Source organism: Microbispora sp. CA-135349, from assembly GCF_050947365.1.
Classification (GTDB): domain Bacteria; phylum Actinomycetota; class Actinomycetes; order Streptosporangiales; family Streptosporangiaceae; genus Microbispora.
The window spans coordinates 6,049,289-6,164,631 of sequence record NZ_CP192001.1 but is presented as its reverse complement, the minus strand read 5'-3'; the positions used below and the strand labels follow the sequence as shown (position 1 = coordinate 6,164,631).

The 115,343-nt window shown below is 71.6% G+C and carries 95 protein-coding genes, 1 other RNA gene and 2 pseudogenes (2 of these 98 running past the window's edge); 53 read left to right on the top strand and 45 right to left on the bottom strand.

Translation table 11 applies throughout. From position 1 onward, the window contains the following. Positions 1-607 carry the 3' portion of a bifunctional RNase H/acid phosphatase gene (locus ACQPZZ_RS28270; protein ID WP_432924007.1) on the top strand. It extends 683 nt beyond the left edge of the window, so only the last 607 of its 1,290 coding nucleotides appear in the window; its start codon lies off the left edge, out of view; its stop codon occupies positions 605-607. Positions 608-751: 144 nt separating this feature from the next. After that, positions 752-1,954, top strand: coding sequence for an erythromycin esterase family protein (locus tag ACQPZZ_RS28265; protein WP_432924005.1), 1,203 nt, complete (start codon positions 752-754; stop codon positions 1,952-1,954). Here ACQPZZ_RS28265 and ACQPZZ_RS28260 read toward each other — a convergent pair. The 4 genes from ACQPZZ_RS28260 to ACQPZZ_RS28245 form a co-directional block, all read right to left on the bottom strand. Further along, the gene (locus ACQPZZ_RS28260) at positions 1,951-3,564 is read right to left on the bottom strand and encodes a sensor histidine kinase (protein ID WP_432924003.1); all 1,614 of its coding nucleotides are present in this window, start codon (positions 3,562-3,564) and stop codon (positions 1,951-1,953) included. The two genes, ACQPZZ_RS28265 and ACQPZZ_RS28260, sit on opposite strands and share 4 nt — an antisense overlap. Then, on the bottom strand, positions 3,561-4,271 hold the full coding sequence (locus ACQPZZ_RS28255) for a response regulator transcription factor (protein WP_432924001.1): 711 nt from the start codon (positions 4,269-4,271) through the stop codon (positions 3,561-3,563). Before ACQPZZ_RS28255 ends, ACQPZZ_RS28260 begins: the two co-directional genes overlap by 4 nt. A 125-nt stretch (positions 4,272-4,396) precedes the next feature. After that, a complete protein-coding gene (locus ACQPZZ_RS28250; RefSeq protein WP_432923999.1) occupies positions 4,397-5,170 on the bottom strand; it encodes a hypothetical protein in 774 nt (257 codons plus the stop codon). Continuing rightward, positions 5,167-6,087 carry an ATP-binding cassette domain-containing protein gene (locus tag ACQPZZ_RS28245; RefSeq protein WP_432923997.1) on the bottom strand — a complete coding sequence of 307 codons (921 nt, stop codon included), beginning with the start codon at positions 6,085-6,087 and terminating at the stop codon, positions 5,167-5,169. The genes ACQPZZ_RS28250 and ACQPZZ_RS28245 overlap by 4 nt, the downstream gene beginning before the upstream one ends. A gap of 192 nt (positions 6,088-6,279) precedes the next feature. Here ACQPZZ_RS28245 and rnpB point away from each other — a divergent pair. Further along, an RNA gene (gene rnpB, locus ACQPZZ_RS28240) (RNase P RNA component class A) lies at positions 6,280-6,670 on the top strand. 17 nt (positions 6,671-6,687) lie between these two features. Continuing rightward, complete coding sequence (locus ACQPZZ_RS28235; protein WP_432934577.1) at positions 6,688-7,056, top strand: GNAT family N-acetyltransferase; 369 nt, start codon at positions 6,688-6,690, stop codon at positions 7,054-7,056. A gap of 689 nt (positions 7,057-7,745) precedes the next feature. On the opposite strand, the gene ACQPZZ_RS28230 is transcribed toward ACQPZZ_RS28235, so the two are convergent. Continuing rightward, on the bottom strand, positions 7,746-8,198 hold the full coding sequence (locus tag ACQPZZ_RS28230) for a winged helix-turn-helix transcriptional regulator (RefSeq protein WP_432923995.1): 453 nt from the start codon (positions 8,196-8,198) through the stop codon (positions 7,746-7,748). A gap of 95 nt (positions 8,199-8,293) precedes the next feature. On the opposite strand from ACQPZZ_RS28230, the gene ACQPZZ_RS28225 reads away from it, so the two are divergent. The 4 genes from ACQPZZ_RS28225 (at position 8,294) to ACQPZZ_RS28210 (ending at position 11,432) form a co-directional block, all read left to right on the top strand. After that, positions 8,294-8,659 carry a dihydrofolate reductase family protein gene (locus tag ACQPZZ_RS28225; protein WP_432923993.1) on the top strand — a complete coding sequence of 122 codons (366 nt, stop codon included), beginning with the start codon at positions 8,294-8,296 and terminating at the stop codon, positions 8,657-8,659. A 61-nt stretch (positions 8,660-8,720) separates the two neighbouring features. Then, positions 8,721-9,107, top strand: coding sequence for a PPOX class F420-dependent oxidoreductase (locus ACQPZZ_RS28220; RefSeq protein ID WP_432923991.1), 387 nt, complete (start codon positions 8,721-8,723; stop codon positions 9,105-9,107). Positions 9,108-9,330: 223 nt separating this feature from the next. Then, complete coding sequence (locus tag ACQPZZ_RS28215; RefSeq protein WP_432923989.1) at positions 9,331-10,065, top strand: VOC family protein; 735 nt, start codon at positions 9,331-9,333, stop codon at positions 10,063-10,065. A gap of 608 nt (positions 10,066-10,673) precedes the next feature. After that, positions 10,674-11,432, top strand: coding sequence for a sensor histidine kinase (locus tag ACQPZZ_RS28210; RefSeq protein WP_432923987.1), 759 nt, complete (start codon positions 10,674-10,676; stop codon positions 11,430-11,432). A 113-nt stretch (positions 11,433-11,545) separates the two neighbouring features. Here ACQPZZ_RS28210 and ACQPZZ_RS28205 read toward each other — a convergent pair whose 3' ends face one another. Further along, positions 11,546-12,286: a hypothetical protein gene (locus ACQPZZ_RS28205; RefSeq protein WP_432923985.1), complete on the bottom strand. Its 741-nt coding sequence runs from the start codon at positions 12,284-12,286 to the stop codon at positions 11,546-11,548. Between the two features lie 86 nt (positions 12,287-12,372). Continuing rightward, positions 12,373-13,161, bottom strand: coding sequence for a F0F1 ATP synthase subunit A (atpB, locus tag ACQPZZ_RS28200; RefSeq protein WP_363638478.1), 789 nt, complete (start codon positions 13,159-13,161; stop codon positions 12,373-12,375). A 117-nt stretch (positions 13,162-13,278) separates the two neighbouring features. Between atpB and ACQPZZ_RS28195 the strand changes: the two genes are divergently transcribed. Further along, positions 13,279-14,025: a TetR/AcrR family transcriptional regulator gene (locus ACQPZZ_RS28195; protein ID WP_432923983.1), complete on the top strand. Its 747-nt coding sequence runs from the start codon at positions 13,279-13,281 to the stop codon at positions 14,023-14,025. A 55-nt stretch (positions 14,026-14,080) separates the two neighbouring features. Here ACQPZZ_RS28195 and ACQPZZ_RS28190 read toward each other — a convergent pair whose 3' ends face one another. From ACQPZZ_RS28190 to ACQPZZ_RS28170, 5 genes are all read right to left on the bottom strand, one after another. After that, positions 14,081-14,701 (bottom strand): type II toxin-antitoxin system PemK/MazF family toxin, encoded by a 621-nt coding sequence (locus ACQPZZ_RS28190; protein ID WP_432923981.1) that lies wholly within the window; start codon positions 14,699-14,701, stop codon positions 14,081-14,083. A 158-nt stretch (positions 14,702-14,859) separates the two neighbouring features. Next, positions 14,860-15,870 carry an NAD-dependent epimerase/dehydratase family protein gene (locus ACQPZZ_RS28185; protein ID WP_432923979.1) on the bottom strand — a complete coding sequence of 337 codons (1,011 nt, stop codon included), beginning with the start codon at positions 15,868-15,870 and terminating at the stop codon, positions 14,860-14,862. A 101-nt stretch (positions 15,871-15,971) separates the two neighbouring features. Beyond that, entirely contained in the window at positions 15,972-18,263 is a 2,292-nt protein-coding gene (locus ACQPZZ_RS28180; protein WP_432923977.1) for a SulP family inorganic anion transporter, read from the bottom strand. A 53-nt stretch (positions 18,264-18,316) separates the two neighbouring features. Further along, the gene (locus tag ACQPZZ_RS28175; protein WP_432923975.1) at positions 18,317-20,230 is read right to left on the bottom strand and encodes a hypothetical protein; all 1,914 of its coding nucleotides are present in this window, start codon (positions 20,228-20,230) and stop codon (positions 18,317-18,319) included. Positions 20,231-20,413: 183 nt separating this feature from the next. Next, positions 20,414-20,959 (bottom strand): YbhB/YbcL family Raf kinase inhibitor-like protein, encoded by a 546-nt coding sequence (locus ACQPZZ_RS28170; protein ID WP_363638490.1) that lies wholly within the window; start codon positions 20,957-20,959, stop codon positions 20,414-20,416. Positions 20,960-21,019: 60 nt separating this feature from the next. Between ACQPZZ_RS28170 and ACQPZZ_RS28165 the strand changes: the two are divergent. Further along, positions 21,020-21,547 (top strand): annotated as a pseudogene (locus ACQPZZ_RS28165) (AfsR/SARP family transcriptional regulator); the annotation flags it as partial. A 1,182-nt stretch (positions 21,548-22,729) separates the two neighbouring features. On the opposite strand, the pseudogene ACQPZZ_RS28160 reads toward ACQPZZ_RS28165, so the two are convergent. The 5 genes and pseudogenes from ACQPZZ_RS28160 to ACQPZZ_RS28140 form a co-directional block, all read right to left on the bottom strand. Then, positions 22,730-22,924: pseudogene (locus ACQPZZ_RS28160) on the bottom strand (daunorubicin/doxorubicin resistance ABC transporter ATP-binding protein DrrA); the annotation flags it as partial. Between the two features lie 144 nt (positions 22,925-23,068). Further along, entirely contained in the window at positions 23,069-23,890 is an 822-nt protein-coding gene (locus tag ACQPZZ_RS28155) for an SAM-dependent methyltransferase (RefSeq protein WP_432923973.1), read from the bottom strand. A gap of 372 nt (positions 23,891-24,262) precedes the next feature. Beyond that, positions 24,263-26,437, bottom strand: a complete 2,175-nt coding sequence (gene sepH, locus ACQPZZ_RS28150; protein WP_432923971.1) for a septation protein SepH — start codon at positions 26,435-26,437, stop codon at positions 24,263-24,265. A gap of 499 nt (positions 26,438-26,936) precedes the next feature. Beyond that, complete coding sequence (locus ACQPZZ_RS28145; protein ID WP_432923969.1) at positions 26,937-28,229, bottom strand: D-arabinono-1,4-lactone oxidase; 1,293 nt, start codon at positions 28,227-28,229, stop codon at positions 26,937-26,939. A gap of 83 nt (positions 28,230-28,312) precedes the next feature. After that, positions 28,313-29,503, bottom strand: a complete 1,191-nt coding sequence (locus ACQPZZ_RS28140) for an MFS transporter (RefSeq protein WP_432923967.1) — start codon at positions 29,501-29,503, stop codon at positions 28,313-28,315. 204 nt (positions 29,504-29,707) lie between these two features. On the opposite strand from ACQPZZ_RS28140, the gene ACQPZZ_RS28135 reads away from it, so the two are divergent. After that, entirely contained in the window at positions 29,708-30,904 is a 1,197-nt protein-coding gene (locus tag ACQPZZ_RS28135) for a lytic transglycosylase domain-containing protein (protein WP_432923965.1), read from the top strand. Positions 30,905-31,091: 187 nt separating this feature from the next. On the opposite strand, the gene ACQPZZ_RS28130 is transcribed toward ACQPZZ_RS28135, so the two are convergent. Next, a complete protein-coding gene (locus ACQPZZ_RS28130; RefSeq protein WP_432923963.1) occupies positions 31,092-32,090 on the bottom strand; it encodes a ferrochelatase in 999 nt (332 codons plus the stop codon). A 117-nt stretch (positions 32,091-32,207) separates the two neighbouring features. On the opposite strand from ACQPZZ_RS28130, the gene ACQPZZ_RS28125 reads away from it, so the two are divergent. Both ACQPZZ_RS28125 and ACQPZZ_RS28120 read left to right on the top strand, forming a co-directional pair. Then, the gene (locus ACQPZZ_RS28125; protein ID WP_432934575.1) at positions 32,208-34,154 is read left to right on the top strand and encodes a prolyl oligopeptidase family serine peptidase; all 1,947 of its coding nucleotides are present in this window, start codon (positions 32,208-32,210) and stop codon (positions 34,152-34,154) included. A 106-nt stretch (positions 34,155-34,260) separates the two neighbouring features. Beyond that, positions 34,261-35,082, top strand: a complete 822-nt coding sequence (locus ACQPZZ_RS28120; RefSeq protein WP_432923961.1) for an inositol monophosphatase family protein — start codon at positions 34,261-34,263, stop codon at positions 35,080-35,082. Positions 35,083-35,274: 192 nt separating this feature from the next. Here the strand turns inward: ACQPZZ_RS28120 and ACQPZZ_RS28115 are convergent, their stop codons facing one another. Continuing rightward, the gene (locus ACQPZZ_RS28115; protein WP_432923959.1) at positions 35,275-35,559 is read right to left on the bottom strand and encodes a DUF2795 domain-containing protein; all 285 of its coding nucleotides are present in this window, start codon (positions 35,557-35,559) and stop codon (positions 35,275-35,277) included. Positions 35,560-35,749: 190 nt separating this feature from the next. On the opposite strand from ACQPZZ_RS28115, the gene ACQPZZ_RS28110 reads away from it, so the two are divergent. Beyond that, complete coding sequence (locus tag ACQPZZ_RS28110; protein ID WP_432923957.1) at positions 35,750-35,926, top strand: hypothetical protein; 177 nt, start codon at positions 35,750-35,752, stop codon at positions 35,924-35,926. A gap of 291 nt (positions 35,927-36,217) precedes the next feature. On the opposite strand, the gene ACQPZZ_RS28105 is transcribed toward ACQPZZ_RS28110, so the two are convergent. Then, on the bottom strand, positions 36,218-36,382 hold the full coding sequence (locus tag ACQPZZ_RS28105; RefSeq protein WP_179155445.1) for a hypothetical protein: 165 nt from the start codon (positions 36,380-36,382) through the stop codon (positions 36,218-36,220). Between the two features lie 241 nt (positions 36,383-36,623). Here ACQPZZ_RS28105 and ACQPZZ_RS28100 point away from each other — a divergent pair, with 241 nt between their 5' ends. From ACQPZZ_RS28100 to ACQPZZ_RS28080, 5 genes are all read left to right on the top strand, one after another. Next, positions 36,624-37,277, top strand: coding sequence for a response regulator transcription factor (locus tag ACQPZZ_RS28100; RefSeq protein ID WP_363638514.1), 654 nt, complete (start codon positions 36,624-36,626; stop codon positions 37,275-37,277). 51 nt (positions 37,278-37,328) lie between these two features. Beyond that, positions 37,329-38,822: a sensor histidine kinase gene (locus tag ACQPZZ_RS28095; protein WP_432923955.1), complete on the top strand. Its 1,494-nt coding sequence runs from the start codon at positions 37,329-37,331 to the stop codon at positions 38,820-38,822. A gap of 259 nt (positions 38,823-39,081) precedes the next feature. Next, entirely contained in the window at positions 39,082-39,381 is a 300-nt protein-coding gene (locus tag ACQPZZ_RS28090; protein ID WP_030505490.1) for a DUF4193 domain-containing protein, read from the top strand. A 19-nt stretch (positions 39,382-39,400) separates the two neighbouring features. Further along, positions 39,401-40,153: a hypothetical protein gene (locus tag ACQPZZ_RS28085; RefSeq protein WP_432923953.1), complete on the top strand. Its 753-nt coding sequence runs from the start codon at positions 39,401-39,403 to the stop codon at positions 40,151-40,153. Positions 40,154-40,484: 331 nt separating this feature from the next. Then, the gene (locus ACQPZZ_RS28080) at positions 40,485-41,882 is read left to right on the top strand and encodes an alpha,alpha-trehalose-phosphate synthase (UDP-forming) (RefSeq protein WP_432923951.1); all 1,398 of its coding nucleotides are present in this window, start codon (positions 40,485-40,487) and stop codon (positions 41,880-41,882) included. Here the strand turns inward: ACQPZZ_RS28080 and ACQPZZ_RS28075 are convergent. Next, a complete protein-coding gene (locus ACQPZZ_RS28075) occupies positions 41,872-42,189 on the bottom strand; it encodes a DUF4235 domain-containing protein (protein WP_432923949.1) in 318 nt (105 codons plus the stop codon). The genes ACQPZZ_RS28080 and ACQPZZ_RS28075 overlap by 11 nt on opposite strands. A 69-nt stretch (positions 42,190-42,258) precedes the next feature. Here ACQPZZ_RS28075 and valS point away from each other — a divergent pair, with 69 nt between their 5' ends. From valS to ACQPZZ_RS28045, 6 genes are all read left to right on the top strand, one after another. Beyond that, positions 42,259-44,793 carry a valine--tRNA ligase gene (gene valS / locus ACQPZZ_RS28070; protein ID WP_432923947.1) on the top strand — a complete coding sequence of 845 codons (2,535 nt, stop codon included), beginning with the start codon at positions 42,259-42,261 and terminating at the stop codon, positions 44,791-44,793. A gap of 243 nt (positions 44,794-45,036) precedes the next feature. Then, positions 45,037-46,257: an AI-2E family transporter gene (locus tag ACQPZZ_RS28065; RefSeq protein ID WP_432923945.1), complete on the top strand. Its 1,221-nt coding sequence runs from the start codon at positions 45,037-45,039 to the stop codon at positions 46,255-46,257. An 11-nt stretch (positions 46,258-46,268) separates the two neighbouring features. Further along, positions 46,269-46,706 (top strand): dUTP diphosphatase, encoded by a 438-nt coding sequence (gene dut, locus ACQPZZ_RS28060; protein ID WP_432923943.1) that lies wholly within the window; start codon positions 46,269-46,271, stop codon positions 46,704-46,706. Positions 46,707-46,754: 48 nt separating this feature from the next. Then, positions 46,755-47,429: a DUF3710 domain-containing protein gene (locus tag ACQPZZ_RS28055; RefSeq protein WP_432923941.1), complete on the top strand. Its 675-nt coding sequence runs from the start codon at positions 46,755-46,757 to the stop codon at positions 47,427-47,429. A 178-nt stretch (positions 47,430-47,607) separates the two neighbouring features. Beyond that, positions 47,608-48,000 carry an OB-fold nucleic acid binding domain-containing protein gene (locus ACQPZZ_RS28050; RefSeq protein ID WP_030505482.1) on the top strand — a complete coding sequence of 131 codons (393 nt, stop codon included), beginning with the start codon at positions 47,608-47,610 and terminating at the stop codon, positions 47,998-48,000. Positions 48,001-48,016: 16 nt separating this feature from the next. Further along, a complete protein-coding gene (locus ACQPZZ_RS28045) occupies positions 48,017-48,709 on the top strand; it encodes a DUF3159 domain-containing protein (RefSeq protein ID WP_432923939.1) in 693 nt (230 codons plus the stop codon). 62 nt (positions 48,710-48,771) lie between these two features. On the opposite strand, the gene ACQPZZ_RS28040 is transcribed toward ACQPZZ_RS28045, so the two are convergent. Continuing rightward, positions 48,772-49,440: a potassium channel family protein gene (locus tag ACQPZZ_RS28040; protein ID WP_432923937.1), complete on the bottom strand. Its 669-nt coding sequence runs from the start codon at positions 49,438-49,440 to the stop codon at positions 48,772-48,774. Beyond that, positions 49,440-50,108: a potassium channel family protein gene (locus ACQPZZ_RS28035; protein ID WP_432923935.1), complete on the bottom strand. Its 669-nt coding sequence runs from the start codon at positions 50,106-50,108 to the stop codon at positions 49,440-49,442. Before ACQPZZ_RS28035 ends, ACQPZZ_RS28040 begins: the two co-directional genes overlap by 1 nt. Before the next feature lie 106 nt (positions 50,109-50,214). Here ACQPZZ_RS28035 and ACQPZZ_RS28030 point away from each other — a divergent pair, with 106 nt between their 5' ends. Together ACQPZZ_RS28030 and ACQPZZ_RS28025 are read left to right on the top strand one after the other, a co-directional pair. Beyond that, positions 50,215-52,254: an APC family permease gene (locus tag ACQPZZ_RS28030; protein ID WP_432923933.1), complete on the top strand. Its 2,040-nt coding sequence runs from the start codon at positions 50,215-50,217 to the stop codon at positions 52,252-52,254. Beyond that, positions 52,251-53,519, top strand: coding sequence for a class I SAM-dependent RNA methyltransferase (locus ACQPZZ_RS28025; RefSeq protein ID WP_432923931.1), 1,269 nt, complete (start codon positions 52,251-52,253; stop codon positions 53,517-53,519). Before ACQPZZ_RS28030 ends, ACQPZZ_RS28025 begins: the two co-directional genes overlap by 4 nt. A 12-nt stretch (positions 53,520-53,531) precedes the next feature. On the opposite strand, the gene ACQPZZ_RS28020 is transcribed toward ACQPZZ_RS28025, so the two are convergent. Both ACQPZZ_RS28020 and ACQPZZ_RS28015 read right to left on the bottom strand, forming a co-directional pair. Beyond that, entirely contained in the window at positions 53,532-53,909 is a 378-nt protein-coding gene (locus ACQPZZ_RS28020) for a TetR/AcrR family transcriptional regulator (protein WP_432923929.1), read from the bottom strand. A gap of 83 nt (positions 53,910-53,992) precedes the next feature. Then, a complete protein-coding gene (locus ACQPZZ_RS28015; RefSeq protein WP_432923927.1) occupies positions 53,993-55,213 on the bottom strand; it encodes a hypothetical protein in 1,221 nt (406 codons plus the stop codon). Positions 55,214-55,305: 92 nt separating this feature from the next. On the opposite strand from ACQPZZ_RS28015, the gene ACQPZZ_RS28010 reads away from it, so the two are divergent. Genes ACQPZZ_RS28010 through ACQPZZ_RS28000 form a run of 3 tightly spaced genes read left to right on the top strand, consistent with a single transcriptional unit; the run spans position 55,306 to position 60,335 of the window. After that, complete coding sequence (locus tag ACQPZZ_RS28010) at positions 55,306-56,223, top strand: LLM class F420-dependent oxidoreductase (RefSeq protein ID WP_363638546.1); 918 nt, start codon at positions 55,306-55,308, stop codon at positions 56,221-56,223. Positions 56,224-56,268: 45 nt separating this feature from the next. Next, the gene (locus ACQPZZ_RS28005; RefSeq protein WP_432923925.1) at positions 56,269-57,852 is read left to right on the top strand and encodes a 3' terminal RNA ribose 2'-O-methyltransferase Hen1; all 1,584 of its coding nucleotides are present in this window, start codon (positions 56,269-56,271) and stop codon (positions 57,850-57,852) included. Further along, complete coding sequence (locus ACQPZZ_RS28000) at positions 57,849-60,335, top strand: polynucleotide kinase-phosphatase (RefSeq protein WP_432923923.1); 2,487 nt, start codon at positions 57,849-57,851, stop codon at positions 60,333-60,335. The genes ACQPZZ_RS28005 and ACQPZZ_RS28000 overlap by 4 nt, the downstream gene beginning before the upstream one ends. A 103-nt stretch (positions 60,336-60,438) precedes the next feature. Here the strand turns inward: ACQPZZ_RS28000 and ACQPZZ_RS27995 are convergent, their stop codons facing one another. After that, positions 60,439-61,941: an MDR family MFS transporter gene (locus tag ACQPZZ_RS27995; RefSeq protein ID WP_432934573.1), complete on the bottom strand. Its 1,503-nt coding sequence runs from the start codon at positions 61,939-61,941 to the stop codon at positions 60,439-60,441. 199 nt (positions 61,942-62,140) lie between these two features. Here ACQPZZ_RS27995 and ACQPZZ_RS27990 point away from each other — a divergent pair, with 199 nt between their 5' ends. After that, on the top strand, positions 62,141-62,749 hold the full coding sequence (locus tag ACQPZZ_RS27990; protein ID WP_363638556.1) for a TetR/AcrR family transcriptional regulator: 609 nt from the start codon (positions 62,141-62,143) through the stop codon (positions 62,747-62,749). Between the two features lie 107 nt (positions 62,750-62,856). On the opposite strand, the gene ACQPZZ_RS27985 is transcribed toward ACQPZZ_RS27990, so the two are convergent. Next, the gene (locus tag ACQPZZ_RS27985; RefSeq protein ID WP_432923921.1) at positions 62,857-63,429 is read right to left on the bottom strand and encodes a TetR/AcrR family transcriptional regulator; all 573 of its coding nucleotides are present in this window, start codon (positions 63,427-63,429) and stop codon (positions 62,857-62,859) included. Between the two features lie 88 nt (positions 63,430-63,517). Here ACQPZZ_RS27985 and ACQPZZ_RS27980 point away from each other — a divergent pair, with 88 nt between their 5' ends. Genes ACQPZZ_RS27980 through mug form a run of 3 tightly spaced genes read left to right on the top strand, consistent with a single transcriptional unit; the run spans position 63,518 to position 64,982 of the window. Beyond that, a complete protein-coding gene (locus ACQPZZ_RS27980) occupies positions 63,518-63,889 on the top strand; it encodes a DUF4267 domain-containing protein (RefSeq protein ID WP_432923919.1) in 372 nt (123 codons plus the stop codon). Positions 63,890-63,926: 37 nt separating this feature from the next. Beyond that, entirely contained in the window at positions 63,927-64,433 is a 507-nt protein-coding gene (locus ACQPZZ_RS27975) for a cupin domain-containing protein (protein WP_432923917.1), read from the top strand. 9 nt (positions 64,434-64,442) lie between these two features. Then, entirely contained in the window at positions 64,443-64,982 is a 540-nt protein-coding gene (gene mug, locus ACQPZZ_RS27970; RefSeq protein WP_432923915.1) for a G/U mismatch-specific DNA glycosylase, read from the top strand. A 66-nt stretch (positions 64,983-65,048) separates the two neighbouring features. On the opposite strand, the gene ACQPZZ_RS27965 is transcribed toward mug, so the two are convergent. Further along, positions 65,049-65,960, bottom strand: coding sequence for an alpha/beta hydrolase (locus tag ACQPZZ_RS27965; RefSeq protein WP_432923913.1), 912 nt, complete (start codon positions 65,958-65,960; stop codon positions 65,049-65,051). Between the two features lie 109 nt (positions 65,961-66,069). Here ACQPZZ_RS27965 and ACQPZZ_RS27960 point away from each other — a divergent pair, with 109 nt between their 5' ends. After that, the gene (locus tag ACQPZZ_RS27960; RefSeq protein WP_432923911.1) at positions 66,070-66,513 is read left to right on the top strand and encodes a MarR family winged helix-turn-helix transcriptional regulator; all 444 of its coding nucleotides are present in this window, start codon (positions 66,070-66,072) and stop codon (positions 66,511-66,513) included. A 32-nt stretch (positions 66,514-66,545) separates the two neighbouring features. Here the strand turns inward: ACQPZZ_RS27960 and ACQPZZ_RS27955 are convergent, their stop codons facing one another. The 8 genes from ACQPZZ_RS27955 to ACQPZZ_RS27920 form a co-directional block, all read right to left on the bottom strand. Continuing rightward, entirely contained in the window at positions 66,546-67,175 is a 630-nt protein-coding gene (locus ACQPZZ_RS27955; protein WP_432923909.1) for a DUF6879 family protein, read from the bottom strand. Between the two features lie 107 nt (positions 67,176-67,282). Continuing rightward, complete coding sequence (locus ACQPZZ_RS27950; protein WP_432923907.1) at positions 67,283-67,411, bottom strand: hypothetical protein; 129 nt, start codon at positions 67,409-67,411, stop codon at positions 67,283-67,285. A gap of 80 nt (positions 67,412-67,491) precedes the next feature. After that, on the bottom strand, positions 67,492-68,130 hold the full coding sequence (locus tag ACQPZZ_RS27945) for a DUF6879 family protein (protein ID WP_432923905.1): 639 nt from the start codon (positions 68,128-68,130) through the stop codon (positions 67,492-67,494). Beyond that, entirely contained in the window at positions 68,105-69,319 is a 1,215-nt protein-coding gene (locus ACQPZZ_RS27940) for a hypothetical protein (protein WP_432923903.1), read from the bottom strand. The genes ACQPZZ_RS27945 and ACQPZZ_RS27940 overlap by 26 nt, the downstream gene beginning before the upstream one ends. A 317-nt stretch (positions 69,320-69,636) precedes the next feature. Next, entirely contained in the window at positions 69,637-69,762 is a 126-nt protein-coding gene (locus tag ACQPZZ_RS27935; RefSeq protein WP_363638578.1) for a hypothetical protein, read from the bottom strand. Positions 69,763-69,844: 82 nt separating this feature from the next. Then, on the bottom strand, positions 69,845-70,954 hold the full coding sequence (locus ACQPZZ_RS27930; RefSeq protein ID WP_432923901.1) for a HesA/MoeB/ThiF family protein: 1,110 nt from the start codon (positions 70,952-70,954) through the stop codon (positions 69,845-69,847). 111 nt (positions 70,955-71,065) lie between these two features. Beyond that, the gene (locus ACQPZZ_RS27925; protein WP_432923899.1) at positions 71,066-71,761 is read right to left on the bottom strand and encodes a DUF1707 SHOCT-like domain-containing protein; all 696 of its coding nucleotides are present in this window, start codon (positions 71,759-71,761) and stop codon (positions 71,066-71,068) included. A 2-nt stretch (positions 71,762-71,763) separates the two neighbouring features. Further along, positions 71,764-72,564, bottom strand: coding sequence for a PadR family transcriptional regulator (locus tag ACQPZZ_RS27920; protein ID WP_432923897.1), 801 nt, complete (start codon positions 72,562-72,564; stop codon positions 71,764-71,766). A 385-nt stretch (positions 72,565-72,949) separates the two neighbouring features. On the opposite strand from ACQPZZ_RS27920, the gene ACQPZZ_RS27915 reads away from it, so the two are divergent. Beyond that, the gene (locus ACQPZZ_RS27915; RefSeq protein ID WP_363638585.1) at positions 72,950-73,672 is read left to right on the top strand and encodes a metal-dependent hydrolase; all 723 of its coding nucleotides are present in this window, start codon (positions 72,950-72,952) and stop codon (positions 73,670-73,672) included. Between the two features lie 250 nt (positions 73,673-73,922). Further along, complete coding sequence (locus tag ACQPZZ_RS27910) at positions 73,923-76,697, top strand: aconitate hydratase (protein ID WP_432923894.1); 2,775 nt, start codon at positions 73,923-73,925, stop codon at positions 76,695-76,697. A gap of 88 nt (positions 76,698-76,785) precedes the next feature. Here the strand turns inward: ACQPZZ_RS27910 and ACQPZZ_RS27905 are convergent, their stop codons facing one another. Next, a complete protein-coding gene (locus ACQPZZ_RS27905) occupies positions 76,786-77,118 on the bottom strand; it encodes a type II toxin-antitoxin system PemK/MazF family toxin (RefSeq protein ID WP_363638589.1) in 333 nt (110 codons plus the stop codon). Continuing rightward, the gene (locus ACQPZZ_RS27900; RefSeq protein WP_432923892.1) at positions 77,060-77,434 is read right to left on the bottom strand and encodes a ribbon-helix-helix protein, CopG family; all 375 of its coding nucleotides are present in this window, start codon (positions 77,432-77,434) and stop codon (positions 77,060-77,062) included. Before ACQPZZ_RS27900 ends, ACQPZZ_RS27905 begins: the two co-directional genes overlap by 59 nt. Before the next feature lie 176 nt (positions 77,435-77,610). Between ACQPZZ_RS27900 and ACQPZZ_RS27895 the strand changes: the two genes are divergently transcribed. The 5 genes from ACQPZZ_RS27895 (at position 77,611) to ACQPZZ_RS27875 (ending at position 83,260) form a co-directional block, all read left to right on the top strand. Beyond that, a complete protein-coding gene (locus ACQPZZ_RS27895; protein WP_432923890.1) occupies positions 77,611-78,336 on the top strand; it encodes a sulfite exporter TauE/SafE family protein in 726 nt (241 codons plus the stop codon). A gap of 302 nt (positions 78,337-78,638) precedes the next feature. Beyond that, positions 78,639-79,760, top strand: coding sequence for a sugar ABC transporter substrate-binding protein (locus ACQPZZ_RS27890; protein ID WP_432923888.1), 1,122 nt, complete (start codon positions 78,639-78,641; stop codon positions 79,758-79,760). Positions 79,761-79,949: 189 nt separating this feature from the next. After that, positions 79,950-80,726 carry an ATP-binding cassette domain-containing protein gene (locus ACQPZZ_RS27885; protein WP_363638597.1) on the top strand — a complete coding sequence of 259 codons (777 nt, stop codon included), beginning with the start codon at positions 79,950-79,952 and terminating at the stop codon, positions 80,724-80,726. Beyond that, positions 80,723-81,970, top strand: coding sequence for a sugar ABC transporter permease (locus ACQPZZ_RS27880; protein WP_432923885.1), 1,248 nt, complete (start codon positions 80,723-80,725; stop codon positions 81,968-81,970). Before ACQPZZ_RS27885 ends, ACQPZZ_RS27880 begins: the two co-directional genes overlap by 4 nt. Before the next feature lie 84 nt (positions 81,971-82,054). After that, on the top strand, positions 82,055-83,260 hold the full coding sequence (locus tag ACQPZZ_RS27875; RefSeq protein WP_432923883.1) for an ROK family transcriptional regulator: 1,206 nt from the start codon (positions 82,055-82,057) through the stop codon (positions 83,258-83,260). 5 nt (positions 83,261-83,265) lie between these two features. Here ACQPZZ_RS27875 and ACQPZZ_RS27870 read toward each other — a convergent pair whose 3' ends face one another. Then, positions 83,266-84,057 (bottom strand): neutral zinc metallopeptidase, encoded by a 792-nt coding sequence (locus ACQPZZ_RS27870; RefSeq protein WP_432923881.1) that lies wholly within the window; start codon positions 84,055-84,057, stop codon positions 83,266-83,268. 239 nt (positions 84,058-84,296) lie between these two features. Between ACQPZZ_RS27870 and dxs the strand changes: the two genes are divergently transcribed. Together dxs and ACQPZZ_RS27860 are read left to right on the top strand one after the other, a co-directional pair. Then, positions 84,297-86,210, top strand: a complete 1,914-nt coding sequence (dxs, locus tag ACQPZZ_RS27865) for a 1-deoxy-D-xylulose-5-phosphate synthase (RefSeq protein ID WP_432923879.1) — start codon at positions 84,297-84,299, stop codon at positions 86,208-86,210. Between the two features lie 66 nt (positions 86,211-86,276). Continuing rightward, a complete protein-coding gene (locus tag ACQPZZ_RS27860) occupies positions 86,277-87,758 on the top strand; it encodes an amino acid permease (protein WP_432923877.1) in 1,482 nt (493 codons plus the stop codon). Here ACQPZZ_RS27860 and ACQPZZ_RS27855 read toward each other — a convergent pair. Then, on the bottom strand, positions 87,724-88,344 hold the full coding sequence (locus ACQPZZ_RS27855) for a LysE family translocator (RefSeq protein WP_432923875.1): 621 nt from the start codon (positions 88,342-88,344) through the stop codon (positions 87,724-87,726). The genes ACQPZZ_RS27860 and ACQPZZ_RS27855 overlap by 35 nt on opposite strands. Positions 88,345-88,643: 299 nt before the next feature. On the opposite strand from ACQPZZ_RS27855, the gene ACQPZZ_RS27850 reads away from it, so the two are divergent. The 6 genes from ACQPZZ_RS27850 to ACQPZZ_RS27825 all read left to right on the top strand — a co-directional run bounded on the left by ACQPZZ_RS27850 (position 88,644) and on the right by ACQPZZ_RS27825 (position 105,383). Continuing rightward, a complete protein-coding gene (locus ACQPZZ_RS27850; RefSeq protein WP_432923873.1) occupies positions 88,644-92,111 on the top strand; it encodes a LamG-like jellyroll fold domain-containing protein in 3,468 nt (1,155 codons plus the stop codon). 45 nt (positions 92,112-92,156) lie between these two features. Beyond that, entirely contained in the window at positions 92,157-99,218 is a 7,062-nt protein-coding gene (locus ACQPZZ_RS27845; RefSeq protein ID WP_432923871.1) for a polymorphic toxin-type HINT domain-containing protein, read from the top strand. Position 99,219: 1 nt separating this feature from the next. After that, a complete protein-coding gene (locus ACQPZZ_RS27840; protein ID WP_432923869.1) occupies positions 99,220-99,456 on the top strand; it encodes a hypothetical protein in 237 nt (78 codons plus the stop codon). Between the two features lie 387 nt (positions 99,457-99,843). Beyond that, a complete protein-coding gene (locus ACQPZZ_RS27835; RefSeq protein ID WP_432923867.1) occupies positions 99,844-102,693 on the top strand; it encodes a BTAD domain-containing putative transcriptional regulator in 2,850 nt (949 codons plus the stop codon). Positions 102,694-102,769: 76 nt separating this feature from the next. Beyond that, a complete protein-coding gene (locus tag ACQPZZ_RS27830; RefSeq protein WP_432923865.1) occupies positions 102,770-102,907 on the top strand; it encodes a hypothetical protein in 138 nt (45 codons plus the stop codon). 280 nt (positions 102,908-103,187) lie between these two features. Next, complete coding sequence (locus ACQPZZ_RS27825; protein ID WP_432923863.1) at positions 103,188-105,383, top strand: alpha/beta hydrolase; 2,196 nt, start codon at positions 103,188-103,190, stop codon at positions 105,381-105,383. Positions 105,384-105,451: 68 nt separating this feature from the next. Here ACQPZZ_RS27825 and ACQPZZ_RS27820 read toward each other — a convergent pair whose 3' ends face one another. Further along, a complete protein-coding gene (locus ACQPZZ_RS27820) occupies positions 105,452-105,811 on the bottom strand; it encodes a MerR family transcriptional regulator (RefSeq protein ID WP_432923861.1) in 360 nt (119 codons plus the stop codon). A 127-nt stretch (positions 105,812-105,938) separates the two neighbouring features. On the opposite strand from ACQPZZ_RS27820, the gene ACQPZZ_RS27815 reads away from it, so the two are divergent. Together ACQPZZ_RS27815 and ACQPZZ_RS27810 are read left to right on the top strand one after the other, a co-directional pair. Continuing rightward, a complete protein-coding gene (locus ACQPZZ_RS27815; RefSeq protein WP_432923860.1) occupies positions 105,939-107,012 on the top strand; it encodes an alkene reductase in 1,074 nt (357 codons plus the stop codon). Positions 107,013-107,702: 690 nt separating this feature from the next. Beyond that, positions 107,703-108,308: a DUF4241 domain-containing protein gene (locus ACQPZZ_RS27810; RefSeq protein WP_432923858.1), complete on the top strand. Its 606-nt coding sequence runs from the start codon at positions 107,703-107,705 to the stop codon at positions 108,306-108,308. 236 nt (positions 108,309-108,544) lie between these two features. Here ACQPZZ_RS27810 and ACQPZZ_RS27805 read toward each other — a convergent pair whose 3' ends face one another. The 3 genes from ACQPZZ_RS27805 to ACQPZZ_RS27795 form a co-directional block, all read right to left on the bottom strand. After that, positions 108,545-108,895, bottom strand: coding sequence for a DUF6247 family protein (locus tag ACQPZZ_RS27805; protein ID WP_432923856.1), 351 nt, complete (start codon positions 108,893-108,895; stop codon positions 108,545-108,547). Between the two features lie 352 nt (positions 108,896-109,247). Beyond that, a complete protein-coding gene (locus tag ACQPZZ_RS27800; protein ID WP_432923854.1) occupies positions 109,248-111,353 on the bottom strand; it encodes a 3-hydroxyacyl-CoA dehydrogenase NAD-binding domain-containing protein in 2,106 nt (701 codons plus the stop codon). Then, on the bottom strand, positions 111,350-112,573 hold the full coding sequence (locus ACQPZZ_RS27795) for a thiolase family protein (protein WP_432923852.1): 1,224 nt from the start codon (positions 112,571-112,573) through the stop codon (positions 111,350-111,352). The genes ACQPZZ_RS27800 and ACQPZZ_RS27795 overlap by 4 nt, the downstream gene beginning before the upstream one ends. Positions 112,574-112,764: 191 nt before the next feature. Here ACQPZZ_RS27795 and ACQPZZ_RS27790 point away from each other — a divergent pair, with 191 nt between their 5' ends. Continuing rightward, entirely contained in the window at positions 112,765-115,188 is a 2,424-nt protein-coding gene (locus ACQPZZ_RS27790; protein ID WP_432923850.1) for a hypothetical protein, read from the top strand. Between the two features lie 123 nt (positions 115,189-115,311). On the opposite strand, the gene ACQPZZ_RS27785 is transcribed toward ACQPZZ_RS27790, so the two are convergent. Further along, positions 115,312-115,343 carry the final stretch of a hypothetical protein gene (locus ACQPZZ_RS27785; RefSeq protein ID WP_432923848.1) on the bottom strand. Its footprint extends 322 nt past the window's final position, so only the last 32 of its 354 coding nucleotides appear in the window; the start codon falls outside the window, past its right edge; the stop codon is at positions 115,312-115,314.

The window sequence follows — 115,343 nt, the reverse complement described above, 5'->3', positions numbered from 1 at the left end:
GTCCCTGCTCCTGCTCCGCCACGGGCAGACGCCGCTGTCGGTGGACAAGCGGTTCTCCGGGCTGGGCGACCCGTCGCTCACCCCCACCGGGCTCGCGCAGGCCGAGGCCGCGGCCCTGCGCCTGTCGCGGCAGCCGTACGAGGTCGAGGTGATCGTCACCTCCCCGCTCACCCGCGCCCGGCAGACCGCGCAGGCCGTGGCCGCCCGGACGGGCCTCGCCGTACTGGTCGACGACGATCTCCGTGAGACCGACTTCGGCGAGTGGGAGGGCCACACGTTCGCCGAGATCCAGCAGCGCTGGCCCCGCGAACTCGCGGCCTGGCTGGCCGACCCGGACGTCGCGCCGCCCGGCGGGGAGAGCTTCGCGGCGACGGCCCGGCGGGTCGAGCAGGCGAGGGAGCGCATCGTGAAGGCCCACGAGGGCCGCGCCGTCGTCGTGGTCTCCCACGTGACCCCGATCAAGATGCTCGTCCGCTTCGCGCTGGGCGCGCCGCCGGAGGCGCTCTACCGGATGCACCTCGATCTGGCCTGCCTGTCGGCGATCGACTACTACGCCGACGGGCCCGCCGTCGTACGGGCTCTCAACGACACCGCCCACCTCTCCTGACGCCCCTTCGCAGGAGCCGAATCGCTCCGGCGGAGCCTCGCCACAACCACCGGCCTGAACTCGACGTTTGAGGGTTTGGGGGCCATATTCCTGGGGCTTTCGCGCGAAAGTCTCCACCGAAGGTTCAACGATACCGTTGACGATATGGCTACCGACATCAAGGACGCCGTCCACGCCGTCGAGGCCGCCTCGGTCATGAGACTCCTCCCGGCCCGGCCGCGGCTGCTCGCCCTCGGCGAGCCCACCCATGGCGAAGACCTTCTGCTCGACGTGCGCAACGAGCTCTTCCGGCAGCTCGTCGAGGGGGAGGGTTACCGGACGATCGGGATCGAGAGCGACTGCCTGATGGGCCTGGTCGTGGACGACTACGTCACCTGGGGCACGGGCACCCTCGACGAGGTCATGGAGCGCGGCTTCAGCCACGGCTGGGGCGCGTCCGCGGCCAACCGCGAGCTCGTCCGCTGGATGCGCGCGTACAACGAGGGCCGGCCCGCGTCCGAGCGGGTGCGCTTCGCCGGTCTCGACGGCCCGCTGGAGATCAGCCACGCCGCGAGCCCCCGGCAGGCCCTCACCGCTCTCCACGGCTACCTCGCGGCCCGGGTGGACGCGGACCTGCTCCCCTGTGACGTGGAAACGCTCGACCGCCTGCTCGGCGCCGACGACCGGTGGGCCAATCCCGCCACGATGATGGACCCGTCCCAGTCCGTGGGGCGGTCGGCCGAGGCCAGGGAGCTGCGGCTGCTCGCCGACGATCTCGTGGCGCTGCTCGAGGCGGAGACGCCGCACCTGATCACGGCGTCCTCCCGGGACGAGTGGGACCGGGCGCACCTGTACGGACGCGCCGCCACCGGCCTGCTGCGCTACCACCACTGGATGGCCGACACGTCGCCGGGCCGCATGCCGCGGCTGCTGGGCCTGCGGAGTTCGATGATCGCCGCCAACATCCTCGCCGTCGCCGAGCGGGGCCCGGCCCTGGTCCACGCCCACAACGCGCACTTCCAGCGGGACAAGAGCACGATGCGGCTGGGTGACCTGCTGTTCGAGTGGTGGAGCTCCGGCGCGATCGTGCACGCCCATCTCGGCGAGGGATACGCCTTCCTGGCCACGGCCCTCGGCACCATCCGGCACCAGGGGGTCGACACCCCGCCCCCGGACACGCTCGAAGGGCTTCTGTACGCGCTCCCCGAGGACCGCTACGTCGTCGACGCCCGCCGTCTGGGCGCCGCCCTCGGCGACGCGCGGCCCGCCCCCCGCGTGTCCCCGTGGTTCGGCTACGCCGCGCTGGACCCGGCCCACCTTGCCGCGTACGACGGGATCGTGTTCGTCAAGGACGTCGCGCGCAGCTAGGCCGTGTCCCCAGAACCGGGGCCGATCGGGCCTGCGGCGGGATCAGCGGCGGCGCTGGACAGGACGACGCTGGGCAGGGCGACGCGGAAGGCCGCTCCGGCGCCGGGCCGCGTCCGCAGGTCCACCCGCCCCCCGTGCGCGGTGACGATCGACCGGACGATGGCCAGCCCCAGCCCGGCGCCTCCGGCGCCGGTGTGGGTGCCGGTGCGGGTGCGGCTGCGCGAGCCGTCCACCCGGTAGAAGCGGTCGAACACCCGGGCCGCCTCCTCCTCGGACATGCCCGGCCCCTCGTCGGCGATCACGAGGACGCCGTCCCCGCCGGCCGTGCCGACGCCGATCCGCACCGGCGTCCCCGGCGGAGTGTGGGCGACGGCGTTGCCCACGAGGTTGGAGACCACCTGCCGCAGCCGCGCCTCGTCACCGTGGACCGGCGCCTCACGCGGCGGTCCGCCGTCCGGCCCGGTCAGCGTGACCTCCCGCCGGGGATCCAGCGCGCGCAGGTCGTTGAGGGCGTCGGCGGCGAGCGTCCGCAGGTCCATGGGGGCGAGGTCCATGGGCAGGGCGTCCTCGCCTTCGTCCAGACGGGCCAGCAGGAGCAGGTCCTCCACGAGCCGGATCAGGCGTCCCGCCTCGCTCTCGACACGGTCGAGGGTGAGGTCGGCGTCGGGCAGCCCGCCCATCCGGTGCAGCTCCGCGAAGCCCTTGACGCCGAAGAGCGGGGTGCGCAGCTCGTGGCTGACGTCCGCGACGAAGCGGCGCATCCGGGCCTGCGCCCGCTCCCGCTCGGCGAAGGCCGTCTCCAGCTGGCCGAGCATGACGTTCAGGGCGACGGCCAGCCGGCCGACCTCGGTCTGGGGCGCGGCCAGGGCGGGGACGCGCCGGGACAGGTCGCCCCCGGCGACGGCCGCCGCGGTCTGCTCGATCGTCCGCAGCGGCCGGAGCCCCCGTCGTACGGCGAACCAGCCGATGACGGCGAGCGACGTCATCAGCGCCGCCGCGGTCGCCGCGCAGACCATCGTCAGGCGGCCGACGGTGGACCTGACCCCGCGGAGCGACGCCGCCACGACGACGCTGCCGGGCACCGTCGCGGATGTGGCCGCGGATGCGGTCGTGGGGGCGGGCAGGAGGACGGCGACGGCCCGCCACTTGCCGCCCTCGGGGCCGGTCGCGTCGAACGGCCGCCCGCCCAGCCGCCCGACCGCCGCCGTGTCGAGCCGGGGGAGCGCCGGGGCCCGGTGCCGCGGCCCCTCCCGCAGCCACGGGCCGCCCTCCTGCTCGACGGCGCCGTCAGCGCGCAGGTAGGCGACGTACACCTGGTCGATCAGGTCCATCCCGGGCACCGCACCCACCGGCTGCGGGCCCTGCGGTTGCGGGTTCTGGCGTTCGGACGTCACGGCGACCAGCGGGGCGGGGATCCGCGACAGCACCGCCGCCATCGGCGTGAGCTGCCGGTCCACGCGTTCGATGAGATGGGCCCGCAGCGTGGCGACCGCGACCGCGCCGCTGACGGTCAGGCCCAACGCGAGCAGGGCCATGGTGGTCAGCAGAAGCCGCCCACGCAGCGACAGGCCCTTCGCCCGCGCCGGTGACCCGGGCGGCGTCCCGGTCACGGGCGCGGCCCGCGCAGGACGTAACCCACACCGTGCATCGTGTGGATCAGCTTGGGACCGGGCTTGTCGATCTTTCGGCGCACATAGCTCACATACGTGTCCACGATGCTGGAGTCTCCGGCGAAGTCGTACCGCCAGACGTGCTCCAGGATCTGCGCCTTGGACACGACCCTCCCGGCGTTGAGCATCAGATAGTGGAGCAGCCGGAACTCGGTCGGCGACAGCCGCACGGGGACGCCCGCCCGGATCACCTGACGGCCTTCCGGGTCGAGTTCGAGATCGGCCACCCGCAGCATGCGGTCCTCGGGGGCGGCCCCGGCCCGCCTGAGCACGGCCTCGATCCGGGCGAGCAGTTCCTCGAGGTCGAACGGCTTGGTCACGTAGTCGTCGCCGCCCAGACGCAGACCGTTGATCTTGTCGTGGGTGGCGTCGCGCGCGGTCAGAAACAGCACCGGCACCTGGCCGGGACGATCGCCGAACAGTGGCCGGGGGAGTTCCCGGAGACGCCGGATGACCTCGAAACCATCCATGTCGGGCAGCATGACGTCGAGGAGCACGAGGTCGGGCGGCGTGCTCCGCGCGCTCTCCAGGGCCTGCGACCCCGTCGCGGCCGAGGTCACCTCGTATCCCGCGAAGCGCAGGGTGGCCGCCAGCAGTTCCCGCACCACGGGTTCGTCGTCGACCACCAGCAGGTGCCGCCCGTCCACTCCGGCCTCCCTTCGCCGATCATCGGAAGAATAGGTGCGCGATGCTAAGCCCGTCGTACAGGCCGGGCGCGCCGCCGTGACGCCCGGCGGCGTCCTGGTAGGCCGTGGTCCGGGCGCCCCCGCGGTCACACGTCCCGCCGCCGGAAGACGGCGACGGCGGCGCAGAGCAGGACGGCCACGGCGGCGGCGAGCACACCGGCGCCCGCGAGCGGTGCGAGCAAGTCGGTGCCGGGATGGACCGCGAAGATCCGGGAACCCGCCGCGCTCGGCCACCAGGTAATGATCCATTTGGCCACCGGCTTCGGGAACAGACTCGCCATGCCGGGCAGGATCAGCAGGAACGTCCCGAGCGAGATGGCCCCCGCCGATCTGCGCAACAGGAACCCGAACGCCATGCCGTACAGCCCGACCAGGCCGGTGAACAGGCCCGCGCCCAGCAGCGCCCCGGGCACGCCGGGATAGCCCGGTCCCACGCTCGGCGCGCCCTGCGCCGCCAGCGCCGCCTGGCTGAGCGTGAACGACAGCAGCGCCAGCGGCGGCCCGATGAGGAGCGTGGTCAGCGCGACGACGGCGCCCTTGCCGCCGACGAGGAGCCCTCGTCCGGGCACTGCGGTGACGCTGACCGGCATCGTCCCGGAGGCGTATTCCGAGGTCACGGCCAGTACGCCGACCGCGCTGACGAGCACCGCCACCAGCACCAGAGCGCGGAAGGCCGGCTCCGTCGGGTCGAAGGCCGCGCGGTCCGTGGCCGAGCCGCCGAGGTACTCGCGCGCGGCGGTCATGCCGAACAGGTAGCCGTACGATCCGGCCGCGACCACGGCGCCGGCCAGGCAGCCGAGCATCGCGCGGATGCTGCGGAACTTGACCCACTCCGAGCGCAGCACGCCGTACGCGGTCATGAGACGGCCCCCGCGAGATTCGCGGCGAACTCGACGCTGTCGCCGGTCATCTCCAGGTAGGCCTCCTCCAGGCTGGCCTGCAACGGCGTGAGTTCGTGCAGGACGATCGCGTGCGCGCCGGCGAGATCCCCGACCTCGGCACCGGACATCCCGGTGACCGTCAGGGTGCCCTCGGCGCCGGGCCGTACGGCGGCGCCGGACTCCCGGAGCAGGGAGGCGAGCCGCCGCGCGTCGGGGGTGCGCACGAGCACCTCCTGCCGCGCGGCCGACCGGACGAACGCCTCCAGCCCGGTGTCGGCGATCAGCCGTCCGCGGCCGATGACGACGAGGTGGTCGGCGGTGAGGGCCATCTCGCTCATCAGGTGGCTGGACAGCAGCACGGTCCTGCCCTCGGCGGCCAGGCTTCGCGTCAGCGTGCGGATCCAGCGGATGCCCTCGGGGTCCAGCCCGTTGACGGGTTCGTCGAGCAGCACCACCGGGGGATCGCCGAGCAGCGCCGCCGCGATGCCGAGCCGCTGCTTCATCCCCAGGGAGAACCCTCCGGGACGCCGGCCCGCCACGTCGGCCAGGCCCACGAGCCCGAGCACCTCCTCGGCTCGGCGTCGTCCGATGCCGTTGGCGTAGGCCAGGCAGAGCAGGTGGTCGGCCGCGGTCCTGCGGGGGTGCACGGCGTGCGCGTCGAGCAGCGCCCCCACCTCCCGCAGGGGCACGGGCAGGTCGGCGTAGCGCCGCCCGCCGATCGTCGCGCTTCCGCTCGTCGGCCGGTCGAGCCCGAGGATCATCCGCATCGTGCTCGACTTGCCGGCGCCGTTCGGCCCGAGGAAGCCGGTGACGACCCCCGGCCGTACGTCGAAGGTGAGGCCGTCCACGACGGCGACCTCGCCGTACTTCTTGGTCAGTTGCCGCAACTCAATCATGGGACGCAGGCTCGCCCACCGATCTGCGCGATCTCTGCGAGGATCTGTGCGGTTCCTGTGAGCGTCCGGCTCGCGACCTGCGCCGGTGTCGTCTCACGTTTCCTTCGCCCGGAAAACTCGGAGAGTCTTCACATGACTGCCGGCCGGGGAGGGGAATGAGCCGGGAGCCGCTAGGCTTACCTCCACGGTGGACGAGCCGGCCGGGCGGCCGCGTCAGGGCTTCGGCCCTGCCGAGGAAGGTCCGGGCTCCACAGGGCAGGGTGGTCGGTAACGCCGACCCGGGGTGACCCGCGGGACAGTGCCACAGAAAACAGACCGCCCCCTTCGCGGGGGTAAGGGTGAAACGGTGGTGTAAGAGACCACCAGCGCCCACGGTGACGTGGGCGGCTCGGTAAACCCCACCCGGAGCAAGGTCAAGAAGGGACGTTCTCCGGAACGTCCCGCGCGCGACGTTCGAGGGCTGCCCGCCCGAGCCGCGCGGGTAGACCGCTTGAGGCCGCCGGCAACGGCGGTCCTAGATGGATGGCCGCCGGTCAGCCCTCGTGGCTGATCACAGAACCCGGCCTACAGGCCGGCTCGTCCACCTTCCGCCCCTCCGAGCTGGGCCGACTTCCTACAGATTCGCGAAACGGATATGTCGCCCTCGTGGATAAGGGGGAACTCATCGGCTATCGCGTGTTCGGCCCTGACGGCCGCGTGCCAGGCGGCGAGTACGACGAATCGGCGCTTGACACAGGTGGAGGTCTACGTCCCGAATTGACGGGCCGTGGTCTCGGTAAGCAAGCAATCGCCACCGGCCTGGAGTACGGCGCTGCACATTTCCGGCCCACGGCCTTTCGGGTGACTGTCGCCAGCTTCAACATCCGTGCCCAGCGGGTCGTGCAGGGACTCGGCTTCGTGCCCAATAGAACCTTCAACGCCACAACAGACGGCCGCAGCTTCGTCATCATGACTCGCCGGCAGCCTTGAACCTGCTGCGTGACCAACTGCGTGACAACGCCCCACTGGGCCACCTCGGCCGGCAACGGAAGCGCTTCCGGAGACCGAGCTTGAGCGATCAGCTCCTGCGTAGGGCCGAAGGCCATGAAAGGGGCGCAACCCCGCGGGCAGTGGGTCCATGAACTGTGACGGCATGGCTGGGTGGGCGAAGGTCACAAGAACGATCAGGACGATCCCGGCGGGGACGGTTATACCCAGCGGCCGTACGTTCGGAATCGCAAACCCGATCCAGCAGGCGAGCGCGACGCCGGCCACACCCACGGCGAAACCGATTCAAGGCCCCGCGCCTATACAGCACCTCCCAACTACGCCGAGGCACTCACGGTCGCCGGCAGCCTCTGAAATCTCGTAATCCAACGAGAGCCCGGCCCCCAGGAGCCAGCCCAGTGCCGCCGCGCCGGCGGCCCGCGACAATGAGACGACCGGCATGCCGGTGAATATAGAAGCGAGCTGCGGATTCTCCACGGGCAGGCCGAACAAGGGACAGTCAGTGCCGATGAACGCGAGAAGCAACGCGAAACGATGAGAACCGGCGAGCACTGAAAGGGCGGCCCAATGCGCATGCGGAGCGGCCGTCGCAGGTCAGCCGGCAGGACGGATCAGATCTCGATGATGTGACGCCCGGCACCCGCGATCCGGGGCGCTGCCGCCGGTCTCCGTCACGCGGCTGCGCCGGGGCCGGGCAGCAGGTCGACATCGCTTGCGTGCATCGGCTCGCCGCAGTGGGCGCAGCGCAGGGCGACGCCGCTGACCTCACCGCACGCGTGGTGGCGGTAGAGCACCGGCGGCCCGGCCTCGCCCGCGAGCCACTTATCGCCCCAGCCGGCCATGACCATGAGCAGATCGACCAGCTCGGTGCCCTTCTGCGTCAGGTGGTACTCGTGCCGTGGCCGCTGGTCGTAGGGGCGGCGTTCCAGCACGCCCTGGTCGACGAGGTGGTTCAGCCGCTCGGTCAGCACCTTACGTGAGATCCCGAGGTCGGCCTGGATCTGTTCGAACCGGGTGAGCCCTACCCACACGTCACGCAGGATCAGCGGCGACCAGGGCTCCCCGATGACGTCGAGCGTGCGCGCGATCGAGCACGCCATCTCACCGAAGTTCGTGCGCTGCATGAAACCAGTCTAGCAATTTGGGTTCCCTTAGGGAACTTGAGGCTGTTAGGCTCGTGGAGTCTCTTGAAGGAACTTATCGAGGAGGGCCCATCGAGATGAGCAAGGTCTTCGGCGCCCACGCCGTGTCGGTCGACGGATACATCACCGGTCGCGATCCCGGTGCCGGGCGCGGGCTCGGCGACGGGACGACGCTCTTCGTCGTCACCACCGGAGTCCAGGACGCGATCGCGGCGGCCCGAGAGGCGGCCGACGGTAAGGACGTCGGCCTCATGGGCGGCGGCGTCGTGACCGAGGCGCTGAAGGCGGGTCTCGTGGACGAGGTGATCCTCCACCAGGTGCCGATCCTGCTCGGCCGCGGCCGGCCCTTCTTCCAGTCGCTCCCCGAGCGTGTGCGCCTCCGCCTCGTCGAGGCCGTCCCGGCGCCCGGCGTCACCCACCTCCACTACGAGGCCGAACGATGACGTCGTCGCTCTCCGACGATCACCACAGGAAAACCGCCGACAACCGCCCCAGGAGATGACCATGACGCTCGACCCGACTGTGCGCCGCGTGCTCGACGGTGCCTCGCTCGCCCACCTCGCCAGCGTCCTGCCCGATGGCGCCCCCCACACCGTCCCGGTCTGGATCGGGACCTACGGCGACCACATCGTGTTCCTCACCGGCCCGGAGTCGCGAAAGGCCCGCAACCTGCGCCGCGACCCGCGGGTCGCGCTCTCCCTGACCGCGCCCGACAACCCGTTCCAGCCGATCGTCATCCGCGGACGCGTCGTCGAGTGGCTCGAAGGCGACGCCGCCTGGGCGATCGTCGACCGGCTGTCGACCAAGTACATCGGCCGGCGATACTCACGAGACGAGGAGCGCGTCGTCGCGGTCATCGAGCCCGAGCGGCAGACGGTAGGCCTCGCTTGAGCGGCGGCCGCAGTCGGCGTGCAAATCGATCACGAGCAGCGGCACCTGAATGAGGTTCGGTGTCGTGCGCCCAAGGATCGCCATCGATGACGTGTCCGCAGGGGGAGCGCCCTGCGAAATTGATTCGCCTGGCGGGCCCGGAGTGCCTAGCGTTGGGTCTCCAGAGGGCGCCGCGGGATGCCCCTGTCATGGCATCGAATCCTGATCGGAGGTGCGGAGCGGAATGACCTGCCACCTCGTCGCGCTCTGCTTCGACGCGCACGACCCGCTCCGTCTCGCGCGCTTCTGGGCCGGCCTCCTGGGCTGGGAGACGGCCGGCGACCTCCACGGCGACCTCCACGACGACATCGCGCTGCTGCCGAGTGACGGCACCGGGTTCCGGATCCGATTCCTTCCTAGTCAGGAGCAGAAGGCCGGACAGAACCCGATGCACTTCGATCTCACGAGCAGATCCCTTGAGGACCAGCAGCAGACGGTGGCGAGAGCGCTCGAACTCGGCGCCCGGCACATCGACATCGGTCAGAGCCCGGAAGACGATCATGTCGTGCTCGCGGACCCCGAAGGCAACGAGTTCTGCGTCATCGGGCCGGACAACAAGTTCCTCGCCGACTGCGGATTCATCGGTGCGCTTTCCTGTGACGGTTCACAGGCGGTCGGGTACTTCTGGAGCGAAGCGCTCGGCTGGCCGCTGGTCTGGGACCAGGACCAGGAGACCGCGATCCGCTCGCCGCACGGCGGTCCGAAGATCACCTGGGGTGGTCCGCCGCTGATGCCGAAGACCGGGAAGAACCGGCTGCATCTCGACATCGCTCCGCCTGCCGGCGGTGATCAGCGAGCGGAGGTCGAGCGTCTCGTCTCCCTTGGGGCGAAGCGCATCGACATCGGCCAGGATGAGGTCGGCTGGGTGGTCATGGCCGATCCCGACGGCCACGAGTTCTGTGTGCTGACGCCGCGGTAGCGCGAACGCGGCGCCCAGGGCCGGACCGTTGCTTCCGCCGGCCGCGAGTCCCTTCGACACGGGGAAATCGGTATGAACGTCGCCGGATTGCAAGGCTGAGTGCGAGAACCAGCCTTTCGACGGTGACACCGTGTACGGCCGGCTCGGGAAGAACATGGACCCCTCGCCCCACGCTGAATGCCGTATCAGCGCCGGCGCCAGGAAAATCGCGGCACCCAATAAGAGGGGCATGACGACCAGCTTCACCAGTGCGTACGGCGAGCGCCGAGTTTGGCGCTGGGGAAGTGTCACACCAACGACGATCCTTGGTCGCCGGCCCTGACTGGTCAATTCTGGTTCAAAACAGGTTCGAATTGGCGTTCCCGCCATAGCTCGATCTGCGATGGACTATCCACGCGTGGACGTTCGGGCCGGCCGCGTGGGGGTCTCGGTCACCCCTGGCCTGGAGGCGGGGGCAGTAGTTAGGGGGCCTCGCCGGCGACGTCCGGCATTTTTTTCACGGACCTTGGGCAGAGATGAGGGGCAAGAAACCCGGAGAACAAAGGCGTATGTGCTGATTTTAGCGGTTCATGGGAATCGTCGCGGATGGGTCAGGGAATCTCGGAGACGTGACATCGCTCCGCCACCTCCGTGAATGTCTTGGCGAACTCGATGAGCTGGAGCGCAGCATCAAGCACGGCATCGACAGCATGTGCGGCAAGTTGTATCGGGCCATCGACTGGCAGCGGCGTTTCGAGGCCGACGTGTCGCACGAACTGCGCACCCCGATCGCGGGACTGCGGGCACAGCTGGAGGAGGCCCGGCTGCATCCCAGCGAGATCGACGTGGACGACCTGCTCGAACGGGCGCTCAACGATGTGGAACGGCTGCAGACGCTGGTCGACGACCTCTACCTGCTGGCTCAGCTTCAGGCCGCCGCGCAGCCGACCGAACCGTCCCTGCTGGACCTGGGGGATCTCGTGCAGAGCGAACTGGCCCGGCGCTCCGACAGGCTCGGCGTGAAGGTGCAGGTCGTTCCCGGGGTTCTGGTGCGCGGTCTGGACGCGCGGCTCAGGCGAATGTTGTCCGAACTGCTCGACAACGCGCAGCGGCACGCCAAGACGGTCGTGTTCGTCCAGGTCCGGCGTACGGCCGACGAGGCGGAGCTCGTGGTGGCCGACGACGGCGACGGAATCGGAGAGGAGGATCGGGAACGGATCTTCGATAAATTCACCCGCCTCGACGCCGCCCGCTCCCGCGATCGCGGCGGGACCGGCCTCGGCCTGGCCATCGTGCGGAACATCGCGTACGGCCACGAGGGCGAGGTGCACGTGGAGCGGTCGTCGGCCGGTGGTGCGGCCTTCGTCGTCCGGCTTCCACTGGCCTGACCGGTCGTCCTCGCCGGCGGGCAGCCTCCCCGGGGGTGCGCCAGGCGGTCAGGGGCCTGCCCTGCTGGAGGCCACGCGCCGCTGAGTCGCGCGCACGCGAAGGCCCGGAGCCGTCAGGAGAATCGCTCGACCGTCACGGGGACCGGTCCGGCGTGACGCATCGCCGTCGTCAACCGCCGCAGCAGCGGCCCGAGGGCCTGGCCGGACGCGGTCCCCAGATGGGCCGTGAGGTCGAGGCAGCAGGCGACACCGGGCCCGATCCGGCGTACCTCCCAGGTGAAGACGTCCGGGTCCGTGCGCAGTTCGCCCGTGCCGATGACCCGGGTCCGCGGGTCGCCCGCCTCCCCGGCGAGCGTCACCACGTCCGCGAGGCGGGGAAGATGCGGCTCACCGGCGAACAGGAGGCGGTAGACCCGCGTGTCGTGGAACCCGTCGGGGACCCGGGGCGGGCTGAGGCGCAGGGGAGGCGAGTCCGGCAGTGGCTGGTGGTCGTGGAAAAGAGCCCGCAGCCGCGTCTCGCCGGGCAACTCGCCCCCGCCGAGACCGCGGTAGGCGGCCTCGGCATCGAGGCGGCTCACGGCGCGGGCCCGGGCGCGCAGGCCGGGATCCTCGCGCATCGCACGTCCGAAGGCCGCGGAGCTCCACCAGGCGCCGTCGGCCGCGGTCCATCCGGTGGTGTCCAGGCCGACGGTCCTGAAGTCGCCGGTGAGCGCGAACTCCTCGACGACGATTCCCTCGGCCGGGGCTCCGTCCGGGCCGGCCGCCGGCAGGATCAGGTAGTAGTCGAGAGCCGCCTGCGATTCGGATCCGGCGGTGACGGCCGCCCGCCCGCGCCCGCGTATGTCGCTGGTCATGGGCCGCACCCTACTGGCCTTCGATCGCCCACACGCGGGGCGGGCGGCGCGCCCGGCACCGTGGGGCTCTCATCCACCTCGCCCGCTCAGTGGTCCGGGTTCAGGGCGTTGCCGATGTACATGGCCGCCAGCATGGTGAACAGGAACGCCTGCAGGAACTGGATGAAGATCTCCAGCCCGGTCATCACGACGGTCATGGCCACGCCGAGCAGGCCCACCGGGAGCCCGGGCACCGTGGGGTGCTCGACGAGGAACCAGAATCCGACCGCGCTGAAGAACGCCAGCAGCAGGTGCCCCGCGAACATGTTCGCGAACAGCCGTACGGCGTGGGTGAACGGCGCGGTGACGAACGTGTAGAGCAGTTCGAGCGGCGCGTACAGGACCAGCGCGAGTGGCTTCGGCAGGCCGGGCGGGAACATCAGGCTCTTGAGATATCCGCCCACCCCGTGGTGCCGGAAGCCGAGATAGAGCTTGATCGCGTACACGACCAGCGCGAAGACGACCGGGAAGGCGATGTGGGAGTTCACCGGGAACTGCACTCCCGGGATCACGCCGAACAGGTTCCACAGCAGGATCACCGAGAAGAGGCTGAGCAGGAAGGGCATCCACCTCTCGGCGTCCGCACCGATGAGCGGCCGGGCCACCTGGTCGCGCACGAACAGGTATCCGTACTCGCCGAGGTGCTGCAGGCCGCGCGGGACCAGCGACGGGCGCGCGCACGCCCCCCACGCGAGCGCGCACAGCAGGATCACGCCGACCGCGGCCAGCACCACGGGCTTGGTCAGCCAGTCTGGCGCGCCCGGCCACAGCGGCGGGAAGTCGAACAGTTCGAGACCGGGGGCCGTGAAGTCGTCCCCGGCGAGGCTTATGGGCATGGGGAATCCCTTCGTCCGGCCGTCCAGAAACTGGGTACGTCGTACTCACTTTCTCGATGCGAGCCTACATACCCGGTACGGTGTACGCAATAGTGCGACGACCTGGGACGACCAACGATGACGGGCCACGAGAACCTGTGGATGCGACCCGAGCGCCCCGCGCGGGGGCCGCGGCCGAGCTTCAGCCGCGCCGCCCTCGCGCAGGTGGCGATCGGGATCGCGGACGCCGAGGGGCTGGAGGCGATCTCCATGCGGCGGCTCGCCGCCGATCTCGGGGCGGGCACGATGTCCCTGTACCGCTACGTGACGGGCAAGGACGAGGTGTTCGACCTCATGCTCGACACCGTGGTGAGGGAGTATCTGCCGGAGGACCGGCCGCCGCCGGACGACTGGGCCGATGGCCTTCGCCTGCTCGCCTGGCAGGCCCGGCGTACCATGCTCCGCCACCCGTGGCTCGCGCCGCTGGCGGCGGGCCGTGTGCAGGTCGGTCCGAACAGTGCGCGTCTCACCGAGACCGCCCTCGGGATGCTCGACGGGCTCGGCCTGAGCGTCGACGAGATGCTGGCCCTCGTGGGCGCCGTCTTCGCGTACGTAAACGGCTACGTCCAAAGCGAACTGGCCGAAGGTGAGGCCCTCCGGCGGTCGGGGCTCACTCTGGCCGAACGGCTGGCCCAGCACCTGTCCTACATCCAGTCGCTCATCGCGACGGGCGGTTACCCCATGCTGGAGCGGGTGACGAAGGAGGGCGGCCGACAGTACACCGCGGCCGACGACCGCTTCGCCTACGGCCTGGACCGCCTGCTGGACGGCATCGCCGCCGCCCTGCCGCCGGCCGCTGCGGAGGGGCCCAAATCCACGGGATGACGTTGGCGGCCGTGGGGGCCGGTCTCGGGGCTGGTGCCGGGGGGGCGGCCTCTGGTCAGTTCGGCGATATCTCGTGGAGACGGCAGACCTGCCGCCAGACGCGCGCATCGAGCGTGCCCGCTTTGTCCTGGAAATCCGCGACGGGCACGCGGACGGGCCCGGTGAGATCGAGGAAGCTGTTGTGGTCGGCGTCGGGGTCCCAGGTGCGGGTGGGGATCTCCACGTGGTCGGAGCGGTCGCTGCGATCCTGACTCGTGATCTTCAGGACCTCGGCGCCGCCCCGGTACGTCCTGAGCACCACGCAGGGGCGCACTTTGTGGCCGGGCCCGTCCTCGTAGGGCACGTCGGCCCACCAGATCTCACCGGGCCGCGGGCCGGCCTGGGCCGCCGTGCCGCGCACGCCCGACGAGCCGCCCGACGCCGAGCGGCCCGGGGTGCGGGTCCCCGCCCCGGGAGGACGTCCGCCGCCGGGGCCCCGTGTCGTGCCGCGGTCTCGTCCGGTGTCCTGACGAGGCCGGCTCGCGGGCCGCGCCGTCCCGCCGCCTCGGCCGGCCGGGCGGCCGCTCCCCGAGGGGCGCCGCGCGGACCGCCCGCGTGAGGTCCCCGGCAGGCGCCCGGTCACGCCGAGCCCCGCGAACACGACCAGCACGGCCACGATCAGAACCACCCAGATCATGACCGACAGCCTACGGCTCCGCGCGGACGGCCCGGGTAGCCGAGTCCGCACCGTCTCCGCCCGGCCCGCGCGATTCCCCTCCGGGTGGACGCTGAGGCGAGGCCCCGCTCCACCTCCGTGCTCTCCCGGCCCGGCCACCCACGACAGGCCGGCCGCGGTCAGGAGCGGGAGTCCCAGGCGGCGAGGATGCGCGCCTCCTTGTCCGGGTCGAGGCCGTGGCTCAGCCGGCCGCCGAAGCTGCGCCGCTCCTCGGGAACGTCCTTCAGCCACTCCCAGGTGTCGCGTACGGTTTCCCGCACCGGCCTGCAGGTCAGTCCCGCGGCGACGGCCTTCGCCGAGGAGTGCGTCCACACGCCCAGGCGGTCCGCCTCCGGATACCACAGCGGAAGCTCGGTCCACGGCTGTACGCCCTGGTCGACCAGGAACTCGTCGTCGGCCCACACCAGCTCTGCGTCCGAACCGGTGACCTCCACGCAGTCGTTCAGCCAGCCGCCGTAGGTGGCGTTGCCGCGCACCCCGCCCGTCATGTAGCGGCCGGTCGTGCCCTTGGCCGCCTGGTCGAGGGTGAACGCCGCGATGTCGCGGGCGTCGATGAGCTGCATCGGCAGCGCCGGGTCGCCGGGAGCGAGCACCCGCCCACCTCTGGCGATGCGCGTGAGCCACCAGGGCAGCCGGCCCACGTTCTCGTGCGGGCCGAGGATCAGACCGGGCTGGATGACCAGGGCGCCGCCGTCGAAGTGCTGCTCGACCGCCCGTTCGCAGCCCGCCTTCAGCACGCCGTAGTCGCCGAACTCGGCGTCCGCGTCCGGCGGGCACTCATGCGTGGGGAAGGTCTCGTTCACCTCCGACTTGTCGGGCCAGTCCGGGTAGGCGGAGATGCTGGAGATGAACGTGTAGTGCGGAGCGTGCCCCGACAGCGTGCGTACCGACTCCAGGACGACGCGGGGGACGAACCCGCACACGTCGATCACCGCGTCCCACTGCCTGCCGTCGGCGAGGCGCCGCAGATCGTCGGTGACCTCGCGGTCGCCGCGCACCGCCTCCACTCCGGGCAGGTCCGTCCCGCTCCTGCCCCGGTTGAACGTCGTGACCTCGTGACCGCGCCGCAGCGCCTCCTCCACGACGGCGCGTCCGAGGAACACCGAACCGCCGATGACCAGAATTTTCATACGGTCATCTTTGGCCCGCCCGCGCCGTGCGTCTGCCTCGTTTCACAGTGGGCGGACATGATCCGCTCACAGCGGAAGGCGGACCGGCGGCCGGAACGGGCTCAGCCGGTGCGCAGCTCGGGGACGGGGGTGAAGCGCTCCTGCTCCAGCACGTGCACCCGCGCCGCCCCGATGTCGAAGTACAGGCCGGTGAGCTCCAGCTTCCCCGCCCGTACGAGGGAGTCCACGAACGGGTGGGTCCGCAGGTTGTCGAGCTGCTGGATCACGTTGACCCGGCAGAGCCGGTCGAGCGGCCCGGCGTCGTCGTCACCCGGTTCGGCGGCCACGAACCTGGCCAGGCTCTGCCGTCCGTGCCGCAGCCAGTCGCGCAGCGCGGGCAGGTCGGGCACCCCGCCCAGCAGGGCGGCCATCGCGCCGCAGCCGGAGTGCCCGCAGACCGTTATCGTGCGTACGTCCAGCACCTGCACGGCGTACTCGATAGTGGCCGCGACCGAGTCGTCCGTGGGAACGGCCCCCGCGCGCGGCACGAGATTGCCGATGTTGCGCAGCGTGAACAGGTCACCGGGACCGCTCGCGGTGATGATGTTCGGCACGATGCGGGAGTCGGCGCAGGTGATGAACAGATGCGACGGCGACTGCTTGCGGGCCATGCGGTGGAGCAGCGGGCGGACCATCGGCGCGGTCCGGCGCTGGAACTCCCGCGTCCCCTCCAGGAGGTCGGGCACGCCCTGCGGTTCGCGGACGGCGGGGACACCGCCGTGCTCCCCGTCATGGTCTCCGTCGCGGGCCACGCCGATCGCGACCTGGGAACCGGCGTCGCCTGCGCCGGCGTCCATGGGACGGGGGTGGCGCCGGTAGGCCCACGGCAGCCACCAGCGGTCGTGCCGGGGCGGGATCCTGGCGGGGAACAGGCGGGCGCCGCTGATCGCGGTGGAGTACCACTCGCCGTGCGGCTCGTCCACGTCGATGACGCCGCCGGTGCGCTCGTGCTCCAGCCGCCAGGCGTGCAGCGCCTCGAAGGCGGCGTTGTCCATGAAGTCCAGGTGCAGGTCGAGCTCCACAGCCGAGCCTGCGGGAACGGCGCGCAGCGCCTCGGTCAGCCGCGGCACGCCGAGGAACGTCAGCGATCCGGTGACGACGACCCGCCAGCGCCGCTCACCGGCCTGCCGTACGTCGACCGAGATCCAGGCCAGGCGGCGCAGGGCGAGCAGGGCGGCCAGCGCGAGGCCGAGCGCCACGCCCTCGGCCAGGCCGATGAGCACGACCCCGCCCATCGTCACGAAGTAGACCGGCATCTCCCGGTGGTTGCGCAGATTGCGCACATGACCGAGGTTGACCATCTGCACGCCGATGAACAGCAGCAGCGCCGCGAGCGCCTCCAGGGGGATCAGCGCGATCATCCAGGCGAAGGCCGCGGTGAACAGCAGCACCCACACCCCGTGCAGGACCGCGGACCAGCGGCTGCGCGCGCCCGCCCGCGCATTGGTGGTCGTACGGACGACGACACCCGCCACGGGGAGGCCGCCGAGCGCGCCGGACACCACGTTCGCCACCCCCTGCGCGGTCAGCTCGCGGTCGAGGTCGGCACGGGGACCGTCGTGCAGGCGGTTGGACGCCACGCAGGTCAGCAGCGACTCGACCCCGGAGAACAGCGCGACGAGCAGGACGGCGCCGGCGATGGCGTGCCAGTCGCCCTGCGGCGGCAGCGGGCCCTGCAAAGAGGAGAAACCGCCGCGCAGGTCCACCTTCGTCAGGTCCCAGCCCGACGCGGCGGCCGTCAGCGTCGCGACGATCAACGCGGCGAGCGGGGCGGGCACGACCCGCAGCCGGGGGAGCCGGGCCCACACGACCAGGACCGCGATGGTCAGCACGCCGATCATGACGGCGTGCGTGTGGTTGTCGAGGATCTGGGCGGGGAGCTGGAGGACGTTCTCCAGTGCGGAGCGCTGCGGCGACCCGCCGAGCACGATGTGCAGCTGGGACAGCGCGATCACCACGCCCACCCCGGCGAGCATGCCGTGGACGACCGCGGGAGAGACCCCGAGCGCCGCCCGCGCCACCTTCAGCCCGCCGAGAACCAGCTGAAGGAGGCCGGCCATGACGGTGATGGCGCACGTGGCGCGCCAGCCGTACGTGTGGACGAGTTCGGCGACCACCAGGGACAGGCCAGCGGTCGGGCCGCTCACCTGGACGACGGACCCGCCGAGTGCCCCGGCCACCAGGCCGCCCACGACGGCCGCGACCAGGCCCGCCGCCACCGGCGCGCCGGACGCGATGGCGACGCCGAGTGACAGCGGCACCGCCACCAGGAAGACCACCAGCGATGCGGGCACATCGTGCTGGAGTACGGACTTCAGGTTACGTAGCGAGGTCGCCCCGTCACGAATCGTCATGGGCCGACGATATGTCAGCCGCCGAGGCCGTCACCAGGAAGGGAACGGGAAAATCACCGGTAGTAGTCGGGATAGTCGCTCTCCGGGTTGTGGTGGCTGCCCCGCCGCCCGCTCGCCGAGGTGGGGGTGTCGCCGTACAGCTCGTCGTAGGAGGGCCAGCTTCCGCCGGTGTTCTGCTCGGGCTGCGACGACGGGACGCCGCCGGGTCCCTGCTGCTGGTCATAGCCGTATCGGCTCTGCCCCGAGGGCGCGTCGTAGCCCGCCGACTCGTACGGCGAGGCGGCCGCCGGGGCGGGGCCGTTCACGGTGTCGGAGGCGTCGATCGTCGCCCAGCCCGCGCTCACTTCGTACGACGGGGTGGAGGGCGCGGCGGGCGACGGCGCCGGGGCGGCCGGGTAGCCGGAGGAGTAGCCCTCGTATCCCGGCGTCTGGTAGGTCTCCGCGTTCGGCCAGGAGGACGCGCCGCGCGGCGGCTCCGGGTCGTCGAGCACGTCGCGGGGCGGGTAGCTGCCCGCGACCGGCCAGCCGGGGTCGGTGGCGCCGCTCGCGTCAGGACCGGTCACCGCCGCGCCGGCGGCTGCGGAGCCGGGCGCGTACGACGAGGAGGGGTCGGCCGCGCGGAACGGGCCCGTCGCGGCGCCGGACGGATCGTAGGCGTCGGAACGGGGCGTTTCGTAGCCCGCCCACGCGTCGAAGGAGCCGCCACCCGAGCGGGGCGCGGCGTCGGCGAGCGCGTCGGCCGGTGAGGGGGTGGGCGCCGCGGCGGGTGAGGCGGCCTCGAACGCGCCGCTGGTGCGGGCGGGGTCGTACGAGCCGGCGGTGAAGGACCCGGTGGCGGGGATGGCGGAGGACGGCGCCGTGTCGTAGCCGCCGGCCGGGTGGCTCTCGTGGGAACCGGCGCGCTGGGAGGCGAACGGCCCGGTGCCCGCGGGCGTGTCGTACGCGGAGGCGCCGAACGGGCCGGTTGCCGCCGTGATCCCCAGAGGGTCGGCGGCGGGCTGCGTGCCATAAGAGCCGGTGCCCGCGGCCGGCGGGAACGCGCCCGTGCCACGCGGGCTGTCGTAGGAGCCGCCGGCCTGACCGGCCTCGGCGGCGGCAGCGGCGCGGCGGGCGGCGGCCCGAGACGACCGGCCGGACCTGCTCGGCCTGGCCGGCCGGGCGGCCGCGCTCGGGGTGTTCGCCTGGGGCCCGGCGGCGGCGAAGGGGTCACTCGCCGCGGACGCGGGGACGCCCCCCATCGCGGGGGAGTCGAAGGGACCGGTCGCGCGGTTCGCGTCGAAGGGACCGGTCGAGGGGGACCCGGCCGGCGAGGCCGGGGCGCCGAGCACGTCGGGCGTCGGCGCGGAGAACGTGACGGTCTTCTGGTCGGCGACAGCCGAGGCGGAGGCGGGGGCGTCGGGAAGCACGGGCTCATCGGCGCCGGCACGCCTGCCGCGGGTGGAGCGGGAGGGCAACGGGACCTGCACGGTCGCGGCGTCGGGGGAGGCCGCCTGGGCCGCGGCGCTCGCCGCGTCCGCGGTCTCGTCCACCGGCCGGGGGGTGGCCATCCTCGCGGCGATCGTCCCCCCGAAGCCGCCGTCGTCCGCGCGTACGCGCGACCAGTAGTCGTCGTCGTAGTCGTCGGCCTCGCCCCACTCGTCCACGCCGCGCTTGCCCCGGGCGGCGGCGGGCTGTTTGCCGCCGCGCTGCGCGGGCCGTGCCGCCTGCCGCCCGCCGGGGCGGGGTGCAGGGCGGGGCGCCGGTCGCTGCTTCTCCGGCTCCTCGAAGGCGTCGAATCCCTTGGGGAAGCTCTCGAAGAACGTCTCCTCGGCGGGCCGCCGGGGCTTTGGGCCCTTGTTTTCGGCCATCGCCTTGATGCGCTCGGCGGAGAGAGCGCTCTCCCTGCGGTTCATCGACCGCATGCCCAGCGCCACGACCAGCAGCACGAGAAGCACGACGGCGACAAGACCCACAATGACCGCAGTCATAGCACCACCCTCAAGGCCATGGCCTTTCTGCGGCGCCGGTGAGGTCGCGCGGCCATCGACGCGACCTGCCCCCCTTGTTCACCCGCGCTCAGCAATTGGATCCGATTCTGCTCGACCACAATGACCGTTGTCACACCCTAGGCGAAGATTGGTGTAGCACGACTACCTCCGGTGCTCAGCATGTCACTCGATCGTGTTCGCCGTGAGGCGCCCACGGGCGATGGTGTGACTCGCGATGCCCCCCAGGGTCTCCGCGAGATCGGCGCCCTGCTTCAGGTCGAGCTTCGTGTTCAGCGCGTAGACAGTGAAACGGTAGCTGCCGTCGGCCTGGCACGGGGGCGCATAGCCCACCTTCCCGCTCGACGTCCTGCCCTGCCGGGCGCCCCGGGGGACGTCGTTGATGCCCAGCTCGGTCGTCGCGGGGTCGATGTCGAACACCACCCAGTGCACCTCCGGGCCGCTGTGGGGGCTGTTGTCGTCGACCACGAGGGCCACCGACTTGGCGCCCGACGTGCCCGACCAGCGGAGGGGCGGGTTGCCCTGCCCTCCCTTGCAGGTGTAGTCGTCCGGCAGGGGGGCGCCGTCGCGGAACTGCGGGCTCGACACACTGATGACGTCGAGGTTCCTCGGCGATCCCCCGCCCAGGATTCCGCAGCCCGACGCGGCCAGCGTGAACGCCGTCACCGTGACGGCGGCTCGCGTGACCGCTGATTTTCTCGGCGACCCCATGCCCGATGATGCTACGCGGATTGGACAGGTGCCCCGACCGGATCGCGGTGATCCGTACCGATGACCGGACCCGCGCGGGCCGTTGACCTCTGGGTTCTCCCGAATCGATCCGTACGTGGCCGGAACCGGCATGGAGGGGTGTCAGCCGTGAGCGCCCTGATCCGCCACAATCGAGACATGCAGGGGGACACGCCGGGAGCGGGCATCGGCTTCGCCGTTCTGGGTCCCCTCGACGTACGACGCGACGGGCGGCCGGTCGAGGTCGGCGGGCGGCGGCTGCGCGCTTTGCTGACGCTCCTGCTGCTCGACGCCGGTCGCACGGTGTCCACCGAGGCGCTCATGGCGGGGGTGTGGGACGACCGTCCGCCCAACGGCGTGGGGAACGCCCTGCAGGCGCTGGTGTCCCGCCTGCGGGCCGCGGTCGGCCGCGGCCTGGTGGCCGGCGGGCCCTCCGGCTATCGCCTGGACGTCATGCGCGCCCTTTACGGGGCGGGCCGCCGGGTCGAAGCCCTGGCCGCCTACGAGGCGGCCCGGTCGGTGTTCGCCGAGCGGCTCGGGGCCGACCCCTCACCCGCGCTGTCCGGGCTCCACCTCGCGATGCTGAGGGGCGAGCCCGGTTGCGGCCCGTCCCCGGTGCCGGCCGGCACGTCGCGCCCCGGCGACCCGCGGCCGCCGCGCCCGCCGCGACGGGGCAATCTGCGGGCCCGGCTGACCAGCTTCGTCGGCCGCGACGACGACGTCGGCCGGGAGGTGCCGCAGGCCGTCCTGACCGCGTTCGGCCTGCGCGACACCGGCCTGGTGCCCGTGCGCCCGATGCCCGCCATGTCGTCCGCGCCCGCCATGCCGTCCGGGCAGGGCGGGGAGTCCGGCGTGCGGATCCTCGCCACCAGCCGTGAGCCGCTCGGCATCACCGGCGAGAGGCTGTGGCCCGTCGGCCCGCTCGGCGCCGGTCACGCCGTGCGGCTGTTCGCCGAGCGGGCGGCCGCCGTACGGCCCGGCTACGTGGTGGACGACGGCGAGCGCGACGCCGTCGAGCGCATCTGCCGCGACCTCGACGGCATGCCGCTCGCCATCGAACTGGCCGCCGCCCGGTTCCGTACGCTGTCGGCCGGGCAGATCGCCGACCGGCTCGTTGACCGGTTCCGGCTGCTCACCGGCGGGAGCCGTACGGCGATGCCCCGCCACCAGACGCTCCGGGCCGTCGTGGAGTGGAGCTGGGACCTGCTCGACGCCGGCGAGCGCGCGCTCGCGGCGCGGCTGGCGGTGTTCGCGGGCGGGGCCACGCTGGAGGCCGCCGAGCAGGTCTGCGGGGGCGACATCGACGTGCTCGGCAGGCTGGTGGACAAGTCGCTGGTCGCGTTCGACGGCGGGCGTTACCGCATGCTGGAGACGATCAAGGCGTACGCCGCGGAACGTCTGGCCGAGTCGGGCGACGAGCGGCCCGTGCCGCTCGCCCACGCCGAGTTCTTCGCCCGCCTCGCCGAGGCCGCCGAGCCGCACCTGCGCCGGGCGGAACAGCTCGAGTGGCTGGCCCGGCTGTCGGCCGACCACGACAACCTGTCGGCGGCCCTCCGATGGGCCTGCGAGGAGGCCGAGGCGGACCTCGCGCTTCGCCTGGTCGGCGGACTCGGGTGGTACTGGTGGCTGTCCGGCCAGCGGCTTGAGGGCGCCCAGCGGTCGGCGGAGGCGCCGGCCCTGGCGGGCGACGACGGCGACCCGATGCGACTCGCGCTGGCCCACGGGCGGCCGACGAGCCGGCGGCGAGGTCGAGCCGGCGCGTGCCGCCCGAGTAGGTCTTGGCCGCACGAGCGTCGCCAGGATCCGCACCGCCGTGATCTTCCCGGCCCCGTGGGGGCCGAATACGCCCAGGAGACGGCCCTGCGGCACCTCCAGGTCCACCCCGTCCAGCGCCCTCGTCTCTCCGTACCGTTTCGCCAGGCCCTCGGCCTGGATGGCGTACCTCACGGCGTCTCCTCAGTTGTCCGTCCGTCGTACGGCTCCACGCTGCCGGACGGCGCTGACAGGGGCCTGAGGAGGCGCTGAGGGCGGCCGCCGGCCGCTGACATACCGCTGACGGCGTGCCGAGAAGGAGAAGAGGGCGCCGGGGCCTCAGGGCCTGCGAGCCAGGACTCCGATGTAGCCGCTGTTGCCGGGGTCGCCCGGGTACTGGTCGTGGCGGGGACGCCAGAGCTCGACGGGCACGACGCCGGGCTCCAGCACCTCCATGCCGTCCAGCAGGGCGGCGATTTCCTCGGGTCCCCGGTGCGCGAAGCCCCCGGCGGGGGTCTTGCCGTAGACCGACTGCGCCTGCTCCATCTTGTCCTGGTCGGAGCGCCGGACATAGGTGTGGGAGATGGCGAGGTAGCCACCGGAGGGCAGCCCGTCCCGCAGACTCGAGACGATTCGGCTCACCTCCGCGTCGTCGGTGAAGAAGTGCAGGACCGCCAGCGCGAGGATCGCCACCGGCCGGCCGAAGTCCAGGTGCGCGCGGATCCGCTCGTCGGCGAGGATCTCGCCGGGCCGGTGCAGATCCCCCTCCACCACGATGGTGTTGGGCGTGTCGGCGAGGAGGGCGCGTGCGTGCACGAGAACCGTCGGATCGTTGTCCACGTAGACGGTGTGGGAACCGGGACCGAACGTCGCGGCGACCTGGTGCACGTTCTGCTGGGTGGGCAGGCCGGTCCCGATGTCGAGGAACTGGCGAACGCCCGCTTCGGCCAGCTCCCTGACCACCCGCACCAGGAAGGCGCGGTTGGCGCGGGCCAGCGCGGGGATGTCGTACCCCTGCTCGCGGCCGAGGCGGATGACCTGCTCGGCCGACTCACGGTCGGAGGCGAAGTTGTCCTTGCCGCCGAGGAAGTAGTCGTAGATGCGCGCCACGCTCGGAATTTTTGGATTCACACCTGCCGGAACGCGCCCCGTCTCCGTCATTCGTCGCCTTTCGCGCGATCAGTGATCCACCAGCATTGACGATCATAGAAGGTGCGGGCGCGCCTCATCCGCCATAGGAGGGAGCAACCTGACAACTGTGGCCTTATGGCGTACGGCGCCCCGGGCGCCCGTGAGCGTCACCGTCGCGACGCTCGCCGCCTTCCTCGCCCCGCCCGCGCGTACGCCGTTGGTCCGGTCGCGACGGGTGAGGCGCCTTCGGCGGCCGCCGTTTCAGCCGCCGGCGTCCGGACAGAGCGAAGACCGGCGGCGAGTTCGCGTACTCACCGCCGGCCTTTCCGCGCCGGCTGGTCAGACGGCCGATGCCGCGGCCGGCGTCGCCCGCAGAATTCGCGGGCGCGACGTCCCGCGGGGTCAGTCCTGCTTGCGGGCGCCGAACATGATCTCGTCCCAGGTCGGCACCGAGGCCCGGCGTCCGCGCGACTTGCGGGGACGCGGCGGAGCCGGCTTCGGCACCGGCGGGGCGGGGGTCTCGGGCTTGGTGTCCTTCGGACCCTCCTTCTGCGCCTCCTTCGCGCCGTCCTTGGGTCCGTCGCCCGCGCGCTTCCCGGCATCTCCCGCCCGCGACGCCGGGGCGGCGGCGGGAGCCTGAGCCGCCGGGGCCCGCTGAGCGGCCGGGGCCTCGGCGGCGGGTTGCGCGGGAGCCTGCGCGGCCGGGGCCGCCGGAGCCGCGGGTGTGATCGGAGCGGAGGAGACCGCAGGCGGCTCCGCGGGCTCGCTCTGCGCGGGCTCGCTCGCCGGTGCGGTGACGGCCGCAGGCGGGGCCGCCGATTCCTCCGCCGTGGGCTCTGCCGCGGACTCCGAGGGCGGAGCGGGCGCCGGAGGCGGAGCGGACTCCGGGACGGCGACCGCCGGTGGCGTCGCGTCCGCGGCCCTGTCCGTGGCACTGTCTCCGGCCTCGTCCGTGCCCTTGTCCGTGCCCTCGTCCGTGCCCTTGTCCACGGGCGTGTCCGTGGCCTCGCCTGTGGCCTTGCCGGCGTCGGCGGGCGGGTGCTCGGCCTCTCCGGGCGCGCCGGGGACGTCCGTGCCGGCGGTCGCGACGTCCGTCGCCCCCGGACCGGTCGCTCGGACGTCGGCTGTCGCGGGGCCTGTCGCCGCGGTGGGCGGGGCCGCCGCGGCATCGGCGGTCGCCGTGGAGTCCTCGGCGGTCACCGGATCCGGCGTGGCGGGGCGCGCGGCCTCCTGCGTGTCCGCCGCGTCGCCGGGTGGCGTGGCGGGGGTGGCGCCCGGTGCCGCGTCCGCGGCGGCCGCCTCGTCGGTGTTCACGGTGGTGGGCCGGGGCGTGCCCGGCTCGACGGAGGCTCCGGCCGGACCCGTCGCGCCGGCGGACGGGCTCGGCGCGTCGGCACCCGCCACGGGCGCGGGCGTGGCCTCCGCGAAAGTCTGCGACTCACCCTGCCGCCCCGCGGTGTCCTGCTGTCCCGGCGCGTCGCGGCCCGCACCGCCTCCGGCGGTCTCCCGGTCCGATACATCCGATACGTCCCGAACGTCCCGCACATCCGGAACGATCCGGGCGACCTCGGCCGGCGGCGCGGCGGAGTCCCCGGCGCTCTGCGCCGGGTTGTCCACTCCGGTCTCGGGGCCGGTCGGCGCAGGCGCGGGATCGGGGGTGGCGATGAGCGACTGCGGCAGCCGGAAGGGCACCGGGGTCAGTTCCGGCCGGTACGCCGACGGCTCGTCCGCGTACGGCTCGGGACGGCCGGGCTCGGGCCTCCCGGACTCCGCGCGGAGCGGCGGGCTCAGCCGCGGCGGCGGCACGTGCTCGGCCAGCGCGGCGGGCTCGGCCCGCAGCGGTTCCGGCCGCGCGGGCTCGGAGCGTACGGCGGGCACGCCGAAACCCTGCTCGCCGCGGCCCGGAGAGGTCTCCTCGGGCAGCGGCGGAACCGGGGCGAGCTTGGACGCGAGGCGGGGCACGAAGGGCCGCACGGTGGCGCTCTCCGTATCCGGCTCGACGTACTCGGCGGCCGACAGGCGCATGGCCTCGTCGTCGTTCGGGGTGATGTGGCGGCGGCGCGGGTCGAAGAGCCACTCGGCGTGACGGGTGTGACCGTTCCAGACGAAGCCGAGCCGCACCCGCCAGAGGTTGTCGTCGCGCTTGGCGGAGTCCCAGTCGATCTCGTCGGCGGGCACGCCGCGCCGGGTCAGCCGCTCGGCGACCAGCTCGCCGAGGGTGGGCCCGGGGGTCGTCTCGCCCGGCATCCGGACCGAGACCCGCTGGGCCTGCTGGGCCATGTATTCGCGCTCCTGGAGAACCGGTCCCTCGAACCAGCGGACTCTCTCCACCGGAATGCCGGCGGTGGCGGCGATCTCCTCCGCCGTCTCGCCGGCACGGATGCGCGCCTGGATCTCCTTGGGACGCAACGGGCTCTCCACTTCGATCTCGTACTGGCCGAGACGGGAGAAGTTGCCGCGGACCGCAGCGCGGAGCCGGTCGTCGACGGGCAGCGTGAAGCGCGTGCCCCGCCCGGCCGTCGCCAGGACGAGGTACGTTCCGTCCTCACTCACCGCGACGAGACGGAGCTCCTGCATGCGAGTCCCTTCGTCGTCGTGCTCTGTCTTCCCCCGGACCCTCGAGTCTCTCGCGTGAACCGGTTGCCTTCCAGCACCGTACCCGGCATGTCCGAACATCGCCTCGCCAGGGGGCGAGGCAGGTGTTGTGACGCCGGTCACATTTTTCGCGTTCACCTTTCCGCAACCTGTCGGTCGTACGGGAGCGGCAGCCCGGGGGCGGCGGCCACGCCGCCGATCCGGCCCCGAAGGCGAGAGTGAGGGTCGTGTCTCCTCAGGTGGTGCGCGCCCACCGCCCGTCCACGCGGCGCGGATGCGGCGCACGGCGCCGTGACCGTGCCGTACGCCGTGCGGCCGGACCTGCGGGAGGGTCTCATCCCTGCTTCTCCCTCGGGTTCGAATGGCGCGCCGGGCTCTGGTGTGCCCGTGCTCCGCAATGTGCCTTCCCCGGGGGAGGCGCGGGCAACGCGACACGCGGAAGACGCCGGACCGTGGAGAGGGACTTTACGCGGCGATGGGGTCAGCTCTCCCGCGACGCGCCGAGCACCCGGTCGAGGTAATCGTTGGTGAACAACCCGTCCGGGTCCATCTCGCGGCGCAGGGCGAGAAAGTCGCCGAACCTCGGATAGACGGTACGCAGGTAGTCCGCGTCGCGGGTGTGCAGTTTGCCCCAATGGGGCCGGCCCCCCAGCCTGACCATGATCTCTTCCACACCCCCGAAGTACGCCGGGTTGGGCGCCTGGCGGTAGACGTGGCAGGCGACGTACGCCGAGGGCCTGCCGTACGCCGTGGACAGCCAGGCGTCCGAGGGCGGCGTGACGCGCACCTCGACCGGGAAGGTGACGGGCCAGCCCGACCGCTCCACGAGGTCCCGCGTCTCCCGCAGCGCCTGGGCGAGGTGGTGGCGCGGAACGGCGTACTCCATCTCAAGGAAGCGGACCTCGCGCACCGAGGTGAACACCCGGTAGGAGGTGTCGACGCACTCCGACGCGCCGAGCGCGCGTGCGGAGATCCCGTTGATCGCGGGCACCGCGGACGGGAAGCGCGCCCCGAGGGCACACGCCGCGCCGAACAGCGTGTTCTCCAGGAAGACGTTGTCGAGCCACCGCTTGAACGCCGCGGGCGGGCGGGCCGGTCCCGGGTCCCGGTTGTTGCGCTTGACCAGGCATGTGTCGGTGTGCGGGAGCCAGAAGAAGTCGAGATGGTCGTCGGACTCGGTCAGGTCGTCGAGCGTCTCGAGGATCTCGCTGAACGCCATCGGCTCGCGGCGGGCCCGCAGCAGGAACGCGGGCTCGACCCGGAAGGTGACCGCGGTCAGGACGCCCAGCGCGCCGAGGCCCACCCGGGCCGCGTCGAACAGGTCGCCCTCGCGCACGGTCGTCACGCCGCCGTCGGCGAGGACCATCTCCAGCTCGACGACCTGGTCGGCGAGGCCGCCGGCGTGCCTGCCGGTGCCGTGGGTCCCGGTCTGGATCGCTCCCGCGGCGGTCTGCGCCGTGATGTCGCCCATGTTGGCCAGCGCCAGGCCGCGCCGGTGGAGCTCCTCGTTGAGCGCGTGGAGCGGGGTGCCCGCGGCGACCTTGACCCAGCCCTCGCCCGCGTCGAGCACGCCGGTCAGCGCGCCGGGCCGCAGCAGGATTCCGTCGGTGAGCGCGACCCCCGTGAACGAGTGCCCGGTGCCGGTCATGCGGACCCGCCGTCCCGTCTTCGCGGCGTCCCGTACGGCGTCGGCGACCTCGGCCGCCGACGCGGGGGCGCGGACCTCCGCGGGGGTGACCGACTGGTTGCGCGCCCAGTTGACGAAGGCGTCCATGCTCCTCCTCGCCCCGGCACCTGCCACGGAGTGAACATGAACACTACTCATGAATTGGCCGGCTGCCTACGGGGCCGGCCGCCTCAGCCGGTGTACTGACGCCTGCGGACCAGCGCGGAGCCGCCGAGGCCCGCCACCACCGCGAGCAGCGCGCAGGCGTAGGAGAAACCGTACGCGTTGGACGCGCCGAACAGATCGGTCAGCCGCCCGCCCGCCCACGCGCCTGCCGCCACCCCGAGGCCGAGGGCCGTGGAGATCCACGCCATGCCCTCGGTGAGCTGCTCGGCCGGGACCATGCGCTCGACGAGGGAGAACCCGGTGATCAGCGTGGGGGAGATCGACAGACCGGCGAGGAAGAGCGCCGGGACCATCGCCCGGATGTCGTTCATCAGCAGCACGGGCGTGAGCCCGGCCGCGAACAGCGACAGGCCGCGGACGAACCGGCTGCGCAGGCTGATCTTCCACTGGCGGGAGCCGAACCACAGGCCGGAGACCATGCTGCCGGCCGCGATCGAGGCGAGCAGGAAGCCGGAGGCCGCCTTGCTGCCGCGCTCGTCGGCGAAGGCGACCGTGATGATGTCGATCGAGCCGAACACCGCCCCCATGGCGAGGAAGACGGCCGACAGCATCGCGACGCCGGGGATCGCGATCGGGGACCGGCCCGCGGCCCGGTGGCGTACGACCGGCGGTTCCGTGCCGCGGAAGCAGGCGAAGGCGAGGGTGCCCGACACGGCGAGGACGATGGTGGCGATCAGCCCGGCGTAGACGTTCACGCCCGTGGTGAGCGCGGTCACGAAGGCCGGCCCGCCGACGAAGATCACCTCGTCGGCCACCGACTCGAACGAGAACGCGGTGTGCAGCCGGGAGGGGTCCTTGAGCACGTGCGACCAGCGGGCCCGGACCATCGAGCCCAGCGACAGGCCGGTCGCCCCGGACGCCACGCCCGTGGCGTACAGCGTCCACCGCGGGGCCCCGGCGTGCGCGCACAGCATCAGGGCGGTGATCGAGACGGCGTGCAGGAGGACGAACGGGACGAGGACCCTCGCCTGGCCGAACCGGTCCACCAGCCGCCCCGACAGGGGCGCGGCGACGGCGAACGCGAGCGACACGGCCGCCGATACCGCCCCGGCGGTCGCGTACGACCCGGTGACGGCGGAGATCAGCAGGATGACGCCGATGCCGAGCATCGACATGGGCGCCCGCCCGATGAACCCCGAGATGACGAAGCCCTTGACTCCGGGCGTGCCGAAAAGCCCGCGATACGGCCCGACCATGGTGTGTTTCCCTTCCGCACGGTGGTGCGTGTGCGTCCGGGCCGGCCGTTCGACAGCGGCGGCGGCCCCGGGGCGACCCCGGGACACGCGGACGGCGTTTGTCTCCGGTTCGGTTATCGCCTACCCGCATATCATGAGGCAAGTGATTTTTTCCGCGTCGGGGGTGCGAGGTCTGAGGTGAGATCGCCCACTCGTACCGTCTCCGTGCGGCTCCGCCCGATCGTGACCGGCCTCGCGGTCGTGATCCTGACCGTCATCGCCGCGGGCACCGCTTTCCTGGTCACCTACCCGGAAAGGGGCGCGCTGGCGGCCGGTGGCGGCCGGCCCGGACGGGACGCGACACCGGCGGAGACCGACGGGACGCGGGCGGACCCCTCTCCGGCCGCGCGGGCGACGCCGGGCGGCCTCGTGCCCGACCGTACGCTGCCGTCGAGCGCACCCGTCGTCGGCGGGCCCGGCGTGCAGGTCACGCCGCCGCACCTGCTGGCGATCTCCCCGAAGCGGGTGCCGGAGCGCACCCTGCTGAAGATCGCCAAGCTGCGGCACGTGCAGAAGGTGGCGCTCGCCGACGGCGGCGCGGTCCACGTGTCGGGCACGGCCCTGCGGCTGCTCGCGGTCGACCCGGCCACGTTCCGGTCGTGGACGCCCAAGCGGGTGGCCGACCACCCCGAGGTGTGGAGCGCGCTCGCGCGGGGCGAGCTGGTCGCCGACGCGGCCACGATCAAGCGGCTCGGCATGGTGCTCGGGGCGGAGTACCAGATCGACCGCGGCCCCAAGCTGCGCGTCGCGGCCTCGGTCTCGCTCGGGCTGCCCGGCGTGGACGGCCTGGTCAGCCAGGACCTGGGGCACAGGCTCGGCTTCCCCGGCGGCGTCGTGGTGCTGGTCCACGGCGATCCGGGCGAGGTGAGCGACACGGCGGTCAAGCGCCTGCTCGGCAAGGGCGCGCAGGTCGCCAGGGTCGGGCAGGCAGCGGTCCGGCCGCGGGCGACGGCCACCCCGGGACAGGCGCTGGTGGGACGGCCCGGCAGCTACCTGGACCTCTACCAGCGGGCGGCCACCGTCTGCCCCGGCCTCTCGTGGACCGTCCTCGCCGCCATCGGCCAGGTCGAGAGCAGCCACGGCCGCAACAACGGCCCCTCGTCCGCGGGGGCGCTCGGGCCGATGCAGTTCATGCCCGCCACCTGGAAGGTGTACGGCGTGGACGGCGACGGCGACGGCGAGGCGGACATCTGGAGCCCCTATGACGCGGTGCCCTCGGCCGCCAAGTACCTGTGCGCCAACGGCGCCGGCGCGGGCGGCGACAAGCTCAGGAAGTCCGTCTGGTTCTACAACCACTCCTGGGACTACGTGAACAAGGTCCTGTCCCTCGCCGACGCCTACGCCCGCGCGTACGCCTCATGACCCCGGGCGCCGGCGGCGCGCCCGCTCAGCGCCCCCGATTCTTACCGCCACTGCCCGCGCCAGGCCGAAGGGCTGACGCCGCGGGCGCGCTTGAACGCCACGTTGAAGGCGAAGGCGTCCGCGTACGAGCGGTCGAATCGCCGGCGGCGTCCGGTGCCGCTCCTCGACCCGTCGCGCGTTCCCGGGGTCAGGCCTGCGGGCGGGCGGGCCGTACGGGCGCCGGGCAGCAGGCGGCGGGGCAGGAGGCGGGCTCGGGCTCGGCGAGCAGCTCGGACACCATCGACACGAACCGGGGATGGGTGCCCGCGGTCGAGGCCCTGGTGACGGCCATGCCGAGCTTGTCGGCCGTGGCCGCCGCCTCGACGTCGAGGTCGTAGACGACCTCCATGTGATCGGAGACGAACCCGATGGGCACCAGGACGGCCGACCGCACGCCCTCGGCGTGTAGCGCCTCCAGGTGGTCGCACACGTCGGGCTCCAGCCAGGGCACCTGCGGCGGGCCGCTGCGGCTCTGCCAGACCAGATCCCAGGCCCGCCCCTCGCCCGGCCGTGCCTGACCGGCCTGATCGGTCACCAGCTCGGCGGTTCGCCTGAGCTGAGCCTCGTACGCACCCCCCGTGGGCCCGGCCGTGCGGGCCATGGAGACGGGGATGCTGTGCGCGGTGAACACGAGGCGGGCCTGCTCGCGGGCGTCGGCGGGCAGCCGGTCGAGGGCCTCGCGGGTGTGGTCGGCCATCGCCGCGATGAAGCCGGGGTGGTCGTAGTAGTGGCGGAGCTTGACGATCTCCGGGGCGCCGGGGACGGCGGCGCGGGCACGGGCGATGTCGTCCAGGTACTGCCGGCAGCTGGAGTAGGAGCTGTAGGCCGCCGTGACGAAGGCCGCCGCCTTGCGGACGCCGTCCTCCTTCATCCGCAGCACCGTGTCCTCGAGGAACGGGTGCCAGTTGCGGTTGCCCCAGTAGACCGGCAGATCCACGTCGAGCGCGGCGATCAGGTCGCGGCACTGCTGGTTGATCGGGCTGACCCCGCCGAACCCCTGGTAGTGCGCCTCGACCTCCAGCAGCCGCTCGCGCGGCACGCCCCGGCCGCGCACGACGTTCTCCAGGAACGGCATGACGTCCTCGGGTTTCTCCGGCCCTCCGAAGGAGACGACCAGCAGGGCGTCGTATCCGTTGGTGCTCCCCATGCGCCACACCTTACGCGGACGGTACGACGGTTCCGCCCGCGCCTGTATGGCTTGGGCGGGCAGCGTGTCTGCGAGTAGGTTCGAGCGGTGAGCCAATTTCCGGACATCCGCGAATACATGGCCCTGCCGCGCGTGAACGCCCTGCGGCTGTCGCCCGACGGGACCCGGCTCGTGTCCGTGGTCCAGTCGCTCAACCCCGACGGCAAGTCGTACGGCACCGCGCTGTGGGAGATCCCCCAGGACCCCGGAGGCGAGCCCCGCCGGCTGACCCGGTCGGCGAAGGGGGAGGCGGGGGCCGAGTTCGCCCCCGACGGGACCCTGTTCTTCGTCTCACGGCGGCCCGACGAGACGGCGAAGGAGAGCGGCGGCGACAGCGCCGCCCTGTGGCTGCTGCCCGAGCGCGGCGAGCCGGTGCGCCTCGCCACCCGCCCCGGCGGGATCGGCGCGGTGCGGGCGGCGGGCGACGCGGTCGTCCACACCTCGCAGGTGCTGCCCGGTGACGCCGGCACCGAGGAGGAGCGCCGCAAGGCCCGTGAGGAGGCCGGGGTGAGCGCGATCCTGCACGAGGGCTACCCGGTGCGCTACTGGGACCACGACCTCGGCCCGGCGCAGAACCGGTTCTTCGCGGGCCGCGCCGTGCGCGAGGGACTGGAGGACGTGCGGGACCTCACTCCGGAGCCCGGCGGCGCGCTGGACGAGCACCTGTCGTTCGACCTCACCCCGGACGGGCGGACCGTGGTCTCGACCTGGCGGGTGCCGCTCCCGAACGGCGACATCCGCTGGGACCTGGTCACGATCGACGTGGCGGACGGGTCGCGGCGCACGCTCGCGACGTCCGGCGGGCACGACTTCGCCGGGCCGGTCACGGTGTCGCCCGACGGGCGGCACGTCGCCTGCCTGCGGGAGCGGCACGGCACCGAGGAGATGCCGATCGCGCTCGACCTGTGGGTGATCGACCTGGCCACCGGCGAGGGACGGGCCGTCGCCGGGGAGATCTTCCCCGCGTCGGTCGCGTGGGCGCCCTCCTCGCGAGAGATCTTCTTCGCCGCCGACCAGCGGGGCCGCAGGCCGGTCTTCCGCGTCCCCCTCGACGGTGAGGTCACCCGGGTGACCTCGGACGACGGCGCCTACGCCGAGCTGTGCCCGGCCCCCGACGGCTCGGTCTACGCCCTGCGCGGCGCGGTCGACTCGCCGCCGCGGCCGGTGCGGATCGCCGCCGACGGCTCGGTGACGACGCTGCCCTCGCCCACGCCGCCGCTCGACCTGCCCGGCACGCTGACCGAGGTGACCGCGACGGCCGAGGACGGGACCGAGATCCGCGGCTGGCTGGTCGTGCCCGCGGAGGCGACCGCCGAGGACCCGGTGCCGTTCCTGCTGTGGATCCACGGCGGCCCGTTGGGGAGCTGGAACGACTGGAGCTGGCGCTGGAACCCCTGGATCATGGCCGGGCACGGTTATGCCGTGCTGCTGCCCGACCCCTGCCTGTCCACCGGGTACGGCCAGGACATGCTCCAGCGCGGCTGGGGCGACTGGGGGCCGGTGACCCATGCCGACCTCATGGCGATCACCGACGAGTGCCTCAAGCGGCCGGAGATCGACGAGCAGCGCACGGCGGCGATGGGCGGCTCGTTCGGCGGCTACATGGCCAACTGGGTCGCCGGGCACACCGACCGGTTCCGCGCCATCGTGACCCACGCCTCGCTGTGGAACCTGGAGCAGTTCGTGGGCACCACCGACGGGGCGAACTACTGGCAGCGGGAGTTCGGCGTCCTCGGGTCCGCCCGGTATGCCCGGCTGTCGCCCCACCGGTCGCTCGGGGAGATCAGGACGCCGATCCTGGTGATCCACGGCGACAAGGACTACCGCGTGCCGATCGGCGAGGGCCTGCGGCTGTGGTGGGACCTCCAGCGTTCGGGGGTCGAGTCGAAGTTCCTCTACTTCCCCGACGAGAACCACTGGGTGCTCAAGCCCGGCAACGCGATCGCCTGGTACGAGACCGTTCTGGCCTTCCTGTCCCAGCACGTCCTGGATGAGGAGTGGACCCGGCCGCCGTCCCTGAGCTGACCGTTGAATGGCGGTACATCCTGATTTGGGAGGATGTCCCTCATGCGGCCGACGCCCCGCGTCGGCCGCTTCGGTGTGAGCACGTACGAGGAGGGGGCAGGCCAGGATGGACGAGCGAGAGTACCGGCATGACCGCGCGCGGGTGGAGGAGCTGCTGGAGCTGGCGACCGGCATAGCGGAGGAGGCCGGGCAGATGCTCCTCGCCAAGCGGCCGGCGCGGCCCGAGGTGCTCGCCACCAAGTCGAGCCCCACCGACGTCGTCACCGCGCTCGACCGGGCGGCGGAGGAGTTGATCCGCGGCAGGATCGCCGAGGCCAGGCCGCGCGACGCGATCCTCGGCGAGGAGGGCGGCGACACCCCCGGCGAGGGCGGCGTCCGGTGGGTCGTCGACCCCATCGACGGCACGGTCAACTTCCTGTACGGCCTGCCGGACTGGGCGGTCAGCATCGGCGTCGAAGTGGACGGAGAGATCGTCGCGGGAGCGGTGCACAACGTGCCGCGCGGCGAGCTGTTCACGGCGTCGAAAGGCGGGGGCGCCTGGCTGAGGGGCGAGCGGCTGCGCTGCAACACCGGCGTCCCGCTGGCCAAGGCCCTCGTCGCCACCGGGTTCGGCTACGCGGCCGGACGCCGCCGGGTGCAGGCCGAGGTGCTGGCCCAGGTGGTGCCCCAGGTCAGGGACATCCGGCGCGGCGGCTCCTGCGCGGTCGATCTCTGCTCGGTCGCGACGGGCCGCGTCGACGCCTACTACGAGCGCGGCACCAACTACTGGGACCACGCGGCGGCGGGCCTGATCGCCGTGGAGGCCGGGGCCCGGATCGGCGGCCTTAACGGCAAGCCGGTCGGTCCCGACATGACCGTGTGCGCGGCCCCGGGACTCTTCGAGGAACTGCACGACCTGCTCGTCCCCCTCGACCCCGAGCGCGACTGAGGCCTCCGGGCACCTGAGGACCCGAGCGCGCCTGAGACCCGGGCGCTCCGGGCGCGCCTGAGGCCTTTGGGCGTGCGCGGCCCCCGGACGTGACCGAGAATCCCGCACCCCGAGAGCGTCCGCGCGGCGCCGGCCGGGTCGACAGGCCGGCGCCACGGTCCGGCGCGCTCTCAAGCGCGCCGTGCATGGTGCTCAGCCGCGCTGCTCGCCGCCGGCGCCGAGTTCGCGCGCGACGTCCTCGACGTTGGCGAAGGTCCGGTCCGGCAGCGCGCGCAGGGCGGACAGCACTCCGTCCGGCGCCGACTCGGACTCGGCGCGGGCCAGCAGGTCGTGCCGGCTCGCCGGGAAGACGTGCGTCCCGCTGATCCACCGCGCGAGATCGCTGCGGCTGTCCACCTCCTGCCTGCTCAGGCCCTCCGGCGAGCCCGGCTCGTGCTCCTGGCCGGGCCGGTCGCGTTCGATGCCGCCCTGTTCCATGGCGATCCACCTCTCGTGCTTGCGTGACGCTGCGGAGACGACGGCTCTTCCCGCCCCCTTGGCGGCAAACCCGCTGCCTCCCCGCGGCCGCACTCACCTGCGCGAATTCGGCCCGGTCCGGCTCGCATGCCCTTTCAACGCCGGGGTACGCGGCGCGAGGAGCCCGAAGCGACACGGAAGGAGCGCCAACATGGCGATGCCGGAGGAGAGCGCGCCCAAGACCGACCAGAACGACGAGGCCCTGTCCCAGCAGGCCGCGCCCGCCCGGCCGGAGGACATCCGGCCGGAGCCGGAGGACACTGAGATGGCCGCCAAGCTCAAGGAGGCCATGTCCGAGGCCGACGTGGACCGCGACGACTTCGCGTGACGCCGGTGGGACGGATCGTCGGGGCGGACCGCAGAGCGAGGAGCAGACCACGACGGCCCGGGCTTGGAGACGAACGCCGAGGCGATCGCCCGGCCGCTCAAGCTCGGCGTGGACGAGGCGAGCTCGGCACAGGGCGGTCGATCACCCGCACGTCCTCGGCACAGGGCGGTCGATCACCTGCACGTCGTAGTCGCCGTGAATTTCCGTGGAGTTCGCGACGGCTTCGCCCGATGCACAGACAGGCGAGGGGGCCCGCCGATCGGCGGGCCCCCTCGTCAGTGTCGGTAGCGGTCAGCGCTGGATGGAGATGCCGTGATCCTCGGCGAGGCGGTGCAGGTCCTCGATCTCGGCGGTGAGGGTGTCGGCGAGGAAGTCGTCCCCGCTCGTAGTGGCCTCTTCAAGACCCTTGTAGGCCTGGTCGAGCCTGGTTTCGATCGTGGTCGTGAACTCGCCCATCTCACCTTCTTTCTCAGGGGGCGAAACGTGTCACGGGGGCTCCGGCGCGGATCCCTGCGGAGAGACGCACCCTTCCCCGGCACACGACAATGGAGGGTGTCCGAGGCCTTACCCATGTCCGGAGCGACCGTAAACCTGTGAATTTTTGTGCTCTACGTCACGTAGAGTGCCGGAACCCCTTACCGGCGGCTTACGTCGAATATGACCACAATGAGGGCGTCTTACCAGCTAGGAGGACTTGATGCGCGTGCTTGTGGTGGAGGACGAGCGGGTGCTCGCGGACGCGATCGCCACCGGCCTCCGCCGGGAGGCGATGGCCGTGGACGTCGCCTACGACGGCGCCGCCGCTCTGGAGAAGACCGGCTACATCGACTATGACGTCATCGTGCTCGACCGCGACCTGCCCAGGGTGCACGGTGACGAGGTCGCCCGCCGGCTGGTCGCCCAGCGGTCGGCCTCGCGGATCATCATGCTGACGGCCGCGGGCGACGTGGACGCGAAGGTCGAGGGGCTGGAGCTCGGCGCCGACGACTACCTCGCCAAGCCGTTCGTGTTCATGGAGCTCGTGGCCCGGGTGCGTGCGCTCGGCCGCAGGTCCGCGCCGGCGCTGCCGCCGGTGCTGGAGCGCGCCGGCATCCGGCTCGACCCGGGCAGGCGCCAGGTGACGAGGGACGGGGCCGAGATCCACCTCACCAAGAAGGAGTTCGCGGTGCTGGAGGAGCTGATGCGGGCCGAGGGCGCCGTCGTTAGCCAGGAGGACCTGCTCGACAAGGCGTGGGACGAGAACATCGACCCGTTCACCAACGTCGTCAGGGTGACCATGATGACGCTGCGCAAGAAGCTGGGCGATCCGCCGGTCATCGAAACCGTGCCCGGTGTCGGGTACCGGCTGTGACGACCCGCGCGGCCGCCGTCTTCGCCGCCGCGTCCCGGGGGAGGGGGCCCTGTGACAGAACCGCGTGACACCTCCGAGAGGGGGACGCCCCGGATCCTTCCGCCGCCCGGCGGATCGGGTGCGGCCACGACGCCCCCGGACGCCACGACGTCCCGGGAGGACACGACGCCCACGGACGCGGCGGCGGCCCCGGCCGGCGACCGGTCCGCGGCGGGTGCCGCCCGCAGGATGGCGCACCCGATGGGGACGGGTCCCTATCGCAGTCAGGTTCCGCCGCCGCCCAGCGGCCCGCCCGCCTGGGACGGCCCGCCACCCCTGGTCGCCCACCCGGTGCAACGGGCCAACCTGTTCGGCGAGATGAAGTCGCTGCAGAACCGCGTCAGCATCCGCTGGCGCCTGACCCTCACGTACGCCGCGCTGGTCTTCGTCGCCGGCGCGCTGCTCGTGATGGTCATGTACGTGCTGATCGGCCAGGCGATCGACGTCGGCTGGCAGAGCGTGCCGCAGATCATCTTCCCGCGCGGGAGCGTGCCGCAGGAGTGGATCGACGAGGCCAACCACTCGTTCGCCGCCGCGCAGGCGGAGGTCACCGGGGTGGCGCGGGCCGAGTTGCTGAAGCGGTCGCTGCTGGCGCTGGCGGGCGTGGGGATCCTCGCCCTGATGCTCGGGTACGTCGTGGCGGACCGCGCGCTGCGGCCCGTCATGAAGATGACGGCGACCGCCCGGAAGCTGTCGGAGACCTCGCTCGCCCACGAGCGCATCGACCTGCAGGGCCCCGACGACGAGCTGAAGGAGCTGGCCGACACCTTCGACGCGATGCTCACCCGGCTCAACACCGCCTTCGACGCGCAGCGGAGGTTCGTGGACAACGCCTCGCACGAACTGCGGACGCCGCTGGCGATCAACCGCACGGTGCTGGAGGTCGCCCTGTCCGACCCCGAGGCGTCGGACGACCTCAAGGTGCTCGGGCGCACGCTCCTCGGCACCACCGCGCGCAACGAGCGGCTGATCGAGGGCCTGTTGCTGCTCGCCCGTAGCGAGCGCGAGCTGTCGGTGCGCAAGCCGGTGGACGTTCAGGAGGTCGCAAGGACGGCGGTGGAGCAACTGGCCCCCTTCGCCGCGGAGGAGGGGGTCACGGTGGAGCACGATCTTCATCCGGCGGCCACGACGGGCGACCCCGTTCTCATAGAACGCTGTGTCTCCAACCTCGTCGAGAACGGGATCAAGCACAATATCGGCGAGTCCGGGAAGGTGTGGATCCGTACGGGAATTGTCGACGGGGGTGCGGTTGTTCAGGTCGCGAACACGGGACCGCACGTTCCCGCGTACGAGGTGGAGAGCCTGTTCGAGCCGTTCCGGCGACTGAACGCCGACCGGGTCCAGTCCGCCAAGGGCGCGGGTCTCGGCCTGTCCATCGTGCGCGCGATCGTCCGCGCGCACGGCGGAACGGTCGCCGCCGTCCCCCGCGACGGGGGCGGGCTCGTGGTGACGGTGCGTCTCTCCGGAACCGGGGCGTCTCCGGGGACGCCGCAGTCGGCGCGCTGATGGAGCGTGTGCGCCGCACATGTGGTTGGATGTGCCGTCGAAACGCGGTGGGGATACCGCCGATACTGTGGTTTTCGCCATATTTGGCTAACCGCAGCCCTCGGAGGGATGCCCCTCGCGTGTCGGAAGGTTCAGTGTTCGTTCAAGCGGGTACCGATTGCACAATTTACTGGCCCCCGCGGGCACAACACCGGCCTTCCGAGCGTTATCCACGCGCGACACAGGCGCAGGCAGATAGATGAGGGGGATGGAGTAGCAGATGGCTACCGACTACGACAGCCCGCGTAAGACCGACGACGACCTCAACGAGGACAGCCTCCAGGAACTCCAGGCGCGTAGGAGCGACAAGTCGTCGGGCAGCATCGACATCGACGAGACCGATCTGGCCGAGTCGCTGGAGCTGCCGGGGGCGGACCTGTCGAACGAGGAGCTCTCGCTGCGGGTGATTCCTCGGCAGGCCGATGAATTCACCTGTTCGCGGTGCTTCCTGGTGCACCACCGCAGCCAGCTGGCCTCCGAGAAGAACGGCCAGCAGGTCTGCCGAGAGTGTGCCGCCTAGGAGACCCTTGGGAGGGTCCGTGACTTCATCAGCGGATGGATCAAACAACGAGGTCGCCGACCTGGTCGGCAAACTCGTCGCCTCTGAGGAGACGGACGGGGCCGAGCGGCGTCGGCTGCTCGGCCGCCTCAGCGGGGCCTTGGTGCAGTCCGCCAGGAAGGCACGAGAACGGGGAACCGGGCGGGGCCGATGGATGGCCGACGTCTTCATGAACATCGCCCCGCGGTTACCGGTACGGGACTACGAGACGCTGCGGGAACACCACTACGGGCTCACCGGCGAGCAGCTCGCCGACGATCTCGTCCGCACCGCCGCGAAGGCGACGACGGCGGTCGGCGCGGTCGGCGGGGCGCTCGCCGCGGCCGAGTTCGCCGCCCCGCCGCTCCTGCTGTCCGCGCCCGCTCAGATCGTGGCCGAGACGCTGGTCGTCGCGGCGATCGAAGTGAAGCTTCTCGCCGAACTGCACGAGGTATACGGCGTGGAGGTCCCCGGCAACGGCACCCAGAGGGCGGCCGCGTTCGCGCTCGCCTGGTCGAAGCAGCGGGGCGTCAACCCCCTCGCCCCCGGCTCGGCCACGATCGCACTCGGGACCGCCGCCAAGACCGCGCTGCGCAACCGCCTGATGCGCACGCTCGGCCGTCACCTCACCACGCTCGGCCCCTTCCTCACCGGCGCCGTGGCCGGCGGCGCGCTGAACCGGGCCGCCACCAAGAAGCTCGCGAGCTCCGTGCGGGCGGACCTGCGCCGCCAGCGCGCCCTGCCGCCCGGCTGACGCCCTGCCACCCGGCCGACGCGCCGCCGCCGGACCGATCCTCTCCGGACCGACCTCCGCCGCACCGTTCTGTCCCCCTCGCGCGTGTGGCCCCCCGTCCCCCGGGAACACGTATCAGCCCAGGTGCCCGTCCCAATCGGCACTCTCGGTCCGCCCCGATCATCCCGGTAGGGAAGTGTCACTGATTGGTCTAAACCTCTTGCCGACCCCGCATGAGCTGCATGAGATCATTCTCACAACAACCGGTGGGAATTGTGCACGTCCTTACGGGTATGGGGGTCACTGGTGACTTTCCGTATGGTGGTCACAGGCGACCACCTGGAGGAGATGCATGCGTGGCACCAGCTCATTTCTGATCGTCGCGAACCGGCTACCGGTCGATCGCGTGGGCGAGAACGAGTGGCGGCGCAGCCCGGGCGGGCTCGTCACCGCCATCGCGCCCGTCATGCAACGTCGTGACGGGGCCTGGCTCGGCTGGACGGGGGCGGCGGGCGAGGAGCTGAAGCCCTTCGACCACGACGGCATGCACCTCATCCCCATCCCGCTGTCCCAGCTCGAGGTCGAGCTGTACTACGAGGGCTTCTCCAACGCCACCCTGTGGCCGCTCTACCACGACGTGGTCGCCACGCCCGTCTACTCGCGCGTGCTCTGGGACGCCTACCGGGCGGTCAACGACCGGTTCGCCCGCGCGGCCGCGGACGCGGCGGCGCCCGGCGCGGTCGTATGGGTGCAGGACTACCAGCTCCAGCTCGTGCCCGCGATGCTGCGTAAGCTGCGGCCCGACCTGAAGATCGGCTTCTTCCTGCACATCCCGTTCCCGCCGGGCGAGCTGTTCTACCAGCTGCCCTGGCGCACCGAGATCCTCGAGGGCCTGCTCGGGGCCGATCTCGTGGGCTTCCAGCGGCCGGGCGGCGCGGCCAACTTCCTGCGCCTGTGCCGCCGCCTGCTCGGGGTGCAGTACCTCCGCAACGAGATCCAGCTCGAAGACCGGACGGTGCGCGCGGAGTCGTTCCCGATCTCGGTCGACTACGGCGAGCTGGACCAGCTCGTCCGCGAGCCCCGCATCCAGCAGCGGGCCAAGGAGATCCGCGCGGAGCTGGGCGATCCGGAGCACGTGCTGCTGGGCGTCGACCGGCTCGACTACACCAAGGGGATCGGCCAGCGGCTCAAGGCGTTCGGCGAGCTGCTCGAAGACGGCGCGATCAAGCCGGACGAGGCGGTCTTCGTCCAGGTCGCGACCCCCACGCGGGAGCGCGTCGCCGAGTACATCCGGCTGCGCAACGACATCGAGCTGAGAGTGGGCCGCATCAACGGCGAGCACGGCGTGCTCGGCCGGATGCCGATCTCCTACCTGCACCAGTCGTACGCCAAGGAGGAGCTGGCGGCCCTCTACCTGGCGGCCGACGTCATGGTCGTCACGCCGCTGCGCGACGGCATGAACCTCGTCGCCAAGGAGTACGTCGCCTGCCGCCACGACCTGCGCGGGGCGCTCGTGCTGAGCGAGTTCGCCGGTGCGGCCGACGAGATGCGCCAGGCCTACATGGTCAACCCGTACGACATCGACGGCATGAAGCGGACGATGCTGGCGGCGATGCGGGCGACCCCGCACGAGCTGGCGCGCAGGATGCGCTCGCTCAGGCGCAGGGTCGCCACCTACAACGTGGACAGGTGGGCCAGCGACTTCCTCACGGCTCTGGAATCCGGGGAGCCGGTCGCTCCTACGGAGTGAGGTCTCGGGCGGCGTCCTTCCAGGAACGCCACTTCTTCGCCGCCGACCGCGTGACGACGATGCGCGTGATCTCCATGCCCAGGCCCATCACCACGGCGTACGCGATCGCCTCGCCGAGCCCGATGTCGGGGGAGTCGGCGCTCGCCGGCGGCTTCTTGCCGGTCGCCCTCTCCCACGCGAACGACAGCACCTTGCGCGAGCAGAAGCCCACGGCCAAGCCGAGCAGGCCGCCGACGATCCGCCACTGCATGTCGGGTTTGTCCGTCGCGCCGAGTTCGCGCTTGGCCTCCCGAACCGTGTCCGCCATGATTCCTCCTCGATAACGACCTTAGTGTCTCCCCGCGGGGCGACGGTCCACGCCATACCATGTGGTGGCATGACCGAACAGCGACTCCCCGCAGCGATGCCCGAGAAACCAACACTCGACGGCTTGGAGGCGGTATGGGTAGAGCGCTGGGAGGCCGGGGGCGTTTACCGGTTCGACCGGTCCCGGGGCAGGGACGAGGTCTACTCCATCGACACACCGCCGCCCACCGTGTCCGGGTCCCTCCATGTGGGGCACGTCTTCTCCTACACGCACACGGACACGATCGCCCGCTACCAGCGGATGCGGGGGCGCGAGGTCTTCTACCCGATGGGGTGGGACGATAACGGCCTGCCCACCGAGCGTCGCGTGCAGAACCACTTCGGCGTGCGCTGCGATCCGTCCATGCCGTACGACCCGGGCTTCACCCCGCCGGAGAAGCCGGACGCCAAGCGGCAGGTGCCGATCTCGCGTCGCAACTTCATCGAGTTGTGCGAGCGGCTGACCGCCGAGGACGAGAAGGCGTTCGAGGAGCTGTGGCGCCGCCTCGGCCTGTCGGTGGACTGGTCGATGACCTACGCGACCATCGACGCGGGAGCCCGGGCCGCCTCGCAGCGCGCGTTCCTGCGCAACCTCGCCCGCGGCGAGGCGTACGTCGCCGAGGCCCCGACCCTGTGGGACGTGACGTTCCGCACCGCCGTGGCCCAGGCCGAGCTGGAGGACCGGGAGTGGCCCGGCGCCTTCCACCGCATCGGGTTCGAGCGTCCTGACGGCGACGGCGCCGAGGGCATGGTGTGGATCGAGACGACCCGGCCCGAGCTGATCCCGGCCTGCGTGGCGCTGGTCGCCCATCCCGACGACGAGCGCTACCGGCCGTTGTTCGGCACCACCGTCCGCACCCCGGTCTTCGGGGTCGAGGTGCCGGTCGTCGCCCATCACCTCGCCGAGCCCGACAAGGGCTCGGGCATCGCGATGATCTGCACGTTCGGTGACGTCACCGACGTCACCTGGTGGCGCGAGCTGGACCTGCCCACCCGGCCGGTGATCGGCTGGGACGGCCGTCTGCTCCCCGAGCCGCCGCAGGGCGTGCCGGCCGAGCCGTACGCCGCGCTGGCCGGCAAGACGGTGCACAGCGCGCGCGAGCGCATCGTGGAGATGCTGCGCGAGTCCGGCCACCTGGACGGCGAGCCGCGCAAGATCCAGCGGCCGGTCAAGTTCTACGAGAAGGGCGACCGGCCGCTCGAGATCGTCACCACCCGGCAGTGGTACATCCGCAACGGCGGCAGGGACGCGCGGCTGCGCGCCGAGCTGCTGGAGCGCGGCCGGGAGCTGGAGTGGCACCCGCCGCACATGCGGGTCAGGTACGACAACTGGGTGGAGGGCCTCGCGGGCGACTGGCTGATCTCCCGCCAGCGGTTCTTCGGCGTGCCGATCCCGGTCTGGTACCCGCTCGACGCCGAGGGCGAGCCGGTCTACGACGCGCCGATCGTCCCGCCCGAGTCGGCGTTGCCGGTCGACCCGTCCAGCGACGTGCCGCCCGGCTACACCGAGGACCAGCGCGGCAAGCCGCTCGGCTTCTCCGCCGACCCCGACGTCATGGACACCTGGGCGACGTCCTCGCTGACCCCGCAGATCGCCGCCGGGTGGGAGCGCGACGGCGATCTGTTCCGCCGCGTCTTCCCGATGGACCTGCGGCCCCAGGCCCACGAGATCATCCGTACCTGGCTGTTCTCCACCGTCGTGCGGTCGCACCTGGAGCACGGGACGCTGCCCTGGCGGCACGCGGCGATCTCGGGGTGGATCCTCGATCCCGACCGCAAGAAGATGTCCAAGTCCAAGGGCAACGTGGTCACGCCCATGGGCCTGCTGGAGGAGTACGGCTCCGACGCGGTCCGCTACTGGGCGGCGAACGGGCGTCCCGGCACCGACACGGCGTTCGACACCGGACAGATCAAGATCGGCCGCCGGCTGGCCATCAAGATCCTCAACGCGTCGAAGTTCGTGCTCGGCTTCGGGTCCGGGAGCGGCGGCGAGGTCACCGAGCCGGTCGACCTGTCCATGCTGGCCGCGTTGCGTGCGGTCGTGGCCGAGGCGACCGAGGCGTTCGAGTCGTACGACTACACCCGGGCGCTGGAGCGGACGGAACGGTTCTTCTGGTCGTTCTGCGACGACTACCTGGAGTTGGTCAAGGCCCGGGCGTACGCCGGGGACCCCTCCGCCGTCGCCGCCCTGCGACGGGCGCTGGATGTGCTGTTGCGGCTGTTCGCGCCCTTCCTGCCGTTCGTGACCGAGGAGGTCTGGTCGTGGTGGCGGGAGGGCTCGGTGCACCGCGCCGCCTGGCCGTCCGCTGGAGACCTGCCCGAGGCGCGGCTCGGCGATCCTGCGGTGCTCGACGCCGCGGCGGAGGTGCTCCGCCGGGTGCGGCGGGCCAAGTCCGAGGCACGGCTGTCGATGCGGGCCGAGGTCTCCCGGCTGATCGTGTCGGGAGACCAGGCGGACCTGGTCCGGCTGGCCCAGGACGACCTGTGCGCGGCCGGCAACGTCGAGGAGTTCGTCCTCGAACCCGGTGACGCCCCGCTCGACGCGGTCGCCACCCTGACCGTGTGAGGCCACGCCGGCCGCCGCCGTGTGGACGGCGGCGGCCGGCGATGTTTGGGACGTTCCAGGACGTTCCCGGGCGTTTCGGTGCGGCGGCGGCCCGCAAGCCGGGGCCTGCGGCGAGGTCGCGGCGAAACGACCACCATACGCGGGTAAAACGACTGCGCGTCCCGTCCGCCGACATGCCAGGCTGGATCCGTGATCCCGTCTAACCGCAGTACCACGCAGAGGGTCCCGCCGACGCTGGCCACGATGGCCGCGTGGAGCTGGCGGCTGCTGCTGCTCGGCGCGATGGTCTACTTCCTGTGGCAGATCATCGGCAGGATCAGCTTCGTCGTCATGCCGGTGGTGGTCGCGCTGCTGCTCGCGGCCCTGCTGTACCCGCTGACCCGGAGGCTGCGCACTGCCGGACTGAGGCCGATCTACGCGACGTGGATCACGATGCTGCTCGGCCTCGCGCTGATCATCGGCATCGGGTTCCTGATCGGCGTGCGGGCGAACGAGGAGTTCCCCAAGCTGGTCGTGCAGATCCAGGTCACCGTGCGCAACGTCCAGAACTGGCTGCTGCACGGCCCCCTCCACCTGAAGGAGGCGCAGATCGCCGACTTCGTGGACCAGCTCAGCAGCCAGATCACTCAATATCGCAGCCAGATCACCAGCACGGTGCTGAGCGGCGCCACCGCGGTCGTCGAGGTGCTCACCTCCATCGTGCTGATCCTCTTCGTGACCTTCTTCCTGCTGAAGGACGGCGAGCGGATCTGGGCCTGGTTCCTGCGGGCGTTCGGCGGCGCCGCGCCGCGCGTGGACCTGGCGGGCCGGGCCGCATGGGCGACGATCTCCCACTACGTGCACGGCACGGTCGCCGTCGCGGCCATCCACGGGCTCGTGATCGGAGTGGTGCTCGCCGGGATGCGGGTGCCGCTGTGGGCGCCCCTCGCGGTGCTGGTCTTCCTGGCCAGCTTCATCCCGATCGTCGGCATCCTGTTCGCGGGCGGCGTCGCGACACTGGTCACCTTCGGCTCCCAGGGCTGGGTGTACGCGCTGATCTTCGTGGGCATCCTCGTGGTCGAGCAGCAGCTGGAAAACCACGTGCTCCAGCCGCTCATCGTGGGCCGTGCCCTGGAGTTCCACCCTCTGGCGATCATTCTCGTCCTCGCGGTCGGCGGCGTGCTCGGCGGCATCGCGGGCGCCGTGGTGGCGGTGCCGCTCACGGCGGTCATCTACCGCGCGCTGCCCGCACTGCGCCGCGGCCAGCCCGCCATCGAGCCGCCGGCCGAAAGCGGCCCGCCCGATGTCAAGGAGGATGGAGCCGGGAACGTGCCCCCGCAGCCGGAGCCCGGCGCGGAGCCCGCGTCCTCTCACGCGCCCCAGCCCGCCTCTCCGGGGGAGCACGGGCAGCGCGGGCAGGAGCCGGACGCGGCACGCCCGTCCTCCGAGGCGGGAGAGGCGGTGTCCCCCCAGCACAACGGGTAGGGTCATGCCTCATGAGCGTCGAGATCCTGATCCACCGGCTCGACCCCGGCCTTCCGCTCCCGTCGTACGCGCATCCGGGTGACGCCGGAGCCGACCTGTACGCGGCGGAGGACGTCGAGTTGCTGCCCGGGGAGCGGGCGGTCGTGCGGACTGGTGTCGCCATCGCGCTGCCGGACGGGTACGCCGCCTTCGTCCATCCGCGTTCGGGCCTGGCGGCCCGGCACGGAGTCACGCTGGTCAACGCGCCGGGCACGATCGACGCCGGCTACCGGGGCGAGATCCGGGTGACGATGATCAACACCGACGCCAAGGACGCGGTACGGCTCCGGCGCGGCGACCGCATCGCCCAGCTCGTGGTCCAGCGAGTGGAAAGGGCCGCGTTCTACGAGGTCGACCGGTTGCCCGGCTCCCTACGGGGCACGAACGGGTTCGGCTCGACGGGGAGCTGACACCGCGGGGCCCGTGAAACGGGCCACGATGCGAGGAGAGTGAGACAAGTGTTGCGACGCCGGCGACGCGCGGAGGAGGAGACCGCACCAGCCGTCGTGCGGGAGGAGGCTCCCGCCCCGACGCGGGCGACGGGCCCCTGGGATTCCGACGACGACTATCCCGAGGCCGAGCGGGTGGACCTGGGGGGCCTGCGCCTGCCCGTCGGTCCCGGGTTCGAGATCCAGCTCAGAGTGGACGGCGACCAGATCACCGGGGCGCTCGTCCTGCTGGAGGGGAGCCTGCTGCAGGTGCAGGCGCTCGCCGCGCCCAAGCGCGGCGGGACCTGGGACGAGGTGCGGGCCGAACTCGCCCGTGACGTGGCCGCCGCCGGCGGCTCCGTCGAGGAGCGGGAAGGGCCCTTCGGCCCTGAGCTCGCCGGACGGGCGCCCGCGCAGGGGCAGACGGAGCCGCAGCCGGTGCGCTTCCTCGGCGTGGACGGCCCCCGCTGGTTCCTGCAGGGCGTCATCAGCGGTCCGGCGGCGGCCGACCCGGATGCGGCGCGGATCCTGGAGGACGTCGTGCGCGACATCGTGGTCGTGCGCGGTGACGAGCCGATGCCACCCAGAGAGGCGATCCCGCTCCGCCTGCCCGCCGAGGCGCGGCAGGCCGTGGAGGAGCAGGGGGCCCGGCGGGAGGAGTTCCGGCCCTTCGAGCGCGGTCCCGAAATCCAGGAGATCCGCTGATCCCCGTCCCCGGGCGGTACCGGTTGACCTGATAGGGGGAAAAGCCCTGCCCTGACCGTCCTTCTGACCCATGGACGGCTCACGTATGCTGCGGTGGGAAACGACGGGCCTAGGCTGGAGCGAGGACGACGTATCCCCCCGAAGGGGACGGCGAGTGAGGAAGCTGGGTGAGTGACCAATGGGCACGCCGGAGCCTGCCAGACGCGGCGGACTGCGGGGCTTCTTCCGACGGCTGACCACCAGCCAGGCCGAGTTGGAGGCCGCCGAGCTCCAGGAGGACCTGGAGCAGCAGGGTGCCACTCCCATCGCGCGATGCGGTGAGCGTCAGCGGACATGTGTGGCGGGCACGCTGCGCACCGTGACCCTCCGTCCGCGCGGCGGCGCGCCCGCCCTCGAGGCCGAGTTGTACGACGGGTCGGACGTGATCGATTTGGTCTGGCTCGGTCGCCGGAAGATCGCCGGCATCGAGCCGGGCCGGGTGGTGCGGGCCGAAGGTCTGGTCAGCGTCCAGGACGGCCGCAAGGTCATGTTCAATCCCCGCTACGAGCTACGCCCGGCCGGTGGCCCTTGATCTCTCAGGAGACCGTATGAGCACAGCGGACATGACGGCCCCTGCGGCGCACGCCACGGTTGAGGCGGCCGTCCGTGCCCAGATGAGCAAGGCGCTGGGCGGCAGGCGCGGGATCGTCGAGGCGGCCGTGCCCACGATCGCCTTCACCGGCACCTGGGTGGGCACCAACGAGCTGAAGGCCTCGCTGATCGTCGGCATCGCCTCGGCGGTGGTGCTGCTGCTGGTGCGGCTCGCGCAGCGCACGACGCCGCAGTTCGTGCTCAACAGCCTCGTCGGCATCGGCATCGGTGCGTTCTTCGCGACCCGCACCGGCGACGCCAAGGACGTGTTCCTGCCGGGAATCCTCTACAACGGGGGCTACGCCGCCGGCATGCTGCTGTCGATCGTGGTCCGCTGGCCGGTCGTGGGTTTCCTGATCGGCTCGGTGACCGGCGACCCGACGGCCTGGCACAACGACCCCGCGCTGGTCCGGCTGTGCTCGCGGCTGACGTGGCTGCTCATGCTGCCCTGCCTGCTGCGGGTGGTGGTCCAGCTGCCGCTCTACTGGGCGGACCAGGTGACCGCCCTCGGCGTGGCCAAGATCGCCCTGGGCTGGCCGCTGCAGGTCGCGGCGCTGGCCGCGATGGTGTGGGTGCTCGCCCGGGGCCGCACCCCGATCGAGCCCGGTCTCCAGCAGCCCGCCCAGCCGCCCGTTCAGCCGCCTGCGTAGCCGTCCGTCTGGTCCGACGCGAAGGCCCCGGGTGCGTGTCCCGGGGCCCGAGTCGGTGCGGGTCAGGGACGCCCGTGGGCCGACAGCAGGACGGTGAGCTCGTGCTCGACCTCCTGGTTGGCCACGAACAGCAGCTCGTCGCCGGCCTCCAGCGGGTCGTCGGCCGACGGGACCAGCACCCGGCCCTCGCGCAGGATCGCCACGAGGGCGGCGTCCACCGGCCACGGCACCGAGCCCGCCCGCTGGCCCACCACCGGCGCGTCCTCGGCCAGCGTGAGCTCCACCAGGTTGGCCTGACCCTGCCGGAAGGTCATCAGGCGCACCAGGTCGCCGACGCTGACCGCCTCCTCGACCAGGGCCGACAGCAGGCGCGGGGTGGAGACGGCGACGTCCACGCCCCACGACTCGTTGAACAGCCATTCGTTCTTGGGGTGGTTGACGCGGGCGACCACCCGCGGCACGCCGTACTCCGTCTTGGCGAGGAGTGAGACCACGAGGTTGACCTTGTCGTCGCCGGAGGCGGCGATCACGACCTGGCAGCCGTTCAGCCCGGCCTCGTCCAGCGAGGAGATCTCGCAGGCGTCGGCCAGCAGCCACTCGGCCCGCGGCACGCTGTCGATCTTGATGGCGCTCGGGTCGATGTCGATGAGCAGGACCTCGTGGCCGTTCTCCAGGAGCTCCGCCGCGATGGAGCGGCCGACGGCTCCGGCGCCGGCGATGGTGACGCGCATCAGTGCTCCTCGTCGGACGGCGGGGCGGACAGCACCTTGTTGATGCGGTCCATGTCGTTCTCGGCGGCCACCAGGTGGAGCAGGTCGCCCTCCTGGATCACGGTCGTGTCCTTCGGCACGAGCGCCTCGCCCATGCGGTTGACGAACGCCACGCGCGCGCCGGTGACCGCCTCGATCGCCCTGGCCCGGGTGCCGATCCAGCCCTGGTGGAAGGCCGTCTCGGCGAGGACGACCGTACCGGTCGGGTCCCGCCAGAGGGGTTCGGCGCCCTCGGGCAGCACCCGGCGCAGGATCTGGTCGGCGGTCCAGCGGACCGTCGCCACGGTGGGGATGCCGAGCCGCTGGTAGACCTCGGCCCTGCGGGGGTCGTAGATGCGGGCGACCACGTTGTCCACGCCGAACATCTCGCGCGCGACGCGCGCGGAGATGATGTTGGAGTTGTCTCCGCTGCTCACGGCGACGAAGGCGGCGGCCGAGGCGATGCCGGCCTCTTCGAGGACGTCGCGGTCGAAGCCGATCCCCGTGACCCTGCGGCCCCGGAAGCCGGCCCGCAGCCGCCGGAAAGCCTGCGGGTCGCGGTCGATCACGGCGACCGAGTGGCCGTTGTCCTCAAGGATGTGCGCAAGGGTCGAGCCGACCCGGCCGCATCCCATGATCACAATATGCATGCTCCCCCGCCGTGGGTTGTGGCGGTCTCCTATTGCAGACAGTATGTCGCCCTGATGGCAGACCGCATGACCCGGGCACGGCGCCGGGGGGCTAGGCTCAACAGACGTGTCCAAGGTGCCAGATCTTGTCAAGCGGCTCCTCGTGGGGCGGGCTCTGCGAAGCACCGCGCTCCACCATCAGCTGCTGCCCAAGCGTGTGGCACTGCCGGTCTTCGCCAGTGACGCGCTGTCCTCGGTGGCGTACGCGCCGCAGGAGATCCTGGTCATCCTGTCGATCGGCGGGGTCGGCCTCTACAGCGTCAGCCCGTGGGTCGCGGCGGGCGTCGTCCTCGTCATGCTCACAGTGGTCGCCTCCTACCGGCAGAACGTGCACGCCTATCCCAGCGGCGGCGGCGACTACGAGGTGGCCACGACGAACCTGGGACCGACGGCGGGCCTGACCGTCGCGAGCGCCCTTCTCGTCGACTACGTGCTGACCGTGGCGGTGTCGGTCGCCAACGGCGCCGACTACGTGGGCGCGACGATCCCCTTCGTCGCCGAACACCGCCCGCTGGTGGCGATAGCCATCGTCGCGCTCTTGACGATCATGAATCTGCGCGGCCTCAGGGAATCGGGTGTCGCGTTCGCCGTTCCCACCTACGCCTTCATGATCGCGGTCATCGGCATGGTCGTGTGGGGCCTGTTCCGGCTGGTCGTGCTCGGCAACGACCTGCGCGCGCCCACCGCCGACTACCGGATCATCGGGGAGCAGGCCAACCTCGCCGGATTCGCGATGGCGTTCCTGGTGCTGCGCGCCTTCTCCTCCGGCTGTGCGGCGCTCACCGGTGTCGAGGCGATCAGCAACGGCGTGCCGGCCTTCCGCAAGCCCAAGAGCAAGAACGCCGCGACGACGCTGCTGATGATGGGCCTCATCGCGGTCACGATGTTCAGCGGGATCATCTTCCTCGGCCTCAAGGCAGGCGTGAAGCTGACCGACCCGGCGTTCATGGCCACGCACGTCATCATCGACGGGCACCCCGCCGGGCCCGGCTACTACCAGCAGCCGATCATCGCGCAGGTGGCCTCGGCCGTCTTCGGGCACGGCTCGTTCCTGTTCGTCGTGATCGCCGCGGTGACCGCCCTCATCCTGTTCCTGGCGGCCAACACCGCGTTCAACGGCTTCCCGGTGCTCGGGTCGATCCTCGCCCAGGACCGCTACCTGCCGCGCCAGCTGCACACCCGGGGCGACCGCCTCGCCTTCAGCAACGGCATCATCATTCTCGCGGCCGGGGCATGCCTGCTGATCTGGGCGTTCGACGCGGACGTGAGCAAGCTGCTCAACCTCTACATCGTCGGGGTGTTCGTCTCGTTCACCCTCAGCCAGATCGGCATGGTCCGGCACTGGACCCGTCACCTGAGGACCGAGACCGACGCGAGGGCGCGCTTCCACATGATGCGCTCGCGGCTGATCAACGGCTTCGGCGCGGTGATGACGGGGCTCGTGCTCGTCGTCGTCCTGGCGACCAAGTTCATGCACGGCGCGTACATCGTCTGCATCGCGATGCCGGTGCTCTTCCTGATGATGAAGGGCATCAGGCGGCACTACGACCGGGTCGCCGAGGAGCTCGCCGCGCCCGAGGGGCACGAGGTCGACGAGTCGCTGCTGCCCGCGCGCAACCACGCGATCGTGCTCGTCTCGAAGATCCACAAGCCCACGCTCCGTGCGCTCGCGTACGCCAGGGCGACCCGCCCGTCGAGCCTGGAGGCCGTGACCGTCAGCGTGGACGCCGACGAGGCGAACAGGCTCAGGGAGGAGTGGGACCGGCGTGGCATCGAGGTGCCGCTGAAGATCCTCGACTCGCCCTACCGGGAGATCACGGGCCCGATTCTCGATTACGTCAAGTCGCTGCGGCGGCGCTCGCCGCGCGACGTCGTGACCGTCTACATCCCGGAGTACGTGGTCGGCCGGTGGTGGGAGCACCTCCTGCACAACCAGAGCGCGTTGCGGCTCAAGGGACGGCTGCTGTTCAAGCCGGGGGTCATGGTCACGAGCGTGCCCTTCCAGCTCGCCTCCTCCGACCGGCTCAGGGGCCGCAGGGAGCCGTCCGCTCCCGGCGCCTCCCGCCGCTCCTACCAGCCCCCGAAGGACACACAGGTCAAGACATGACCGAAACGAAAGAGGCCGCTATGGGTGGCGAACGGCTCGAACTGACGGTGGACGCCGTCGCCAACGGCGGCTGGTGCGTGGCCAGGCACGAGGGCCGGGTGGTGTTCGTCCGGCACACCCTGCCCGGCGAGCGGGTCGTGGCCGAGGTCACCGAGGAGACCACGCGGTTCCTGCGGGCCGACGCGGTCGAGATCCTCGAGCCCTCACCCGACCGCGTCACACCGCCCTGCCCGTTCGCCCGGCCCGGCCACTGCGGCGGCTGCGACTGGCAGCACGCCTCGCTCGAGGCGCAGCGCCGGTTCAAGGCCGATGTGGTCGCCGAACAGTTCCGCCGCCTGGCGGGCCTCGATCTCAAGGTCGTGGTCGAGGAGGTGCCGGGGGCGGAGGACGGCCTCGGGTGGCGTACCCGTGTGCGCTTCGCCGTGGACCGGGACGGCACGGCCGGGCTGCGCAGGCACCGGTCGCACGAGATCGAGCACGTCACCGAGTGCCTCATCGCGCACCCCGCCGTGGAGGAGGTCGGCGCGGAACGCCTCGCCTGGCCGGGGGCCGCCGCGGTCGAGGTGGTGGCGGCCTCCGGCGGCGACCGCGCCGTGATCGTCGAACCGCTCCCGAACCGCCGCGCGGCCATCCCGGACGTGGACGCCGCGATCCTGCTCGACCAGGGCAGACGGGGCACGCGTGCGCTGCACGGCCGGGCCTCGCTGACCGAGCGGGTGGGCGAGCGGGACTTCCGGGTCACCGCGAGCGGGTTCTGGCAGGTCCATCCGGGGGCGGCGGACACGCTGCTCGGCGCGGTGCTCGACTTCGGCCGCCCCGAGCCGGGGGAGTGGGCGCTCGACCTGTACTGCGGCGCGGGCCTTTTCGCCGCCGGGCTCGCCGAGGCCGTCGGCCCGGAGGGCGCCGTGCTGGGCATCGAATCCGAACCGCAGGCCGCGCAGGACGCCCGGTTCAATCTGCGCGACCTGCCGCAGGCGCGGATCGAGCGGGGCAGGGTCGAGGAGGCGCTCGACCGGCTGCGGATCGAACGGGCCGACCTGGTGGTGGCCGACCCGCCCCGTGCGGGCCTCGGCCGTCCGGTGGTCGAGCGCGTCGCCGGTCTGGAGGCCTCGCGCGTGGTGTACGTCTCGTGCGACCCGGCCACCCTGGCCAGGGACGTCGCATGGTTCGGCCAGCACGGCTACCGGCTGGAGGACCTGCGGGCCTTCGACCAGTACCCGATGACCCACCACGTGGAGTGCGTGGCGCTGCTCGTCAGGGACTGAGCCCGGCCCGCCTCACGGGTGGGGACGGGACATCCCCGCGACCAGGAGGTCCGCCAGCCTTCGGACCGCCACGGCCGCGTTCTCGGGCGAACCGGCGCGCAGGGAGCCGAGCAGCGCTTCGTTCAGCCCGCGGTGCCGCACCTGGTGTTCGGCGAACCTGTGGACGGTGCCGCGCAGCGCCCGCCAGGGGCCGGGGTCGTCGAGGGCGGCACGCATCTGCGCGCGGCACACGGCCACCTGCTCGGAGAGCACGGCGCCGACGAGGTCCTGACGCGACGGGAAGTGCCGGTAGACGGTCGCGACACCCAGGCCGGCACGCCGGGCGATCTCATGCACGGGCAGGTCGAGCCGCACGGCGGGCGCGGCTGGAAGTGAGCAGGGCGCCGTCACCGGCCGAGGTCTTCCAAAGTGCCGGACGCGGTCCGACCTCTTCGGCACCTGCTCCGAGGGCCGGGGAAGGCGGCGGGCGCCGGTCAGGGGACGGGGTGGCCGCCCGGCATGAGTCGCGACCGCGTGGCCGGTGCGACCGGTGACGCCGCCCCCGTGAGGATCCGCAGCACCTGCTCGGAGGGACGGGCACCCCGCACGGACAGCCAGGCCAGGCCGTTGCGGGCGCGGAAGGCCGCCAGCCGTGCCGCCTCGCCCGGCCCCAGGTCACGGGAGCCCGTGAGGACGGGCGCCAGCCCCATGCGCCGCCACACCGCGTCCGGCGAGACACCCAACGCCACCGCGATCTGCGGGCGCGCCGCCCGGGCCGCTACGGCCAGGTCGTGCAGCGCGGAGGGGGCGGACCCCATCGGCACGAGCAGGCCGACCGACTCGATCTCCACACCCGCCTCCCGGGTGATCCGCAACGCCTCCCGGCCGGCGGGCCCCAGGCCGTCCCGGGAGGCGGGAAGCGTGAACGTCACGCGCAGTGCACCGGCCCCGCCGGTCGATCCCGCCCGGGTCCACGCCTCGCGTTGCAGGCGGGCGAGTACGGCGGCGCGGCGGCGGGCGGCCGTCTCTCCGGCCGGATCTGTCCCTTCGACCTGGCCGGTTTCCCCCGCTTGGCCGGTTTCTTCCGCTTGGCCGGTCTCTCCGGTGTGGCCCGCCGCGGGCTCCGTGGGCTCGATGTCGACGCCGGGAGGGTCCATCACGGCGACGACCCGCCGGTAGGCCGCGAGCAGCCGGGCGGGGTTCTCGCAGGTGGCCGACAGCTCCCGCCCGTAGGGCCCGCCGAACGCCGGCCACACCTCGCCGCCGTCGGCCCGCAGCCGTCCGATTCGCGCGGCGACCGCGTCGCCGCCGTGGGGACGCACCCCCGCCCAGTGGGGAGTGCAGCCGTCCGGCCCGGCGACGACGTGACCGATCGCGAACGAGCGCACGCCCGCGGCCGTCAGTTCGGGACGCGGCTCGCCGGCGGCGTCGAGGAAGCCCCGGTAACCGGCCGCGGGCGCGTCGGCGGAGGGAGCGGCGGGCGGGGCCGGGGCGGCGACCGTCTGACGCGCGGCGACCAGCGTCTCCGGCGTCGCGGAGGCCGGGGTCCGGTGACCGGCGGGCGTGGCGCCGGGAGCGACGTGCCAGCCCTCGGGCGGGGCGGCGGGCAGCGCCCACAACGCCGCGCCGGTACCGGCGACGAGCGCGGCCGACGCCAGGAGGACGAGGGAACGCGGGAGGCGGCCCGCTTCGCGGGAATGACGTGCCGAGTCCACGCTCACCACCCTGAGTTGCGATGTGACCACGTTGCGCACAGGCGGCTCGCACTCTAGCAAGCCGGGCAGCCGGGGGAGGGGATAATGGATGGATGAAATTGAGGATCTTCACTGAACCCCAGCAGGGCGCGAGTTACGACGATCAGCTCAAGGTGGCGCAGGCCGCCGAGCGGCTCGGATTCGACGCGTTCTTCCGGTCTGACCACTATTTGCGGATGGGTGACGGGGATCCCGCCCCCGGCCCCACCGACGCCTGGATCACCCTGGCCGGTCTCGCCCGGGAGACCTCGACCATCCGGCTGGGCACGCTGGTGAGCGCCGCGACGTTCCGCTTGCCCGGCCCGCTGGCGATCAGCGTCGCCCAGGTCGACCAGATGAGCGGCGGTCGTGTGGAGCTGGGTCTCGGCACCGGCTGGTTCGAGGAGGAGCACACGGCGTACGGGATCCCGTTCCCCTCGCTTGGCGAGCGGTTCGAGCGCCTGGAGGAGCAGCTCGAGATCGTGACCGGGCTGTGGGCGGCGGACAAGCCGTTCTCGTTCGAGGGCGCGCACTATCGGCTGGCCGGCTCCCCGGCGCTGCCGAAGCCGGCGCAGCGGCCCCGGCCGCCCGTCATCATCGGCGGCGGGGGCGCCAAGCGGACGCCGCGGCTGGTCGCGCGGTTCGCCGACGAGTACAACGTGCCGTTCCATCTCCCCGAGGACACCGCCGCGGCCTTCGACCGGGTCAGGCGGGCGTGCGACGCCGCGGGCCGGGAGACCGTCCTGCTGTCGGCGGCGCAGGTCGTCTGCGCCGGGCGGGACGAGGCGGAGATCGCCCGGCGGGCCGCCAACATCGGCCGCAAGGTCGACGAGCTGCGCGTCAACGGGCTGGCGGGCACCCCGCAGGAGATCGTTGACAAGATCGGCCGATTCACGGAGATGGGCGCCGAGCGGCTCTACCTGCAGGTCCTCGACCTGCACGACCTAGAGCACCTGGAGCTGATCGCTTCCGAGGTGCTGCCGCACGTCTGATAATGCCATAGCCGGTCGAAGGGGGCATCCGGCACACTGTGCCGGGTGCTCTTCACGATCTCGACGACCCTGCGGCCCGCCACGGACCTCGGCTTCCTCCTGCACAAGCATCCCGACCGGGTGCAGGAGTTCGAGAAGTCGTTCGGCATCGCGCGGGTCTTCTATCCGGAGGCGGACGAGGACCGGTGCACCGCGGCGCTGCTGCTCGAGGTCGACCCCGTGCGGCTGGCCCGTTCCCGGGGCTCCTCCTCGCCCGACTTCTCCCTGGGGCAGTACGTCAACGACCGGCCGTACGCCGCGTCCTCACTGCTGGCGTCGGCGCTCGCGGACGTGTTCCGTACGGCGCGGACCGGGCGCTGCGCCTCCCGCCAGGACCTCGCGGACGGGCCGATCCCGCTGGAGATCGGCCTGCCCGCGCTGCCGTGCCGGGGCGGCGCCGATCTCGCGCACCGGCTGTTCGGGCCGCTGGGCTGGGAGGTCGACGCCGCGGCCGTGCCGCTCGACCCCGTCTTCCCGGAGTGGGGGGAGTCACGCTACGTACGGCTCGCGCTGCGGGGGACCGTGCGCCTCGCCGACGCGCTCAACCATCTGTACGTCCTGCTCCCCGTGCTGGACGACGCCAAGCACTACTGGCTGGCGGGCGACGAGGTCGACAAGCTCGTCCGCGCGGGGGAGGGATGGCTGGCCGGTCATCCGGACAAGGGGCTGATCACCCGCCGCTACCTCGGCAGGCGGTGGGCGCTCACCCGCACCGCCTTCGCCCGTCTCGCCGAGCTCGGCGACGACGTGGAGGAGAGCCTGGACCCGCCGGTCGATGAGGAGCCGGGCGCCGAGGCCCCCGACTTCGCCGAGCCCGCCGAGCCCGCCGAGCCCGGCGCGACCGAGTCCGCGCGCCCGCGCGGTGTCTCCGGTCCCGCCGAGCGGGAGGACGCCGCCCCGCGTCCCGACGACGGGCGCGTCCCCGAGCCGCCGGGGACAGTGGGCGCGGAGGCCGGTGACGGGGCGGGCGAGACGCGGGTGCCGTTGAACACGCTGCGCCGGGAGGCCGTCGTGGCGGTGCTGGAGGAGATCGGCGCCCGCACCGTGCTCGACCTCGGCTGCGGGTCGGGGCAGCTGCTGGGGGCGTTGCTGGACCGGCCGGTCTTCGCCAAGGTGACCGGCATGGACGTGTCGGCCCGCGCACTCGCGCTGGCCAAGCGCCGTCTGCGCGCCGAGCGGATGCCGGACGCCAAGCGGGCCAGGCTGGAGCTGTTCCAGGGCTCGCTGACGTACACCGACGCCCGCCTGGCCGGGTACGACGCCGCGGTGCTGATGGAGGTCGTCGAGCACGTGGACCCGCCGCGGCTGCCCGCGCTCGAACGCGTGGTCTTCGGCGCGGCGCGGCCCGCACACGTGATCGTGACCACGCCCAACGTGGAGCACAACGTCAGGTACGAGCTCGCCGCGGGAGCGCGCCGCCACCCCGACCACCGGTTCGAGTGGAGCAGGGCGGAGTTCGCCCGGTGGGTGGCGGGCGTCTGCGAGACGTACGGCTACGCGGCCGATCTGCGGCCGGTGGGCGTGGACGACCCCGAGACGGGCCCGCCCACCCAGATGGCGGTCTTCAGCAGGAAGGAGGAGCGGCCGTGACCGAGATCAGCGTGCCGGAGCTGTCGCTGGTGGTGCTCGTGGGCATCTCCGGGAGCGGCAAGTCGACGTTCGCGGCCCGGCATTTCGCGCCCACGCAGGTCGTCTCGTCCGACTTCTGCCGGGGCCTGGTGGCCGACGACGAGAACGACCAGACGGCGACACCCGAGGCGTTCGACCTGCTCCACCACATCGTGGGCATCCGCCTGCGGCGGGGCCTGCTCACCGTCGTCGACGCGACCAACGTGCAGTGGGAGGCCCGCAAGAAGCTCATCGAGCTGGCCAGGGCGCACGACGTGCTCGCCGACGCGATCGTGCTGGACGTGCCCGAGGAGGTGGCACGCGCCCGGAACGCGGAGCGCCCCGACCGGGCCTTCGGCGCCCACGTGATCACCCGGCAGCGCAAGGAGCTGCGCCGGTCGCTCGCCAAGATCGCCAAGGACGGCTTCCGCCGGGTTCACGTCCTGCGCGGCGACGAGATCGACGACGTGGCCGTCACGTACGAGAAGGCGTGGACCGACAAGACCCACCTCACCGGTCCTTTCGACATCATCGGCGACGTGCACGGTTGCCGCGCCGAGCTGGAGTCCCTGCTGGTGAAGCTCGGCTGGGAGGTCGGGCCGGACGGCGCCGTCCACCCCGAGGGGCGTACGGCGGTCTTCGTCGGCGACCTCGTCGACCGCGGCCCGGACACGCCGGGCGTGCTGCGGCTGGTCATGAGCATGGTCGAGGCGGGGACCGCGCTGTGCGTGGCAGGCAACCACGAGCAGAAGCTGGTCCGGGCCCTCGACGGCCGCAAGGTGCGGGTCGCGCACGGCCTGGAGCGGTCGCTGGAGCAGCTCGCCGCCGAGCCGGAGGAGTTCCGCGCGGCCGCCAGGACGTTCATGGACGGGCTCATCAGCCACTACCGCCTCGACGGCGGCAGGCTGGTGGTCGCGCACGCCGGGCTCAAGGAGGCCTACCACGGGCGGGCCTCCGGGCGGGTGCGGGCGTTCGCCCTGTACGGCGACACGACCGGGGAGACCGACGAGTACGGCCTGCCGGTGCGCTACCCCTGGGCGAACGACTACCGGGGGCGTGCCATGGTCGTCTATGGCCACACCCCGACGCCGGAGCCGGAATGGGTCAACAACACGATCTGCCTCGACACCGGCGTGGTCTTCGGCGGGCGGCTGACCGCCCTGCGCTACCCCGAGCGTGAGCTCGTCTCGGTGCCGGCCGAGCAGGTCTGGTACGAGCCGGTGCGGCCGCTGGCCGCCACCCGGGTGGAGCGCGACCCGGGTGTGCTGGACATCGGCGACGTGGACGGCACCCGCTTCGTGGAGACCCGGTTCGGCGGCCGGATCAAAATCGCGGAGGAGAACTCCCGCGCCGCACTGGAGATCATGAGTCGGTTCGCCGTGGACCCCCGCTGGCTGGTCTACCTCCCGCCGACGATGGCGCCGCCGGAGACCTCCGCGCTTGACGGCTACCTGGAGCACCCGGCCGAGGCGTTCGACGAGTTCGCCCGCGCGGGGGTGACCCGGGTGGTGTGCGAGGAGAAGCACATGGGCTCGCGGGCGATCGCCGTGCTGGCGCGGACGCCGGAGGCGGCGGCCCGCCGTTTCGGGGTGAACGACGGCACGACGGGCAGCGTCTACACCCGCACCGGGCGGCCCTTCTTCGACGAGCGCCTGCCGGAGCTGGTGGACCGGCTGCGCGAGGCAGCCGCGCCGCTGTGGGAGGTGCTGGAGACCGACTGGCTGGTGCTCGACTGCGAGCTGCTGCCGTGGTCGGCCAAGGCCGAGGGGCTGATCCGCGACCAGTACGCCTCGGTGGGGGCGGCCGCCGGGGCGGCGCTTCCCGAGGCGGTCGCGGCGCTGGAGATGGCGGCGGGACGTGGCCTGGACGTAGGCCCTCTGCTCGACCGCACCCGCCGCCGTGTCCGCAACGCTGCCCTTTTCCGCGACGCCTATGCCCGATACTGCTGGCCGGTCTCGGGTCTCGACGGCGTACGGCTCGCGCCGTTCCAGATCCTCGCGTGCGAGGGCAGGGCGACGGCGGTGGAGGAGCCGCACGAGTGGCACCTGAAGACGCTCGCTCTGTTGGACTCGCCGCTCGTCACGCCGACTCGCCATCTCTTCGTCTCCCTCGGCTCGCCGCAGGAGCGGGAGGCGGCGGTCGCGTGGTGGACGGCGCTGACCGAGGCGGGGGGCGAGGGCATGGTGGTCAAACCGGCCGCCCAGTCCGAAGGCCGGGTGCAACCGGGTGTGAAGGTGCGCGGCAGGGAGTATCTGCGGATCATCTACGGCCCCGACTACACCGAGTCGCTCGACGTGCTGCGGCGCAGGTTCACCGGAAGGAAGCGCTCGCTCGCGCTGCGGGAGCACGCGCTCGGCCTGGAGGCGCTCGCGCGCCTGGCGGAGGGCGAGCCGCTGTGGCGGATCCACGAGGCGGTCTTCGCCGTCCTCGCGCTGGAGTCCGAGCCGGTCGACCCCCGCCTGTGACGGGACGGCCCGTGTCCTTCGACCGTACGGCCCCCGGTACGGCCGCCCGCCGGTGAGGCGGGGGCCGTACCCGGGGGCCCGGGGTCGTGCCTGAAGACGCGGCTCAGCGGGACTCGGCGGCCGTGGGCGCGCCGGCTCCGGCGGCGGCCGGCCCAATAGCCGGCTCGGGCAGGTCCACGCTGTCGCGCAGCCGCACCTGCGGGAGGAACAGCACGGCGAGGATGCCGACGACCGCGATGCAGGCCGAGATGAGGAAGATGTGGCCGGTGGCGTCGCCGTAGGCGGCGCGCACGATGGTGCGGATCGGCTCGGGCAGCGCTCCCATGTTGAGGCTGCCGCTGCCGCTCTGGGACGCGGGCACCCGGATGCCGGCCTTGACCATGCCCGCGGTGATGTTCTCGGTGACCTGGCCGGCCAGCACCGCGCCCAGGACCGAGACGCCGATCGTGCCGCCCAGCGAGCGGAAGAAGGTGATCGCGCCGCTGGCCGCGCCCAGCTCGCGCAGCGGGACGGTGTTCTGCACGGCCAGCACGAGGTTCTGCATGGACATGCCGACGCCGGCGCCGACCACGAGCATGCCGCCGCCGACGAGGACCAGCGAGGTGTCGTGGTCCATGGTGGACAGGACGAGGAACCCGAGCGTGAGCACGATCGAGCCGACGAGGATGTACGGCTTGACCCGCCCGCTGCGGGACACCATCCGCCCCGAGACCGTGGACGAGACCAGGACGCCGAGCATCATCGGGATGGTGAGCAGGCCGGCCTCGGTGGGGCTGTAGCCGCGGCCGATCTGGAAGTACTGGCCGAGGAAGACCGCGCCGCCGAACATGGCCATGCCCACGGCCAGGCTGGCCAGGATGGCGAGGGCGGGAACGCGCCGCCGGATGACGTGCAGCGGGACGACCGGCTCGCGGACCACGGACTCCACCCAGACGGCGATGCCCAGCAGCACGACCGAGGCGCCGACCATGGTGAAGGTCTGCCAGGAGATCCAGTCGAAGGAGTTGCGGACGAAGGTGATCCAGACGAGCAGGACGCTCACGCCGGCGGCGATGAGGAGCGCGCCGGGGTAGTCGACCGAGGTGCCCGGCCGGCGGACCGAGGCGATGTCGAGCGTGCGGTGCAGGATGATCAACGCGAGTGCGGTGAACGGGATCGGCAGGAAGAAGCACCACCGCCAGCCCAGCCAGGAGGTGTCGGTGATCAGGCCGCCCAGCAGCGGCCCGCCGACCGTGGCCACGGCCATGACCGCGCCGAGGTAGCCGTTGTACTTGCCCCGCTCCTTCGGGCTGATCATGGCGGCGATGACCACCTGCACCAGGATCTGCAGGGCGCCCATGCCCAGGCCCTGCACCGCGCGGAAGGCGATCAGCATCGGGGTGTTCTGGGCGAAGCCGCAGGCCAGCGAGGCGACGAGGAAGATGCCGATGGCGATCTCGAGCAGCAGCTTCTTGCTGAACAGGTCGGCCAGCTTGCCCCAGATGGGCGTCGAAGCCGTCGTGGTGAGCAGAGCCGCGGTGACCACCCAGGTGTACTGCGACTGGGTGCCGTTCAGCGCGCCGATGATCTGCGGCAGCGCCACCGACACGATCGTGCTGCTGATCATCGCGAGGAACAGGACGAGGAGCAGGCCGCTCAGCGCTTCGAGTATCTGCCGGTGGCTCTTGGCCCCCGTCTCCGGCAGCGTGGGTGCGCTCACGCGCAGCCTCCAATGCGAGTTGGGAGGGGATTACCTCTCAACGATACATGCCCGATGGGCAACTTTGCTTAATGGGCAATAATTCAGCGGCTAAGCTGAGTCCACCATGGAACCGACGGCGGGGTTGCGCGAGCGTAAGAAGGCCGAGACGCGGCAGGCCATCCACAAGGCCACGCTGCGGCTCGCCGTGGAGCGCGGTCTCGATCACGTCACCGTCGACGACATCGTGGAGGCCGCCAACATCTCGCGCCGGACCTTCTCCAACTACTTCGCCAGCAAGGAGGACGCCCTCCTGTACGGCGAGGAGGAGCGCGTGCGGTCGCTGGTCCGGGCGGTCCGCGAACGGCCGGCGGGGGAGTCGGGCCGGCAGGCGCTGCGCGGAGCCGTGCGCGACACGCTGGAGGACATGGGCGAGCTCGACCGCGAGTGGGCGGTGCGCACCTCGCTCACCAAGCGCCATCCCTCCCTGCTCGCCCGGCAGCTCGCCAACCACGCCAGGCTGGAACGTGAGCTGGTCCAGGCGATCTCCGAACGCGACGGAGAACGCGACGGAGCGGGAGACCCCGCGGCCGACCTGAAGTCGCGGATCATGGCCGCGGCCTTCCTGGTGGCGTTGCGCATCGCCACCCACGTCTGGATCGAGGAGCAGGAGGCACGCCCGCTCTCGCAGATCATCGAGCAGGCCCTCGACCAGATGGAACGGCCCTTCGGCTGAGTCTCCGGCCCTTCCGCCGACCCCGTCTGGGCACCCGGTTCGCGCCTCCCAGCCTCGGCGGCGGGGCTTGGAGGCGGGGCTTGGAGGCGGGGGCTTGGAGGCGGGGCTCAGCCCGTGAAGCGGGCCAGGAGCAGCCCGAGCCTGAGCTCGTGGTGCTCGCGCGGGAGCCGGCCGCCGCGCATCAGGGTCACCAGGCCGTGCAGGGCGGCCCAGAAGGTCTCGGTCAGTGCGCCCAGGTCGTCGCCGCCCGCGTGGGGGCGGACGGCCTCGGCCAGCTCGCCGAAGGCCGCCTGCAGGGCGGGCGGGGCCTCGGGGGTGGCGAACGGCAGCGGGACGGCCAGGCTGAAGATCACGTCGTAGAGGGCCGGATGCCGGTCGGCGAAGGCCACGTAGGCCGCGCCGACGCCGGCGATGGCGCGGCGGTCGTCCGGCGCCGCGGTCCTGGCCGTGCGCAGCTCCCGGGCCAGGTCGGCGCAGCCCTCCACGGCGACGGCCGCCATGATCGCGTCCTTGCCCTTGAAGTGGCTGTAGAGCACCGGCTGGCTGTATTCGACCCGCTCGGCCAGCCGCCGGGTCGTGACCGCCTCCCAGCCCTCGGCCTCGGCCAGTTCGCGGGCGGCCGTGATTATCAGCTTTTCCCGCTCGGCGCGCTCGCGCTCCCTGCGTGACTGGATCGACATGCTTCGAACTCTAGCAGCGCTAGCGTTAATGGCAATGCTCTGCTAGCTTCGTTCTTGTTCCTAGCGCTGCTAGATCTCGGAGAGAGACATGCTCACCCCCATCGCGTACGGCCTCGCCATCGTCCTCAACCTGATGATCCTGTTCATCGGAGCCCGCTTCCTGCTCGTGCCGCACGCCGCGGCCGCCGGCTACGGCGTCCCGGCGAAGAAGGACGGCGACGCCGCCTATCTGACGATCAAGGGCCTGCGTGACGGAACCTACGGTCTGCTGGGCCTGGCCCTGCTTGTCTTCGCCGGCGCCCGTGCCGAGGCCTGGTACATGCTGATCGTCGCCCTGGTGCCCCTGGGCGACACCCTGATCGTGCTGCGCGACGGCGGCACCCGGGCGGTCGCGTTCGGCATCCACTTCGCGACCGCCGTGGCCGTCCTCATCAACGCCGCCCTGCTCTTCGCCGTTTGACCCCCGTACCCCGACTACGTGCACCGAAGGACCCGACATGTCGCTGATCGTCCCCGACTTCGCCGAATCCGTGATCGTGCGCTCCGCCGACGCCGAGGTCATCGGGCGGGCCCCCATCACCATGCGGCTGCTGGCCGACAGCAGCGCCACGGGCGGCGCCCTGTCCGCCCAGCGCATCACCCTCAACGACGGGGCGGACGGCGCCGCCCCCCATCACCACACCGGTTCCGCCGAGCTGTTCTACCTGCTCGACGGCCGCGCCCAGCTGCTGACCGGGGATGAGGTCGTCACCGCGGAACGCGGCGACCTCGTCATCGTCCCGCCGGGCCTCGCCCACGCGTTCGCCGCAGCCCCCGGCCACGCCGCCGACATCCTCATTGTCATCACGCCGGGCGTGGAGCGCTTCGAATACTTCCGGCACCTGGAGCGCATCGCCTACGGCAAGCAACCCCCGCAGTCCCTCCTCGAGGTCCAGGAGCTCTACGACAACCACCTGCGCACCAGCGCCGTCTGGACCGCGACCAGGAGCGGGCGGGCCGTCTAGCATCACGGCATGGCCCCCACCAAGGCCGACCTCGAGGCGGCCAGGAACGCGACGATCGAGGACGTCCTCGGCCCCGCACTCGACGTGCTGTTCTGCGGGATCAACCCCAGTCTCTACTCGGCCGCGACCGGTCACCACTTCGCGCGGCCGGGAAACCGGTTCTGGCCCGCGCTGCATCTGTCCGGCCTCGTGCCGCGCAGGCTCGCGCCGTCCGACCAGCATCTGCTTCCGTCGTACGGGCTGGGCATCACCAACATCGTGGCCCGGGCGACCGCCCGGGCCGACGAGCTGACCCAGGACGAGCTCCGCGAGGGCGGCGTGCGGCTCGCGCGGCTGGTCGGGCGGGTCCGTCCCCGCGTCCTGGCGATAGCGGGGGTGTCGGCCTACCGCGTCGCCTTCGCGCGCCCCGCCACCCGGATCGGCCCGCAGAAGGAGACGGTCGGCGGGACGGCGCTGTGGGTGCTGCCCAACCCCAGTGGGCTGAACGCCCACTGGAGGCTGGACGCCATCGCGGCCGAGATGGCCCGTTTGCGCCCGCCGCCTGCCTGACGGGATCACCGCGACGTCCGGGGACGGCCCGCTCCCGGCTCCTCCGGGCTCCTCCCGGCTCGGATGTCAGTCCGTCTGTGCCTCACGGCCTGCCCGCACCCGGCCCGACAGGAAGCGGGCGGCCTCGTCGAGCGCCTCGTCGGCCTCGTCGAGGTGGCCGAAGTGGTTCTGGAAGACGTGCGGCACCTGCGGCCAGACCCGCAGCGTGACCTCCACCTCGTCCGCGGCCGCGCGGCCGGCGAGCCGTACGGCGTCGTCCAGCAGGAGTTCGTTCGAGCCGGCCTGCACCAGGAGCGGGGGCAGGCCCCGCAGGTCGGCGAACGCGGGGCTCGCCAGCGGATGGGCGGGGTCCTGACCGGCCAGGTAGCGGGTGGCGAAGGCCTGGAGCGCCTCGGGGATGAAGATCGGGTCGGCGTCCTTCTTCGTGTGCATGCTCTGCCCGCCGAGTGTCAGGTCGGCCCACGGGGAGAACACGACGGCGCCCGCCGGCTGCGGGAGGCCGGCGTCGCGGGCCGCGACCAGGGTGGCGACGACCAGGCCGCCACCCGCGGAGTCCCCGGCGAGCACCAGCTCCTCCGGTCGCACCCCCTCGCCGAGCAGTGCCCGATAGGCGGCGAGGCCGTCGTCCACCGCGGCGGGGAAGGGATGCTCGGGGGCCAGCCGGTAGTCCAGGGACGTCGCCCGCAGCCCGGCCCGGCGCGCCAGCCGGGCGGTGAGCCCCGCGTGCGTGCCGGGCGAGCCCAGGACGTAGCCGCCGCCGTGGAAGTGGAGCAGCCGCCCGCGGCCGGTGGCGGAGGCCGGGGTCAGGTCGAGCGCGGGACGGTCGGCGAGCACGGTCTCGCGTACCGCGACGTCGTCGGGCACGGGCCGGGAAAGGGCTGCGGCGAATCCGGCGCGCTGCTCCGCCAGCGTCGGGTTCGGGTGGACGGGGGCGTTGCGGTGCAGGGCGTCGACGGCCTCGCGCTGCAGGCGGGTCATCAGGACCTCCAGGTGTCGGGGTGGAAGAATGCATTCCGTGGAATGCACATGTGGTCCCAAACCCGGTTCCGCGGAAGATGATTCCCTGGAATCAACCTCGGCGATGAATGTGACGGACATCACTCGGCTGTTCACCGATCTCGTCCGCGTCGAGACCCGGCTGTACAACACGGTGAGCGACCGGCTGCGTGCCGAGCACGGGATCGGCCTGGGTCAGTTCGAGTTCCTGCAGATCATCGACGGCCGCCCCGGGTGCCGGGTGCTCGACATCGTGCGCGAGGTGGGGATCACCGTCGGAGCCGTGAGCAAGGCCGTCGACCGGCTCGAGAGCGCGGGCCTGTGCGTGCGCGCGGCGCATCCCGGGGACCGGCGGTCCTCCGTCCTCAGCCTCACGCCGGAGGGGTCCCGGCTCCTGGCCGCGGCCCGCCCGGCCCTCGAGGACGAGCTGGCCGCCCGCGTGGCCGTCGTCCCGGCCGCCGATCTCGCCCGGACCGCCGCGACGCTCGCCACCCTGCGCGCGGCGCTGGAGGAGCACCGGCGGGACGGGACCTGAGCCCCGTCCCGACGGCCGGGCGCGGGCGTGACTCAGGAGTGGCCGGGGCGGGAGAGGATCCGCCCGGCGGCCGGCGGCGGCAGATGCGCCACCTCGCGGTCGTGGAAGGCCACCATGTCCTCGGCGCGGGCGTACAGCCCGGCGACGGCACGGGCGCAGCCTTCGACGATCCGGGTGTCGGTGATCCGCCGCGCGCCCACATGGGCGCCGATCTCGTCGTAGAGGACCTCGTACATCAGCTCGTGGCTGAGGATCAGCAGCTCGGGCAGCGGCGCGCGGCTCTCCAGGTGCCGTACGGACCGGGCGTGCAGTGCCCGCGCCCGCTCACCGGCCCGGGTGCGCGCCGCGAGCAGGACGATCTCCCACTGCAGGTACGGCGTCGGCGGCATCTCGACGATCCGCAGCCGGCGCAGTTCCGCCCGGGGCGGCAGATCGTCGGCGAAGCGCATCTCCTCCATCAGCGCGAGCGACCGGTCCCAGTCTCCGCTCATCATCGCTGCCCAGCTCGGGGTGCCCGGCTCGTGGAAGTGCTGGGCGCGTTCCAGCTTCCACACCACGCCCTCGGTCCGGCGCAGGTGGTCGTAGAACTCGGTCCGGTACTCCGCCGCGGCAAGCACCTCTCCCGCGGCCTGTCTGACGTGCTCGAACGCTTCTCCGGGCATGGAGCCTCCTTCGGCCGAAGCCGAATCGCTGGTCGGAGCGCGCCCGGCTCCGGCCCGGAATCGGAGACGCGGCGCGCGTGGGGTCTTCCGCGGACGTCTGGGGGGCGTCAGTTCCCCGTCGAGTTGCTGCACACGGCCGTCTCCGCGGCCTCCAGCAACCTGATCCTGATCTGCCTCGTCCCCGGCGTTGCTTCGCTCTCCTGCACCACCTCGGGTTCTGGCTCGGCCGGCTTCATCTCACCCTCCGTTCGTCGGCGTGGCCGCAAACACTCCCCCGAGGGCGACATGTCGATCGTTGGCCGCTGCCGATCCCGGGTCAAGGCCCAATTCGGGCCGGCTTCTCCGACAGGCCGGCCGGGGGCGGCAGCGGGGCCACCTCACGGTCGAAGAACGGCAGCAGGTCCTCGCCCTCGCCGTACAGGGAGACCAGGGCGGACAGGCAGGGTGAGACGACGCCGGGATCGGTGATCCGGCGGGCGCCGACCGCGGCCCCGATCTCGTCGTAGCGGACCTCGTACAGCAGACCCGGGCCGAAGACGACCAGTTCGGGCAGCGCCGCCCGGGTCTCCAGCGGCGCGACCGCCGACGCCGCGAGCACCCTGATCTCCTCGCCCGCCGCGACCCGTACGGCGAAGATCTGCGCCTCCCACTGCAGATACGGGGTGAGGGGCAGCTCGACGACGCGCAGCCGCCTGAACGGGGCCCGCTCGCGGTACATCGCGGTCAGCGGGGCCCGCATCTCCTCGACGAGCTCGACGGCCCGCGCCCAGTCGCCCGCGTCGGCGGCCCGCCAGCTCGGCACGGCCGGCTCGTGGAAGTGCTGGGCGCGCTCCAGCTTCCACACCACCTCCGTCGCGTCGCGGTAGACCTCCTCGAACTCGGCCTGATAGGCGTCCAACCCCAGGAACTCGCCGTCGGCGGCCCTGACGTCATCGAACACATGACTCGGGATCACGGTTTCTCCTCAGCGAACCGGCGGCACGGCGCGCCTTCGGGCCGTGCCTGCGCCACCACGTTGTGGCCCAAAGGACGTGGAACCCGGTGACGACCAGCACCGTGACCACGCCGTCCGCCGCGGCGACCCATCCGGGCGGGTCGAGCAGCGCACGCACGGCACCGGCGAGCAGGCCCAGGGCCGCGGGAAGCGTCACCGTGACGGCGAGCCAGAGGCACAACGCGGTCCCGGCGACGAGCATCGCCGTGTACGCCCGGACCCAGCGGCTCTCGGCCCGCGGCAGCCGGGCGAGCGGATCGGCCGACCGGCGCAGCAGGGCCCGGCGGCACACGTGCGCCGCGTACGCGGCGGAGTCGCCGTACAGGTTCCGGCAGCCCGTCACGTCCTGCAGCACGAAGTAGAGATCGGTGCGCATGAACACCAGGAACTGGGCCGACAGCATGATCAGCGCCGTCATCGCGACGACGGACAGGGCCGGACGCGGCCCGGCCGGCACCATGAGCAGGAGGCAGACCGCGCACACGGCGGCGTCCAGCGCCATGCCGGAGAGGTAGACCGTCAGCCGGACCCGGCGCTCCGCCAGCCAGACGCCCGACACCTCGGTCTGCGCCGTGAGGAACTGCAGACGGGTGCCGAACCTGACGCGCCCCGGCACGCCGGCGGCGCGAGCCGTGCACAGATGGGCCAGCTCGTGCAGGAGGATCAGCATCCATCCGGCCGCCGTCTGCGCGAGCAGGACCAGCGTCCCGTGGTCGCTCCAGAGCAGGTCCCGCCAGCCGGGGACGACGCGCGGCCGCAGCAGTGCCACCGCCACCCCGGCAAGGATCACGGCCGCCAGGGCGGCGTGCAGCGACGGGTTGAGCGTCCACCGCACGTGGCGGGGCAGCAGCCGGGGAAGAGTGGGCGGCGGGGGAGGGGCCGCGGGGACGGGGCGTCCGTCCACCGCCGCCACCAATCCCGCACGGACCAGGCCGTCGACGAACCCGCCCACGTCCACCCGGGTCCCGGTCTCCGCGCCGAGCCGCCGCTCCACCTCGGGGACCGTCGCCCCCTCCTGGAACAGGCGGATGACCCGCATGCCCTGCGCGGGTACGGCGATGACGTCGCCGGTCTCCACCCGCCCGACGATCCACTCCTCGCGGTCCCGGCGTACGCCGAGATCGTGCAGGGTGACCCGGGTCGGTGTCATGACGAACGGCCCGCGGGGCCCGCCGGGGCGGGCGTCCGGCCCGCCCCGGTTCCGGTGCCCGGTGAACGGAGCACTGCCGAGCGTGATCCGGACGGCGCCTCATCGCGCTTCACACCGGAGAAAATCCTCGCAGGCACGGGTTTTCCACTGGGGCTCCGGAAGGTGCCCCACCCGCGGGAATTCCTCGCGAACTCGGAATTTCCGCGGGGCCCGATTTCGTCGCCCACAGCTCGGCCGTGGCCTCCTCCGGCTTGCGATGCGTCCACCTGGATCCCCGCTCCTGACGGGCAGCGTTTGTCAGGCACCACCGGCCGGTCTCAGGTCGAGTTGCCCTGGCTGAAGGCCGTTGTCTCGATCTTGTCCAGTCTGCGGATCGCGATCTCGGCCGCGACGGGCTCGGCCGATTCGTCCGGCTGTGCCTGATTCTGCTCTTGAGGGGTCATCGAACACCTTCCGCCATGGATTATCGGTGCGGACCTCGCGCGAGAGAAAACATTTAAATGTTCGGATGTCAGACATAATCGGTCAAGCCCCATTTTGCGACTCGGTTGATTGGCGCTGACCTCCGCAGACCGGGCAGTCGGGGCGAGGCGGATGCCGGACCCAGATGTGCTGGTCCGGTGCGATGAGGTTCAGTCCGACGGCCGTGCCGGTGGCGGGCTCGGGCACTCCGGTGACCAGCGAGATCACCGAGTGCGCGACCAGCTGGCCCGAGACGCCGGCCGAGGCGGCGACCACGCCCGGTCCTCCGAGGTCCACCGGAAGGCCCGGCCTGCGGCGGCGCGCCTCGCCCGCGGCCAGGCACTCGTAGCAGGCGCCACGCCCGGGGGCGAAGGTGCCCACGGTCACGAGGGGGCCGTTGTAGCCGCCGCCGACCCACGGCACGCCGGCCCGCGCGCAGATCCGGTTGGCCCAGATCCGGATGCCGGGCTCCCTCGGCTCGTCGGCGCACAGCGCGAGGACGTCGGCGCCCGCCACGAGGGACAGCAGGTCGGCCTCGCTGCCGATCCTTCGCCGCTCGCCGGTGACCTCGATGTCGGAGTTCAGCCGGCGCAGCCTGCCGACGGCCGCGTCCACCTTGGCGCGGCCGAGATCGTCCTCGGTGTAGAGGACCTGCCGGTTCAGGTTCGACAGCTCCACCACATCGGCGTCCACGCAGTGCAGGCGGCCGACGCCGGAGGCGGCGAGGGCCCACGCGGCGTGGCTCCCCGTGCCGCCGAGGCCCAGCACCACGACCCGGGCGGCCCGAAGGCGCAGCTGCGCGTCCCATCCTCGCCGTCCCGGCTCGAGGTCGACCTGATGGAAGAACGCCTGGCTCCTGTCGTACCGCTCGCGCTCCCGTTCGTCGAGCTCCCCCGGAACGGGAGCCGAGGCGTCCTCCACATGTCCCGACGCGATGAGGGCGGCGACGATCCGGGACGCCTGGAGCGCGGAAACGCCGGGCAGCCGCCGGCAGACGGCCTCGGCGACGTCGTCGGGAGACCGGGTGCCGTCCATCAGGGTGAGCGCGGCCCACGCGCCGCCCGTCGGATCGCTGATCTCGGTGGCCAGCCCGTAGATCTCGCCGCCGATGCGCACCGTTCCGTCATCGAAGCGGTACGGCTCGTGCTTCCGCTTGACCCGTGGCAACAGCACGTGTCCCGCTTCCTCCTCGGCAGACGGTTGACGCGGTCCTACCGAGAAGTCATCACGTGGAACTCCGTGGCGCAAGACCCGGATGCCAGTGCCGGATGCCGGTGCCGGACTTCAGTGCCGGGTGGGGTGCGGGTGATGACGCCGGTGGTGGGCCAGGCCGAGCACCACCTTCACCAGCAAAGCGATGATCAGGAACTTGAGCACCAGGAACGGCGGCCACATCGGCCCGGCCGCCAGGACGACGATCGCGGCCACCGGGATGAGGAACAGCGCCGGATGCGGGCGATGGCCGCGCCGCCGCGGGACCATGCCGTGTCCCCAGCTCGCGTGTGCCCAGGGCGGGCCGCCGGGCCGGTGGGGACCGTACGGGCCGGGCCGCGCGCCCGCGGGGGCGCCCGGGAAACCGGGCACGCCGGCGGGCAGGAAGCCCGGCCGCCCCGGACCCCAGGCGCGTGGGGCACCGGCCCGGTGGCCGCCGTCCGAGACGCCGTCCGGTGCGCCGCCCGGCCACGCGCCGGGCAGGTCGGCGGTCACCCGCCGCAGGTCCTCGGCCGTGCGCGCCGAGAGGGTGGCGTCGAGGCGCTCGTCGAGCTCCTCGTGGGTGATGCGGCCCTGCGCGAACGCGTCGTGCAGCAGCCGCGTCACCTCGTCGCGCTCCCTGTCCCCGATGCGCAGGGCGCCGATACGCGCCCCGCCGTACGCCGGACCGCTCGGCGGAGCGTGGCCCGCGGGCCCGCCGCCCGGCGCGTCGCCGCCGCGGGAGGTGGGTGCGCCGCCCTCGGCGGCCGGCCGGTCAGGGGAGACCATCGTCACTCCTCCACCGGGTCGCCGTCGGCGAGGATCTGGTACAGCCGCCGCCTGGTCTCGGTCAGGACCTGCTTGGCCTGCCTGACCTGCCCCTCGGAGCCCGAGTGGGCGATCTGGAACAGCGCGGACGCCGCCTGCCTGGACAGATCGAAGAGTTCGTGGACGTCGTCCCCGACGTCCGGCGTCATCTCCTCCCAGGGCGCCCGGACCTCGTCCCCGTGCTCCGTGACGTAGGCGCGCCCGGCCTCGGTGAGCTGGAACGTCTTGCGCCCGTCGGTCTCCTCCGCGCGCACCAGGCCCTCGTCGGTGAGCTGCTGCAGCGCCGGGTAGACCGCGCCGGGGCTGGGCTTCCAGCCGCCCTGGCTGCGCTCGGCGATCTCCTGGATGATCTGGTAGCCGTTGCGCGGCTCCTCGGCGAGCAGGGCGAGGATCGCCGCCCGTACGTCACCGCGCTTGGCCTTCCTCTGCCGTCCGAAGCCCCGGGGGCCGAACGGGAAGCCGCCGCCCGCCCACGGCGGCCCGAAGGGACCGCCGCCGGGCCCGAAACCGCCCCATGGGCCGCGCCCCCGCATGCCGCCCCGGTGCCGGTGCTCGTGAGGGCCGCCGCCCTCGTGATGCTCCTGGTGCCACATGGCCGCCCCCTTCATGAGCGTCTCGCGCATCGCGCGCCGCATCTGGCGGCGCATCTCGTGCCTGAACCCGTGTCCGAAATCGTGCCCGCACTCGTGGCCGGATCCGGGGCCGAATCCGTGCCCGAACCCGGGGCGGGCCCAGGGCCCGCCGAGCGTGTGTGCCGAACCCATCGCAGTCCCCCTTCTGGTTCACGATCTGTTCTCGATGCTTCAACGATATATCGCGACCGTTCTTGCGACAACGCCCGAGTAAGAGTGATGTAGCTCACGCGGAAGTTTTTCGAGGAGGGGGAACAGGCCCCGAGACCGTAGCGTTATCTCACACGAAGACGGGATCGTTCTGCTCTGAGAGGGCTGGGGGGTGCTCTTGGAGCTAGACGATCCCGTCTTTGTCGTTCCGCGGCCCTCGTGAGCGGGGCCCTCGTCGTTCCGGCGGCGGTGTGCCGCGTGCGAGACGTCGGCGGCGAGCGGCGGCGCGCGACACGTGCCCGTACGGGTGGGCGCTACGCGGAATTTGTCGGTGCTTTGCCGTACAGTCTCCAAGCGTGATCTTGTCATGATGGGGCACTCGCACGCCCTCAGCGGGGCGGCGGTGTGGCTGGCGGTCGCGCCGGCCCTGGTGGCGCTGCCGGACGTGTTGGGGCATCCGGAGCTGGCGACGATGACCGGGCCGATCCTGACCCCGCCCGAGCTCGTCGCGGGCGCCGTCGTGTGCGCGGGCGCGGCCATGCTGCCCGATCTCGACCATCCCAGTGCCACGATCGCGCAGACGTTCGGACCGGTGACCTGGCTGCTCAGCAAGGGCGTGAACTTCGTGAGCGGCGGGCACCGGCACGCCACCCACTCGCTGCTGTTCAGCGTCCTGATGGGAGTGGGTGCGCACCTGCTCGGCGAGCGCTACGCCATCGGCCGCGACATCCTGGTCGTGCTGATGATCGGCCTGGCGATCCGCGCCGTGGGCATCGGCGTGCCCGGCAAGACGCTCACCTCCGCCATCGTGAACGTGGGACTCACGGCAGGGCTGTTCCTGACCTTCATGACGCTCGGGGTCACCTACTCCTGGCTGGGGCTGGCCATCGGGGTCGGCTGCCTGGTGCATGTCATCGGCGACTGCCTGACCGAGCGCGGCTGCCCCGTCTTATGGCCGATCCAGGGACGTTGGCTCCTGCCGTGGAAGATCGGCATCAAGACCGGCAGGGCGTTCGAGAAGCAGTTCCTCGGCCCGGCCCTGTCGATCGTGGTGATCGCGCTGTTCTGCCTGCGGCTGATGCCCGCCTGAGCGGTGACGCGTGCCACGCGTGTCCGCCTGAACCATCGCGGAAGCCGGAAACCCGGCTGTTCGCCGGCACCATGATGCCGGCCTACCTATCAGTAACTTGATGTCGAGATATCTTGAGGGATATCTTGACATCGAGACATCCGTCGACCCGCACAGGTTAGGGCAACCTAATTGTCAGGAGTGTCCCGGACGTGCGGGAGGATGCACACGAAACCTGAGACAAGCCCGGAACCCTGGGGAGGCGAACTTCGTGTCCGCGAACAGCTTCGGCAGCCGTGACACGCTGCGCGTCGGCGACGCGTCATACGAGATCTACCGGCTGGACGCCGTCGAGGGGTCGGCGCGCCTCCCGTACAGCCTCAAGATCCTGCTGGAAAACCTGCTCCGCACCGAGGACGGCGCGAACATCACCGCCGACCACATCCGCGCCATCGCGGGCTGGGACCCGAACGCCCAGCCGAGCGTGGAGATCCAGTTCACCCCCGCCCGTGTGATCATGCAGGACTTCACCGGCGTGCCCTGCGTGGTCGACCTCGCCACCATGCGCGAGGCCGTACGCGACCTGGGCGGCGACCCGGCGAGGATCAACCCGCTCGCGCCGGCCGAGATGGTCATCGACCACTCGGTCATCGTCGACTTCTTCGGCCACCCCGACTCCTTCCAGCGCAACGTCGAGCGGGAGTACGAGCGCAACCGCGAGCGCTACCAGTTCCTGCGCTGGGGCCAGACGGCGTTCGACGAGTTCAAGGTCGTCCCGCCCGGCACCGGCATCGTCCACCAGGTCAACATCGAGCACCTGGCCCGCGTGGTCATGACCCGCGACGGCAAGGCCTACCCGGACACCTGCGTGGGCACCGACTCCCACACCACGATGGAGAACGGCATCGGCGTCCTCGGCTGGGGCGTCGGCGGCATCGAGGCCGAGGCCGCGATGCTCGGCCAGCCGATCTCGATGCTGATCCCGCGGGTGGTCGGCTTCAAGCTGACCGGCAAGCTGCCGGCCGGCGCCACCGCGACCGACCTCGTGCTCACGATCACCGAGATGCTGCGCAAGCACGGCGTGGTCGGCAAGTTCGTGGAGTTCTACGGCGAGGGCGTCTCCAGCGTGCCGCTGGCCAACCGCGCCACGATCGGCAACATGAGCCCCGAGTTCGGCTCCACCTGCGCCATCTTCCCGATCGACGGCCAGACCATCGACTACCTCAAGCTCACCGGCCGCTCGCCGGAGCAGGTCGCGCTGGTCGAGGCGTACGCCAAGGAGCAGGGCCTGTGGCTCGACCCCTCGGCCCCCGAGCCCGCCTTCAGCGAGTACATCGAGCTCGACCTGTCGACCGTCGTCCCGTCGATCGCCGGGCCCAAGCGCCCGCAGGACCGCATCCCGCTGGCCGACGCCAAGTCGGCCTGGCGCGCGGCGGTCCGCACCTACGTCACCGACGAGTGCATCGAGGGCCCGGCCGACGAGGCGTCCGCCGAGTCCTTCCCGGCCTCGGACTCTCCGGCGATCTCCCACAGCGGGGCGGGCGACGTGCCGCACGCCGTGCGGCGCAACGGTGAGCGGCCGCACCGGCCCACGCCCGTGACGCTGTCGGACGGCACGTCGTTCGAGATCGACCACGGTGTCGTCACGATCGCCGCGATCACGTCCTGCACGAACACCTCCAACCCGTACGTCATGCTCGGCGCGGCCCTGCTGGCGAAGAACGCGGTGGACAAGGGGCTGTCGCGCAAGCCGTGGGTGAAGACCTCGCTCGCCCCGGGCAGCCAGGTCGTCACCGGCTACTTCGAGCGGTCCGGCCTCCAGCCGTACCTCGACAAGCTGGGCTTCAACCTCGTCGGCTACGGCTGCACCACCTGCATCGGCAACTCCGGCCCGCTGGAGCCGGAGATCTCCGCCGCGGTCCAGGACGGCGACCTCGCGGTCACCGCCGTGCTGTCGGGCAACCGCAACTTCGAGGGCCGCATCAACCCCGACGTCAAGATGAACTACCTGGCCTCGCCGCCGCTCGTGGTGGCGTACGCGCTGGCCGGGACGATGGACGTCGACCTGAACAACGAGCCGCTCGGCGTCGGCGACGACGGTCAGCCGGTCTTCCTCAAGGACATCTGGCCCGCGCCCGAGGAGGTCGCGGCGGTGGTGTCGGAGTCGATCAGCCAGGACATGTTCCAGCGCGACTACGCGGACGTCTTCAAGGGTGACGAGCACTGGCAGTCGCTGCCGATCCCGACCGGCGACACGTTCGAGTGGGACTCCGAGTCGACGTACGTCCGCAAGGCGCCGTACTTCGACGGCATGCCCGCCAAGCCCGAGCCGGTGACGGACATCAGCGGCGCCCGGGTCCTGGCGAAGCTGGGCGACTCGGTCACGACCGACCACATCTCGCCCGCGGGCGCGATCAAGGCCGACACTCCGGCGGGCCGCTACCTGCGCGAGCACGGCGTCGAGGTCAGGGACTTCAACTCCTACGGCTCCCGCCGCGGCAACCACGAGGTGATGATCCGCGGCACGTTCGCGAACATCCGGCTGCGCAACCTGCTGCTCGACGGCGTGGAGGGCGGCTACACCCGCGACTTCACCAAGGGCGGGGAGCAGGCGTTCATCTACGACGCGTCGCAGAACTACCAGGCCGCCGGCATCCCGCTGGTCGTCCTGGCCGGCAAGGAGTACGGCTCCGGGTCCTCGCGTGACTGGGCGGCCAAGGGCACCGCGCTGCTCGGCGTGCGCGCCGTCATCGCCGAGTCGTACGAGCGCATCCACCGGTCGAACCTGATCGGCATGGGCGTGCTGCCGCTGCAGTTCCCCGAGGGTGAGAGCGCCGAATCGCTGGGCCTGACCGGCGAGGAGACCTTCGACATCGTGGGAGTCGAGGAGCTGAACACCGGCTCGACCCCCGCCACCGTCACCGTGCGGGCCGGAGACGTCGAGTTCCAGGCCGTGGTGCGGATCGACACGCCCGGCGAGGCGGACTACTACCGCCACGGCGGCATCATGCAGTACGTCCTGCGCTCCCTGCTGGCCAAGAGCTGAGAGGGCTCGCCTAGAGCTGAGGCGAGGTCTCATCGCACCTGACGCCGCCCTGGACGGGATCTCAGATCTCGTCCAGGGCGCCGCCGTTCTACAGCATGTCGGCGACCCAGTCGGCGATCTCCGACAGCACGCCGGGCGGAACGACCCCGATCCTTGTGCCGAATCGTTCAGGTGAGAGCGCGCGCAGTTGCTCGACCATCGCCCAACTCGTCTTCGGCAGTCCCGTTTCATCGGGCGCTACCTCGATGTGCGTGTCCCAGCCGCGAAATCGCGTCGTCAACGGGACGGCGAGCACGGGGTCCCGTACGAATCTGTTGCAGATGTCGTTGCTGACGACGACGGCAGGCCGGCCGTACCCTTGCTCACGGCCGATCGGGTCGCCGAGGTCGGTCCACCAGATGTCGCCTTGCCTGACCCTCATTCCTCTCCTCGGGTGCGTTGGGGAGATCCTCGGGCGGATCGAAAAGACCTTCCCACTCGGGGGCGATGCGGTTCGACGGAGGACCGAGCCACAGGTCGCGCTCTGTGACGTACTCCGCCCAGCCTTCCGGGTCCTCGCTTCGTGTCCGCTCCATCTGCGCGGCGACACGCTGCCAGCGGAGCTTCTTCCTGTGCTCTCTCACGGCGTCCTCGACCAGTGCGGTCATGCTCTTGCCTTCCTGCTCCGAGAGTTGCGCTATCAGGTCTCTGATCTCGACGCTGACCCGGATCGTCGTGTGGCGTTGCTCGCTCCCCATACCGCGAGGCTACGATCCTGTCTACAAAAGGCGCTATGGCCATGTCGCCACGCGCGAGTCTACGAGGGCTCTGATTACTCTCGCGATACTTTTCGATTACTGACGGTGATTGTCCGAGTTTTTGGGGCCGGATAACCGGTTGCCGTGGCGGTGGGGGACGCCACTAGGGTCCGCGCATGGATCACGACGTGGTGCTGCTGCTCATCGGGGGAGTGGCCGTCTTCATCGGGGCGATCGTGCAGGGCGGGGTGGGGTTCGGCCTGGGCCTGGTGGCCGCACCCTTGATCACGCTGCTCGACCCGGCGGTGATGCCCGGCGCGGTCCAGGTCGTCAACATGACGATGCCGCTGCTCACCCTGGCCGGAGAGTGGCGCAGGGCCGAGTGGCGGGGGGCCGGGTTCGCCCTGCTGGGCCGGCTGCCGGGCAGTGCGATCGGCGCACTCGTGGTCGTCTATGTGAGCACGGCGGCCCTCGGCGTGCTGGTCGGAGTGATGGTGCTGGTCGCGGTCGTGCTGACGGCCCGCGCCGTGTCCGTGCCGCGCAACGGCGCGACGCTGACCGCCGCCGGGTTCCTCTCGGGGATCACGGGCACGGCCACCGGGATCGGCGGCCCGCCGATCGCCCTGGTCTACCAGAGCGCCCGCGGCCCGCAGATCCGGGCGACGCTGGCGATGTTCTTCTGCGTGAGCGCCGCCCAGTCGCTCGTCATCCTCGCCGTCCTCGGTAGGCTCCCCGGGCGCGCCCTGGCGGCGGGAGCGGCCCTGGTGCCCTTCGTCCTGCTCGGCTTCGCGGCATCGGGACCGCTGCGCCGTTACCTCGACGGCGGAAGGGTGCGTACGGCGGTCCTGACGGTGGCCGCCGTCTCCGCCTGCGCACTGCTCGGGCAGAGCCTCGCCCACTGACCGCCGGGGGCGCGGCGGGCTGCCCGAGCCGGGGGAGGATCGCCGCCCGAAGTTGATCGTGCGTTTCTTCATTGTTACCGCGGACAACAAACGTTACCGTCCTGTGTCTTTCACCACCTGCGCTTTGGGCTTACGTTGTCTCAAACAACATTCCCTGGAGCGGTGAACGCCGTGACCCGGCCCCTGCCGTACCGGGTGGCCAGAGTGTCTTGACCGACAGCATTCGCCCAGACGGCGGGAAGAGGCACTGGCTCGGCCGCACCCCCTCATAGACCCCCAGCCAAAGAAAGGACCCACGCATCATGCGCAAGGGGATCCTCAGCATCGGCGCCGCCGCCGCGGCGCTCACCCTCGGTCTCACCGCCTGCGGGGGCGAGAGCGGTGACACCTCGGCGGAGACCAGCAGCGCCCCCTCGGCCGCCGCCGGCGACGCCAAGCCCGGCAAGATCGGTGTCATCCTGCCGGACAGCAAGTCCTCCGCCCGGTGGGAGACCGCCGACCGCAAGTACCTCGAGGAGGCGTTCAAGACGGCGGGTGTCCAGTACGACATCCAGAACGCCCAGGGTGACAAGACCGCGTTCCAGACGATCGCGGACCAGATGATCACGAACGGCGCGACCGTCCTGATGATCGTCAACCTGGACAGCGGCACCGGCAAGGCAGTGCTGGACAAGGCCAAGTCGCAGGGCGTCGCGACGATCGACTACGACCGTCTCACGCTCGGCGGCAGCGCCTCCTACTACGTGTCGTTCGACAACACGGCGGTCGGCAAGCTGCAGGGCGAGGGCCTGGTCAAGTGCCTGACCGAGAAGAAGGCCGACAAGCCGATCGTCGCCGAGCTGAACGGCTCGCCGACCGACAACAACGCCACGCTGTTCAAGCAGGGCTACGACGGCGTGCTGCAGCCGAAGTACGACTCCGGCGACTACAAGAAGGGCCCGGACCAGTCGGTTCCCGACTGGGACAACACCCAGGCCGGCACGATCTTCGAGCAGATGCTGACCCAGGAGCCGAAGATCGCCGGTGTCCTCGCCGCCAACGACGGCCTGGGCAACGCCGCCATCTCCGTGCTGAAGAAGCAGAAGCTGAACGGCAAGGTCCCGGTCACCGGCCAGGACGCCACCGTGCAGGGCCTGCAGAACATCCTCGCCGGCGACCAGTGCATGACGGTCTACAAGGCCATCAAGAAGGAGGCGGACGCCGCCGCGCAGCTCGCCGTCTCGCTGGCCAAGGGCGAGCAGCCGCAGGCGAGCGGCACGGTCAAGGACACCGAGGGCAACCGTGACGTCCCCTCCGTGCTGCTGGAGCCCCAGGCCATCTTCTTCGACAACGTCAAGGACGTCGTGGCCGACGGCTTCGTGAGCAAGGACGAGCTGTGCACCGGCGACTTCGCCGACAAGTGCACCGAGGCCGGCATCAGCTAAGCACATCCATCCACCGGGTGCGTACGGCGACGCGGACCCCCCTGAGCGGGTGACGTGCTGAGCCGCGACGAGCACCGTGCGGGGCGCCTGAGCCGAGACGGCACAGGGCGCCCCGCACCGCCCGGAGCGACGAGAGGCGGCCCGAGAACGGCGCCGTACCGGCCCAATCGATCTACGGAGTAGCCCATCGTGTCCCAGGGACCGATCCTGGAACTGCGCGGCATCAACAAGAGCTTCGGCCCCGTGCAGGTCCTTCACGACGTCGCCTTCTCGGTCTATCCGGGTGAGGTGACAGCACTCGTCGGCGACAACGGCGCCGGCAAGTCGACGCTGGTCAAATGCATCGGCGGCATCCACCCGATCGACTCGGGCGAGTACTTCTTCGATGGCGAGCGGGTTCACGTGAGCGGGCCCAGGGACGCGGCGGCGCTGGGCGTCGAGATCGTCTACCAGGACCTCGCCCTCTGCGACAACCTCGACATCGTGCAGAACATGTTCCTGGGCCGGGAGCGCAAGAGCGGGCTGGTCCTCGACGAGGACACGATGGAGGAGATGGCGGCCAAGACCCTGGCCGGCCTGTCGGTCCGCACCGTCAAGTCGCTGCGCCAGCACGTCTCCAGCCTGTCCGGCGGTCAGCGTCAGACCGTGGCGATCGCCAAGGCCGTTCTGTGGAACAGCAAGGTCGTCATCCTCGACGAGCCGACCGCCGCCCTCGGCGTCGCGCAGACCGCCCAGGTCCTGGAGCTGGTGCGCCGCCTGGCGGACAAGGGCCTCGCGGTGGTGCTCATCTCTCACAACATGAACGACGTCTTCGCCGTGTCCGACCGGATCGCGGCGCTCTACCTGGGCCGGATGGCGGCCGAGGTCAAGGCGTCCGAAGTGACCCACGCGCAGATCGTGGAACTCATCACCTCCGGGCGCAGCGGGGAGCTCGGGCTCAAGAACGGCAACGGAGCGGCATCATGACAACCGAAACGCTCCCCAAGCAGGAGAACGCCGAGTCCGCGCTCGGCGGGCACGTCAAGGGCTACATCGAGCGGGTCAAGGGCGGTGAGCTGGGGGCGCTGCCCGCGGTCTTCGGCCTCGTCATCCTCTGCGTGGTCTTCTCCGTCCTGCGCCCGGCCTTCCTGTCGGCGGTCAACTTCGCCAACCTGTTCACCCAGGGCGCGGCGGTCGCCGTCATCGCCATGGGCCTGATCTTCGTGCTGCTCCTCGGCGAGATCGACCTGTCCGCCGGTTTCGCGAGCGGCGTCTGCGCGGCGGTGCTCGCCGTACTGCTGACCCTGCAGGGCTGGCCCTGGTATCTCGCGGTCCTGGCCGCGATGGTCACCGGCGCGGTCATCGGCCTGGTGCTCGGGTCGCTGGTGGCCAAGCTCGGCATCCCGTCCTTCGTGGTCACGCTGGCGGCGTTCCTGGCTTTCCAGGGCGTCGTGCTGCTGCTGGTGAAGGACGGCACCAACATCTCGATCCGCGACGAGACGATCCTCGCGATCGCGAACAAGAACGTCCCGCCGGTCGTCGGCTGGGGGGCGCTGGTCGTGGGCGTCTTGGCGTACGCCGCCATCCAGTTCGTGCAGGCGCGCCGCCGTGCGGCCCGCGGCCTGGTCGCCACTCCGGTCGCGGTCATCGCCGCCCGGGTCGCGACGCTCGCCGTGGTCGCCGGGGTCGCGGTGTACGTGCTCAACCTGGAGCGCAGCCGCAACGCGGCGCTCGTGTCGCTCAAGGGCGTGCCGATCGTCGTCCCGCTGATCGTGATCCTGCTGATCGTGTGGACCTTCGTGCTGCGGCGCACGGCGTACGGCCGGCACATCTACGCGGTCGGCGGCAACGCCGAGGCCGCCCGCAGGGCCGGCATCAACGTGGACCGCATCCGCATCTCCGCCTTCGTCATCTGCTCCTTCATGGCCTCGCTCGGCGGCATCATCGCGGCGTCGCGGGCCAACTCGGTCGACCCCAACACCGGCGGCAGCAACGTGCTGCTGTTCGCGGTGGGCGCGGCCGTCATCGGCGGCACCAGCCTCTTCGGCGGCAAGGGCCGGGCGCTCGACGCGCTGCTCGGCGGCGCGGTGGTCGCGGTCATCGAGAACGGCATGGGCCTGATGGGCTACAGCGCCGGCGTCAAGTTCGTCGTGACCGGTTCGGTGCTCCTGCTCGCCGCGGGCGTGGACGCGCTGTCGAGGAAGCGTGCGGCGGCGACCGGCAGAAGATGACGTGATCGGGACCGATAAGGTGATCTCCGGCCCCTGACCTGCTCAGGTTTCCCCCGACCCCCCACGGAATCCGAGGCTGCCCCGATGATGCGCGCCGGTCCCTCACAGGAGGAGATCCGCAAGCACAACCTCGGGACGCTGCTGCGGCACGTCCACCTCGGGGGGCCGACCTCGCGCGCCGAGCTGACCTCGCTGATGGGGCTGAACCGGAGCACCATCATGGCGCTCACGGCGGACCTGACGGCGGCCGGTCTGGTCAGGGAGGAACTGCCCAAGGACACCGGCCGGGCGGGACGGCCGTCGCTGGTCGTCCGCCCGGAGACGGCACGCGTCTACGTGCTGGCCTTCGAGGTGGGGGTCGACCGCCTGGCCGCCGCGCGCATCGGCCTCGGCGGCGTGATCCTCGACCGCCGCGAGGCCGTGCGGGCGCGCGGGGACTTCGACATGGCGCAGGTCGTGGGGACGCTGGCGGGCTTCGCCCGGCAGATGCGGCGCAAGACCCGCGAGGACACGATCTGCGTCGGCGCGGCGGCGGCGGTCTCCGGTGTGGTCCGCGCCTCCGACGGCGTGGTCAGGATCGGGCCGAACATCGGCGCGTTCGAGATGCCTCTGGGCGAGGAGCTGACGAAGCGGCTCGCGCTGGGGCTGCCGGTGACGGTGGGCAACGAGGCGAACCTCGGCGCGCTCGCCGAGCACACCCGCGGGATCGGGGCCGGCTGCCGCGACCTGATCTACCTCCACGGCGACGTGGGCATCGGCGGCGGCATCATCGTGAACGGCCAGCTCCTCGGGGGGTACGGCGGGTATGGCGGCGAGGTGGGCCACATGGTGGTCAACCCGGACGGCCGCCCCTGCGCCTGCGGCTCGCACGGCTGCCTGGAGGCCGAGGTGGGGGAGCCCGCCCTCATGGAGCACGCCGGCCGGTACGGCGAGATGATCGGCAGGGACGCGGTCCGTGCCGTCGTCGACGCCGCCGACCGGGGCGACGTGATGGCCCAGGAGGCGCTCGCCCACGTGGGGAACTGGCTCGGGCTCGGCGTCGCGAGCCTGGTGAACGTCTTCAACCCCGAGATGGTCGTCTTCGGCGGCATCCTGCGGGAGATCTACCTGGGTTCCGCCGCCCAGGTGCGCAGCCGGATCGCCACCGGCACCCTGCGCGCGACGCGGGAGCAGGTGCGGCTGCGCACCACGGCGCTGGGCGACGACGCGACCCTGATGGGGGCCGCCGAACTGGCCTTCGCCCAGGTGCTCGCCGACCCCCTCGAAGCGCTGTCCCGCGTCGCCCCCTGAGGGCGCTAGGCGACCCGGGAGGCGGGGGCGGAGAAGGTGTCGCACACCTGCGGGCCCCTGCCGTACCAGCCGCGCTTGAGCCAGTAGCGGATGTTGCGCGTCGTGCCGTGCCACCTGTCGCCGACGACCCATTTGAGCTGCTCGTCCCAGTCGAGCCGGTCGCGGCCCAGCGAACGCCAGACGCTGCCGACGAAGGCGCCGGAGAAGCACTCGGCCTGCAGTTCGACGCGGCGGTTGAGGTTGGCCTCCCGTTTCCCGCCCGCCTTGGCGGACTGCCGGTCGAACTCGGCCAGGATGCCGGCGCGGTCCTGCGCGTAGTGGCCGTACTCGTGGGTGACGACCGTGAAGAGGTCGAACCCCGTGGGATCGGACAGCGCCTCCTTGTCCAGCAGGACCCACATCGTCGTGTTCTTGGGGCAGTACTGGCCCGCCAGGTAGCTCGCCATGTACTGGGTGCAGCCCGTGTACACGCCTTTGGTGATGTAACGCACCCGTGGCGGGGAGAACCTCAGCCCGGCCCGGTGGAACTCCTCGCTCCAGGTGCGCCGCAGGCAGCCGAACAGGGCGTCCAGATAGGCCCGGAAGGTGGTCAGGTCGCCGGCCCGGCGGGCCGGCTCGGTGCACCGGGAGGTTTCGAACGCGCCCGCGGTGTAGAGCGGGTTCCTCGTCAGCGCCTTCTGGCCGGTGGGCACGGGCCGCGCCGGCGTGCCGGACGCGCTCGCCGTGCCGGTGAGGGACAGGACCCCCGCCGCCGCCGTCGCCGCGACGGCCACCGTGCGGAGGCTTATGCGAATCATGAGTGGGCATCCAAAACGGACAGAGAGATAGTCAGGAATCCGGCGAACCGCCCGAAGACCCGGTAATGCGAGCTTTTCTTGCGTGGATCATGAGGGTAGGGCAGGAGGCGGCGACGGGTAAAGCGGATTCGATGCCGGCGTCGGCGAGGTCTCGTGAAGGTTCGGTGCGACCCCTGATACCACCAGGCCTTGCTAGAACTAGACTCGATCCGTTCGATGGCGAGCGGGAAGGATACGCGGTGGGGATTCTGGAGACGATCAAGGACCCGCTCGACGTGAAGCGCCTTGAGGTGGGGGAGCTGCCCGCGCTGGCGGCGGAGATCCGCGAGCTGCTGGTCTCCTCCGTGGCGAAGACCGGCGGCCACCTCGGGCCCAACCTCGGCGTCGTCGAGCTGACCATCGCCCTCCACAGGGTCTTCGACTCACCGCGCGACCCGATCCTGTTCGACACCGGCCACCAGGCGTACGTGCACAAGATGCTGACGGGCCGGGCCGGGCAGTTCGGCACGCTCCGCCAGGAGGGCGGCCTGTCGGGCTACCCCAGCCAGACCGAGTCCGAGCACGACGTGATCGAGAACTCGCACGCCTCCACCGCCCTGTCGTACGCCGACGGGCTGGCCAAGGCGATGGTGCTGCGGGGGGAGACCGGCCGCACGGTGGTGGCGGTGATCGGCGACGGCGCGCTGACCGGCGGCATGGCCTGGGAGGCGCTCAACAACATCGCCGGGCGCAAGGACCTGCCGCTGATCATCGTGGTCAACGACAACGGCCGCTCCTACTCGCCGACGATCGGCGGTCTCGCCTCCCACCTGTCGTCCCTGCGGATGACCCAGGGCTACGAGCACGTGCTCGAACTGGTGAAGCACAACCTCGCCAAGGTGCCGGTGGTCGGCACGCCGCTCTACGACACGCTGCACGGCATCAAGAAGGGCCTGAAGGACATCCTGACCCCCCAGGCCATGTTCGAGGATCTCGGGATGAAGTACGTCGGCCCGATCGACGGCCACGACGAGGCGGCGGTGGAGGCCGCCCTGCGCCGGGCCAGGGGTTTCCGCGGGCCCGTCATCGTGCACGCGCTCACCCGCAAGGGCAACGGCTACACGCACGCGGAGAACCACGACGAGGACTGCTTCCACGGCCCCGGCCCGTTCGACCCGCTGACGGGCGAGGAGCGGCCCAAGCCGCACAGCTGGACCAACGTGTTCAGCGAGGAGATCGTCAAGATCGGCGGGGAGCGGGACGACGTCGTCGCGATCACCGCGGCGATGCTCCACCCGGTCGGCCTGGCCGCGTTCGCCGAGACGTACCCCGACCGGATCTACGACGTGGGCATCGCCGAGCAGCACGCCTTGACGAGCGCCGCCGGGCTCGCGATCGGCGGCCTCCACCCGGTCGTGGCCCTCTACGCGACGTTCCTCAACCGGGCCTTCGACCAGCTCCTGATGGACGTGGCGCTGCACCGCCTGCCGGTCACCGTCGTGCTCGACCGCTCGGGCGTGACGGGGGACGACGGCCCCAGCCACAACGGCATGTGGGACCTGTCGATCCTGCAGGTGATCCCCGGACTGTCGATCGCCGTCCCGCGCGACGGCGCGCGGCTGCGCGAACTGCTGGCCGAGGCGGTCCGGATCGACGACGGCCCGTCGGTGGTCCGCTATCCCAAGGGCGGCCTGCCCGAGGACGTGGAGGCCGTCGGCAAGCTGGGCGAGATGGACGTGCTGCGCGCCGGCGACGCCGACGTGCTGCTGGTCGCGGTCGGCCCGATGGCCGGGATCTGCATGGAGGCCGCGAACCTCCTCGACGCGCAGGGCATCTCGGCCACCGTCGTCGACCCCCGCTGGGTGAAGCCGCTGGACGAGGCCCTGGTGCTGGCCGCGGCCGCGCACAAGCTGGTCGTCGTGGTGGAGGACAACGGGCGGGTCGGCGGCGTGGGCGACGCCGTGTCGCGCATGCTGCGCGACGCCGACGTGGACGTGCCGGTCCGGACCCACGGCATCCCCCAGCGCTTCCTCGACCACGCCAAGCGGGCCAAGATCCTCTCCGACATCGGCCTGACCGCGCAGGACCTCGCCCGTCAGATCACCGAGGCCGTGGCGCGCCGGTCGCAGGTGATGGAGAGTCATCCGGCGCGGCTCGCGCAGCCCACCGATTGACAACCAGGAGTAATACCGGTGTGACCGGGAAGTCTGCAGGTCATCGACGTGATGAGGAGCCTGCCGATGAGCCTTTTCCGGACGAAGCCGGTAGAACAGTCGATTGAGGATGCCGAAGGCGGCGAGCATCGGCTCAGGCGCAGCCTGAGCGCGTTCGACCTCACCGTCTTCGGCATCGGCGTCATCGTGGGCACGGGCATCTTCGTGCTGACCGGCCTGGCGGCGCGCAACACGGCGGGCCCGGCCGTCGCGATCTCCTTCGTCGTCGCCGGGGTCGTGTGCGCGCTCGCGGCCCTGTGCTACGCCGAGTTCGCCGCGACGGTCCCGGTCGCGGGCTCCGCCTACACCTACGCGTACGCCACGATCGGCGAGTTTCCGGCCTGGATCATCGGCTGGGACCTGATGCTGGAGCTGGCACTGGGCGCGGCGGTGGTCGCCTCGGGCTGGTCGGGCTACTTCGCCTCGTTGCTGAAGAACTTCGGGATCTACCTGCCGCCGTCCATCGCCGGAGAGGACGCCGTCGTCAACATTCCGGCGGCGCTGATCGTGCTCCTGCTGACCGGGGTGCTGGTCGCCGGCATCAAGATGTCGGCCCGGTTCAACGGCGCCATGGTGGCGGTCAAGCTGGCCGTGGTGCTGCTCGTGATCATCGCCGGGCTGTTCTTCGTCAAGGGGGCCAACTACCGGCCGTTCATCCCGTCGTCGCAGCACATGGCCGCGGGGTCGGGCATGAAGGCCCCGCTCATCCAGGTGCTGTTCGGCGTGCAGCCGGTCGCGTACGGCGTCTTCGGCGTCTTCACCGCCGCCGCCCTGGTGTTCTTCGCCTACATCGGCTTCGACGTCGTGGCGACCGCGGCAGAGGAGACCCGCCGCCCGCAGCGCGACCTGCCGATCGGGATCATCGCCTCGCTCGTCGTCTGCACGATCCTCTACGTGGCGGTCTCGCTCGTGGTCGTCGGCATGCAGCACTACTCGGAGCTCAGCGCGACGGCCCCGCTCGCCGACGCCTTCCGGTCGGTGGGCCAGCCCTGGATGGCCACGCTGATCAGCGTCGGAGCCATCGCCGGGCTCACCACGGTCGTGATGATCCTCATGCTCGGCCAGAGCCGGGTGCTGTTCGCGATGTGCCGCGACAACCTGCTGCCCCGCACCCTCGCCAAGGTCCACCCGACGTTCCGCACGCCGTACCGGATCACGATCGTCATCGGCGTGGCCACCGCGCTGCTCGCGGCGCTGATTCCGCTCAGCGCCATCGCGGAGCTGGTGAACATCGGCACGCTGTTCGCGTTCGTGATCGTCGCCGTGGCGGTGGTGATCCTGCGCCGGACCCGTCCCGACCTGCCCCGCGCCTTCCGCACGCCGTTCGTGCCGCTGGTGCCGGTCCTGTCGGTGCTGGCCTCGGCCTACCTGATGCTCAACCTGCCCGTGGAGACCTGGATCCGGTTCTTCGTGTGGATGATCGTGGGCTCGGCCGTCTACTTCCTGTACGGCCACCGCCGCAGCAGGGTGGCGGCTACAACCCCCGGGGAATCAGTCCTCGAACGGTGAGCACGGCGCCGACGGCGGCCAGCAGCAGGCCGCTCGCGCCGAGCAACAGACGGTAGCCGCGGGAGGTCAGCCGGTGCCGGCCGGCCCCCACGGCTCCCGCCAGCGCCACCTTGGAACCCACCAGGACCAGGTAGAAGCCGCCCACGAAGGCCAGCGCGTACGCCGGGGCCCGGTCCCAGGCCGAGACGAAGATCGGTGAGCCCACCGCGATCCAGAACAGCCAGGGGTGGGGGTTGAGCAGGTTCACCACCACACCGCGCAGGACCTCCCGGACGGAGGACGGCGCGTCCTCGCCGGGCCGGGGCGGCAGGGCCGTACGGGCCTCGCGCAGCGTCTCCACGCCCAGGTACACGACGTAGATCCCGCCCCCGACCGCCAGCGCGCGCAGGAGCACCTGCGGCAGCGCTCCGACGGCCGTCACGGCCAGCAGCACCACGGGCAGATCGGACAGCAGCGGCACGCAGGCCAGGCGCACCCCCGAGCGGAACCCGCCACGCAGGCTGGCGGTGATGACGAGCGTCAGCAGCGCACCGGGGGTTACGCCTGCCCCCAGGCCGAGACTGAGCCCCATCAGCAGTTCCGTCACGCCGGCGACCTCCCGTTTCGTCCGCACGAGAGGTTATCGCCGGTCGCGGCGGTCGAGATCGCCGCCTTGCCCGGTCGGACCGCCGCGCCGGCGCGACGGCGGATCAGCGGCGACGGGCGTCTCCTGCTCGCGGGAGCCGGTCGCGCCGTGGTCACCCCGTGGGCGACCACGGCCGATAGATGGCCGATTGCGCCGGTCGACCCCGGTTCACGCCGAATGAACCGGCGGTGGACCCGGTCCTGATCTCCTTGCGGCGAACCCTCGCGGTTCTGTGCGTACCCCCGCTCGTTGGAGATTCGATGCGCCCTCGCCCGCGCGGCATCGCCCTGGCTGCCTGTGCTCTGCTGACGGCCGGTGCCGTACACGCCGTCCCCGCCGTCCCCGCGGCGGCCGAGAGGACCGCCGGTCCGTCGCCGTCCGCCGCCTCGTCCGAGCGGGAGGCGGTGGAGCTCGCGCGGACGTCGCGGCAGCGGGTGGAGGTGCTGCCGCTGCGCACCGAGACGCGGCAGGTGTTCGCCAACGCCGACGGCAGCCTCACCTCCGAGACGTCGGCGCTGCCCGAGCGGGTACGGCGCGGCACCGGCTGGGCCGATGTCGACCCGACTCTGGTCTTCGCCGGGGACGGCACGGTGCGCACGGTGGCGACCCCGCTGGAGCTGACCTTCTCCGGCGGCGGGACGGCCCCTCTGGCCGCTATCGGCGAGGGGGGGCGCTCGGTGGCGATGACCTGGCCGGGAAACCTCCCCAAGCCGTCCCTCGAGGGCGACACCGCGACGTACGCCGAGGTGCTGCCGGGTGTGGACCTGCGGGTGACCGCGTCGGTGTTCGGCTTTTCCGAGGTGCTCGTGGTCAAGTCCAGGCAGGCCGCCGCCAACCCCGCGCTGAACCGGCTCGACTTCGGGATGCGGGCGAACGGGCTGACGGTGCGCAAGACGGCGACCGGCGGCCTGAGCGCGGTCACCGACTCGGGGACCGAGGTGTTCCACGCGCCGGCGCCGCGCATGTGGGACTCCTCGGGCGTGCCGGACGCCGCCGCCACGATGAAGACCGAGCCGGCACGCGAGGGCAGGCAGGCCGTCATGGGTGTCGACGCCGCTCCGGACCGTATCGCGCTCACCCCGGACAAGAACCTGCTGACCGCCGCCGACACCACGTATCCGGTCTACATCGACCCGCAGTGGTCCGGGTCGAAGCTGGCCTGGACGTACGTGGACAAGGCCTACCCGTCGCAGCAGTACTGGAACTCCAGCCACATGCCGGAGGCGGGCTCCTACGGCAGCGGTGTCAAACGGTCGTTCTTCCGGATGGACTCCGACAACGTCAACGGCAAGCACATCTTGAAGGCGACGTTCCGGATCACGCAGGTCAAGTCGTGGGGCTGCACCTCCGATCCACAGGCCGTGCAACTCTGGCTGACCGGCGGCATATCGTCCTCGACGACCTGGAACCGTCAGCCGTCCTGGAGCAGCCATCTGGACAGCGTCGCCTCCGACGCCGGCTACAGCTCCTCCTGCCCGGACAAGGGCATCGAGTTCAACGTGACCAGCGCGATCGTCAAGGCCGCCAAGAACGGCTGGTCGAGCACGACGTTCGGGCTGAGGGACTACAACGACACCAGCGGCAGCGTGTGGGGGTGGAAGGGCTTCAGCAACGCGCCGAAGCTCGTCATCGACTACAACACCCCGCCGGCGGTCCCGTCGGGCATCGGCACCTACCCGGCGACCCCGTGCGTCACCGGAGCCTCCCGCCCGGCCGTGAACGCCGGTGACGCGGCCAACCCGCTCCAGCTCAAGGCCCGTATCTACGACCCGGACAAGGCCAACGACGGCGTACGGGCCGAGTTCGTCCTGCACCATTACAACGCGGCCACCGGCGTGTGGGACGACATCACCTCGACCATGCCCGGCGGCGGCAAGACCGCCTACAAATACACCACCTCGCCCACCGACCACTCGGTCAAGCTGTCCGGGCTCGTCACCGGTCACAGCTACGCCTTCAAGGTCAAGGCCTACGACAGCACCGACTCCAGCGCGTGGAGCAAGTGGTGCGAGTTCACCGTGGACACGATCGACCCGGTCACCCTCCCCAAGGTGACCTCCGCCGACTATCCGGCCGACACTCCCGACGAGTGGAAGGGCAGCGTGGGCTGGGCGGGCGGGTTCACGCTGGCCCCCGGCGACGGCGAGACCGACGTGACGGCCTTCCGGTGGGCGCTTGACGACCCCGCCCTGGCCACCGCCGCCACACAGGTGAAGATCCCGGCCGGGCAGACCTCCGTCAACGTGCGCGTCGCCCCCCGCCATGACTGGCTGAACGCCTTGTATGTCTATCCGGTCGACCGGGCGGGCAACGTCGGCAAGACCCCCGCCGTCTACAGCTTCTACGTCAACGCCGGGTTCGGCCCGGAGGGACACTGGCGGCTGGACGAGACCTCGGGCACCACGGCGGCCGACTCCGGGGCGACGACGCATCCGGCGACGATCGCGGGCGGCGCCACCTGGTTCCCCGGCCGCGTGGCCGGGGGGCTGCGCCTGAACGGCGGCACCGGGTACGGCAGCACGGACGGCCCGGTGGTGCACACCGACAGGAGCATGAGCGTCTCGGCCTGGGCACTGCTGAACGACAAGAGCAAGAACTCCACCGTGGTCAGCCAGAACGCCGCGCGCAACTCGGGATTCCAGCTCTACTACTCCTCCGGCTACAAGCGGTGGATCTTCAACAAGATCGACGCCGACGTCGACGACATGACCATCGTCAGGGCGATCAGCGATGACGAGCCGACGACCGGCGTCTGGACCCACCTGACCGGCGTGTGGGACGCGCCCCACAGGCAACTGCGCCTGTACGTCAACGGCATTCTCCAGTCCACGACGGGTCCCTTCCCCTACACGCCCTGGGACGCGACCGGCCCGCTGCAGCTCGGCCGGGTGCAGTGGCACGGCACGTACATCGAGAACTTCGCCGGCGACATCGACGACGTGAAGATCTGGAAGCGGGAGCTGTCGGACGACCCGCGCACCGTCAACGACCCGGCGCTCGGCAACGAGATCGCCGCCATGGCCAAACAGCCGCCCATCCAGCGCGGCTTGTGGACGTTCGAGGAAGGCACAGGCACCACCGCGGCCAACTCCACCGACAGCCGCTGGCCCGCGGCGCTCGGCGGCGACGCCGGCTGGTCCGGCGACGGCTTCGACGGCGGCGGCGCACTCAGCCTCAACGGCACCACCGGCTACGCGGCCACCCCGTCGGCGCCGCTGCGCAGCGACCACAGCTACACGGTGACGGCCTGGGTACGCCTGGCGGGCGACGACACCTGCGTGCTGCCGAACCACGCGATCACCGTCCTGGCCCAGGACGGAACCGCGTACAGCTCCTTCTACCTCGGTTACCGGCTCATCGCGGAGAACGGCGTCGCGGTGCCGCACTGGTCGTTCTCGACGACCCCCGACGCCGACAGCGGCACCCTGACGCACGCCATCTCGGCCGAGCCCGTCGACTGCTCGGTGCTCAACACCTGGACCCATCTGGCGGGCGTGTACGACGAGCAGTCCAAGCAGATCCGCCTCTACGTCAACGGCCAGCTCAACGACCAACGTGCCGTCACCGGCGGATGGGCGGCAGGGGCGCTGCAGATCGGCCGCGCCGAATACCGCAGCGCGCCCGTGGACTACTTCGGCGGTGACATCGACGACGTCCGCGCGTACACCGGGGTCCTGACCGATCGCCAGGTCCTGAACATCGCGATGAACCTCCCCCTGGACGGCTGACCGCCGCCTCGTCCCCCTCTCATCCACGTTCAACCGGAGGTAGTCGTGCTCGCTACATGGCGAGGCTGGGCCGGGGTCGCCGGAATGCTGGCGGTCGTGGTGCCGGCCGCTCTGGCCGTACCCGTTCCGGAGGCTCGGGCGTCAGGCGACCCGGGCTGGCACGAGGCGCGGGACCAGCGTCCCGTGCCCGGCCACGAGAGCCGCACACGGGCCGCCGTCCCCGACCCCGGGGCCCGGTTCGACCTCCGGGGCGCCCCCGAGGTGACCTGGCCGCTGCCGGGCACCGCGACGGTCACCCTCGGCTCCCCGGCGGAGGACGCGGCGGCCGCGAAGTCTTCCGCCGGGGCCTCCGCCGGGGCCTCCGCGGGGGCAGGCGCGGAGGCCGGCATGGCGCGGGCCGGCGGGCTGCCGGTGTGGATCGGCCCGGCGGGCTCCCGCGCCGGGACTCCGGCCGTCGGGGAGAGCCCGGCCACGGCGAGGGCCTCGTCGGAGGACGAGCCGGTCCCCGCCGTGTCGGTGCGGGTGCTCGACCCGCGAACGGCTGAGCAGTTGCGGGTCGTCGGCCTGGGCCTCCAGCTGACCCCGCGGGCGACCTCGCACGCGACTCCGTTCCCGACCGCGCAAGCGGCCCCGGGAGCGACGCCACAAGAGGCCGCGCGGGCCGCAGGCGCGGCACGGCGGGTCGCCGTCCAGGTCGACTACTCGGGCTTCCGGTACGCCTACGGCGGCGACTGGGCGTCCCGGCTGCGCCTGGTGCGTCTGCCGGACTGCGCGGCCACCACTCCGGACCTGCCCGGCTGCCAGGCACGGACGCCGCTGCCCACCCGTAACGACGTCACGACCGGCCGGTTGACCGCCGATGTGGACCTCGCCGCCGCGACGACGATGACGCTGGCGGCCGAGGCCGCGCCCTCGGGGTCGGCGGGCACCTATGAGGCCACCTCACTGTCACCTTCGGCGACCTGGAGCGTCAGCGACCAGAGCGGCGCGTTCTCCTGGTCGTATCCGCTGCGCCTGCCGCCGGTTCCCGGCGGGCCGACCCCCAATGTCGGGTTCGCCTACTCCTCCGGCAGCGTCGACGGCCGTACGGTCGCCACCAACAACCAGGCCTCCTGGATCGGCGAGGGCTTCGACTACTGGCCCGGGTTCGTCGAGCGCAGATACAAGGCGTGCGCCGACGACGGCGTCACGCCCAAGCGCAACGACCAGTGCTGGGGCAATCACAACGCCACGCTGTCGCTGAACGGGCAGGCCACCGAGCTGGTGCTGGACGACGCGACCGGCACCTGGCAGCCGGAGGACGACGACGGCGCGAAAATCGAGAAGCTGTCCGGTGCCGACAACGGCGACGACGACGGCGAGTACTGGCGTGTCACCAGCCCCGACGGCACTCAGTACTACTTCGGCCGCAACCACCTGCCGGGGTGGGCCGAAGGCAAGGCGGAGACGGACTCCACCTGGACCGTGCCGGTCTTCGGCGACGACGACGGCGAGCCCTGTCACACGTCGTCCTTCTCCGACTCCTGGTGCCGGCAGGCCTGGCGGTGGAACCTCGACTACGTCGTCGATCCGCACGGCACGGTCAGCACCTTCTGGTACGGCAAGGAGACCAACTACTACCGCCGCGACGTCACCACGCTGACCGACGGCGCGCCCAACGGCACTCCCACCGTCTATGACCGGGGCGGCTACCTCAAGCGCATCGACTACGGCCAGCGCTCCGATGCGATCTTCACCTCGTCCGCCCCGGCGCGGGTCTCCTTCGACGTGAAGGAGCGATGCATCCCCACGTCGAGCTTCGACTGCGCGGCGGACACGTTCACCAAGGACAACGCCAAATATTGGCCGGACGTCCCGTACGACCAGAACTGCGACTCCGGCGAGAAGTGCCTCGACAGGTACTCCCCGACGTTCTGGACGCGCAAGCGGCTGGCCGCCGTCACCACCCAGGTGCTGTCCGGGAGCGCGTACAAGGACGTCGACACCTGGACACTCGACCAGCAGATGCGCGCCCCCGGCGACGGCACCGCGGCCACGCTCTGGCTGGCGGGGATCACCCACACCGGCAAGGTCGGCGGCACGGCGTCGTTGCCGGCGGTGAGGTTCGGGGGCGTCCAGAAGCCCAACCGCGTCGACGCCCTCGAAGGACGCCCGCCGCTGACCAAGTGGCGGATCTCGGCGATCGACAACGAGACCGGCGGCTCCCTGTCCGTCGCCTACTCCGGCGAGGACTGCACGGCCGGCGACACGCCGGACATCGGGACCAACACCCGGCGGTGCTACCCGCAGTACTGGTCGCCCGAGGGCGCGACCTCGCCCAAGCTCGACTGGTTCCACAAGTACGTCGTCACCCAGGTGCGGGAGATCGACCGCACGGGCGGCGCGCCCGACGAGGTGACGAGCTACGAGTACCTCGGCGGCGGCGCCTGGCACCACGATGACGACGACGGGCTGACCAAGGAGAAATACAAGACCTGGTCGCAGTGGCGCGGCTACGGCAGGGTGCGGGTCACCCACGGGGAGGCGCCCGAGCAGCGCTCCCAGTCGGAGTACCTCTACTTCCGCGGCATGGACGGCGACGAGCTGCCCGGCGGGGGCACGCGGAACGCGAAGGTCACCGACTCCACGGGCGCCGCGGTGGACGACGCCGGCGCACTGCAGGGACGGGTCCGGGAGGAGATCCACTACGACGGTCCCGGCGGGCCCGCGTTGAGCGGCACCATCACCGGTTACTGGGTGAAGCGGACCGCCACGCGCGTGCGCTCCTGGGGCACGACCACCGCGAGCATGGTGCGCGAGGACACCGAGCGCACCCGCACCGCGCTCGCCTCCGGCGGCTGGCGCCGCACCCGGACCGACACCGACTACAACGCCGACGGCCTGCCCACCCAGGTCGACGACCTCGGCGACGAGTCGACCGCGGGCGACGACCAGTGCACCCGCACGGAGTACGTCCGCGACACCGCCCGATGGATGGTCTCGTACGTATCGCGGGTGGAGACCGTCACCAAGGCGTGCGGCGTCACCCCGGCCCGGCCCGGTGACGTGGCCTCCGACGTGCGCAAGTACTACGACGGCAAGGCGTTCGGCGCCGCGCCGTCCAGGGGCGACGTCACCAGGACCGAGAAGCTCGGCTCATGGGACGGCGGCCCGCAGTACGTCACCGTCGGCACCACCACCTTCGACGCCTACGGCAGGCCGCTGGTCGTCACCGACGCCTCTGGCGGGAAGACGACCACGGCGTACACCCCGGCGACCGGGCTGGTCACCGTCAAGGCGGAGACCAACCCGATGGGTCATGTCACCAGGACCGAGCTGGAGCCCGCCTGGGGCCTGCCGGTCGCCACCGTCGATGTCAACGGCAAGCGCACCGACCTGGCCTACGACGCACTGGGCCGGTTGACCGCCGTCTGGCTGCCGGGGCGTGCCAAGGCGACGTACGCCTCGGCGCCGAACATGAAGTTCGGCTACCTGGTCCGGGCGAACGGGCCGACCTCGGTGACCACCTCGACACTCCGCAACGACGGGGCGACCTACACCACCGGCTACGCCCTCTACGACGGCCTCCTGCGTCACCGGCAGACCCAGCAGCCCGCCCCCGGCGGCGGCCGCGTGGTGAACGACACGCTGTACGACACGCGCGGCCTGGTCTACAAGACCAACCAGGACTACTACGTCGAGGGGGCCCCCGGCGCCACGCTGTGGACCCCGGCCAGCGACGACGACGTCCCCGGGCAGAGCGTCACCCTCTACAACGGCATGGAGTGGGCCACCGCGCAGATCTTCCGCAAGCGCGGCAGCGAGCAGTGGCGGACCACCACCACGTACGGCGGCGACCGTATCAGCGTCGATCCACCGGCCGGAGCCACCCCGACCACCAGCATCACCAACGCACGCGGCGAGCTCGTCGAGTTCCGGGAGTACAGGAGCGACGGCCCGAGCGGGGACTACGACGCCACCACCTACACCTACACGGCCACCGGGCAGCCCGCGGCCATCAAGGACGCCGACGGCAACGCGTGGGCCTACCACTACGACCTGCGCGGCCGCCTCGTTCAGCTCGACGACCCCGACAAGGGCACCGCGAAGCTGACCTATGACGACAGGACCGACCGGCTGCTGACGGCCACCGACGCCCGCGGCAAGAGCGTCTACTTCACTTACGACGCCCTCGGCCGCAAGACCGCGGAATACGAGGGGACATCGGCGAGCGGCACCAAGCTCGCCGAGTGGAAGTACGACGTGCTGCCCGACGGCACCGCCGCCAAGGGCCAGCCGGTCTCGTCCACGCGGTATGTGAAGAACGCCGCCACCGGCGCGACGGACGCCTATACCGACGTGGTCACCCGCCTCGACGACGCCTACCGGCCCCTGCAGGCCCAGACGGTCGTCCCGGCCGCCGAAGGCGCCCTGGCCGGGACCTACACCGTCAGCACCGACTACAACCTCGACGGCACCGTCCACCGGGCCGTGCTGCCCGCCGCGGGCGGCCTGCCGGCCGAGACGATGCTGTACGGCTACGACGAGCTCGGCCATCCCACCACCACGCGCGGCCTGACCAACTACGTCACCTCCACCACCTACTCCAAGCTCGGCCAGCTGCTCGACATGACCATGAGCACCGGCCTGAAGCGGGTGAAGGAGACCAACTTCTACGAGGAGGGGACGGGCCGGCTCACCCGGTCCCTCCTCGAGCGGGAGACCTCCCCGATCTCGGTCGCGGACACCAACTACACCTACGACCCGTCGGGCGACATCACCAAGATCGCCGACACTCCGTCCGGTCAGACGCCCGATGTCCAGTGCTTCCGCCAGGACCATCTGCAGCGGCTGACCGAGGCCTGGACCGCCACCGACGGCTGCGCCTCCGGGCCCTCGGCCGCCGTCGTCGGCGGGGCCGCGCCGTACTGGCAGTCCTTCGGCTACGACAAGGTCGGCAACCGCACCAGGGAGGTCGACCACGGGGCCGGCGGTGACGTCACCAAGACCTACGCGTACGCGGGGGCCGGCAAGCCCCAGCCGCACACCCTCACCTCGGTCGCCTATCAGGGCGGCGACCGCGACGGTCAGATCGACAGCTACACCTACGACGCCGCCGGCAACACCACCGAGCGCGGCTCCGGCCGCACCCTGGAGTGGGACGTCGAGGGTCACCTCGCCAAGTCCACCGACCCGTCCGGCGTCAGCACCTTCGTCTACGACGCCGTCGGGGACCGGCTGATCCGCCGCGATCCCACCTCGGCGACGCTCTACGTCGCGGGCATGGAGATCCGGCTCGACAAGGCCACCGGGGTCAAGACCGCTACTCGCTACTACTCCCACGGTGGCCAGGTCGTCGCCGCCCGCACCACCGGCAAGGCTCTCACCTGGCTGGGGGCCGACCAGCACGGCACCACCGACGTCTCGGTGACCGACGACGACGCGCAGACACCCGTCCGCCGCCGCTTCACCCCCTTCGGGCAGCAGCGTGGCACGCCGCCGTCGTTCTGGCCCGGCCAACGGGGCTTCGTCGGCGGCGTCATCGACGAGGCCACCGCTCTCACCCACCTCGGTGCCCGCGAGTACGACGCCGAGACCGGTCGCTTCATCTCGGTCGACCCGGTGTTCGACGTCACCGACCCGCAGAGCTGGAACGGCTACGCCTACGCCGGCAACAACCCGGTGAACGCGTCGGACCCGACGGGGCTCATGTACGACGGCGGCACCCAGTGCGGCGTGATCAAGAGCAACCCCTGCAACGGCGGCTCCGGAAGAAAGAGCAACCCCGGCTGCGGCGACTGCGGTGGCGCCCCGGTGTACAACCCGCCGCCCCCGCCGAGCAACCCGCCGCACTGCGGGCGCTGGAGCTTCGGCTGCAAGGCCAAGAACTTCTGGAACCAGCACAAGGCCACCATCGTCAACGTCACCGTCTCGGTGACCGTGACGATCGGGTGCGAGGCGGCCACGAGCGGCGCCGGCAGCATCGGCTGCGCCGCGGCGGGTGGCGCCGCCGGCAACCTCGCCGGATACCTCGTCTCGACGCCGCGTGACCAGTGGAGCATGGGCGGCGCGTTCAAGTCCGCGGCGGCCGGAGCCGTGGCCGGGGCCGCCGGCGGGGTGCTCGGCAAGGCCGCATCGGCGGCGCTCGGCAAGCTGGCCACCACGGCGGCGGGCAAGGTCGTCTCCGGGGCCGTCGGCAAGGCGGCCGGCAAGGCCAGAGCGGCGCTCGGCAAGATGGGCGGCGCCGCGGACGACGCAGCCGCGGCGGGAGAAGGCGCGGCCGCGCGATCGGCCGGAAGGAGCGCGGCCCGCGGGAAGCCGCACGCCTCGTCGGGATCCCCTAGTGGCTGTAACAGCTTCGTCGCCGGCACCCTGGTCAAGCTCGCCGACGGCTCCACCGAGGCCATCGAGAAGATCAAGCCCGGCGACAGGGTCCTCGCCACCGACCCCTCGACCGGCAGGACCTCGCCCAAGCTCGTCGTCGCGGCCTTCTCCGGTGTCGGCTATCTGGGCCTCATCCAGATCACGGTCGACACCGACGGCGGGAAGGGCGACGACACCGGCGTCATCCTCGCCACCGAGCACCACCTGTTCTGGGACGGAGAGGACAAGACGTGGGTCTGGGCCGACCGGTTGACGCCCGCCGACCGTCTCCGGACCCCGTCCGGCGCCACGGTCCAGGTCGTCGGCACCACCACCGTCCCGGCCCACCCCACCGTCTACGACCTCACCGTCGCCGACACCCACACCTTCTACGTCCAGGCCGGCACGGCCCCCGTCCTCGTCCACAACTGCGGTCCTTCGCTCGATGATCTGTCTGCGGCGGGACGAGCAGCGGAAAGGAATGGTTTCACCCGTGCTGGGCTCGAGCTTCAAAAACATGCCAGTCGACCGGGGAACGTCGGCCAGTGGCCAAGGCCAGGTGGAAAGCAGACTCAGGCGGCATGGAATAACCTCGGGCAAGATGTGCTTGACGATGTTCTTACACATCCTCAAACCGCGATACGCAGCTACACAAATAAGGACGGAGACAATATCATGGAGTTCCTCCTTCCGGACCGCGGCCTTCAGTTCAGACAGAATGGCGGTGTCGGAGACTGGCTGTTGCATTCGTTTAGGGAAGTATGACGTGACTGTCCATCGGTACCGAGATGTACTTATTGAAGTCACAATCCTGAGCGATGCCGAAAGGGGTGGATGGCTCGTCGAGTTCTGGGATCTGAGCCCCTCTGGCAGTGGTGAGTTGCTGCATATTCAGAAGCTTCCAACGGGTGAACTTCTCCTTGACCTGTTGGGAGAGAAGCTGAATGTCGATCTGGTGGCTTGGGCGATCGGAATTGCCAGGACTGAGCTGCAAGGATATTAGTTGCCGACCCCGGATCGCCGCCCTTCGCATGACGAGCCGGCCTCGCTGGTGGTCCGGCAGATGGCCACGCGGCCCAGCGGGAGACGGGCGCGCAGCTGGAAGCGATCGTCGAGCAGTGGAGTGCGCGGGTCGCCGAGCTGAAACGCAGGCAGAGCCGTAACTCGGGAACTCGTCGTTACCGCCGTCCAGTGACACCTTTGTCCGCCTCGGCAAGAAGCCTCGGCCAAGAGCAGGCGGAAGCGGTGCGCACCGAAGCAGCCGATATCCGCGCCAAACTGGGTGAGGGTCGTTGACGGAAGACTGAGAGAGGCCACTACCGCGTGATCTTGCTCTGAGTCAGGGAGGTGTCTAGGATCTAGGCGTCTTACGACTCAGGGTGGAGGCGGCGTGGAATACCGGCTCCTCGGTTCGGTGCGCGTCCGTGACACGGACGGCCGGGAGGTTCCCCTCGTCCGCGCGAAGCACCGTCAGGTCGTCGTCACCCTGCTTGTGAGCGCCGACAGGGCCGTCACGGCGGATCAGCTCGTGGAGCATCTCTGGGACGGCACCCCGCCCCCTTCGGCGCGGGGCAACCTCAAGACCTACATCTCGGCGCTGCGCCGGCTGCTGTCACCCGCGGACCCGCGGGCCGCGCCGATCGAGACCGTGGGAGACGGATACCGCCTCGTCGTACGACCCGGCGAGCTCGACCTCCTCACGTTCAGGGACCTCGTACGGCAGGGCCGCGGCCTGCTGAAGGCGGGTGACGTACGCCAGGGGGAGGCCATCCTCCGGAGGGCCCTTCTGCTGTGGCGCGACGACCCGTTCCACAACGTGCCGCGCACCCTCCCGCTTGAGGAGATCGCGGCAGGGCTGTGGGAGGAGCGGCTGGGGGTCTTCGAAGACTGGGTCGACGCGCGGCTCGACCTCGGTCTGCATGCCGAGGCGATCGGTCCACTCAAAGAGTGCGTACGAAACCACCCGTTGCGTGAGCGCCCGTGGGGCCAGCTGATGCTGGCCCTGGCGCGTGACGGCCGGCGGGCGGACGCGCTCGCGGCCTTCCACGAGCTGAGGACCCGCCTGGTCGAGGACCTCGGCGTGGAGCCGGGGCAACCCCTGCAGCGGCTCCACCAGCGGATTCTCGCAGGGGACGCCGGCCTCTTCCTCGATACCGCCCACGCCGCACCGGACACGAGCGGCGGCGAACGGGGGACACCCCCGATGGCGCCCCCAGCGGTGCCGAGGCAGCTTCCCTCCGACACGCCGCACTTCGTGGGCCGGGAGCGGGAGCTGAGCCGCCTGCAGAGCTGGCTGAACCCGCCGGACGGGTCGCCGCCGACGCCGGTGGTGGCGATCTGCGGCCCGCCGGGTGCGGGCAAGTCCGCCCTGGCACTCCACGCGGCGCACCGGGCCGCCGCCCGCTTCCCCGACGGCCAGGTGTACGTCAACCTGCGCGGCGCGATGCCCGGGGTGCGCCGGCTGGACACGGGCGAGCTGATCGGCCGGCTCCTGCGGACGTTCGGCACGCCGGGGTCGGAGGTTCCTCCCGACGTCGACGAAGCCGCCTCGGCTCTGCGTACGATCCTCCACGGCAGGCGGGTTCTGCTCCTCCTCGACGACGCCTCCTCGATCGCGCAGGCCGGCCCCCTCCTGCCGATGACGTCCGGTTCCACCGTCCTGCTCACGTCCCGCGAGAACCTCGCGCAGGCCGCTCCCGCCTCGCACGTCGACCTCGGCCCCATGCCACGGGGCGAGGCCGTCGCCATGCTGTCCCGGCGGTTCCAGGCCGGCGGCATCGGGTTCTCGCAGCGAGCCGTCGAACGGCTGGCCGACCTCTGTGACGGGTTCCCCCTGGCACTGCACGTCGCCGGTGCCCGTTTGGCGAGCCGCTCCGGCTGGTCGGCCGACATGCTCATCGAACGCCTGGAGGACGAGAGCAGCCGGCTGGACGTGCTGCGCACCGGGGAGGTCGGCGTGCGCAGCAGCATCGCGGTCAGCTACACGGCCCTGGCCGACAGTGGGCAGGCCCTCGACCGCGAGGCGGCCTCCGCCTTCCGCATGGCCGGGCTGCTGCGCGTGCCCGACCTCAGTCTGGAGGCGGTGGCCGTGCTGCTCGAACGGCCGCCGCGGGCCGCCGAGCAGGTCATCGAGAGGCTGTTCGACGCGCGGCTGGTGGAGAGCCCGATTCCGGGCCGCTACACGATGCACGACCTGATCAGGTTGTACGCGCAGGAGCGCGCGCTGGACACCGAACCGCCGGATCGGCGGGAGGCCGCGCTCCGCCGCGTGCTCGGTTTCCTTCTCGCCACCACGAGTGCGGCCGTACGCGTGATCGACCCGCACCGCCTGCACGCGGGCGTGCCGGAGGTGCCGCAGAAGCCGAGGGCGTTGCACGACCGGGAAGAGGCGACCCGCTGGCTGGAACGGGAACGGCCCAACCTGCTGACACTCGTGGGCGAGGCCTGCGACGCCGATGCCGTGACGGCCCGCCTCGCCGTCGGCCTCGCCCTCAATCTGCAGTGGCATCTCGCCGCGCAGGGGTACCGTCACGAAATGCTCTGGCTCGGCACGAGGTCGCTGCGGACCGCGCGCCGGCTCGCGGACCGGGAGAGCGAGGCACAGGCGCTGGCGATGGTGGCGATGGCGCACCGCCTGCTCAACCACGACGCGGAAGAACTGAAGTGCCTCAACGAACTGCTGGACCTGTGCCGGGATCTCGGCGACCCCCTTGGAGAACTGCGCGCACTCGGCAACCTCGCCAGCGCCTGCCTCCTAATGGAGCGTGCGGAGGAGGCGCTGCGGTACGCCGACCGGCAGTTGATGATCAGCCGCCGGGTGGGGTCCTCGGTGGGCGAGCGCTATGCGCTGATGATGGTGGGCGACGCGCGCCTGGTCCTCGGATCCACAGAAGAGGCCGTCGCGACGCTGCGGCAGGCGCTGCAGCGCGCCCGGGAGGAGGGTGATGCGATGCATGAGGCGATGACACTGCGGCGTCTCGGCGAGGCGTACCTCGCGGCCGGGGACGCCGTCATGGCCCGCGCGCATCTGCGGGATTCGCTGGCGAGCTTCGACGCCTGCGCGCAGGGGCCGCAGGAGCGTTCGCAGGCCCTCGTCGCGCTGGCCCGGTCGTCCCGGATGCTCGGCGACCTCGACGGGGCGGCGAGGCATATCGCTGAGGCGCTGCGAATCGCCAGGGAGAGCGGCGATCGGCACGACGAACGACGTGCCCTTCGGGAGCAGTCCGAGATCCACGGCTGATCGTTCCAGGCCTGTCCGAACTTTCTCGACCGGAAGCTCGTCACTATTCCCGAAGCCCGTTCGAATGGGGAGAAACATGAACAGACTCGTGAAACACCTCCTGATCGCCGCATTGATCGGCTCTGGGCTGGTCGCGGGGAACGGCCTCGTCACTATGGCCCATCATGCCGAGCCGATCGTCGCGGTCTCCAGCCCGGTGGGCAGCTGCTGCTGATCGGTGCCGGGTCGGCGCGGCACGCAGGACTTCTGCCGGTCGACGCGATGTCGCGGTGTCCTTTCGGGGGCGCGGTCGGCACGCCGAGAGGGTCGAAACCTTCTTGTGTTTCCCAAATGTATCAATTACCTTGACTTGGTGGAATCGCGACTGATAGCGCTTGCGGTCAAAAGAGAGCGAATGTGCCCGTGACGACGGAGGCCCAGGCGCGGAATCCATGGCACGAAATACCGGCGAGCCGAATCGGTTGGTCGCTGCCGGCCATCAAGGGAGTTTCGGTATGACGTTATTCCATCACGGCGGCCTGCGGCCCAAGGGCCTGCGCCGGCTCTCCGCGGTGATCGCCGCGGGCATCATGGCGATCGCGGCGGTGTCGCTCACGCCGCGACCGGCGGCGGCGGACACGCCCTGGCTGAATGTTTCCGACGACGGCTATGTGTCGATCAGCATTCCGGCGGCCTCCGTCGAGGCCAGTGTGGGCCAGGTGTCGCAGCTGGCCGTCGAGGGGAACTTCGGCCCCTCCTTCGCGTGGGCGGAGTACGGCCTGACCCGCCGGGGCGACGTCTGGTGGGGGGCCCTCGGCCCGCTCAAGCCGGGGCTGTACTCCTACCAGGTGACGGGTGACGACACCAAGGGTCTCAAGGACCCGACGAACGCCGCCGGCGTGGCGTCCAAGCCCCTGTGGAGCACCTTCCTCGTTCCGGGCGAGTCGGTGCGCCTGCTGGCGGACGCGCCGCAGGGACAGGGCGGCAAGGTCGAGACCCTTACCTACCGGGTCAAGACGCAGGAGCGGTCGGCGTTGGTGTGGACGCCGCCGGGCTACCAGGCCAAGGGCCCCAAGGGTCCGAAGGACCCCAAGGGTTATCCGGTGTTGTTCCTTCAGTCCGGCGAGGGACGCAGCGCCACCGACTGGCTCGATCTCGGCCGGGCCGAGCAGATCCTCGACAACCTGTCGGCACGTGGCTCCATGGAGCCGATGGTGGTCGTGATCAGCGGCGGTGACGGGCCGGCCGACGACAAGGAGCTGAAGGACCTCCGCGCGGCGGTCGCGGACAGGTACCGGGTCCTGCGCGACCCCGCGCACCAGGCGATCGCCGGTGTGTCCGAGGGCGGGACGCGGGCTCTGCGTGCCGCTTTGGCCAAGCCGAACGACTTCGCCTACGCCGGCTCGTTCTCGGGTCTGCTCACGGAGATCTCCGGCGGGAAGCCCGGTCCCGCACCGGGCCCCGGTGTCAAGCTGGTGCGTCTGTACACCGGGAACGTGACCGATCCCGCGTACAACGCGACGGTCCGCCTGACGAAGGCGCTGGACCGCGCCCGTGTCAGGTACGAGTTCGACGGGGTCAACCCCGACGGCGGGGCGAACTGGAACGCCTGGCAGGAGAACCTGATCGACTTCGTGCCGCGGCTGTTCCGTACGGTGAGGGACCACGGTCCGAGCGCCGGTCACGGGCAGCTGAAGGGCGAGTTCACCCCGCCCGCGCCCGGCACCACGCCGACGCCGTTCGTGCGGGACGGCTTCGTCACCTTCGAGACCACGACGGACTTCAAGGACGCCGAGCACGTCACGGTGTGGGCGAACGACGCTCCCGGCGGGAGCTGGCTGCGCGTTCCGATGTCCCGTGACGGCGACCGGTGGCGGGTGACCATCGGTCCGCTGGACCCGTGGTTCTACTACTACCAGTGGATCGTGGACCGGGTCGCGGTCAAGGACGCGTCGAACCCGACGAAGGTGACCTCCGAGCCGAACTGGAGCAGCTTCTTCATCCCGGGCGAGAGGTCACGCCTGCTGTCGGACGTTCCCGCGGGCCGGGGCGGGAAGGTAGAGAGCCTGACGTACCACAGCGACGTCGCGAACCAGGACCGGACCGCGCTGGTGTGGACCCCGCCCGGCTATGACGCCAAGCGAGCGGAGCCCTACCCCGTCCTGTACCTCCAGCACGGCAGCGGCCAGAGCTACACGGACTGGGTCGAGATGGGACGCGCCAAGCAGATCCTCGACCACGAGTATCTGGACGGGAAGCTCGTGCCGATGGTGGTCGTGATGGGCAACGGCAACGTGCCCGACTTCACCAAGGAGCTGCTGGACAACATCGTCCCGGCGGCCCGCACCCGCTACAACGTCTCCGGCGACCCGTCGGGGCAGGCCCTGGCCGGTCTCTCGATGGGCGGTGTGCAGACGCTCGGGGTGCTCAAGGCGTACCCGGGCCGGTTCGCCTACGTCGCGGCGTTCTCGGCCTGGTTCGGCGACGGCACCGGCGTCGACGCGGCGGCGATCAACAAGGGGACCAAGATGCTGCGCCTGTACGTCGGCGACCAGACCGACTTCGTGCAGCCGTTGTTCATGGGGTCCCTGCCCACCTTGGACAGCCTCGGCATCCGCTACGAGTTCGACGGGGTCACCCCTGGACCGCACGGCTGGGACGTGTGGCAGAAGAACCTCATCGACCTGGCGCCGCGCCTGTTCAGGCGCTGATCCACCACTTTCGCGGCGCGGTCGCCTCACGCTACGGGCGACCGCGCCGGCGAGGCGTCAGCCGGGCGTCAGAGCTGGGCGCGGTGGGCACGGTTGACGTCGATGAGCAGGTCGAGGGCGTCGCGGGCCCGGGCGAGCTCGTCGATGTGCCGGTTGATCCGGTCCCGCTCCTGGAGCAGCCGCTCGAACGCCTCGTCGGAGTTCCGCTCGCTCGGGGAGTCGACGCACGGCAGCACTTCGGCGATCGTCCGGCTGGAGAGCCCGGCGGCGTACAGGCACTGGATGAGCCGTACGCGCTCGACCTCGCCGTCGGTGTAGTGGCGCTGGCCGCTGGGGCTGCGCGTGCTGGTGAGCAGGCCCTGCTCCTCGTAGTAGCGCAGGGAACGGACGCTCACCCCCGCCCGCCCCGCCAATTCGCCGATCCGCATCGCGCCTCCTGTCGGAAAAATCTCGGCTCAAACGCTTGCCTCTGACGTCAACGTCAGGTCTTAGCGTAGTCGCGTGTCCAGCCGGCGGACACGTCCTTCCACAGGAACCCCTGAAAGGCGCTCAGAGATGACGACCCTTTTCGACCGCTACCAACTCGGCGCGCTGACCCTGCCCAACCGTGTGGTGATGGCGCCGATGACCCGGGTCCGCGCGGCCGCGGGCGGCCTGGCGACGCCGTCGATGGCGGCCTACTACGCCCAGCGCGCCACCGCCGGGCTCATCGTGACCGAAGGAGTGCAGCCGAGCCTCGTCGGGCAGTCCAATCCGGGCACCCCGGGGCTGTACACCGACGAACAGGTCGCGTCGTGGCGGCCGGTCACCGACGCCGTCCACGCCAACGGCGGCCGCGTCTTCGCCCAGATCATGCACGGGGGCCGCGTCTCCCACCCCGACACCACGGGGATGCGGCCGGTGGGCCCCTCGGCCGTCGCCGCTCCCGGCGAGGTGTTCACCCCGGAGGGGCCGAAGCCCGCGCCCGTGCCGAGGGCGCTGGAGACCGCCGAGGTGCCCGAGCAGGCCCTGTCCTACGCGCGGGCCGCTCTCCGTGCCGTCGACGCCGGTTTCGACGGCGTGGAACTGCACGGCGCGAACGGCTACCTCATCTCCCAGTTCCTGTCGAGCACCGCCAACCTGCGCACCGACGCCTACGGCGGGTCGATCGCGGGCCGCATCCGCTTCGCCGTGGAGGCGGTGTCGGCGACCGTCGAGGCGGTGGGAGGCGACCGGACGGGTATCCGGCTCTCGCCCGGCGCGGGCTTCTGGGGCGCGGAGGAGACCGACGTCCCCGAGCTGTACGGCGCGCTGCTCGCCGAGCTGGCCCCCCTGGATCTGGCGTACGTCCACCTCGAGGCCACCACCGACGAGGACGTGCTCGTCGAACTGCGCAAGGCCTGGCCCGGCACGCTCATCGTCAACCCGGTCTTCCCGATGGGCCCGCGGCAGACGGACAAGGCGGCCGCCGATCACTGGCTGGGGCTCGGCGCCGACCTGATCAGCTTCGGCCGCGCGTTCATCGCCAATCCCGACCTCGTCGAGCGGCTGCGCCAGGGACTCCCCATCGAGCCACACGACCAGTCCACCTGGTATCAGGGCGGCGACGCCGGCTACCTCACCTATTCCGCGTACCGCCACGCGGCCTGACCGCGCCGCTCCGGGCAGCCGGAGAAGTGTCGGCGTCGGCCGCTAAGGTCTGGGCCGTTCGCATCTACGGGAAGGCGAGGTCGGCAGGGTGCTCGTGAACGAGTTGGACCTCACGTACTGCGAGGGATGGGATCCCGCGAGGAAGGCCGCGGTCGGCCTGCTCTCGAAGGGCGCCGCCGAACGGGACAGGCGCGGCTAGCAGTACGCCGTTGTCGTGTCCGCCGGCCGCCCGTGGATGGTGCCGGAGGTCGCCTGGGGACACGGTCACTGGGCCGTCTGGTTGCTGGACGAACAAGGCCGCCGGACCGTCAAGTACGACCATCGCGTTCTGGCTGACGACCAGATCTTCCTGCGCCACACGCGCGAGTGGCGCTACGACTCGGCCGAGCAGGCCGAGTTCGACACCGGGGCCTGGACCAGGAGCCGCACGTTCAGTCCCGATGGCCGCTGCCAGGAGATTCTCAAGCCCAAGGGGGAGAGGGGCGGGTCGAGGCACACCTGGACGAAGGCCGACCCCGGCCGGTTGTGGTTTCCGATGCCGGTGTTCGGTGAGTGGGCGTTCGCGCGCCGGTACCACTCCGGTCTCTCTCCGGCTGCCGCTGTGCGCGTCACCGGCGCTCCGGACGTGCCGGAGCGTGTGACACCCCATGGCGTCCTCCCGCGCCGCTGCGCCCCACATGGCTCGATCGGATGTTCCGCCCGGGGGAGCGCTTCGCCCTCCCCGAGATGGGCGAGATCCTCATGGACGTCAGACCGGGCCCATCCCTGGTTATGCCCACCGGCAGAGTGGTCGCGGCCGATCCGGGATGCGTCGAGGACGACACCGAGGCGTTCACCGTCGCGGTCCCCCCGGGCACGTACGAGGTCAGCCTGGCCGTCGCCGCCTTCGCGGACGATCCCGAGCACCGGCGCGTGGCCGGGGTCAAAGTGACCATCGCCGATCGGCCGCCGGTGACCTGGGAACTCGCGCTGAAGCCGGGCCAGGATCCGAGACTGCTCAGCGATGGGGAGTTCCACGGCTTCGGCGTCGACACCGGCATGGGGTGCCTGTTCGACGCCTCGGCGGTCCAGGCGCTGGCCGCCGTCGGCGATGACGACGACGAGTTCGAACGCATCTCCGATCTGGTCTGCGAGTATGCGTGGGCCGAGTTCGACGCCGTGCCGGGCGTCAACTGCGTCGCGTTCCTCAGCGGCTGGGGCGACGGCGCCTATCCAGTCTGGGTGGGCCGCGACGCGGACGGCGACGTCGTCTGCTTCGTCGCCGACATGCTCATCCTGGACGACGCAGCCATCTGATCCATCCGCCGGCATCCTGCTCGACCGGTGGAAGACCGGCGAATTCGCCCGTGTGATCGAAGCGCTCCCAGGCGCTGGATGCGTATATGGAGCACGACAAGAAGGTGGGATATTTATGACCGGCGGCTTTCTATCGGAGCTGGAGGCTCTCATCGGGCCTCCTGTCAAGGCTGCTCCACCAGTTTGACTGCACAATTATGGTCGCGGAATACGGGCGGTACTGGCACTTCCGTGGGTCACTGCTGGAATTTCTCGTGGGAATCCTCTTCCGCGAGCGGCGAGAATCTCGCGCCACGACTTGCCCTCTGCACGGAGCCGCCGGCTAGGACCTGTTCGGCCCGGTTGTGCATCTGCCTACGGCCTTCGGGATCGCGTACCGAGTCACAGGCGGAAATCCACCACCGGTGCACGAACGTATTCAGCGCACTCAGGTCCAGGCTGACCCTGACCTCGTCGAGCACCGCCTTGAGCCCCGCGTCGAACGCCTCGCGGTCCTGGGGGATGACCAACGCGGCGCGTATGGCACGCAGGTTCTTCTCCGGTAACGGCGTTTCACCCAGTACGAAGTCGTGCGGCTGCGCTGTCACGGCCTGCTCCCTTCCCGCTCACAAAGCCTACAGACAAGGGGCAACAGTTTTCCGGCTCGGCAGGGCTCTCGGGCTCGGGGCATGCGGGCGCCGGCTGCGGCTGCCGTAGGACCGGGCCGCCGCGCCGGTGTGGCGCGGTGGCCCGGGTGCTGGGGCCCTGTGGTGCGGGGCCCGGTGTTCCGCACGGCCCTGTGGTTGAAGGGCCTGGTGGGCCCGCGGTCTCGTGGTTCGCGGTGCCGTCGCGGAAGGCTCGGAGGGGCCGCACGGCGCGGGCGCGTGCCGCATCGGCGGCAGGCCTGCCGGGCGGTCCAGGCGTCAGGCCGGGCCAGGCCGGGCCGGGCGACCCCGTGCGTCAGGCCGGTACGGAGGCGACGCCGGGCTCCAGGAAGCGAGAGCCGGTGACCTCCTCGGAGATGCCCGTCCGGTCGAGGTACGGCGTGATGCCGCCGGTGTGGAACGGCCAGCCCGCGCCGAGGATCATGCACAGGTCGATGTCCTGCGGCGCCGAGACGACGCCCTCGTCGAGCATGAGCCTGATCTCCTGGGCGAGGGCCCGCAGCGCCCGCAGCCGCACATCGTCGGCCGTCGAGGGGGACGAGCCGCCCTCGAACAGCGCCCGCACCTCCGGGTCGATCTGGAAGTCCGGGCCGTACAGGCCCGGCTTGCCCGCGGCGACGAGCTTGGCGAGGTTCTCCGAGACGCCGAAGCGGTCCGGGAACGCCGCGTGCATGGTCTCGGCCACGTGCAGCGCGACGGCCGGGCCGACGAGCTGGAGCAGCGCGAACGGCGTCATCGGCAGGCCGAGCGAGTCGAGCGCGTGGTCGGCGGCCTCCAGCGGGGTGCCCTCGTCGGCGGCCGCCGTGACCTCGCCCATGAAGCGCGTCAGCAGCCGGTTGACGACGAACGCGGGCGCGTCCTTCACCAGCACGCACGACTTCTTCAGCGTCTTGCCGACCGCGAACGCCGTGGCCAGCGTCGCGTCGTCGGTGGCGGCGCCCCGGACGATCTCCAGCAGCGGCAGCACGGCGACCGGGTTGAAGAAGTGGAAGCCCACCACCCGCTCGGGGTGCCGCAGGCCGGAGGCCATGTCGGTGACCGACAGCGACGAGGTGTTGGTGGCGAGCACGCAGGTGTCGGACACGACCTCCTCGACTTCGGCGAAGACCTTCTGCTTCACGCCGAGGTCCTCGAACACCGCCTCGATCACGAAGTCGGCGTCGGCGAAGGCGTCCTTGGTCAGCGACCCGGTCACCAGGCCCTTCAGCCGGTTGGCCTGGTCGGCGGAGATCCGGCCCTTGCCCAGCAGCTTGTCGACCTCGGCGTGGACGTAGCCGACGCCCTTGTCGAGCCGGGCCTGGTCGAGGTCGGTCAGCACGACCGGGACCTCCAGACGGCGGGCGAACAGCAGCGCGAGCTGCGAGGCCATCAGCCCGGCGCCCACCACGCCGACCTTGGTGACCGGGCGGGCGAGCGACCTGTCCGGCGCGCCGGCCGGTCGCTTGGCCCGGCGCTGCACCAGGTCGAAGGCGTACAGCCCGGCCCGCAGCTCGTCGCTCATGAGCAGGTCGGCCAGCGCCTCGTCTTCGGCGGCGAAGCCCTCGTCGCGCGAGGCCGTACGGGCCAGGGCCAAAAGATCTAGCGCCCGGTACGGCGCGGGGGAGGACCCCCGCAGCTTGAGGTCCACGAGGGGCCTGGCCTGGTCGATCACCGGGGCCCAGTCCTCGGCGGTGTGGTCGGTCCGCTCGACGGTCACCTCGCCGCGCAGCACCTGGGCGGCCCACCGCAGCGACTCCTCCAGGAAGTCGGCGGGCTCGAACATCGCGTCGGCGATGCCGAGGGCGTACGCGTCGCGACCCTTGATCATGCGGTTCTGCGACAGCGGGTTCTCGATGACGAGCTTCAGCGCCTTCTCCGGCCCGATAAGGCGGGGGAGCAGCTGGGTGCCGCCCCACCCGGGCACCAGGCCGAGGAAGCACTCCGGCAGCGCGATGGCCGGAACCCCTGACGACACGGTGCGGTAGGTGCAGTGCAGCGCGATCTCCAGCCCGCCGCCCATCGCCGCGCCGTTGACGAACGCGAACGACGGCACGTCCAGCTCGCCGAGGCGGCGGAACACGTGGTGCCCGAGCTGTCCGATCGCCAGCGCCTCTTCGCGGGAGGACACCGCCGCCGCGCCCTTGAGGTCGGCCCCGACGGCGAAGATGAACGGCTTGCCGACGACGCCCACGGCCGCCAGATCCGAGCGCGCCGCGATCGCGTCGAGCGCGTCGTTCAGCGCGAGCAGGCCGTACGGGCCGAAGGTGTTCGGCTTGGTGTGGTCGTGGCCGTTGTCGAGCGTGATCAGCGCCATCGTGCCCGCGCCGTACGGAAGCTCCACGTCGCGGACGAGCGCCTTGGTGACGACCTCGTCGGCGTTCTTGCCCTCCAGGAGGGCCCTGCTGGTGTCGAGGGTGCTCATGACAGGTTCTCCCAGATGACCGTGCCGCCCATGCCCATGCCGACGCACATCGTGGTGATCCCGTAGCGGACGTCGGGCCGCTCGGCGAACTCGCGCGAGAGCTGCGTCATCAGCCGTACGCCCGACGACGCGAGCGGGTGGCCGAACGCGATCGCGCCGCCGTATGGGTTGACGCGCGGGTCGTCGTCGGCGATGCCGAAGTGCTCCAGGAAGGCCAGCACCTGTACGGCGAACGCCTCGTTGATCTCGAACAGGCCGATGTCGTCGATGGACAGCCCGGCCAGGCGCAGCGCGCGCTCGGTGGAGGGGATCGGCCCGATGCCCATCACCTCGGGGTCCACGCCGGCGAAGGCGTAGGACACCAGCCGCATGCGCGGGGTCAGGCCCAGCTCCCGCGCCACGTCCTCGGCGGCCACGATGCAGCCGGTCGCGCCGTCGTTGATGCCGGAGGCGTTGCCCGCCGTGACGCGCCCGTGGGCGCGGAACGGCGTCTTCAGGCCGCGCAGGCCCTCCAGCGTCGTGCCTGGGCGCGGCGCCTCGTCCACGGTGGCCAGGCCCCAGCCCTCGGCGGCCTTGCGGGCGGCCACCGGCACCAGGTCGCGCTGGATCCTGCCGTCGGCGTACGCCTTGGCGACCTTCTCCTGGGAGGCGACGGCGAAGGCGTCGGCGCGCTCCCTGGTGATGGACGGGTAGCGGTCGTGCAGGTTCTCCGCGGTCATGCCCATGATCAGCGCCGAGCCGTCCACGAGCTGCTCGGACAGGAACCGGGGGTTGGGATCCACCCCCTCGCCCATGGGGTGGCGGCCCATGTGCTCGACGCCGCCGGCGATGGCCACGTCGTACGCGCCGAAGGAGATGCCGCCGGCCACCGTGGTGACGGCGGTCATCGCGCCGGCGCACATGCGGTCGATGGCGTAACCGGGGACCGACTTCGGCAGGCCGGCGAGCACCGCCGCGGACCTGCCGATGGTCAGGCCCTGGTCGCCGATCTGGGTGGTGGCCGCGATGGCCACCTCGTCCACCCGCTCCGGGGGGAGGCCGGGATTGCGCCGCATCAGCTCGCGGATGACGCGGACTACCAGGTCGTCGGCACGCGTCTCGGCGTACAGGCCCTTCGGGCCCGACCTGCCGAAAGGCGTCCGAACGCCGTCGACGAAGACGACTTCACGGGACGCAGGCACGGGTTCGCTCCTACTTGTCGGTAGCTTCCGGCCACCCATGCTACTGGTCAGTAACCGGCTCTGGGATCCCCGGGTCCACGGAGGCCCGTGAGTGATCGTTAACCGCGGAGAAACAGCCATGAATCAGTACATGTCACCGGTAACGATCTCATTCGGGCTGCAACCGCACAAACCCCAAGAAGCACTCCTGAGAGTGACTTTTCTGGGGCATTGCACTCGAAAAGGAACCGATGCGCTCTCCTGCACGCGCCTGGGCCGCGGCGCTCGCCGCGGCCGTCACGGCCGCGACCCTGTCCACCCCACTCCTCGCGGGACCCGCGCACGCCGCGCCGCCGGCACCGGTCGGCTCGGCCGGCGGGGACGGCACCTGGACCGTGGAACCCGTCAGCGGCGGCCACCGGGTCACCCTCCACCTCGACGAACCCCTGCCGGTCCGCGACGCGGTCCCCGAACTCGCGGCGGACGGCCGGTCGCTCGGCCCGGCCGAGGAGTCGCCCGACGGGACGACGCTGACCGTCGTCACCTCCGACCCCGCCGTCGCCACGGCGTCGTCGGTCGACGTCGCCTGGAACGGCGAGGTCCCCGCGGCCACCGGGACGGTCAGCGGCAAGGCCGCCCCGGCGCCCGCCGAGTCGCCCGGCAAGTCGCACGGCAAGAAGACCCCGGCGCCCGTCGATCCGGCCGCGCCCGGTCCCTACGCCGTGGCCCACGACGAGTACGACCTCGGCGACACCGCCATCACCCTGGACGGGCTCGGCGGCCGCCAGGCCGAGATCCGGGCGAAGGTCTACCTGCCGGAAGGCGTCCGCGGCAAGCGCCCGCTGGTCGTCTTCCTGCACGGCCGCCACTCGGCCTGCTACAACCCCACGGCCTGGACGACGTCCAACACCCAGTGGCCCTGCCCGGCCGGGCAGCAGCCCATCGCCAGCTACCGGGGCTACGACGGCCCCGCCGACGTGCTCGCGAGCCACGGGTACGTCGTGGTGTCGGTGAGCGCCAACGGCGTCAACGCCGCCGACAACCCCTACAGCGAGGACCGGGGCGCGCTGGCCCGGGGCGAGGTCGTCATGCGGCACCTCGACCTGCTCGCCGACGCGGGCAGGGGCGTGGGCGACGCGAAGCTGGTGAGCCTGTTCAAGGGCCGGCTCGACATGTCCGACGTCGGCCTGATGGGCCACTCACGCGGAGGCGAGGGCGTCGTCAAGGCCGCGCTGATGAACGCGGGCCGGGCGAAGCCGTACGGGATCAGGGCGGTGCTCCCGCTCGCGCCGACGGACTTCGCGCGGGCGACCCTGCCCGGCACGCCGATGGCCGTCATCCTGCCGTACTGCGACGGGGACGTCTCCAACCAGCAGGGCCAGCACTTCTACGACGACTCCCGGTACGCCGTGGACGGCGACCCGGCCTTCCGCTCCTCGCTGATGGTCATGGGCGCCGACCACAACTTCTTCAACACGGAGTGGACCCCGGGCGTGGCGCACGCGCCCGCGTCCGACGACTGGTCGAACCGCAACGACCCGGTCTGCGGCGGCGCCGCGCCGTCGCGGCTGACCGCCGCCGAGCAGTACGCCGTCGGCACGGCGTACATCGCCGGGTTCTTCCGCCTGGTCCAGGGCGGCGAGCAGGGACTGCTGCCGCTGTTCGACGGCAGCGGCGGCACCACCGCCTCCGCCGGGCGGGCCGTCGTGCACACCGTCGCCCAGGCGCCCGCGGGCAAGCGACTCGACGTGGCCTCCTTCACGTCGCCCGCGCCGTCCACGAGGGTCTCCGGTCCGGCCACGGCGGTCGTCTGCGCCGGGATGCTCGACCGCTCGCCGCAGAGCGGCCTGCCGTCCTGCGCCTCCACGCTGACCACCTCGCAGGCGCCGTCCTGGACGCCCGCGACGTACGCGAACAACGTCGCCTCGACCCCGGTGCTGCGGTTCTCCTGGAGCGACCCCACGGGCACGGTGACGGTGCCGCTGGACACGCCGGACCAGAACGTCTCCCGCTATGACGCGCTGACCTTCCGTGCGGCGAGGGACGAGACGGCCACCGGCGACGTGGACCTCGCGGTCGAGATCGTCGACAAGCGGGGCGCGTCCCGGAAGGTCACGGTGTCCGAGGTCGGCGACGCGCTCACGGCGTTTCCCGGCACGGCCTCGCCGCTGCCCAAGACCTGGCTGCGCACGGTCCGCGTCCCGCTGAGCTCGCTCACCGGCGTCAAGCCGCAGCAGATCAGCGAGATCCGGATCTCGGGCGCGAGCCGGAAGGGCGCGGTCTACCTCGCGGATCTCGCGTTCACGACGATGGCCGCGGGTGAGGCCCGCACCGACAGGGTGCCGCAGGTGTCGGTGGAGGGCGCCACGGTGGATGAGGGCGACGGGCCGGGCACGGCCACGATGACCGTGCGGCTGTCGCGGAAGAGCGCCGCGCCGGTGACGGTGCAGATCCAGACGATCGCGACCGGCGCCGCCCCGGCGATCGCCTCGGCGGCGCAGGAGGTCGTCATCCCGGCCGGGTCCCTGGAGGCCTCCTTCCGGGTGCCGGTGAACGGCGACACCGCGGTGGCGCCCGCGCCGCAGTCCTATCAGGTGGTCGCCTCGGCGCCGGTCAACGCGACGATCGGCGGCGGCTTCACCCGGCTGGTCGTCGTCGACGACGACGCGAGCTGACCACGAGCGGCCCTCCGGCCGCGCGGCCGAAACGCCCCCGCCGGGCGAGGAAGCTCCTGGACGTACGCCTGCCGCTGCCGGTCGCGTACCTCCGGGAGCTTCCACATGCTCCGATCCGTCCCTTCACCGGCAGGCCGCGGCAGGGCTCAGCCGGC

Coding starts and splice junctions, on each gene's coding strand:
- ACQPZZ_RS28265 (WP_432924005.1), top strand. CDS start 752: ATGGCTACCGACATCAAGGACGCCGTCCACGCCGTCGAGGCCGCCTCG.
- ACQPZZ_RS28250 (WP_432923999.1), bottom strand. CDS start 5,170: ATGACCGCGTACGGCGTGCTGCGCTCGGAGTGGGTCAAGTTCCGCAGC.
- ACQPZZ_RS28245 (WP_432923997.1), bottom strand. CDS start 6,087: ATGATTGAGTTGCGGCAACTGACCAAGAAGTACGGCGAGGTCGCCGTC.
- ACQPZZ_RS28230 (WP_432923995.1), bottom strand. CDS start 8,198: ATGCAGCGCACGAACTTCGGTGAGATGGCGTGCTCGATCGCGCGCACG.
- ACQPZZ_RS28225 (WP_432923993.1), top strand. CDS start 8,294: ATGAGCAAGGTCTTCGGCGCCCACGCCGTGTCGGTCGACGGATACATC.
- ACQPZZ_RS28220 (WP_432923991.1), top strand. CDS start 8,721: ATGACGCTCGACCCGACTGTGCGCCGCGTGCTCGACGGTGCCTCGCTC.
- ACQPZZ_RS28215 (WP_432923989.1), top strand. CDS start 9,331: ATGACCTGCCACCTCGTCGCGCTCTGCTTCGACGCGCACGACCCGCTC.
- ACQPZZ_RS28205 (WP_432923985.1), bottom strand. CDS start 12,286: ATGACCAGCGACATACGCGGGCGCGGGCGGGCGGCCGTCACCGCCGGA.
- atpB (WP_363638478.1), bottom strand. CDS start 13,161: ATGCCCATAAGCCTCGCCGGGGACGACTTCACGGCCCCCGGTCTCGAA.
- ACQPZZ_RS28195 (WP_432923983.1), top strand. CDS start 13,279: ATGACGGGCCACGAGAACCTGTGGATGCGACCCGAGCGCCCCGCGCGG.
- ACQPZZ_RS28190 (WP_432923981.1), bottom strand. CDS start 14,701: ATGATCTGGGTGGTTCTGATCGTGGCCGTGCTGGTCGTGTTCGCGGGG.
- ACQPZZ_RS28185 (WP_432923979.1), bottom strand. CDS start 15,870: ATGAAAATTCTGGTCATCGGCGGTTCGGTGTTCCTCGGACGCGCCGTC.
- ACQPZZ_RS28180 (WP_432923977.1), bottom strand. CDS start 18,263: ATGACGATTCGTGACGGGGCGACCTCGCTACGTAACCTGAAGTCCGTA.
- ACQPZZ_RS28175 (WP_432923975.1), bottom strand. CDS start 20,230: ATGACTGCGGTCATTGTGGGTCTTGTCGCCGTCGTGCTTCTCGTGCTG.
- ACQPZZ_RS28170 (WP_363638490.1), bottom strand. CDS start 20,959: ATGGGGTCGCCGAGAAAATCAGCGGTCACGCGAGCCGCCGTCACGGTG.
- ACQPZZ_RS28155 (WP_432923973.1), bottom strand. CDS start 23,890: ATGACGGAGACGGGGCGCGTTCCGGCAGGTGTGAATCCAAAAATTCCG.
- sepH (WP_432923971.1), bottom strand. CDS start 26,437: ATGCAGGAGCTCCGTCTCGTCGCGGTGAGTGAGGACGGAACGTACCTC.
- ACQPZZ_RS28145 (WP_432923969.1), bottom strand. CDS start 28,229: ATGGACGCCTTCGTCAACTGGGCGCGCAACCAGTCGGTCACCCCCGCG.
- ACQPZZ_RS28140 (WP_432923967.1), bottom strand. CDS start 29,503: ATGGTCGGGCCGTATCGCGGGCTTTTCGGCACGCCCGGAGTCAAGGGC.
- ACQPZZ_RS28130 (WP_432923963.1), bottom strand. CDS start 32,090: ATGGGGAGCACCAACGGATACGACGCCCTGCTGGTCGTCTCCTTCGGA.
- ACQPZZ_RS28125 (WP_432934575.1), top strand. CDS start 32,208: ATGGCCCTGCCGCGCGTGAACGCCCTGCGGCTGTCGCCCGACGGGACC.
- ACQPZZ_RS28120 (WP_432923961.1), top strand. CDS start 34,261: ATGGACGAGCGAGAGTACCGGCATGACCGCGCGCGGGTGGAGGAGCTG.
- ACQPZZ_RS28115 (WP_432923959.1), bottom strand. CDS start 35,559: ATGGAACAGGGCGGCATCGAACGCGACCGGCCCGGCCAGGAGCACGAG.
- ACQPZZ_RS28110 (WP_432923957.1), top strand. CDS start 35,750: ATGGCGATGCCGGAGGAGAGCGCGCCCAAGACCGACCAGAACGACGAG.
- ACQPZZ_RS28105 (WP_179155445.1), bottom strand. CDS start 36,382: ATGGGCGAGTTCACGACCACGATCGAAACCAGGCTCGACCAGGCCTAC.
- ACQPZZ_RS28100 (WP_363638514.1), top strand. CDS start 36,624: ATGCGCGTGCTTGTGGTGGAGGACGAGCGGGTGCTCGCGGACGCGATC.
- ACQPZZ_RS28090 (WP_030505490.1), top strand. CDS start 39,082: ATGGCTACCGACTACGACAGCCCGCGTAAGACCGACGACGACCTCAAC.
- ACQPZZ_RS28080 (WP_432923951.1), top strand. CDS start 40,485: ATGCGTGGCACCAGCTCATTTCTGATCGTCGCGAACCGGCTACCGGTC.
- ACQPZZ_RS28075 (WP_432923949.1), bottom strand. CDS start 42,189: ATGGCGGACACGGTTCGGGAGGCCAAGCGCGAACTCGGCGCGACGGAC.
- valS (WP_432923947.1), top strand. CDS start 42,259: ATGACCGAACAGCGACTCCCCGCAGCGATGCCCGAGAAACCAACACTC.
- ACQPZZ_RS28065 (WP_432923945.1), top strand. CDS start 45,037: ATGGCCGCGTGGAGCTGGCGGCTGCTGCTGCTCGGCGCGATGGTCTAC.
- dut (WP_432923943.1), top strand. CDS start 46,269: ATGAGCGTCGAGATCCTGATCCACCGGCTCGACCCCGGCCTTCCGCTC.
- ACQPZZ_RS28050 (WP_030505482.1), top strand. CDS start 47,608: ATGGGCACGCCGGAGCCTGCCAGACGCGGCGGACTGCGGGGCTTCTTC.
- ACQPZZ_RS28045 (WP_432923939.1), top strand. CDS start 48,017: ATGAGCACAGCGGACATGACGGCCCCTGCGGCGCACGCCACGGTTGAG.
- ACQPZZ_RS28040 (WP_432923937.1), bottom strand. CDS start 49,440: ATGCGCGTCACCATCGCCGGCGCCGGAGCCGTCGGCCGCTCCATCGCG.
- ACQPZZ_RS28035 (WP_432923935.1), bottom strand. CDS start 50,108: ATGCATATTGTGATCATGGGATGCGGCCGGGTCGGCTCGACCCTTGCG.
- ACQPZZ_RS28025 (WP_432923931.1), top strand. CDS start 52,251: ATGACCGAAACGAAAGAGGCCGCTATGGGTGGCGAACGGCTCGAACTG.
- ACQPZZ_RS28010 (WP_363638546.1), top strand. CDS start 55,306: ATGAAATTGAGGATCTTCACTGAACCCCAGCAGGGCGCGAGTTACGAC.
- ACQPZZ_RS27995 (WP_432934573.1), bottom strand. CDS start 61,941: ATGATCAGCAGCACGATCGTGTCGGTGGCGCTGCCGCAGATCATCGGC.
- ACQPZZ_RS27990 (WP_363638556.1), top strand. CDS start 62,141: ATGGAACCGACGGCGGGGTTGCGCGAGCGTAAGAAGGCCGAGACGCGG.
- ACQPZZ_RS27985 (WP_432923921.1), bottom strand. CDS start 63,429: ATGTCGATCCAGTCACGCAGGGAGCGCGAGCGCGCCGAGCGGGAAAAG.
- ACQPZZ_RS27980 (WP_432923919.1), top strand. CDS start 63,518: ATGCTCACCCCCATCGCGTACGGCCTCGCCATCGTCCTCAACCTGATG.
- ACQPZZ_RS27975 (WP_432923917.1), top strand. CDS start 63,927: ATGTCGCTGATCGTCCCCGACTTCGCCGAATCCGTGATCGTGCGCTCC.
- mug (WP_432923915.1), top strand. CDS start 64,443: ATGGCCCCCACCAAGGCCGACCTCGAGGCGGCCAGGAACGCGACGATC.
- ACQPZZ_RS27965 (WP_432923913.1), bottom strand. CDS start 65,960: ATGACCCGCCTGCAGCGCGAGGCCGTCGACGCCCTGCACCGCAACGCC.
- ACQPZZ_RS27955 (WP_432923909.1), bottom strand. CDS start 67,175: ATGCCCGGAGAAGCGTTCGAGCACGTCAGACAGGCCGCGGGAGAGGTG.
- ACQPZZ_RS27950 (WP_432923907.1), bottom strand. CDS start 67,411: ATGAAGCCGGCCGAGCCAGAACCCGAGGTGGTGCAGGAGAGCGAAGCA.
- ACQPZZ_RS27940 (WP_432923903.1), bottom strand. CDS start 69,319: ATGACACCGACCCGGGTCACCCTGCACGATCTCGGCGTACGCCGGGAC.
- ACQPZZ_RS27935 (WP_363638578.1), bottom strand. CDS start 69,762: ATGACCCCTCAAGAGCAGAATCAGGCACAGCCGGACGAATCGGCCGAG.
- ACQPZZ_RS27925 (WP_432923899.1), bottom strand. CDS start 71,761: ATGGTCTCCCCTGACCGGCCGGCCGCCGAGGGCGGCGCACCCACCTCC.
- ACQPZZ_RS27920 (WP_432923897.1), bottom strand. CDS start 72,564: ATGGGTTCGGCACACACGCTCGGCGGGCCCTGGGCCCGCCCCGGGTTC.
- ACQPZZ_RS27915 (WP_363638585.1), top strand. CDS start 72,950: ATGATGGGGCACTCGCACGCCCTCAGCGGGGCGGCGGTGTGGCTGGCG.
- ACQPZZ_RS27905 (WP_363638589.1), bottom strand. CDS start 77,118: ATGAGGGTCAGGCAAGGCGACATCTGGTGGACCGACCTCGGCGACCCG.
- ACQPZZ_RS27900 (WP_432923892.1), bottom strand. CDS start 77,434: ATGGGGAGCGAGCAACGCCACACGACGATCCGGGTCAGCGTCGAGATC.
- ACQPZZ_RS27895 (WP_432923890.1), top strand. CDS start 77,611: ATGGATCACGACGTGGTGCTGCTGCTCATCGGGGGAGTGGCCGTCTTC.
- ACQPZZ_RS27890 (WP_432923888.1), top strand. CDS start 78,639: ATGCGCAAGGGGATCCTCAGCATCGGCGCCGCCGCCGCGGCGCTCACC.
- ACQPZZ_RS27880 (WP_432923885.1), top strand. CDS start 80,723: ATGACAACCGAAACGCTCCCCAAGCAGGAGAACGCCGAGTCCGCGCTC.
- ACQPZZ_RS27875 (WP_432923883.1), top strand. CDS start 82,055: ATGATGCGCGCCGGTCCCTCACAGGAGGAGATCCGCAAGCACAACCTC.
- ACQPZZ_RS27870 (WP_432923881.1), bottom strand. CDS start 84,057: ATGATTCGCATAAGCCTCCGCACGGTGGCCGTCGCGGCGACGGCGGCG.
- ACQPZZ_RS27860 (WP_432923877.1), top strand. CDS start 86,277: ATGAGCCTTTTCCGGACGAAGCCGGTAGAACAGTCGATTGAGGATGCC.
- ACQPZZ_RS27850 (WP_432923873.1), top strand. CDS start 88,644: ATGCGCCCTCGCCCGCGCGGCATCGCCCTGGCTGCCTGTGCTCTGCTG.
- ACQPZZ_RS27830 (WP_432923865.1), top strand. CDS start 102,770: ATGAACAGACTCGTGAAACACCTCCTGATCGCCGCATTGATCGGCTCT.
- ACQPZZ_RS27825 (WP_432923863.1), top strand. CDS start 103,188: ATGACGTTATTCCATCACGGCGGCCTGCGGCCCAAGGGCCTGCGCCGG.
- ACQPZZ_RS27820 (WP_432923861.1), bottom strand. CDS start 105,811: ATGCGGATCGGCGAATTGGCGGGGCGGGCGGGGGTGAGCGTCCGTTCC.
- ACQPZZ_RS27815 (WP_432923860.1), top strand. CDS start 105,939: ATGACGACCCTTTTCGACCGCTACCAACTCGGCGCGCTGACCCTGCCC.
- ACQPZZ_RS27810 (WP_432923858.1), top strand. CDS start 107,703: ATGTTCCGCCCGGGGGAGCGCTTCGCCCTCCCCGAGATGGGCGAGATC.
- ACQPZZ_RS27800 (WP_432923854.1), bottom strand. CDS start 111,353: ATGAGCACCCTCGACACCAGCAGGGCCCTCCTGGAGGGCAAGAACGCC.
- ACQPZZ_RS27795 (WP_432923852.1), bottom strand. CDS start 112,573: ATGGGTGGCCGGAAGCTACCGACAAGTAGGAGCGAACCCGTGCCTGCG.
- ACQPZZ_RS27790 (WP_432923850.1), top strand. CDS start 112,765: ATGCGCTCTCCTGCACGCGCCTGGGCCGCGGCGCTCGCCGCGGCCGTC.